Origin of the sequence: Citricoccus sp. NPDC079358 (assembly GCF_040702545.1) — a bacterium.
Classification (GTDB): Bacteria; Actinomycetota; Actinomycetes; order Actinomycetales; family Micrococcaceae; genus Citricoccus.
Genome location: NZ_JBFBLI010000003.1, coordinates 55535 through 170877 on the forward strand (window position 1 = coordinate 55535; position 115343 = coordinate 170877).

Annotated in this window: 102 protein-coding genes and 3 tRNA genes (2 of these 105 running past the window's edge); 62 read left to right on the top strand and 43 right to left on the bottom strand. The window is 68.4% G+C overall.

From position 1 onward, the window contains the following. Nucleotides 1–250, bottom strand: the start of a protein-coding gene (locus AB0333_RS04960) for an NADP-dependent oxidoreductase (RefSeq protein ID WP_366217632.1). Its footprint begins 746 nt before the window's first position; only the first 250 of its 996 coding nucleotides appear in the window; it begins with the start codon at nt 248–250; its stop codon lies off the left edge, out of view. 363 nt (nt 251–613) lie between these two features. On the opposite strand from AB0333_RS04960, the gene AB0333_RS04965 reads away from it, so the two are divergent. After that, a complete protein-coding gene (locus AB0333_RS04965) occupies nt 614–1765 on the top strand; it encodes a ScyD/ScyE family protein (protein WP_366217633.1) in 1152 nt (383 codons plus the stop codon). 47 nt (nt 1766–1812) lie between these two features. Here AB0333_RS04965 and AB0333_RS04970 read toward each other — a convergent pair whose 3' ends face one another. The 4 genes from AB0333_RS04970 to dnaB all read right to left on the bottom strand — a co-directional run bounded on the left by AB0333_RS04970 (nt 1813) and on the right by dnaB (nt 6986). Further along, a complete protein-coding gene (locus tag AB0333_RS04970; RefSeq protein WP_366217634.1) occupies nt 1813–3837 on the bottom strand; it encodes an FAD-dependent oxidoreductase in 2025 nt (674 codons plus the stop codon). 139 nt (nt 3838–3976) lie between these two features. Then, on the bottom strand, nt 3977–4678 hold the full coding sequence (locus AB0333_RS04975; protein WP_366217635.1) for a hypothetical protein: 702 nt from the start codon (nt 4676–4678) through the stop codon (nt 3977–3979). A 138-nt stretch (nt 4679–4816) separates the two neighbouring features. After that, nucleotides 4817–5560 (bottom strand): M50 family metallopeptidase, encoded by a 744-nt coding sequence (locus tag AB0333_RS04980; RefSeq protein WP_366217636.1) that lies wholly within the window; start codon nt 5558–5560, stop codon nt 4817–4819. A 49-nt stretch (nt 5561–5609) separates the two neighbouring features. Beyond that, the gene (gene dnaB, locus AB0333_RS04985; protein ID WP_115933445.1) at nt 5610–6986 is read right to left on the bottom strand and encodes a replicative DNA helicase; all 1377 of its coding nucleotides are present in this window, start codon (nt 6984–6986) and stop codon (nt 5610–5612) included. 626 nt (nt 6987–7612) lie between these two features. On the opposite strand from dnaB, the gene AB0333_RS04990 reads away from it, so the two are divergent. Then, the gene (locus tag AB0333_RS04990) at nt 7613–8053 is read left to right on the top strand and encodes a DUF1801 domain-containing protein (RefSeq protein ID WP_366217637.1); all 441 of its coding nucleotides are present in this window, start codon (nt 7613–7615) and stop codon (nt 8051–8053) included. Between the two features lie 150 nt (nt 8054–8203). Here AB0333_RS04990 and rplI read toward each other — a convergent pair whose 3' ends face one another. From rplI to AB0333_RS05020, 6 genes are all read right to left on the bottom strand, one after another. After that, entirely contained in the window at nt 8204–8668 is a 465-nt protein-coding gene (gene rplI, locus AB0333_RS04995) for a 50S ribosomal protein L9 (RefSeq protein ID WP_115932457.1), read from the bottom strand. 31 nt (nt 8669–8699) lie between these two features. Next, nucleotides 8700–8939 (bottom strand): 30S ribosomal protein S18, encoded by a 240-nt coding sequence (rpsR, locus tag AB0333_RS05000; RefSeq protein ID WP_010144869.1) that lies wholly within the window; start codon nt 8937–8939, stop codon nt 8700–8702. A gap of 201 nt (nt 8940–9140) precedes the next feature. Next, nucleotides 9141–9731 (bottom strand): single-stranded DNA-binding protein, encoded by a 591-nt coding sequence (locus tag AB0333_RS05005; RefSeq protein WP_366217638.1) that lies wholly within the window; start codon nt 9729–9731, stop codon nt 9141–9143. A gap of 88 nt (nt 9732–9819) precedes the next feature. After that, the gene (rpsF, locus tag AB0333_RS05010; protein ID WP_115932459.1) at nt 9820–10134 is read right to left on the bottom strand and encodes a 30S ribosomal protein S6; all 315 of its coding nucleotides are present in this window, start codon (nt 10132–10134) and stop codon (nt 9820–9822) included. A 255-nt stretch (nt 10135–10389) separates the two neighbouring features. Next, nucleotides 10390–11838: a M18 family aminopeptidase gene (locus tag AB0333_RS05015; protein ID WP_366217639.1), complete on the bottom strand. Its 1449-nt coding sequence runs from the start codon at nt 11836–11838 to the stop codon at nt 10390–10392. 4 nt (nt 11839–11842) lie between these two features. After that, entirely contained in the window at nt 11843–13444 is a 1602-nt protein-coding gene (locus AB0333_RS05020) for a glycosyltransferase 87 family protein (RefSeq protein ID WP_366217640.1), read from the bottom strand. Between the two features lie 258 nt (nt 13445–13702). On the opposite strand from AB0333_RS05020, the gene AB0333_RS05025 reads away from it, so the two are divergent. The 3 genes from AB0333_RS05025 (at nt 13703) to AB0333_RS05035 (ending at nt 17454) form a co-directional block, all read left to right on the top strand. Next, nucleotides 13703–14788 carry an inositol-3-phosphate synthase gene (locus AB0333_RS05025; RefSeq protein ID WP_115932461.1) on the top strand — a complete coding sequence of 362 codons (1086 nt, stop codon included), beginning with the start codon at nt 13703–13705 and terminating at the stop codon, nt 14786–14788. A gap of 608 nt (nt 14789–15396) precedes the next feature. After that, nucleotides 15397–15558 carry a hypothetical protein gene (locus tag AB0333_RS05030; RefSeq protein ID WP_170144596.1) on the top strand — a complete coding sequence of 54 codons (162 nt, stop codon included), beginning with the start codon at nt 15397–15399 and terminating at the stop codon, nt 15556–15558. A 162-nt stretch (nt 15559–15720) separates the two neighbouring features. Further along, nucleotides 15721–17454 carry a formate--tetrahydrofolate ligase gene (locus AB0333_RS05035; protein ID WP_366217641.1) on the top strand — a complete coding sequence of 578 codons (1734 nt, stop codon included), beginning with the start codon at nt 15721–15723 and terminating at the stop codon, nt 17452–17454. Between the two features lie 99 nt (nt 17455–17553). Here AB0333_RS05035 and AB0333_RS05040 read toward each other — a convergent pair whose 3' ends face one another. Then, entirely contained in the window at nt 17554–19206 is a 1653-nt protein-coding gene (locus AB0333_RS05040; protein ID WP_115932464.1) for an HD domain-containing protein, read from the bottom strand. A 105-nt stretch (nt 19207–19311) separates the two neighbouring features. Between AB0333_RS05040 and AB0333_RS05045 the strand changes: the two genes are divergently transcribed. From AB0333_RS05045 to trxA, 5 genes are all read left to right on the top strand, one after another. Then, nucleotides 19312–19905, top strand: coding sequence for an NUDIX hydrolase (locus AB0333_RS05045; protein ID WP_115932465.1), 594 nt, complete (start codon nt 19312–19314; stop codon nt 19903–19905). Beyond that, nucleotides 19902–21815 carry a lipid II flippase MurJ gene (locus AB0333_RS05050; RefSeq protein ID WP_366217642.1) on the top strand — a complete coding sequence of 638 codons (1914 nt, stop codon included), beginning with the start codon at nt 19902–19904 and terminating at the stop codon, nt 21813–21815. Before AB0333_RS05045 ends, AB0333_RS05050 begins: the two co-directional genes overlap by 4 nt. A 181-nt stretch (nt 21816–21996) precedes the next feature. After that, the gene (locus tag AB0333_RS05055) at nt 21997–23925 is read left to right on the top strand and encodes a hypothetical protein (protein ID WP_366217643.1); all 1929 of its coding nucleotides are present in this window, start codon (nt 21997–21999) and stop codon (nt 23923–23925) included. A 240-nt stretch (nt 23926–24165) separates the two neighbouring features. Then, on the top strand, nt 24166–25140 hold the full coding sequence (gene trxB / locus AB0333_RS05060; RefSeq protein ID WP_366217644.1) for a thioredoxin-disulfide reductase: 975 nt from the start codon (nt 24166–24168) through the stop codon (nt 25138–25140). A 71-nt stretch (nt 25141–25211) separates the two neighbouring features. Next, nucleotides 25212–25535: a thioredoxin gene (gene trxA / locus AB0333_RS05065; protein ID WP_115932468.1), complete on the top strand. Its 324-nt coding sequence runs from the start codon at nt 25212–25214 to the stop codon at nt 25533–25535. Between the two features lie 108 nt (nt 25536–25643). On the opposite strand, the gene AB0333_RS05070 is transcribed toward trxA, so the two are convergent. The 8 genes from AB0333_RS05070 to rpmH all read right to left on the bottom strand — a co-directional run bounded on the left by AB0333_RS05070 (nt 25644) and on the right by rpmH (nt 33661). After that, nucleotides 25644–26723: a ParB/RepB/Spo0J family partition protein gene (locus tag AB0333_RS05070; RefSeq protein ID WP_366217645.1), complete on the bottom strand. Its 1080-nt coding sequence runs from the start codon at nt 26721–26723 to the stop codon at nt 25644–25646. 2445 nt (nt 26724–29168) lie between these two features. After that, nucleotides 29169–30080, bottom strand: a complete 912-nt coding sequence (locus AB0333_RS05075) for a ParA family protein (protein ID WP_366217646.1) — start codon at nt 30078–30080, stop codon at nt 29169–29171. 118 nt (nt 30081–30198) lie between these two features. Continuing rightward, nucleotides 30199–30855, bottom strand: a complete 657-nt coding sequence (rsmG, locus tag AB0333_RS05080; protein ID WP_366217824.1) for a 16S rRNA (guanine(527)-N(7))-methyltransferase RsmG — start codon at nt 30853–30855, stop codon at nt 30199–30201. Between the two features lie 64 nt (nt 30856–30919). Then, nucleotides 30920–31507, bottom strand: a complete 588-nt coding sequence (locus tag AB0333_RS05085; RefSeq protein ID WP_366217825.1) for a R3H domain-containing nucleic acid-binding protein — start codon at nt 31505–31507, stop codon at nt 30920–30922. A gap of 179 nt (nt 31508–31686) precedes the next feature. Continuing rightward, complete coding sequence (gene yidC / locus AB0333_RS05090) at nt 31687–32655, bottom strand: membrane protein insertase YidC (RefSeq protein ID WP_115932471.1); 969 nt, start codon at nt 32653–32655, stop codon at nt 31687–31689. Nucleotides 32656–32661: 6 nt separating this feature from the next. Next, nucleotides 32662–33027, bottom strand: coding sequence for a membrane protein insertion efficiency factor YidD (yidD, locus tag AB0333_RS05095; protein WP_115932472.1), 366 nt, complete (start codon nt 33025–33027; stop codon nt 32662–32664). Then, nucleotides 33024–33485, bottom strand: a complete 462-nt coding sequence (gene rnpA / locus AB0333_RS05100) for a ribonuclease P protein component (RefSeq protein WP_366217647.1) — start codon at nt 33483–33485, stop codon at nt 33024–33026. The genes yidD and rnpA overlap by 4 nt, the downstream gene beginning before the upstream one ends. Nucleotides 33486–33523: 38 nt before the next feature. Then, the gene (gene rpmH / locus AB0333_RS05105; protein WP_115932474.1) at nt 33524–33661 is read right to left on the bottom strand and encodes a 50S ribosomal protein L34; all 138 of its coding nucleotides are present in this window, start codon (nt 33659–33661) and stop codon (nt 33524–33526) included. A gap of 366 nt (nt 33662–34027) precedes the next feature. Here rpmH and dnaA point away from each other — a divergent pair, with 366 nt between their 5' ends. From dnaA to AB0333_RS05155, 10 genes are all read left to right on the top strand, one after another. Continuing rightward, entirely contained in the window at nt 34028–35476 is a 1449-nt protein-coding gene (gene dnaA, locus AB0333_RS05110) for a chromosomal replication initiator protein DnaA (protein WP_115932475.1), read from the top strand. Nucleotides 35477–36275: 799 nt separating this feature from the next. Beyond that, nucleotides 36276–37406 carry a DNA polymerase III subunit beta gene (gene dnaN / locus AB0333_RS05115; protein ID WP_115932476.1) on the top strand — a complete coding sequence of 377 codons (1131 nt, stop codon included), beginning with the start codon at nt 36276–36278 and terminating at the stop codon, nt 37404–37406. Nucleotides 37407–37443: 37 nt separating this feature from the next. Then, nucleotides 37444–38643, top strand: a complete 1200-nt coding sequence (gene recF, locus AB0333_RS05120; protein WP_366217648.1) for a DNA replication/repair protein RecF — start codon at nt 37444–37446, stop codon at nt 38641–38643. A gap of 17 nt (nt 38644–38660) precedes the next feature. Further along, nucleotides 38661–39221 carry a DciA family protein gene (locus AB0333_RS05125; protein ID WP_115933450.1) on the top strand — a complete coding sequence of 187 codons (561 nt, stop codon included), beginning with the start codon at nt 38661–38663 and terminating at the stop codon, nt 39219–39221. 442 nt (nt 39222–39663) lie between these two features. Then, complete coding sequence (gene gyrB, locus AB0333_RS05130; RefSeq protein ID WP_245952480.1) at nt 39664–41754, top strand: DNA topoisomerase (ATP-hydrolyzing) subunit B; 2091 nt, start codon at nt 39664–39666, stop codon at nt 41752–41754. 188 nt (nt 41755–41942) lie between these two features. Further along, nucleotides 41943–44612, top strand: a complete 2670-nt coding sequence (gene gyrA, locus AB0333_RS05135; protein WP_366217826.1) for a DNA gyrase subunit A — start codon at nt 41943–41945, stop codon at nt 44610–44612. Continuing rightward, entirely contained in the window at nt 44612–45205 is a 594-nt protein-coding gene (locus AB0333_RS05140; protein ID WP_115932479.1) for a DUF3566 domain-containing protein, read from the top strand. The genes gyrA and AB0333_RS05140 overlap by 1 nt, the downstream gene beginning before the upstream one ends. 170 nt (nt 45206–45375) lie before the next feature. After that, nucleotides 45376–45449, top strand: a tRNA-Ile gene (locus AB0333_RS05145). Between the two features lie 45 nt (nt 45450–45494). Further along, entirely contained in the window at nt 45495–45662 is a 168-nt protein-coding gene (locus AB0333_RS05150) for a hypothetical protein (RefSeq protein ID WP_170144597.1), read from the top strand. Nucleotides 45663–45671: 9 nt separating this feature from the next. Continuing rightward, nucleotides 45672–45744, top strand: a tRNA-Ala gene (locus AB0333_RS05155). A gap of 82 nt (nt 45745–45826) precedes the next feature. Here the strand turns inward: AB0333_RS05155 and AB0333_RS05160 are convergent. After that, on the bottom strand, nt 45827–46705 hold the full coding sequence (locus tag AB0333_RS05160; protein ID WP_366217649.1) for a hypothetical protein: 879 nt from the start codon (nt 46703–46705) through the stop codon (nt 45827–45829). Between the two features lie 199 nt (nt 46706–46904). Between AB0333_RS05160 and AB0333_RS05165 the strand changes: the two genes are divergently transcribed. From AB0333_RS05165 to AB0333_RS05175, 3 genes are all read left to right on the top strand, one after another. Then, on the top strand, nt 46905–47450 hold the full coding sequence (locus tag AB0333_RS05165; RefSeq protein WP_115933452.1) for a peptidylprolyl isomerase: 546 nt from the start codon (nt 46905–46907) through the stop codon (nt 47448–47450). 339 nt (nt 47451–47789) lie between these two features. Beyond that, a complete protein-coding gene (locus tag AB0333_RS05170; RefSeq protein WP_366217650.1) occupies nt 47790–48518 on the top strand; it encodes a rhomboid family intramembrane serine protease in 729 nt (242 codons plus the stop codon). A 481-nt stretch (nt 48519–48999) separates the two neighbouring features. Beyond that, nucleotides 49000–49539: a DinB family protein gene (locus AB0333_RS05175; protein ID WP_366217827.1), complete on the top strand. Its 540-nt coding sequence runs from the start codon at nt 49000–49002 to the stop codon at nt 49537–49539. A 32-nt stretch (nt 49540–49571) separates the two neighbouring features. Here AB0333_RS05175 and AB0333_RS05180 read toward each other — a convergent pair whose 3' ends face one another. After that, nucleotides 49572–49868 carry a cell division protein CrgA gene (locus AB0333_RS05180; protein ID WP_366217651.1) on the bottom strand — a complete coding sequence of 99 codons (297 nt, stop codon included), beginning with the start codon at nt 49866–49868 and terminating at the stop codon, nt 49572–49574. A gap of 217 nt (nt 49869–50085) precedes the next feature. Between AB0333_RS05180 and AB0333_RS05185 the strand changes: the two genes are divergently transcribed. Then, nucleotides 50086–50778, top strand: a complete 693-nt coding sequence (locus AB0333_RS05185; RefSeq protein ID WP_366217652.1) for a gamma-glutamyl-gamma-aminobutyrate hydrolase family protein — start codon at nt 50086–50088, stop codon at nt 50776–50778. A gap of 49 nt (nt 50779–50827) precedes the next feature. On the opposite strand, the gene pknB is transcribed toward AB0333_RS05185, so the two are convergent. The 7 genes from pknB to AB0333_RS05220 all read right to left on the bottom strand — a co-directional run bounded on the left by pknB (nt 50828) and on the right by AB0333_RS05220 (nt 60702). Continuing rightward, the gene (pknB, locus tag AB0333_RS05190) at nt 50828–52969 is read right to left on the bottom strand and encodes a Stk1 family PASTA domain-containing Ser/Thr kinase (RefSeq protein WP_366217653.1); all 2142 of its coding nucleotides are present in this window, start codon (nt 52967–52969) and stop codon (nt 50828–50830) included. 94 nt (nt 52970–53063) lie between these two features. After that, a complete protein-coding gene (locus AB0333_RS05195) occupies nt 53064–54818 on the bottom strand; it encodes a protein kinase (RefSeq protein ID WP_366217654.1) in 1755 nt (584 codons plus the stop codon). Further along, nucleotides 54815–56263 carry a penicillin-binding transpeptidase domain-containing protein gene (locus AB0333_RS05200; protein ID WP_366217655.1) on the bottom strand — a complete coding sequence of 483 codons (1449 nt, stop codon included), beginning with the start codon at nt 56261–56263 and terminating at the stop codon, nt 54815–54817. The genes AB0333_RS05195 and AB0333_RS05200 overlap by 4 nt, the downstream gene beginning before the upstream one ends. After that, entirely contained in the window at nt 56260–57675 is a 1416-nt protein-coding gene (locus tag AB0333_RS05205; protein WP_366217656.1) for an FtsW/RodA/SpoVE family cell cycle protein, read from the bottom strand. The genes AB0333_RS05200 and AB0333_RS05205 overlap by 4 nt, the downstream gene beginning before the upstream one ends. Further along, a complete protein-coding gene (locus tag AB0333_RS05210; protein WP_366217657.1) occupies nt 57675–59246 on the bottom strand; it encodes a protein phosphatase 2C domain-containing protein in 1572 nt (523 codons plus the stop codon). The genes AB0333_RS05205 and AB0333_RS05210 overlap by 1 nt, the downstream gene beginning before the upstream one ends. Nucleotides 59247–59251: 5 nt before the next feature. Continuing rightward, on the bottom strand, nt 59252–59788 hold the full coding sequence (locus AB0333_RS05215) for an FHA domain-containing protein (RefSeq protein ID WP_366217658.1): 537 nt from the start codon (nt 59786–59788) through the stop codon (nt 59252–59254). Continuing rightward, entirely contained in the window at nt 59785–60702 is a 918-nt protein-coding gene (locus AB0333_RS05220; RefSeq protein WP_366217659.1) for a DUF3662 and FHA domain-containing protein, read from the bottom strand. Before AB0333_RS05220 ends, AB0333_RS05215 begins: the two co-directional genes overlap by 4 nt. A gap of 257 nt (nt 60703–60959) precedes the next feature. Here AB0333_RS05220 and AB0333_RS05225 point away from each other — a divergent pair. Next, nucleotides 60960–61043: transfer RNA gene (locus AB0333_RS05225), tRNA-Leu, on the top strand. A 162-nt stretch (nt 61044–61205) separates the two neighbouring features. Here the strand turns inward: AB0333_RS05225 and AB0333_RS05230 are convergent. Then, nucleotides 61206–62408 (bottom strand): glycosyltransferase, encoded by a 1203-nt coding sequence (locus AB0333_RS05230; RefSeq protein WP_366217660.1) that lies wholly within the window; start codon nt 62406–62408, stop codon nt 61206–61208. A gap of 18 nt (nt 62409–62426) precedes the next feature. Then, nucleotides 62427–63767 carry an NAD-dependent epimerase/dehydratase family protein gene (locus AB0333_RS05235; protein ID WP_366217661.1) on the bottom strand — a complete coding sequence of 447 codons (1341 nt, stop codon included), beginning with the start codon at nt 63765–63767 and terminating at the stop codon, nt 62427–62429. A gap of 384 nt (nt 63768–64151) precedes the next feature. On the opposite strand from AB0333_RS05235, the gene AB0333_RS05240 reads away from it, so the two are divergent. Continuing rightward, nucleotides 64152–64721 carry a YceI family protein gene (locus tag AB0333_RS05240; RefSeq protein ID WP_115932492.1) on the top strand — a complete coding sequence of 190 codons (570 nt, stop codon included), beginning with the start codon at nt 64152–64154 and terminating at the stop codon, nt 64719–64721. Nucleotides 64722–64838: 117 nt separating this feature from the next. Here the strand turns inward: AB0333_RS05240 and aqpZ are convergent, their stop codons facing one another. Next, entirely contained in the window at nt 64839–65624 is a 786-nt protein-coding gene (gene aqpZ / locus AB0333_RS05245) for an aquaporin Z (protein WP_115932493.1), read from the bottom strand. A gap of 169 nt (nt 65625–65793) precedes the next feature. Between aqpZ and AB0333_RS05250 the strand changes: the two genes are divergently transcribed. Continuing rightward, complete coding sequence (locus AB0333_RS05250; protein ID WP_115932494.1) at nt 65794–66516, top strand: dienelactone hydrolase family protein; 723 nt, start codon at nt 65794–65796, stop codon at nt 66514–66516. Between the two features lie 6 nt (nt 66517–66522). After that, nucleotides 66523–67485, top strand: a complete 963-nt coding sequence (locus AB0333_RS05255; protein ID WP_211309040.1) for a hypothetical protein — start codon at nt 66523–66525, stop codon at nt 67483–67485. 149 nt (nt 67486–67634) lie between these two features. On the opposite strand, the gene AB0333_RS05260 is transcribed toward AB0333_RS05255, so the two are convergent. Beyond that, nucleotides 67635–68945 carry a solute carrier family 23 protein gene (locus AB0333_RS05260; RefSeq protein ID WP_366217828.1) on the bottom strand — a complete coding sequence of 437 codons (1311 nt, stop codon included), beginning with the start codon at nt 68943–68945 and terminating at the stop codon, nt 67635–67637. A gap of 183 nt (nt 68946–69128) precedes the next feature. Between AB0333_RS05260 and AB0333_RS05265 the strand changes: the two genes are divergently transcribed. The 4 genes from AB0333_RS05265 (at nt 69129) to AB0333_RS05280 (ending at nt 73722) form a co-directional block, all read left to right on the top strand. Beyond that, nucleotides 69129–70079 (top strand): carbohydrate kinase, encoded by a 951-nt coding sequence (locus tag AB0333_RS05265; RefSeq protein WP_245952306.1) that lies wholly within the window; start codon nt 69129–69131, stop codon nt 70077–70079. A gap of 62 nt (nt 70080–70141) precedes the next feature. After that, nucleotides 70142–71053: an HAD family hydrolase gene (locus tag AB0333_RS05270; protein WP_115932496.1), complete on the top strand. Its 912-nt coding sequence runs from the start codon at nt 70142–70144 to the stop codon at nt 71051–71053. Between the two features lie 16 nt (nt 71054–71069). Continuing rightward, nucleotides 71070–71981 carry a glycerophosphodiester phosphodiesterase gene (locus AB0333_RS05275; protein WP_366217662.1) on the top strand — a complete coding sequence of 304 codons (912 nt, stop codon included), beginning with the start codon at nt 71070–71072 and terminating at the stop codon, nt 71979–71981. Between the two features lie 112 nt (nt 71982–72093). Beyond that, nucleotides 72094–73722, top strand: coding sequence for an aldehyde dehydrogenase family protein (locus tag AB0333_RS05280; protein ID WP_366217663.1), 1629 nt, complete (start codon nt 72094–72096; stop codon nt 73720–73722). Between the two features lie 103 nt (nt 73723–73825). Here the strand turns inward: AB0333_RS05280 and pgm are convergent, their stop codons facing one another. From pgm to AB0333_RS05295, 3 genes are all read right to left on the bottom strand, one after another. Continuing rightward, nucleotides 73826–75559, bottom strand: a complete 1734-nt coding sequence (gene pgm, locus AB0333_RS05285; protein ID WP_366217664.1) for a phosphoglucomutase (alpha-D-glucose-1,6-bisphosphate-dependent) — start codon at nt 75557–75559, stop codon at nt 73826–73828. 93 nt (nt 75560–75652) lie between these two features. Further along, on the bottom strand, nt 75653–76060 hold the full coding sequence (locus AB0333_RS05290) for a hypothetical protein (protein WP_366217665.1): 408 nt from the start codon (nt 76058–76060) through the stop codon (nt 75653–75655). Nucleotides 76061–76109: 49 nt separating this feature from the next. Continuing rightward, the gene (locus tag AB0333_RS05295; protein ID WP_366217666.1) at nt 76110–77186 is read right to left on the bottom strand and encodes a M4 family metallopeptidase; all 1077 of its coding nucleotides are present in this window, start codon (nt 77184–77186) and stop codon (nt 76110–76112) included. Between the two features lie 209 nt (nt 77187–77395). Between AB0333_RS05295 and AB0333_RS05300 the strand changes: the two genes are divergently transcribed. Next, nucleotides 77396–78031, top strand: coding sequence for a DUF4190 domain-containing protein (locus AB0333_RS05300; protein WP_366217667.1), 636 nt, complete (start codon nt 77396–77398; stop codon nt 78029–78031). Here AB0333_RS05300 and AB0333_RS05305 read toward each other — a convergent pair. Beyond that, nucleotides 78028–79446 (bottom strand): amidase, encoded by a 1419-nt coding sequence (locus AB0333_RS05305; protein ID WP_366217668.1) that lies wholly within the window; start codon nt 79444–79446, stop codon nt 78028–78030. The genes AB0333_RS05300 and AB0333_RS05305 overlap by 4 nt on opposite strands. A gap of 92 nt (nt 79447–79538) precedes the next feature. On the opposite strand from AB0333_RS05305, the gene AB0333_RS05310 reads away from it, so the two are divergent. Then, entirely contained in the window at nt 79539–79865 is a 327-nt protein-coding gene (locus tag AB0333_RS05310; protein ID WP_366217669.1) for a rhodanese-like domain-containing protein, read from the top strand. After that, a complete protein-coding gene (pheA, locus tag AB0333_RS05315) occupies nt 79862–80857 on the top strand; it encodes a prephenate dehydratase (protein WP_366217670.1) in 996 nt (331 codons plus the stop codon). Before AB0333_RS05310 ends, pheA begins: the two co-directional genes overlap by 4 nt. 3 nt (nt 80858–80860) lie before the next feature. Here the strand turns inward: pheA and AB0333_RS05320 are convergent, their stop codons facing one another. Then, the gene (locus AB0333_RS05320; RefSeq protein ID WP_366217671.1) at nt 80861–82093 is read right to left on the bottom strand and encodes a diacylglycerol kinase family protein; all 1233 of its coding nucleotides are present in this window, start codon (nt 82091–82093) and stop codon (nt 80861–80863) included. 74 nt (nt 82094–82167) lie between these two features. On the opposite strand from AB0333_RS05320, the gene serS reads away from it, so the two are divergent. Together serS and AB0333_RS05330 are read left to right on the top strand one after the other, a co-directional pair. After that, entirely contained in the window at nt 82168–83460 is a 1293-nt protein-coding gene (serS, locus tag AB0333_RS05325; RefSeq protein ID WP_366217672.1) for a serine--tRNA ligase, read from the top strand. Between the two features lie 229 nt (nt 83461–83689). After that, complete coding sequence (locus AB0333_RS05330; RefSeq protein WP_366217829.1) at nt 83690–84517, top strand: HAD family hydrolase; 828 nt, start codon at nt 83690–83692, stop codon at nt 84515–84517. A gap of 3 nt (nt 84518–84520) precedes the next feature. Here the strand turns inward: AB0333_RS05330 and AB0333_RS05335 are convergent, their stop codons facing one another. Together AB0333_RS05335 and AB0333_RS05340 are read right to left on the bottom strand one after the other, a co-directional pair. Beyond that, nucleotides 84521–85162 carry a hypothetical protein gene (locus AB0333_RS05335; protein WP_366217673.1) on the bottom strand — a complete coding sequence of 214 codons (642 nt, stop codon included), beginning with the start codon at nt 85160–85162 and terminating at the stop codon, nt 84521–84523. 143 nt (nt 85163–85305) lie between these two features. Further along, on the bottom strand, nt 85306–85887 hold the full coding sequence (locus tag AB0333_RS05340) for an inorganic diphosphatase (RefSeq protein ID WP_366217674.1): 582 nt from the start codon (nt 85885–85887) through the stop codon (nt 85306–85308). Between the two features lie 120 nt (nt 85888–86007). Here AB0333_RS05340 and dacB point away from each other — a divergent pair, with 120 nt between their 5' ends. The 23 genes from dacB (at nt 86008) to AB0333_RS05455 (ending at nt 110023) form a co-directional block, all read left to right on the top strand. Beyond that, on the top strand, nt 86008–87693 hold the full coding sequence (gene dacB, locus AB0333_RS05345) for a D-alanyl-D-alanine carboxypeptidase/D-alanyl-D-alanine-endopeptidase (protein ID WP_366217675.1): 1686 nt from the start codon (nt 86008–86010) through the stop codon (nt 87691–87693). A gap of 84 nt (nt 87694–87777) precedes the next feature. Then, the gene (locus tag AB0333_RS05350) at nt 87778–88263 is read left to right on the top strand and encodes a DNA-binding protein (protein ID WP_366217676.1); all 486 of its coding nucleotides are present in this window, start codon (nt 87778–87780) and stop codon (nt 88261–88263) included. Nucleotides 88264–88402: 139 nt separating this feature from the next. Continuing rightward, a complete protein-coding gene (locus AB0333_RS05355) occupies nt 88403–89575 on the top strand; it encodes a zinc-dependent metalloprotease (protein WP_366217677.1) in 1173 nt (390 codons plus the stop codon). Next, nucleotides 89545–90777, top strand: coding sequence for a tRNA lysidine(34) synthetase TilS (gene tilS / locus AB0333_RS05360; RefSeq protein ID WP_366217678.1), 1233 nt, complete (start codon nt 89545–89547; stop codon nt 90775–90777). The genes AB0333_RS05355 and tilS overlap by 31 nt, the downstream gene beginning before the upstream one ends. A 36-nt stretch (nt 90778–90813) precedes the next feature. Further along, entirely contained in the window at nt 90814–91365 is a 552-nt protein-coding gene (hpt, locus tag AB0333_RS05365) for a hypoxanthine phosphoribosyltransferase (protein WP_115932510.1), read from the top strand. 206 nt (nt 91366–91571) lie between these two features. Further along, on the top strand, nt 91572–93737 hold the full coding sequence (gene ftsH, locus AB0333_RS05370) for an ATP-dependent zinc metalloprotease FtsH (protein ID WP_366217679.1): 2166 nt from the start codon (nt 91572–91574) through the stop codon (nt 93735–93737). Between the two features lie 92 nt (nt 93738–93829). Then, the gene (gene folE / locus AB0333_RS05375) at nt 93830–94438 is read left to right on the top strand and encodes a GTP cyclohydrolase I FolE (RefSeq protein ID WP_366217830.1); all 609 of its coding nucleotides are present in this window, start codon (nt 93830–93832) and stop codon (nt 94436–94438) included. Between the two features lie 85 nt (nt 94439–94523). Continuing rightward, nucleotides 94524–95462 (top strand): dihydropteroate synthase, encoded by a 939-nt coding sequence (gene folP / locus AB0333_RS05380; protein ID WP_366217680.1) that lies wholly within the window; start codon nt 94524–94526, stop codon nt 95460–95462. Between the two features lie 3 nt (nt 95463–95465). After that, nucleotides 95466–95855 (top strand): dihydroneopterin aldolase, encoded by a 390-nt coding sequence (gene folB, locus AB0333_RS05385; protein WP_366217681.1) that lies wholly within the window; start codon nt 95466–95468, stop codon nt 95853–95855. Next, entirely contained in the window at nt 95852–96421 is a 570-nt protein-coding gene (folK, locus tag AB0333_RS05390) for a 2-amino-4-hydroxy-6-hydroxymethyldihydropteridine diphosphokinase (protein WP_366217682.1), read from the top strand. Before folB ends, folK begins: the two co-directional genes overlap by 4 nt. Further along, nucleotides 96418–96969: a DUF3180 domain-containing protein gene (locus tag AB0333_RS05395; protein WP_366217683.1), complete on the top strand. Its 552-nt coding sequence runs from the start codon at nt 96418–96420 to the stop codon at nt 96967–96969. Before folK ends, AB0333_RS05395 begins: the two co-directional genes overlap by 4 nt. Next, nucleotides 96947–97471: a PH domain-containing protein gene (locus AB0333_RS05400; RefSeq protein WP_366217684.1), complete on the top strand. Its 525-nt coding sequence runs from the start codon at nt 96947–96949 to the stop codon at nt 97469–97471. Before AB0333_RS05395 ends, AB0333_RS05400 begins: the two co-directional genes overlap by 23 nt. Next, nucleotides 97468–99171 (top strand): PH domain-containing protein, encoded by a 1704-nt coding sequence (locus AB0333_RS05405; RefSeq protein ID WP_366217685.1) that lies wholly within the window; start codon nt 97468–97470, stop codon nt 99169–99171. The genes AB0333_RS05400 and AB0333_RS05405 overlap by 4 nt, the downstream gene beginning before the upstream one ends. After that, nucleotides 99168–100085: a DUF2520 domain-containing protein gene (locus AB0333_RS05410; protein ID WP_366217686.1), complete on the top strand. Its 918-nt coding sequence runs from the start codon at nt 99168–99170 to the stop codon at nt 100083–100085. Before AB0333_RS05405 ends, AB0333_RS05410 begins: the two co-directional genes overlap by 4 nt. A gap of 179 nt (nt 100086–100264) precedes the next feature. Beyond that, nucleotides 100265–101290: a pantoate--beta-alanine ligase gene (gene panC, locus AB0333_RS05415; RefSeq protein WP_366217687.1), complete on the top strand. Its 1026-nt coding sequence runs from the start codon at nt 100265–100267 to the stop codon at nt 101288–101290. 92 nt (nt 101291–101382) lie between these two features. After that, nucleotides 101383–101859 carry an SRPBCC domain-containing protein gene (locus tag AB0333_RS05420; protein ID WP_366217688.1) on the top strand — a complete coding sequence of 159 codons (477 nt, stop codon included), beginning with the start codon at nt 101383–101385 and terminating at the stop codon, nt 101857–101859. Nucleotides 101860–101917: 58 nt separating this feature from the next. Then, a complete protein-coding gene (locus AB0333_RS05425; protein ID WP_366217689.1) occupies nt 101918–104005 on the top strand; it encodes a M13-type metalloendopeptidase in 2088 nt (695 codons plus the stop codon). Nucleotides 104006–104064: 59 nt separating this feature from the next. After that, nucleotides 104065–105591: a lysine--tRNA ligase gene (gene lysS, locus AB0333_RS05430; protein WP_366217690.1), complete on the top strand. Its 1527-nt coding sequence runs from the start codon at nt 104065–104067 to the stop codon at nt 105589–105591. Continuing rightward, complete coding sequence (locus AB0333_RS05435) at nt 105591–105797, top strand: hypothetical protein (RefSeq protein WP_366217691.1); 207 nt, start codon at nt 105591–105593, stop codon at nt 105795–105797. Before lysS ends, AB0333_RS05435 begins: the two co-directional genes overlap by 1 nt. A 318-nt stretch (nt 105798–106115) precedes the next feature. Beyond that, entirely contained in the window at nt 106116–106415 is a 300-nt protein-coding gene (locus tag AB0333_RS05440; RefSeq protein ID WP_366217692.1) for an Lsr2 family protein, read from the top strand. A 150-nt stretch (nt 106416–106565) separates the two neighbouring features. Further along, the gene (locus tag AB0333_RS05445; RefSeq protein ID WP_366217693.1) at nt 106566–109103 is read left to right on the top strand and encodes an ATP-dependent Clp protease ATP-binding subunit; all 2538 of its coding nucleotides are present in this window, start codon (nt 106566–106568) and stop codon (nt 109101–109103) included. 129 nt (nt 109104–109232) lie between these two features. Beyond that, entirely contained in the window at nt 109233–109745 is a 513-nt protein-coding gene (locus AB0333_RS05450; protein ID WP_366217694.1) for an amino-acid N-acetyltransferase, read from the top strand. 80 nt (nt 109746–109825) lie between these two features. Next, complete coding sequence (locus tag AB0333_RS05455; RefSeq protein ID WP_366217695.1) at nt 109826–110023, top strand: CsbD family protein; 198 nt, start codon at nt 109826–109828, stop codon at nt 110021–110023. Between the two features lie 77 nt (nt 110024–110100). On the opposite strand, the gene AB0333_RS05460 is transcribed toward AB0333_RS05455, so the two are convergent. Further along, the gene (locus AB0333_RS05460; RefSeq protein WP_366217696.1) at nt 110101–111021 is read right to left on the bottom strand and encodes an A/G-specific adenine glycosylase; all 921 of its coding nucleotides are present in this window, start codon (nt 111019–111021) and stop codon (nt 110101–110103) included. Between the two features lie 80 nt (nt 111022–111101). Between AB0333_RS05460 and AB0333_RS05465 the strand changes: the two genes are divergently transcribed. Beyond that, nucleotides 111102–111821, top strand: coding sequence for a hypothetical protein (locus AB0333_RS05465; protein WP_366217697.1), 720 nt, complete (start codon nt 111102–111104; stop codon nt 111819–111821). A 28-nt stretch (nt 111822–111849) separates the two neighbouring features. On the opposite strand, the gene radA is transcribed toward AB0333_RS05465, so the two are convergent. Continuing rightward, complete coding sequence (gene radA, locus AB0333_RS05470) at nt 111850–113250, bottom strand: DNA repair protein RadA (RefSeq protein WP_366217698.1); 1401 nt, start codon at nt 113248–113250, stop codon at nt 111850–111852. 58 nt (nt 113251–113308) lie between these two features. Beyond that, nucleotides 113309–114481, bottom strand: a complete 1173-nt coding sequence (locus AB0333_RS05475) for an FUSC family protein (protein WP_366217699.1) — start codon at nt 114479–114481, stop codon at nt 113309–113311. Nucleotides 114482–114875: 394 nt separating this feature from the next. Here AB0333_RS05475 and pstS point away from each other — a divergent pair, with 394 nt between their 5' ends. After that, nucleotides 114876–115343, top strand: partial view of a phosphate ABC transporter substrate-binding protein PstS gene (gene pstS / locus AB0333_RS05480; RefSeq protein WP_366217700.1) — the beginning only. It continues 633 nt past the right edge of the window; the window shows 468 of its 1101 coding nt (coding positions 1–468); it begins with the start codon at nt 114876–114878; its stop codon lies beyond the right edge, outside the window.

Sequence of the window (115343 nt, forward strand, 5' to 3'; positions counted from 1 at the left end):
CGGGACGGAACTCGGTGACCCCGGGGCCGACGTCGAGCACCTCACCGGCCGCCTCACGGCCCATGGGCATGGGGAACCGGACCTCGATCCGATCCCGGCGCAAACCGGACCGGACCTTGATGTCCGCCGGGTTCACGCCAGCCGCGGCCAGGCGGATCAGCACCTGCCCCTCACCGGGCGTCGGGTCCTCCATCTCGAGGTGGTGCATGACCTCAGGACCACCGTACTCCGTGTATCCGAAAGCTCGCATGCGGTCATCTAACCAGGTCCCGCCAGTGAACGGAGGCCGGTCTGCGCGGCGCCGGTCCCCGATCATGCCCTGGTGGCGAGCCACCGGGTGAGCAGCCTCGAACCTACCTGGCTCGAACGTACCTGAAATGCGGGCATTCGAGAGCTTGACATCACCTGACATGGACTGTTGCTGCCGCCGGACCGGGCCCGGTCCGGCGGCGGATTTCCGGGCGGTGACCGGGGATGGACCGGCCTGCCGTCGCGGCCATACTCTCCTGCTGTTCCCGCGCACTGAAGGCCTCCCCCGGCTCCGCGCGCAGGCACTGGCCCGTCCCGCCCGGGACGGTCCACTCGCAGCCGTTTCACCCTTCGGAGGACCCCCATGCGCACGTCCCGTGCGGCAGCCGCTGCCAGTTGTCTGGCCCTCGCCGTCACCCTCATCGCAGCACCCGCCCAGGCCCATTCGCCCACCCCACCCGCCCCGGAGACGGTGGCGCAGGGCCTCGTCGGGCCCCTGTCCGTCGCAGCCGGCCACCACGGTTCGGCCTACGTCACCCAGAGCTTCACGGGCACCCTGTCCAAGGTCAGCAGACGGGGGACTGTCACCACCGTCCACCAGATGCGGCCTCCCGTCAGCGAGGAGATGCCCAACGAACTGGTCGGCATCGACGTTGCTAAGGGGTCCACCTTCCACATCGAGTCCGATTTCGGTCGCGGCCCCACCAGCCACCTCGTCAAGACCTCCGAGCGTGGAAAGCGGACCGTGGCCAGCCGGGACTTCATCGCCCACGAGAACCGCAACAACCCCGATCGTCGGCAGACGTACGGGCTCCGCGGGCTGGACGCCACCTGTGCCGCCGAGGTGGCGGTGCTCGAGGAGGCCACCGGCCTACACCTCAATCGCTACCGGGGCATCGTGGAGTCCCACGCCTACCAACTCGATGTCCACGGGAACACCGCCTATGTGGCCGACGCCGCCGCGAACGCGATCCTCAAGGTCGACCTGAAGACCCGGCGCATCTCCACCGTGGCCGTCCTTCCCACCACCACCATCACGATGACGCCGGAACTGAAGGCCGGCTTCGATGCTCAACTGGGTGCCCCGGAATCGGGCCTGGCCGTGCCGGACTGCGTCGTCGGGGCGGACTACACCGTTGAACCGGTGCCCACGGACGTGCGGGTCGGACGCGATGGAAACCTGTACGTCTCCACGCTCCAGGGCAGCGCTGGAGAGATGGTGCCGATCAGCACGGTGTACCGGGTCAATCCGTGGTCAGGGAAAGCCCGGGCCGTGGCCAGCGGCATGCACGGCACCACCGGTCTGGACGTGGACCAGAACGGGGACATCGTGGTGGCCGAGATGTTCGGCGGGGAGGTCTCCGTCATCAAGAAGGGCAGTACGTCGGCCAAGACGCTCTTCGCAGCAGAGTCACCCGCTGACGTGTCCTTCGGCGGGTCCACGCTCTATGCCACCACGGGAACCTTCGGTGACGGTGCCCTGGTGACGTACGAGCGGAAGAGGGGGCGCGGCTGACCGCTCATCAGAATCTGCAGGGCCAGCCCCGGATCTCCTCCAGGCGGTCACCCGAACGGGATTTCACCGCGCAGAGAATCGAGGTCCCTGACCGGCTCGAGCCCCGTCCTCTCGATGAGCTTCCGGGCCGGTTTCACCGACTCCCAGACGTTCCACAGCAGCACGCCCCGGACCGCGCCGATCTGATTCACGTAGTAGACCACGCCAGTGGAGTGGTCCGGTTGGCTGTCATCCCCCAAGGCCCAATCCTCGACCGTCCGGTGGCGGGTGTCCACCTCGCCGACGGCCTCATAGCCGAAGTCGAACAAGTCGGACCAGAAGAACGGCGTGGTGCGGTAGGGCCGGTCCGCACCGGCCATGTTTCGCCCGGCCACCGTGCCCATGGTCTCGGCCGCGGACGCATGCTCCACCCGGCGGACCCCCAGCAACCGGTCCGGGTAGCGGGCGACATCTCCCGCCGCGTAGATGCTGTGCGCCCCGGTCCGCAAGTGGTCGTCCACCAGGATCCCGTCGTCCACCGCAAGCCCGGCGGCCCGGGCCAGTTCGGTGCGGGGGGATACCCCCACCCCGACGACGGCCGCGTCCGCCGCGATCTCGGTCCCGTCCTCGAGGCGGACGGTCACCCCCTTGCGCCGGGTGGAGCCGCCGGCGAGCCGCCCGACCACCAGTTCGACACCGCGGTCACTGAACTCCCGGGTGACCGTGTGGGCCAACGACTCGGGGAACAGGTGAGCCAGCAGCGGAACGGAGGTGACCACAAAGGTGACCCGGACCCCGTTCTGGGTCAGCACGGCCGCGAGCTCGGAGCCGATGTACCCGCCGCCCACCACGACCACGTGCGCCCCGGTCCGTGCGAGTTCGCGTAGTCGCCGGAAATCGTCCACGGTCCGGTAGTAGAGGACCCGCGAGCCGGGTTCGAGCCCGGCTAGACGGGGTGCAGCCCCGGTGGCCAGCAGCAGTTTGCCGTAGCGGACACGCTGCCCGCCGACGAGGGCGAGTGAGCGGTCGTCCGGGTTCAGGGACGTCACCGTGGTGCCGAGATGAAGCTCGGTGCTCTCATCCGGGGCCTTCGCCGCACCGGGCGCCGCGGAGAGCATGAACGATTCCTCCAGGCTGGCGTCCTCCTTCAGCCACAAGGTCTTGGAGAGGTCCGGGCGGTACACCGGGGCGGAGGGATCCTCGCCGAACACCCCGATGCTCCCGGCCTGGTCCTCGGCCCGGATACCGTCAATGGCCTTGGCGGCCGCCATCCCCGCGCCGACGATCACGTAGTCGTAGGCGTCCCGGACGGCGTGCGGCCGGGTGCCGGCCAACCACTGATCCGGCGTGACCTCGTCCACGAGCCCGTCCTCGGGGATGAGCCCGCCCGAGGCGATGGCACGGCCGAACAGGGGCACCTCCAGGATCCTCTTCGGGCTCTTGCCGCCGAGGGAACCCCGCACCGCCACCATCCTCCGGGCCACGTCGGCCGCCGTCGCGACCTCCGGTCCGCGGATGGCCACCTCCCGCACCTCGTGCCCGGTCCGTCCGTCGGGCTTCCGGGCCACCTCGTCCGCCACCAACCGGGCCACGGAGGCCGCGGAGACGGCTGCCATGCGCATCGTCGGGAGGACGGCGACCGGGCCCACTGTGGTCCGCCGGAGGATGGTGGGGACCAGCTCGAACCACTGCGTCGAATGGATGATGGTCACGGGCAGCCCCGAGGAACGGTAGGCGTGCTCCTGCGCCGCCTTGCCACGGTAATACCCGTACGTCTTGTTCACGGCCGGATCGGCCGCCCCCGCGATCGAGACGCAGACCAGCCGCCCGACGCCGGCCCGGCGGGCCGCCGCGCAGACGTTGCCGGCCGTCGTCGTGAAGTACTCGATCGCCGCGGCGGCGCTCAGGGTCTCCCGGTTCAGCGCATCCACCACGGCGTCCGCGCCGGCGAGTGCGGCCTCGAGCCCCTCGCCCGTCACCGCGTCCACCCCCGAGCTGCGGCTGGCGGCGAGGACCTCATGGCCGAACTCGCGCAGGCGCGTGGTGATGAGTGTTCCGATGGTTCCGGTGGCCCCGAGCACGACGACCTTCATGGTCCGCATGGTAGGTGCGCGGGCCCCTCGGATGTCAGGTCCCGTCGACGTGCCGGGCCGGCCGGGCGTACAGGCCGGGTGTTCAGACCGGGCGTCCAGGCCGGGTGTTCAGACCGGGCGTCCAGGCCGGGCACGTCCGTCAGGAGAGCTGGCCGAAGTGATCCGGGAACTCCCGGGCGAAGTCGAACGCCGAGATGCCGTAGACGTTCCGGTAGTGCTCCAGCCATGCCGGGATCAACCACACCCGCTGCAGGAATTGCCAGTGCTGGGGCTGGCGAACCAGAGCCCACGTGGCGAACAGCAGCTCGGCCAGGTCCGAATCCACCATGAAATTGCGCTGGCCCTCGGGCGTGACCCCCAGCATCACCAGCCGGCCGGGCTCGATCATCTGGCATTCGAGCAGGTCGTCCCAGCCCCACCACAGGAGACCCGCAGCGGTCCTCAGGTAGAACCCGTACTGATTCACGAACACGGATCCCTGGTCGAACGGACGCCAGTCCGCCTGGGCCATCCGTTGGGCGTCCGAGCGGCGCCGCGAGTTGCCGATGGCTCGCCCGAGGGCAGCTCCGGCGGTGAGGGCCAGGCCGAGCCGGCCGGTGGCCAGGAAGACGCCGCTGGTGTGGACGTAGCTCCCGTCCCCTCCCGATCCATAGACGGCGCGGCGAAACGGGGCACTCGCGATGATCCGGTTGTCCGGGAACGTTCCGGCCACGGCGAAGTCCACGGGGACGGGATGGATCTGGTCGAACTCCCCGTGGGCATAGGCGTGCATCACCTGCGCCGTCCTCAGCAGCATCTGGTCCCGGGCAGTCCAGGGCTCCCCCGGTGCGTAGGTCCCCATGACTCCACCTTAACGGCCATCGGTGCCGCCGATGGCACTATCCACAGGTCGGGGGTCGGGGAAGGTTCGACCGTGTCACGGTCGGCGCCAGTCCACGCTGTCCAGGTGCGAGCTCGGGCGGTGAGGCCGGACACCCCACTAGGGCACGGGCCACAGCATCCATCCGCCGGTCACCAGGCAGCCGACGCAGACGAGCCAGAACACCCCGGTCCATACAGCGGCCGGGACGTGGGTCAGGCGGGACAGTTGGTCGACGTCGCTGGCCAGGCCGGCCGCAGAACCGCCGCGGCCACCGGCCGCGCGGCGCATCCGGTGCCGCTGCCGCTGCAGCTCCACCACGGAGCGGGGAGCCGCCAGGAGCAGGGAGAAAACCACCAGGTGTGCGGCGGCCACCAAGACGACGGTCGAGGCCAGCCAGGACAACGCCCCCACGGCCACGCCGGTCGCCAGCACCACCCACAGCCCATAGAGGTTGCGGATCATCAGCAGCATCAACGCACAGGTCAGGACCAGCAGCCACAGCCAGCCGGCGGCATAACCGGCCCCTACGAGCCAGGCGCCCGCCAGGCCCACGAGCGCAGGGGCCGGATAGCCGGCTGCCAGGGTCAGCACCATCCCGAGTCCACGCGGCCTGCCGCGGGACAGGGTCACCCCAGAGGTGTCAGAATGCAGCCGGATGCCACTGAGCCGGCGGCCGGCGAGCACGGCCACCAACGCGTGCCCGGCCTCGTGCACCAGGGTCACCACGTGCCGCACCACGCGGTAGCCGGGCGGGGTCCAGGCCAACACCAGCGCGACGCCGGCCATCGCGAGCGCGACGGGCCAGTCCAGGGGTGCGTGGGCGGCGGTGGCCCGCGCCCAGAGATCCGCTAGCAGCTCCATCAGCAGGTCCATGAGCGGCGCGGGGAGCACAGAGGTGCCGTGGGCACCGTCAGAACCCGCCGGCGTCGGGAGCCATGTTGGAGAACCGTGAGTAGTGGCCCTGGAAGCCGAGCACGATGGTCTTGGTGGGGCCGTTACGGTGCTTGGCCACGATCAGGTCCGCCTCGCCCGCGCGGGGGGACTCCTTGTCATAGATGTCCTCGCGGTGCAGCAGGATGACCATGTCCGCGTCCTGCTCGATCGAGCCCGATTCACGCAGGTCGGACACCTGCGGCTTCTTGTCCGTGCGCTGCTCGGAACCACGGTTCAGCTGGGACAGTGCTATCACCGGGACGTCGAGCTCCTTCGCCAGCAGCTTCAGGGCACGGGAGAACTCGGCGACCTCCTGCTGGCGTGACTCGACCTTCTTGCCGGAGCTCATCAGCTGCAGGTAGTCGAGGATCACGAGCTTGAGGTCGTGCTTCTGCTTCAGGCGTCGGCACTTGGCACGGATCTCCATCATGGACATGTTCGGGGAGTCGTCGATGAAGAAGGGGGAGTCATTGAGCCGACCGACGGTGGCGGCGATCTTGGACCACTGCTCGTCCCGGATGGTGCCCTTGCGCAAGTCCTGCAATGCGATGGTGGCCTCGGCCGAGAGCAGTCGCATCGCGATCTCGTTCTTGCCCATCTCGAGGGAGAAGAACACGGACGTCATGTTGTTCTTGATGGCGGCGGCACGCGCGAAATCCAGGGCGAGCGTGGACTTGCCGACGGCGGGGCGGGCGGCGATGACGATCATCTGGCCGCCGTGCAGGCCCTGGGTCAGTTCGTCGAACTCATAGAAGCCGGTGGGGACACCGGTCATACCCTCGCCTTGGGACCCCGCAGCCTCGATCTCGTCCACCGTGTGCTCGAGGATCCCGGACAGCGCCACGTAGTCCTCGGACTGGCGGGTCTCGGCGACCTTGTAGATCTCCGCCTGGGCCTCGTTGACGATCTCCTCGACCTCGCCGTCCTGGCCGTAGCCCATCTGGACGATCTTGGTGCCGGCCTGGACCAGGCGGCGGAGCACACCCTTTTCGCGGACGATCTCGGCGTAGAAGCCCGCATTGGCGGCAGTGGGGACCGATTGGATGAGTTCGTGGAGGACGGCCGGGCCCCCGATGCGGGAGAGTTCCTGCCGCTTGTTGAGCAGGTCCGCCACCGTGACGGCGTCAGCGGGCTCACCGCGGCCGTAGAGGTCGATGACCGCCTCATAGATCATCTCGTGGGCCGGCTTGTAGAAGTCGTTGCCCCGCAACAGCTCCACGACGTCCGCGATGGCGTCCTTGGACAGCATCATGCCCCCGAGCACGGATTGCTCGGCCACCAGATCCTGCGGTGGAAGAAGATGGGCCCGCGAGCCGCCGGCGCCGTCGGTGGAATCAAAATCCTCTGATGCCAAGTACTCGATTCCCTTTCCCATACCGGACGGCCCGGCAAACTCCTCGCGGTGCGAATTTCCCCAGAGGAATCCGCCGCACCGGTTACCCCGAAGCGGCGGATTCCGCAGACGATGTAGTGCCGGATGTGCGCCGTGAACCCCAGCCAATACCCGGCTCCGCCTGAAGGGGATACCAGGAGACACTACTCGCCGGTCGCCCCTCCCTCAACCAGGTAATCCACATAGTCTGTGGATAACGTGTGGATTCAGCGGCGTGTTGTGTGCACAGCGTGGGGACAACTCCGGGGATTAGCCTGTGTATTCCGCAGCATTCACGATCTGACAAGGAGGTTTATGTACTGACGGCTGTGGATAGAAAAGAATCTGCTTGGGGATTACGGGTGGCGATCTAGCACCACAGGCGGCATTGGTGCAACCTGGAGGCCGTGCTCTTCAGAGTTATCCACAGCTTGTCCACATGGTTTGTATCCGTGGTTGTATGCTCCGATACCGCTCGTTCCGGCCACCCGGGGAACCTGTAGGCACCCACGTTGTCACATCCGTCACGACCGGCACCTACTCAGCCTCTATTGGTCTCCCGGTGCTTTCACATTCCCTCCCGCTGTAGGGACTGGGATGATAGACGCATGGTCGGCTATGAGAACAAGACGAAACCCACTCAGACTCCTGTCGAGGAGTTCATCGCGCACGTGGAGCACCCCGTCCGCCGTGCCGATGCCCAGGTCTTGGACGAGATGTTCCGACGCGTCACCGCAGAGGTGCCCGTCATGTGGGGCCCAACCATGGTCGGTTACGGCAGCTACCACTACGAGTATGAGTCTGGGCACCGAGGTGATGCCCTCGCCGTCGGCTTCGCCCCGCGGAAGGCCAACCAGTCCCTGTACGGCCTCCTGGTGCAGCCGGAGGCCCCCGAGTTGCTGTCCAGGCTCGGCAAGCACAAGGTCGGCAAGGGGTGCCTCTACATCAACACACTGGCGGACGTGGACGTGCAGGTCCTGGAGGAACTCATGCAGACGGGTTACCGACACATGACAGAGGTGGTCGATCAGCCCCGTAACGAGGGCTGACGCAGAGCGGGGAGCACGGGCGCGGAAACGAACCCGGTTAAATGCCGCGGCCGGTCGGTTCCCCGAGGGGACCCGACCGGCCGCAGTCCACAAGGACCAAGGTCGACTAGAAAGTCGGTCCTACAGTCACTCCTGAAGTTACTTCTACAGTCACTTCTTCTTTGTCTTGGCTCCGACGACGTCCAGGTCGATCACGGCCAGGACATCCTCGTGCAGACGTGCGTGAGCCTGGAACCGGCCGGTCGCCTTGATGGCGGACGGCAGGGTCACGACGCGCTTGTCGATGCTGCCGCGGCCTGCGGCCTCGACGGCGTCAGCCACGTCGGCGGCCTTGACGGCGCCGAACAGGCGGCCGCCCTCACCGGCGGTGACCTCGAGCTTGACCGCGGACGCCTGGAGCTGTGCAGCCAGGGCCTGGGCCTCCTCGAGGGACTTCACGGCGCGGATCTGGCGGGCAGTCTTGATCGACTCGACCTGCTTCTCCCCGCCCTTGGTCCACAGGGTCGCGAAACCGCGCGGCAGCAGGTAGTTGCGGGCGTAGCCGTTCTTGACGTCGACGACGTCACCGGCGGAGCCCAGGCCAGTCACTTCCTGGGTCAGAATGAGCTTTGCCATCTGGTATCTGTTCCTTCCTCGACTCGGTCGATCAGCCGCGGCCAGCGCCGGAGTAAGGAAGCAGGGCAACCTCACGGGCGTTCTTGATGGCCTGGGCGATCTTGCGCTGCTCCTGCACGGTCACGCCGGTCACGCGACGCGCGCGGATCTTGCCGCGGTCGGAGATGAACTTGCGCAGCAGTGCAACGTCCTTGTAGTCGATGACGGTGATGTCAGCGGCCTTCAGGGGGTTGGACTTTGGTTTGGGCTTACGGATTTCAGCCTTCGCCATCGTGGTGCTCCTTCGATATTCGGGAGCCCGCAGAACGGTTCTGCGGGATGGGATCGCAGGTGGCGAGCCACCTGCTGTGCCGTGCGGGAAACGGTTCCCGACGACGTCCGGTCAGTCAGTGCCCGAGGGCACCGGAGGCCGGTGGCGGGCCTGGTGGACACCAGTCCCTGGATGATGCGGTGTGGGGCGGGGAACCCGGGATCAGAACGGAGGTTCGTCGTTGCCCGGGGTCTCCCAGGATCCGGCGGAGGTGGAGGAACCACCCCACGGATCGCTCTGCTGGCCGCCTCCGGCGCCCCAGCCGGCGTTGCCGCCGCCCTGGCTACCGGTGTTGCCACCCTGGTTGAAGCCGCCGCCACCCTGGCCGCCGCCGAAGCCACCACCGGAGTTGCCGCCGGAGTTGCCGCCGAAGCCGCCACCGCCGGAGCGATTGGACTTGGTGACCTTGGCGGTGGCGTAGCGCAACGAGGGACCGATCTCATCGACGTCCAGCTCGTACGACGTACGCTTCTCGCCCTCACGGGTCTCGTAGCTCCGGGCCTTCAGCCGGCCCTGGGCGACCACGCGGGTGCCCTTGGTCAGCGATTCGGCCACGTTCTCCGCCGCCTCACGCCAGATCGACGCGCGGAGGAACAGGGTCTCCCCGTCCTTCCACTCGTTGGACTGGCGATCGAACGTTCGAGGGGTGGAGGCGATGGTGAAGTTCGCCACGGCAGCACCCGAGGGGGTGAACCGCAGTTCCGGATCGGACGTCAGGTTTCCAACAACGGTGATGACGGTTTCTCCGGCCATGATGCCTCCTGTAGTGCCTTACGTCCGTGCCGTTCGGCGGTGATATCGGCGTGGGTGTGCGGCTTCCCGGGGGATGCCAACACGGAAATTACTCTGCGGTCTCCGCGGAGATCTTCTGCTCTTCCGGGCGAGTGATCTTGGTGCGGAGGATGGTCTCGTTCAGACCCAGCAGTCGGTCCAGTTCCTTGGAGGTCTCCGGGGAGCTGGTGAAGTTGATGACCGCGTAGATGGCCTCAGCCTTCTTCTGGATCTCGTAGGACAGGCGGCGCCGGCCCCAGAGATCGAACTTGTCCACGGAGCCGCCGTCCTTGGTGACGACCTCCAGGTACTTCTGCAGGGTCGGTTCAACGGTGCGCTCATCCACTTCGGGATCAACCAGCACCATCAGTTCATATGCACGCATGCGAACCCACCTCCTTTGGGCTGACGGTCACGGGACTTCCGTAACAGGAGGTTCTGTGCGATGGTTCTGCGCGGAGTCCGTCATGGGACGGCACGCAGAAAACCTTGGCTATCCTACCCTGTGCCCGCGCTGTCCGCGAACCAGAATCGAAGCGGATCGATCCCAGTCTCACCCGCTTCGGCCCGCCGGCACCAGGCCCGGCCGCAGCACTGTGGACAACGCACCGCACCCCAGCCCGCGGTGCAGTGGTGTGGATCAGACGCCCTCGTAGAAGGCGGTGACGGCCCCGGCCAGCCGCGCCGGATCCTCGGCGCCGCACATCTCGCGGGCCGAGTGCATGGACAACAGCCCGATGCCCACGTCCACGGTCCGGATACCCAGTCGGGTCGCGGAGATCGGGCCGATCGTGGAACCGCATGGCACGCCGTTGTTGGACACGAACTCCTGGAACGGCACCCCAGCCACCCCGCACCAGCGGGCAAAGGCGGCAGCCCCGGCTGCATCGGTGGAATAGCGCTGGTTGGCGTTGATCTTCAGCAGCGGGCCGCCGTTGGGCCGGGGGTGGTTCACCGGGTCATGCCGTTCGGCATAGTTCGGGTGGACCAGGTGCCCGGCATCCGCTGAGAGCAGCCAGGAGCCCGCGAACGACCGTGCGGCCCCCTGGCCGGAGACGCCCAGGGCGTCCAGCACCCGGCGCAGCACGTCCTCCAACACGGGCCCGGCGGCACCGGAGCGGGAAGCGGAGCCGAGCTCTTCGTGGTCGAAGGCGGCCAGCACAGGTATCACGGGTGCCCCGGCGGATTCACCGGTCACGCCGTCCGCCACCACACCCCCCACGTTTTCAGTCGACTTGGCGTGGGTGTTTCCGTCCGGGACCCACCCCAAGTCGACTGGAAGTGAATGTGGGGTAGACAGAGATTCCATCGCCACCAGCCCGGCGTGGACGGAGGACAGATTGTCCAGTCGTCCGGAGGCGAAGAGCTCGCCCGAGGCGCCGAACACTCCGGGCGCCTGGGTATCGGCCATCACGACGTCGAAGCCGGCCACCTCGTCCGCCTCCAGTCCCGCGGTGCGTGCCAGGACGGCAAGGATGTCGGTCGGCAGGTCCGAGTTCCGGCCGCCGGCGTCTCCCACTGCCGCGGCGCCCCAGACGGGATTCAGGTGCTGCTGACGGTCGAGCTTCAAGCCGCTGTTGACCTCGCGGTCCAGGTGGATGGCCAGTTGCGGGAACCGGGCGATCGGCCCAGTGCGGACCAGGTGTTCCCCTCCGTCCACGGTCACCATGCGGCCGGCGAAGCACAGTTCGCGGTCCAGCCAGGAGTTCAGCAGAGGTCCGCCGTAGACCTCGACTCCGGCCTGCAGCCAGCCCTCGCGAGACGTGGACGGCTTCGGCTTGAGCTTGAAGGACGGCGAATCGGTGTGCGCCCCGAGGATCCGGAACACCGGGGTGGAGGTGACCTGGCCGGCATCGGGAATCCTCCAGGCCATCACGGCACCGTCCCGGACCAGCACGTACCCGCCGGGCTCCGCCGGGAAATCCAGGCGCTCGTCCACGCGGGCGTAACCGGCGGCCTCGAGCCGGCGGGCCACCTCGGCGGCGGCGTGGTAGCTCGAGGGACTGGCCATCACGAAGTCGGCCAGGTCCTGCAGGTACTCGGGCAGGTCAGGGGTCAGGCGGGGTGAGTCGGTGTCCGGTGCGGTCATGGCCCTACCGTACTGGGGCGTGGGCCTTGAGCAGCCAGGGTGCCCGGTCGGGGGCATCGTCGTAGAGCCCTCCCAACGGGTCGTCCACGGGGAGCCTGCGAGCTTCGGAGGGGTCGAAGCCGAGCGATTCCAGCCGGGCGGCGGCCGCCACCCGCCCCTGTCCGGCGTTTCCAGTCCGCCAGATCCGCCCGCCGGGGAGGGAGGCCCGTACCGGGTCCTCCCAGGGATTCAGCATCTGCTCCACCACCCGGAACATCAGGTAGGCGGTGGCGGCCATGTGGCCGAGGATGGCCAGCACGTAGAACGTGTCGTCCAGGGAGTGCTGGACCTCTGAGCCGGAGGCCCCCTTCGCCAGGTACATCCAGATGGCCCAGAAATGCAGGACCTCCAGGAACTGCCAGATCAGGAAGTCGCGCCAGCGCGGGGCGGCGAGCGCCGCCAGGGGGATGAGCCAGATGACGAACTGGGGTGAGTACACCTTGTTGCACAGCACGAACGCGGCCACGATCAGAAAGGCCAGGTGGGCCACCCGTGGCCGGTAACGGCACAGGACGCCCAGGGCGAAGATGGCACAGCAACAGGCGAAGAAGGCACCGTAGGCCAGCAGGGACAGTTGCTCGGCGTTGATGGTCGGCCCGCCGATCTTGCCCATGGTGACGTCCCACGCATGCCAGATCGAGCTCAGTCCCGGGCCACGCTCCCCGGAGAAGGTGAAGAACACACTCCACGCCTGGACGTTGCCGATCATCATGGGCAGGTTGACCGCCAGCCAGGCCGCCACAGTACCCAGTGCGGCCCAGAGGAACGGCGCCCACTTCAGGGAGCGGACCGCCAGGATGAGCAAGGCACCGAGGATCAGCAGCGGGTAGAGCTTCATGGCGGCACCGAGGCCGAAGAAGATCCCGGCCAGCAGGGGCCTGCGGCCGCCGAACAGCCACATCCCCACCGCCAGCAGCGCGACCGCCCACAGGTCCCAGTTCACGGAGCCGGCCAGGATGATGCCCGGGGCCACGGCCACCATGAGTGCGTCCCAGGGCCGCCGTCCGGCGGACTTGGCCGTGACCACCACGGTGATGATCCACAACACCGCGGTGAACACGAAGTTCACGTCCCAGTAGGCCAGCGAGGGGTTGAGTTCCGAGAACGGCAGTGTCTGGGAGATCACCGCCGCGATCGAGGCCACCACGGACATCAGCACCGGGTACTCAAAGCTCGCGCCCGCGGCAAAGGGGGCGAACGGGTCCTCCGCGAAGCCGCGGCCGCCGTAGAGGGCTGACCAGTCCGAGTAGCAGCCGGCGTAGTACACGGTGGGCTGACCCCAGCCGCTCAGCCGGCAAGGGGACTTCAACAGGACGGCGACAATCGCCGAGAGGGTGGTCAGCAGGATCAGGACCCGCATCGGGGTGAAGAACGTGCCCGTCATCCGCCCGGGGACGGTGTGCCGGCCGACCGGTCCACCGAGCAGCTCTCGCATCCGGCGCACCAGGCCGTCCGCGCGGGACGGGACGGAGGCCGGGAGCGGGCGGCCGGCGTCGTGACCTCCGGGGATGGTGGACGGGGCGGCCCCGGCCTTCCGCGGGCCGGGGGCCGGGGTGCGCAGGCTCATGGGCTCCATCCTACGGAGGGCCGGCCCGGTCCCGACAGGCAACTGGGAACGGCCGGGAGCCGAGGACGGGAATAGCAAGGATCCCCGCACGGTTGGACACGATGCCGTCCACGGACGTCATCCAGCGTAAAGTGGATGGGGTTGTGCCGCGCCCACTCGGGTCGGCGGCACCCACCAGCGTTGAGTCCCGTCATGCGGGAGCCGGTCCGCCGCGCCCAGCGTGCGGCCCCAGGACCATCAGGACAACAAGGAGTACCGGTGTCTAAGAACCCGATTCGTGTGGCCATTGCGGGCGTGGGAAACTGCGCCACCTCGCTGATCCAGGGGGTGGAGTACTACCGCAACGCCTCCGTGGACGAGAAGGTCCCCGGACTCATGCACGTGAAGTTCGGCGACTATCACGTGGATGACCTCGAGTTCGTGGCTGCCTTCGACGTGGACGCCAAGAAGGTCGGCGTGGAGCTCTCCGAGGCCCTGACCGCCTCCGAGAACAACACCATCAAGATCGCCGACGTCCCCGCCACCCAGGTGACCGTGCAGCGCGGCCCCACCCTGGACGGTCTCGGGAAGTACTACCGCGAGACCATCGAGGAGTCGGACGCCGAGCCGGTCGACGTGGTCCAGATCCTCAAGGACACCCAGGCCGACGTCATCGTCTGCTACCTCCCGGTCGGCTCGGAGGAGGCGGCCAAGTTCTACGCCCAGGCCGCCATCGACGCGAAGGTCGCGTTCGTCAACGCGCTGCCCGTCTTCATTGCGGGCACCCCGGCCTGGGCCGAGAAGTTCACCTCCGCCGGCGTGCCGATCGTGGGCGATGACATCAAGTCCCAGATCGGCGCCACCATCACCCACCGCGTGATGGCCAAGCTCTTCGAGGATCGCGGCGTCACCCTGGACCGCACCTACCAGCTGAACGTCGGCGGCAACATGGACTTCAAGAACATGCTCGAGCGCGAGCGCCTGGAGTCCAAGAAGATCTCGAAGACACAAGCCGTCACCTCCAACACCTCCGCGAAGCTCGGCGAGGATGACGTCCACATCGGCCCCTCGGACTACGTGTCCTGGCTGGACGACCGCAAGTGGGCCTTCGTCCGCCTCGAGGGCCGCAACTTCGGCGACGCCCCCGTCTCCCTCGAGTACAAGCTCGAGGTCTGGGACTCCCCGAACTCCGCCGGCGTCATCATCGACGCCGTCCGTGCGGCCAAGATCGCCCTGGACCGCGGCATCGGCGGACCGATCCTCTCGGCCTCGTCCTACTTCATGAAGTCCCCGCCGGTCCAGCACCATGACGACGAGGCCCACGAACTCGTGGAGGCTTTCATCCGCGGCGAGATCGAGCGCTGAGCCCTCGCACTTCTACTCAACCCACTGCTCAACTGGCGGTCGAGAGCGCACCGTTTTTCGGCGTTGAACCCGGAGAATCGGTGCGATCTCGACCGCCAGTTTTTTGTGGCTGCTGAAACTACCCCCCGGTAGGGGTGTCGCACGCCACAGGTCAGGTGCTAATCTCCAGTGGTGCCCTGATCCGTCAGGATTCGGCGCGCTTCCTTGTCGGCTTTTCCGCTTTTCATCGGCGGACAGACTCATCTGAAGGAGGTGGGGAAATTGATGATCTATGGAAATGACTCTGAGAACGGTGGCTACACCGCGTCCGGCGTCCATCTGGCCTGGCCAGGAGTCGCCGCCATTCATCTGTCCGACCCCGCCTCCGCGCTGACCGCAACCAGCTGAGCTTCCCCTTCCCGGGCCCTTCCCGTCCTGGAAGAACCGTAGAGCAGGACTCCTTTCCAGACCTGTCTGGTGGACGTCCCCTGAGCCGCTTGCCCATCGCTGAGGCCCCCGACCAAGGGAACCCCAGCCATGTCCATCCATCTCCCCACACGGCTCTCCACACAGCACACCACCGATCCTGACCGGACCCCCTTCAGTCACGGGAAAGGGGGTGACAGCACGTGAGTGAGCACTTCGATGACCACCGCGGCAAACGCCGGCGGTCCGGCAAGCAGCGCTTCGGGACCATCTTCCGCCCGGCACCCTTCCTGCCTGACCAGGAACGGTCCCCGAGCCGGGACGACATCCCCTTGCCGCCGGACTTCATCATCTTTCCCCGGTGACCAGCATCCACCGACCCGCATCTGGCGGTCGACGGATACCTCGGATCGGCCCCCGCGGCCCGTTCGAGGTCATCCATCGGCCGCCAGTCTCGTGACCAGGGCAGACCGGGGTAGGGCAGGGCCCGTTCCACACTCCGCAACGCCTATGCGAGGATCACCCCCATGAACGACGCCGAGATCTCCGCGGCCGCGACGCTCGAACCGGTGGCGGACGTCGCCCACCGGGCCGGGATCCCCGCCGACGCGCTCATCCCCTACGGGCACTACATGGCCAAAGTGGACACCCGCCGCCTCCCGGAGCCCCCCGCCACGCCCGGCAGGGTCGTTCTGGTCACCGGCATCAGCCCGACGCCGGCCGGTGAGGGCAAATCGACCGTCACCGTCGGCCTCACGGATGGCCTGAACCTCCTGGCGCAGGCCGAGGACGCCCCGGCAGACTGGGCCGGCAGGACCGCGATCGCCGCACTCCGTGAGCCGTCCCTGGGCCCCGTGTTCGGCATGAAGGGCGGCGCCACCGGCGGCGGGTACGCGCAGGTGGTGCCGATGGAGAACATCAACCTGCACTTCACGGGCGACTTCCACGCCATCACCGCCGCGCACAACCTGCTCTGCGCCCTCGTGGACAACCACCTGCACCGGGGCAATGCCCTCGGCCTCGATCCCCGCACCATCTCGATCAAGCGGGCACTGGACACGAATGACCGCGCCCTCCGTGAGACGATCATCGGCCTCGGCGGTCGTTCCGAAGGGGTCCCCCGGGAGAACGGTTTCGAGATCACGGTGGCCACCGAGACCATGGCGGTGTTCTGCCTGGCCACCGATCTCGAGGACCTCAAGGACCGGTTGTCCCGCATGATCATCGGCCGGACCCGGGATCAGCGGCCGGTCACGGTCGGGGACCTGGGCCCGAACGGCGCGCAGGGGGCCATGGCGGTGCTGCTCAAGGACGCGCTCCGCCCCAACCTCGTGCAGACCCTGGGCGGTTCGGCCGCCTTCGTCCACGGCGGGCCCTTCGCCAACATCGCGCACGGGGCCAACTCCATCACCGCCACCAACACCGCCCGGAGGCTGTCCGACGTGGTGGTCACCGAGGCCGGCTTCGGCGCGGACCTGGGCGGTCAGAAGTTCATGGACATCACCTCCGTGGCCGGGGGCTTCCCGCCGGCGGCCAGCGTCATCGTCGCCACGGTGCGGGCCCTCAAACTCAACGGCGGGATGGCCCTGCAGGAGCTGGACCGGAACACCGGGGACGCGGAACAGCAGCACCTCGAGGCCCTGGAGGCCGGCGTCGCGAACCTGGCCCGGCACATCGAGAACATGGCCGCCTACGGGGTTCCCGTGGTCGTGGCCATCAACCGTTTCCCCCAGGACACCGAGGCCGAACTGGACTGGCTCACCGCCTGGTGCGCGCGCCGGGGCGTGCCCGCCGCTGTGGCCGAGGTCTGGGCCCGCGGCGGGGCGGGCGCCCTGGACGTGGCCCGCCGGCTCCTCGAGGTCCTACCGTCCGAGGAGGCGGGCTCCGGCTGGCATTCCCTCTGGACCGATGACATGACGGTCGCGGACCGGATCGAGGCCGTGGTGACCCAGATCTACGGCGGGTCCGCCGTGGAGTACACGCCCGCCGCCGCCCGACAGCTCGTCCAACTGACCGAGGAGGGCTGGGACCACCTGCCCGTGTGCATGGCCAAGACCCAGTACTCGTTCACTGACGACCCGGCGGTGCTGGGAGCGCCCAGCGACTTCACCGTCCTGGTCCGTGAGCTCCTGCTGCGGCCGGGTGCCGGCTTCGTGGTCGCCCTGACGGGAGCCGTCATGACCATGCCCGGGCTGCCGAAGGAGCCGGCGGCCGACTCCATGGACGTGGACGCGGACGGCAACGTCACCGGGCTGTTCTGACCTGTGCCCCGGAGTGACGAGCACGCTCGCCGGTGGGTTCCTCGGCGCGCCTCGACATCCGTCGTGATCGCAACTCCGAACGCCGTTCGGGGAGTCGGCTCAGGAGGACGACTCCGGCTGCTCGGCCCACCAGCGCAACAGCTCGGCCGTGGCCGTCTCCTCGTCGTGCGGCCCCTCGTCGAGGCGGTACTCCAGCAGGTGTTTGTAGGCGCGCCCCACCACGGGCCCGGGCTTGATGCCGAGAATCTGCATGACCTGGGATCCGTCCAGGTCCGGACGCACCGCCTGGAGCTCCTCCTTCTCGGCGATCTCCACCATGCGACGTTCCAGGTCGTCATACGCGAACGCCAGCCGCTCGGCCTTCCGGCGGTTGCGCGTGGTGACGTCCGAGCGGGTCAGGGCGTGAAGTCGCGGCAGCACCGGGCCGGCGTCGTTGACATACCGACGAACAGCCGAATCCGTCCAGCCGGCGTCACCGTAGCCGTAGAACCTCATGTGCAGCTCGACCAGCCGGGCCACCGCCTTGATCGTGTCGTTGTCGAACTTCAGCGCGCGCATCCGCTGCTTGACCAGCTTGGCCCCCACCACGTCGTGGTGCCGGAAGGTGACCGCACCGTTCGGTTCGAAGCGCCGGGTCGCCGGCTTGCCGACGTCGTGCATCAACGCCGCGAAGCGCAGGACGAAGTCCGGTGCGGGAGCATAGGTGCCCGACGGCGGCGCGAACCGTTCCGTCTCCGCCTCGCCATCGCTATCCTCGCCTGTCCCGGCTGTCTCGGCACCCGGCGCCTCCGGGTGCTCCGCCGCCCACTGCTCCTCGAGCTCGGCGGGATACTCATGGCCCATCGCCTGTTCCAGAACCGTCAGCGAGTGTTCGTAGACGTCCTTGTGGCGGTGGTGCTCGTCCGTCTCCAGCTTCAGGGCCGGCAGCTCGGGCAGCACGTGCTCGGCCAGGCCGGTGTCCACGAGCAGGTTGAGGCCGGGCCGCGGATGGGAACCGTTGACCAGCTTGACCAACTCGTCCCGGACGCGTTCGGCGGAGATGATGGTGATCCGCTCTGCCATGGCGGTCATGGCCTCCACCACGGAGGGGTCCACGCCGATGCCCAGCTGGGAGGCGAACCGGGCGGCCCGCATCATCCGCAGGGGATCATCGGAGAAGGAGTCCTCAGGGGTGCCGGGCGTGCGCAGCCGTCCGGCCGCCAGGTCCTTGACCCCGCCGAACAGGTCCACGAGTTCCAGGGAGGGCAACCGGATGGCCATCGCGTTGACGGTGAAATCGCGGCGCAGCAGGTCCTCGTCGAGGGAGTCCCCGAAGGCGACCTGCGGCTTGCGGGAGTCGCGGTCGTACTTCTCGGCGCGGTACGTGGTGACCTCGAGTTGCCACCCACCCTTCGAGAAGCCGATGGTGCCGAACTTCCGGCCGATGTCCCAGTGCGCATCCGCCCATTTCCGGGCGATCCTCAGGGTGGTGTCCGGATCAGCGTCAGTGGTGAAGTCCAGGTCCGGGGACACCCGGCCGAGGAACAGGTCACGGACTGGGCCGCCCACCAGGGACAGCTCGTGTCCAGCGGCCTCGAACAGCCGGCCCAGTTCCAGCACCACGGGGGGCAGGCCGGCACCGGTCGGGAACCCCACGGGCAAGGCGACGAGGTCGGTTTGGTCAACGAGGTCGGCTAGGCCGGTGCCGGGGGGCTGGACGCCGGCGGTGGCGGGCGTGCCGGGCGAAGGAGAGGAGGGGGCGGTGGGATTCATCGTGTGCTTAAGGGTGCCAGATCCGGGGGCCAGGTGAGGACAGCCGGGGTGCGGACTCCGGTGTTGCCGGATGCGGTTCCGGTTCGGCCCGCTACAGTGGAATGCATGGCTCACCCCGTTCCGAGCGCCCCCAAGCGCACTCCGCTCACCGCATCGGTGGGCCGGCGTGTGCCCCGGCGCCCGGGACAACCGGGCACGCCCGGCGAGTCCGCGCAGAGCTCCCTGCCCACGGTGGAGGAGATCTCCGCCGGCGGACTGGTGGTGCGCCGGTTCGGCGGCCGGCTCGAGGTCGCCATCATCGCCCGCTACAACCGCGGCGGCCGGCTGGAGTGGTGCCTGCCCAAGGGCCATCCGGAGGGCGTCGAGACCCACGGCGAGGCGGCCATCCGTGAGGTAGAGGAGGAGACCGGGATCGCCGGGCACATCCTGGCGTCTCTGGGATCCATCGACTACTGGTTCACCGTGTCCAGTCACCGCGTGCATAAGACCGTGCACCACTACCTGCTGCAGGCCACCGGTGGCGAGCTGACCACGGAGAACGACCCGGACCATGAGGCCGTGGACGTGGCCTGGGTCGGCCTGGACGTGCTCAACGCCAAGCTGTCCTTCCCGAACGAACGCCGGATTGTGGACCTCGCGCGCGACGTGCTCCCCGAGTATGAGGGCAGGTTCCCGGACCTGTCGGACTCCGAGCGGTGAAGAACACCCCCACCACGACTCCGGAGACCCCGGACCGCGGCGATTCCCCCGGTCCGCGGCGCCCCGGCACCGTGCCCCCACGCCGTCCCGGGAGCACCGCCCGCCCTCCTGCTTCGGTTCCCGCCCCTGATCCCGCTCCTGTCTCCGCGTCCGACCCTGGTTCCGCCTCAGCCTCCGTCACGGCCTCCGCCGCTGCCCCCTCCGAGGCTGAGAGCACGGCGAAGTCCAGTGCCATCATGGCCGCAGGCACCCTGGTGTCCCGCATCCTCGGCTTCGTCCGCACGGCCCTGCTCACGGTGGCCATCGGTTCGACCGCCATGGCCGCGGACATCTTCGAGTCCGCGAACACGATCCCGAACATCATCTACATGCTGCTGGCCGGCGGCATGTTCAACGTGGTGCTGGTCCCACAACTCATCAAGGCGGCGAAGAAGCCGGACAAGGGCTCCGACTACACCTCGAGGCTGATCACCCTCGCGGTGCTGGTCATGGCCGCGGCCACCCTGGTCATCACGCTCGCGGCCGCCCCCATCATGGTGGCGCTGACGAGCAACTGGTCCCCGGCGATGCTGAGCCTGGGCACGGCGTTCGCGCTCTGGACCTTCCCGCAGATCTTCTTCTACGGCGTGTACGCGGTGCTGGGGCAGGTCCTCAACGCCAACGGCCGTTTCGGCGCGTACATGTGGGCCCCGGTGGCCAACAACGTGGTGGCGATCGGTGTCATCGGCCTCTACCTCGCCATGTTCGGCTCCTACCAGGCTGGCGGGGATCAGCTGGCGGAGTGGACCACCGGCCAGACGGTTCTGTTGGCTGGCGGACACACCCTGGGGATCGTGGTCCAGGCCCTCGTGCTGTTCGTCCCACTGAGCCGGCTCGGGCTGGGGCTGAAGCTGAAGTTCGGCTGGAAGGGCATGGGACTGCGGTCCACGGGCAGGCTCGCCGGCTACACCCTCGTGACCATGATGGCCGGCAACGTCGTGAACCTGTTGGTCGCCCGCCTGGTCTCCGGGGCCACCGAGGCCCGTGCTTCCCTGGGTGAGGCCAGCGCGTCCGGCGGGCCGTTCGAAGGGCTGGACCCCGCCGTCGTCGAGGCTTCGATTCCCGGTCTCATGGCGCTGAACATCGCCCAGCTGATCACCGTGCTGCCACATTCGGTGTTCGTCCTGTCCCTGGCCACCGTGCTGTTCAACCAGCTTGCTCGGTCCCTGCACCGGGACGATGTCCCGGAGGCCCTGGCCACCATCAGCCGGGGCCTGCGGAACTTCGCGGTCCCGATGATGTTCTCCACGGTCGTGGTGCTCGTCCTCGCCGGGCCGCTGGGACGCGTCTTCGCCGGTTCCTCGGAGACCGCTGCGGCGTCCGCCGTGGCCATCGGGCAGCTGCTCATCCTGCTGGCGCTGGGGATGCCGTTCCGCTCGGCCCACATCTACCTCATGCGCCTGTTCTATGCGGCCGAGAATGCGCGGATCCCCATGCTGTTACAGGTCGGGACCGCGGCCTTCACGCTGGTCATCGCCTACGTGGCCTCGATCTTCATGCCCAGTTGGGCCATGGCCTACCTCATGGTCTCCGTGTTCACCCTCCTGCACGTGGCCCAGTTCGTCGCCGCCCACGTGCTGGTGCGCCGCCACTACGGGGACTACGGTGCCGGCGAGGTCCTGGACACCTACCTGCGCACCGGCGTGGCCGCCGTTGTCTCCGGAGTGGCCGGCGGACTGGTGCTGTGGCTGATCGGCGGCTACTCCGGCGGGTTCCCCTGGTCCACGATCATCACCGCCCTGGTGAGCTGCGCCGTCGTCGGGCTGGTCATGCTGTTGGTGTACTTTGTGATGCTCCGCGCCATGCGTCTGCCCGAGCTGACCGAGTTCCTGGGGCCGCTGGCCCGGAGAATCCCCGGGTTGGCCCGGTAATTTCCTGGCCTGCCGTCCGGCGGTTCACCGCGCGCCAACCCGCCGTCGGCCGTAGCATGGACCCGACCGCACCCGGGTCCGCCGTGGCCGGCCACTGCCCGCAGTGGCGCCAGAGGCACCCCCGTCCAACTGGACGGCCATACCCAACCGTTGGCCCGGGCCACCGACCTGGAGGAACACCGTGCCGCAGCCCATTGAAGAGGGAATGGTCCTCGGAGGCCGATACCTCGTCACCGGACATGTGCTGACGTCAGCCGATCAGGACATGGTGCTGGACGGCCGCGACCAAGTCCTGAACCGTGATGTCTCCATCCTGGTCGCCTCCTCCGCGCATGCCTCCCAGGTAGCCGCCTCCGCCCGCGAACTCGCCACCGGTGAGCGCCAGGGCACCATCCAGGTCCTCGACCTCGGCCTCAGCGAGGGCCGCACCTACCTGATCGCCGGCGGCAACCCGGCGCCCGAGGACCTGCTGGACATGACCCGTGAGCAGCAGGTCTACGTGGAGCCCTTCTACACGGACACCCTCGGCTCGGAGATCTTCGGCGAGGCCCGCACCTACGAGCCGCAGGTCTACGAGGACGACGAGGAGTACTACGAGGAGCTGGACGACGGCTATACCGGGCCGGAGACAGAGACACGCCGCCCCAAGTTCCTGCGCGGCATCTCCGACCGCCTGAGCCAGCGGCTCGGCTCGGATGACGCCGCCAAGGACGCCGTGGACGGCAGGGCTGCTGCCGGCGCAGTGGGTGCCGGTGCTGCCGGCGCTGCAGCTACGAGGAACCCCCAGGGGCACGACGACGGCGCTCGGCACGAGCACGATCCGTACCGTTCCGCGGTGCTCCGCACCGATGAGACGCCCCTGCCGGAAACCGTCAGCGACTCTGACTGGACCGGTGCCCAGGACGAGGTCACCGTCACGTCCTCGGCTGCCGATCGGAACGTTGCTGCGACCTCCGCATCGCCCGTGGTGGGGTCCGCATCCGATGAAGAGCGCGACGAACCGTCCCGAGATGCCTCCGACCTCGGCCGCTCCGAGGACACGGGCGAGGTGACGGGCGAGATGACCGGTGAGACCCCCACGGCCGCCGTCGGCTCCCCGGCCATCGGCCGGCACAGTCCCAAGCCGGGGCGGGAGCCGCACCAGCGCGCTGCTGAGCGGCCCAAGGTCACGCTTTGGGACGACGCCCCCTACGAGCCCTCCCGCAACGATCAGGCCGGTGCGGCCGGTGAGTCCCACTCCGACGACCGCCGCGGTGCCGGTGTGCTCGGGGCCGGCGTCGCTGGCGCTGGGTTGGCTGCCGGTGCGGGCTCTGGTTCTGGCTCTGCCGGGGCTGGGGCTGGGGCCGGGGGAGGCTCCCATGGTGGGTCGGCAGGCGGCCCTGGCCGTCACCCGGACGTTGACCACGGCGATGACGATGACTATCCCGAGTTCGACGACTACGAGGAGCACGACGAGGACGACAAGCCGCGGGGCGCCCGCTGGCTGGTCGGCGGAATCCTGGTCCTGCTGCTCATTCTCGGAGCGGTGTTCGCCTTCAACATCCTGGACAACAATCGCAATCCGGAGGCCGGAGGGGGCGAATCGAGCACTCCGGGGTCCTCGCCAGCCGAGTCCTCGCAGGAGCAGACCCAGGACTCACAACTGCCGGAACCGGCCATCGTCTCGGCCACCCGCGTGGTGCCGGACGACGACGGTCTCAGTGCGGAGACGGACTCCACCCTGCCCAATGCCATCGACGGCAATCCCGCCACGGCCTGGCAGACCTACACCTTCGCCCAGCCGGCCTTCGGCGGTTACGCCTCCAGCATGGCCCTGGTGATCGAGCTGGAGGAGCCCAGCGCGGTCTCCCAGGTGGACATCACCCAGAACAACGGCAGCGGCGGATCGTTCTCGGTGCTGCTGAGCGATACCCCGGAGATCGACGACGCCCGGCAGATCGCCGAGGGCTCCCTCACCGGACCCGAGGTCAGTGTGCCGATCCCCGCCGAGGACGGCAGCCCCGCGGAGGCACAGTACGTGATCATCAACTTCACCGAACTGCCTGAGCTCTCCAACGCCACCTCCAACCGGCCCTACGGCCTGAGGATCGCCGAGGTCGAGGTCAACTGACCAGGGACTGAGGGCCGGGCTCGCGCCCTCCGCTGGGCGGAAGACGCGCCTCTGCCCCCTGTGGACCCCGCCTAGGATGGTGGAAGCGTTGGCCCGGCTGTCCCCAGGCCGTCCAGGTGACGAGGGGCCGTCGAGGTCATGCCAGGACATCTGATGGTCGGGAACAGGCTTGGAATAGGTTTCTGCCGGGGGGTGTTCCACCGTTAACAGTTCCAGTTGCCTACCCCTGAAGGAATCACCGTGACCGAGGCTCCAGAGTCCACCGACGTCGTCCGGGACGTCGTCATCATCGGATCGGGCCCGGCGGGCTACACCGCCGCCATCTACGCTGCACGCGCGAACCTGAATCCCCTCGTGGTCGCCGGGTCAGTGACCGCCGGCGGTGAGTTGATGAACACCACCGATGTGGAGAACTTCCCAGGATTCCCCGAGGGCATCCTCGGTCCGGAACTGATGGGCCACCTCGAACAGCAGGCCACCCGGTTCGGCGCTGAAGTCCAGTATGAGGACGTCGTGGCGGTGGACCTGAAGGCCTCTCCAAAGGTCGTCACTCTCGGCAACGGCTCTGAATACCAGGCCCACGCGGTGGTCCTGTCCACAGGGTCGGCCTACCGAGAGCTCGGAGTGGAGGGCGAGAAGCGCTTCTCCGGCCATGGCGTGAGCTGGTGCGCCACGTGTGACGGATTCTTCTTCCGCGACCAGAACATCGCCGTGGTGGGCGGTGGCGACTCCGCCATGGAGGAGGCACTGTTCCTCACCAAGTTCGCGTCCAAGGTGACGGTGATCCACCGCCGTGATGACCTGCGTGCCTCGAAGACCATGGCTGACCGGGCTTTGGCGCACGAGAAGATCGAGTTCATCTGGGACACCGAGGTCACCGGCCTCGATGGCGAGGAGAAGCTCAAGACCCTGCATCTGCGCAACTTGAAGTCCGGCGAGGAGTCCACCCTCGACGTCACCGGCCTGTTCGTGGCCATCGGATCGGATCCCCGGACCGATCTCGTCAAGGACCAGGTCGAGCTCAATGCGGACGGCACGGTCCGGATCGACCACCCCAGCACCCGCACGTCGCTTCCCGGTGTCTTCGCGGCCGGGGATGTCACCGACCCGACCTATCGTCAGGCCATCACCGCCGCCGGCAGCGGATGCATCGCCGCCCAGGACGTCGAGCATTACCTTGCGGACGTCAAGGAACTGGTTGCGGCAGCCGTCTAGGCCGCCGGACCACACAGACCTGAATACCGGCCCCCTGCCGGCATTCCAAACCAAACCCACCAGGAGGAACCATGAGCACCATTGACGTCACCGACCAGGACTTCCAGGACAAGGTCCTGAACTCGGACAAGCCCGTCATCGTCGACTTCTGGGCAGAATGGTGCGGTCCCTGCCGCATGCTGAGCCCCATCCTCGAGGAGATGGCCGCCGAACATGCTGACAAGATCACCGTGGCCAAGCTCAATGTCGATGACAACCCACAGGCAGCCTCCAACTACGGCATCACCAGCATTCCCGCAGTGATGGTGTTCCAGGGGGGCGAAAAGGTCGCCACCTCCATCGGCGCCAAGCCCAAGCAGGTGCTGGAGACTGAGTTCGCCGAGTACCTCAAGTGACCATTAGCCACTGACTACTGTGGCAAGAAGGGTCCCGCTCCAACCGGAGGGGGACCCTTCTTGGTTTAAGGCATGTACTGGTTGGCGTTTGTCAGTGTCTACCGACGCTTAGGCACGTGCACTGTTGGCGCCTGACTGATCGATCAGGTCCATAATCCTATTGAGATCGTCCACCGACGCGAAGTCAATGGCGATCTTGCCCTTACGGGCTCCCAGGGTGATCTTCACCGTGGTGTCCAGACGATCCGTCAGGGAATTCGCCAGGTAGTCCAACCGTTCGTGCCGATCGCTCCTCGGAGCACGGCTCTTCGGCTTCACCTGACGGACGCCATCCTGAAGTGAGACGAGCTCCTCGGTCGCCCTCACTGATAGCCCTTCCGAGACCACCTTCTGCGCCAGACGCTCCATTTCGGCCGGATCTACCAGGGCGAGGAGTGCACGAGCATGGCCTGCTGAAAGGACGCCGGACGCCACCCGGCGCTGCACCAACGGGGGTAGTCTCAGCAGCCGCAGGGTGTTCGTGATCTGCGGCCGGGACCGTCCGATGCGGGAGGACAGCTCCTCCTGGGTGCAGTTGAAGTCCTCAAGGAGCTGCTCGTAGGCGGCAGCCTCTTCGAGGGGATTCAATTGGCTTCGGTGCAGGTTCTCCAAGAGGGCATCCCGGAGCAGGTCCGTGTCTGCCGTATGCCGCACAATGGCGGGGATCTCGGCCAGACCCGCGCGTTGCGAAGCGCGCCACCGCCGTTCACCCATGACGAGCTCAAAGGGAGAGGGTCCCTCAACGGGGCGCACCACAATGGGCTGGAGCACTCCCACCTCGGCAATGGACGCCACCAACTCATCCATGTCGTCCTCATCGAACACCTCACGAGGCTGACGTGGATTGGGGTGGATGTCCCCCGTCGGGATCGTTCTCAGCTCTGCGTCGCCGACAGCGCCATGGTGCCGTACCTGAGCCCGTACCTGGTCGCTTTCATCCGCCCCAGTCTCTCCCTGGGTTTCCTTGAATTCAACCTTTTCCGGCTGTGCCGCCTGAGCATAGCCTTCTAGGGGAGCGGCCTCGGCTGCCACTCCCGCGATGCCAACGGACTTCATGGCCGGCATCGTGGGGCGCGACTTCACCTTTCGGCCAGTCGTCGCCACATCGGTCGCATCGGTGGCGTCTGAGGCAGGAAACGAATCAGACACATCGCCAGCATCAGCGATACGCCGATCGGGGAAGAAGACGTCAACCGGACGCCGTGTTTCACGTGCAACCGGAGTGCGAGCCACATCGGGTCTGCGGACCCCGAGATACCTACTCGTGAGGTCCGTCCGGTCGGGATGACCGTTGGTCTCCTGGCCCGCAGAGGGTGGCTCAGAAGTGACCTGCTCGCCCGCCGTGTCCACAGTCGCCGCTTCATCCGGGGCAACTACCGGTTCCGACTGCGTGCTCGAGCCCTCGGATTGGCTGCCACGGAGGGGAACCTGCTCCGCACGCCGATCTGCGGTTGATTCGACAGGACCTGAGTCCGCCGGGTCAGGGCGAACCTCCGAATCCTCGAGCGCCGCCTCTGGAGCGGGGGCTTCTTCTTCGGAGCTCGTGTTCTGAATCAGTGCCTCTAGTCCTCTACCAAGACCGCGTCGGTTCTTCTTCACGCATACTCCTTAGATCGCGCCCAGCATCGGGTTCCAGTCTACTGCCGTATCACGTGAAACCAGATTCCCGGATGTCGTCGTGCCCCGCCAAACCGTCCGGACATTCAGCATCGAATTTGGATTTCCGTGTCGGGTTGTCGATCGAGGTCATAAGGAGGCAGTTGATTTCGGCACTTGTCTCGACGCCATTCGGAGCGCACCATTCGAGATATTGATGAGAACGTGCGTCAGAACGACGAAGAGTTCGTTCGGACATGAGGATCTCGCTGACCAATCTTGCCTGTTTCACGTGAAATGCCCGCTGACGGCGCCATTCATCTACTACGCCCCCAACTACGTTTCACGTGGAACGGATGCCCAGTGCAACGTGGGCATCCGCCCCATGCGCCGACGGTAGCTCGGTGTCGACCCGCCTCAAAGGGCGCATCTGGGGCGCCGACCGCGGAGGAGGCGGGTCAGGCCACATCTAGTCGCAGCGAACTGCACAGTTGGCCACAGGCCATGGAGTCGGGCACCCTAACAGAACCAATGTCCCGATAACCGGGCCTGCCGACACCCAGTACGACATGGCCCATATAGCGTTGGCGTCCCACGGCCAGCGGGGCTCGCAGGGGTGCCCACAAGACGGTCAGAGCGGGCTGTTGGGGCACGGCGAACCAACGCCCACAGCGTGATCCAATCTCGTCTGCATCGTGTATCCACGTCGGACACATCCAGGAATGCATTGTCCCTCGGTAGAAGGATGAGGAGCCTCGAGAACATGCGCCCGCATCAGTTGAGCAGATGGCGCGGTCTGTCGTGATCTGCCCGCCGACTCAAGCCAGCGCCCAGTTCAAGTGGCATCAGGGATCTGGTGGGGCAGTCTCACTGCGTTTCACGTGAAACCACGCTAACCTGGGCAAACACTCGCAGCTAGATCAGGGTTCCACGTGAAACGCTCCGGAAACTGAGGCCAAGAGTGTTGCCTTAGCTTCACGTGCAACGACGAGGCCTTCCGCGTTCCCGAGTCCGGCGTCCCTACTCCCGCGTGTGTGCCTTAGCTACCAAAGAGCCGGCGCATTCGTACAGGCCACCCTTGGCCTCGATCTCTTTCGAACGACACGGATGGGGCAGACGGATGCGCAGGGCATTGGTACGAGAATCGGCCACGGGGTCCACCCGGGTTCCACTCCCAACTATTCGCCACTCAACTGGCAGGATGACGCGCCACGATTCCGACTGCAATCGGGAAGAGCGTTTCACGTGGAACAAGATGCTGAGGTGGCATGCTGATCACTACAAACTCATCACCACCGGCAGGTTGTGACGGCCACTCGATGATGTGCACCATTCACATCACCACGTGGTCGTGTCCACCGGGGGCCACCATTGGAGTACGTCAGCAAACCCGTCTTGTCCGATGGTCCGTTCTACCCGCCTCAATTGACGCCGTTCTGGCCTCATGCTGATCCAGACATACGTTGGATAGATCTAGTGCGCCGTTCGCCACACCATAATCTCGGCGGACTCTCTCCACCGATTTATCATCCGCGAAGGCTATGGATCGAACACCTTCCCTCTAGCTACGGGCTGGGCCTGGCTGTTTCACGTGAAACGACACCCATGACGCCAGAACAATGTCACACCTAGGCACCCTGTCGCCCTGACGCCCTGACGCCCTGACAACACTCCCAAACTGGATGGCTTTCGGACACGAGGACCCCGGGCGTGGGGAGAATCAGTACCGTACATCGCCGCGGACGAAACCGGCCGGCTTCCGTGGAGGCGACATTGAGGAGACACATGGGACCGAATCTAGCGGGCCCTTGCCCCATGGGCGTCGGCCAGTCAGACTCGAAGTAGGCGATTCCACGTAACCGTTTCACGTGAAACAGCCCTGGGTACTGGCTGCCTCCCGGCGTTCAGCGTCACTCAGCCTCGTCAGACGTCGGAGAACAATACGACATCAACCATAAGCAGTTCTTTTAGCCGACGTCGCTCGTCGGCAGAGCGGAATCAGATACCGGCCGCGTGTCCACGGTCAGCGATCTCCACAGCCGCTTCCCGGTAGGACAGTGCACCAGCAGACTGAGGATCATAGGTGAGCACCGTCTGCTGGAAGCTTGGAGCCTCGGAGATGCGAACGTTGCGGGGGATCACGGTCTTGAGGACCTCGTCCGGGAAATGCTCACGAACCTCGTCAGCAACCTGGGTCGCCAAGTTGGTGCGTCCGTCGTACATGGTCAGGATGATCGTGGACACCTTGAGAGACGAGTTCAGGTGCTTCTGGATCATCCGAATGTTGTTGAGCAGCTGAGAGAGCCCCTCCAGCGCGTAGTACTCGGTCTGAATGGGGATGAGAACTTCACTTGCTGCCACGAAGGCATTGACGGTGAGCAGGCCAAGGCTCGGAGGACAATCAATGAAGACATAGTCGAGCCGCGGAAGTCCCTGCTTCTCCCGGTAGGAGAAGTACTCCTTCAGCGCGCGAGACAGGCGTTGTTCACGCGCAACGAGGGAGACCAGCTCGATCTCTGCTCCGGCCAGGTCGATCGTAGCCGGAGCCACCACCAGCCCCTCTACATCCGGGCAGGGCTTGACCACATCAGCCATGGGCAGTTCGTCAATGAGGACATCGTAGACACTGTCCACATCCGAATTGTGGGGGATGGCCAGCGCCGTGGAGGCGTTGCCCTGGGGATCGATGTCAACGACCAGGACCTGCATTCCCGCTCGCGCCAGGGCTGCCGAGAGGTTGACCGTCGTGGTGGTCTTGCCGACACCGCCCTTCTGATTGGACACGGTGACGATGCGCGTTTCACTCGGCGTGGGCAGCTTGCGACCCTTCAGCTTCTCCCGTCTACGGTTCTCTTGGGCCAGTTCGCGGGCCAAGGGCGTCTCGATGTCATCCGCCACGGACGAGTCCACGGTACTGACGGTTTCCCGTGAAACTTCCGACTCATTAGTCAATGAGAACAACCTCCCGAGGTTGATAGACGGCGAAACGAACCTTCGGCCGTGGCATCCAGCCACTCCAGCCTACTGGTCAGCGTGAGGAGCCCACACGCACCCGTACCACTGTGGTGGGCTCGGCCAGCAGATCCTCGCCCACGGTCTCGATGATCGGCGTGGATCCCTTGTGCTTCTTCAGGACCTTGGCGGCCGACTTGACCTCTTCGGCCGCACTCCGGCCCTTGATGGCCAACAGCTGTCCGGACCCCTGCAACAGCGGCAAGGTCAAGGGGACCAAGGTCTTGAGGGCGGACACGGCGCGGGCGGTCACGATGTCCACGACCACGTTGCCCACCACCTGTTCCGACCGGGCCCGGACCACGTCGACGTTGTCCAGTTCGAGGTCATCGACCACCATGTCCAACCAGGCCACTCGCCGTTCCAGCGGTTCGATGAGGATGAACTGGCAGTCAGGTCGGGCCAAAGCGAGGGCGAGGCCCGGCAGGCCGGCGCCCGAGCCGACGTCGGCCACCAGGGCACCTTCTGGCAGCAGGTCTCCGACCACGGCGCAATTCAAGACGTGACGTTGCCACAGCCTCGGTACCTCGCGCGGGCCCAGCAGCCCCCACTCGATCCCGGTGGAGGACAGGTGTTCCACGAAACGAACGGCAAGATCGATCCGGTCGCCGAAGAGTTCCTCGGCCGCCGTCAACAGGTCACCGGTCAGTTCCGGTGGATCCTGGGCCTCGATCGAGGGCTTCTCAGCATCCCGAGTGGGCTGCGGAGCGGTCTGGTCGTTCTCTGGTTGGGGCTGATCAGACACCGGCGGAGACCACCACATGCCGGCGCGGGCCCTCGCCCTCCGATTCGCTCGCGAGACCGCCTTCGGCGATGACATCGTGAACGATCTTGCGTTCGTAGGCGCCCATCGGCCTCAGGTGCAACGGCTCTCCGGTCTCCCGGACCTTGACGATGGCCTCCTGGGCGAGTTGTTCCAACTCCTGAGCGCGTTCGGTGCGGTACCCCGCGACGTCCAGGACAAGACGGGAGCGACTCCCGGTGGCTGACAGCACTGTCAGGCGCACGAGCTCTTGCAGGGCCTCCAGGCCCTTGCCGTCCTTGCCCAGGAGGTCGCGCAGGCGGTCGTCTCCCTCCTCCGCGATCACGGACACGTAGGTGCGGCCATTGCGGATCTCGATATCGATGTCACCGTCGAGGTCCGAGATGTCCAGCAGTTCCTCGACGTAGTCGGCAGCGATGTCCCCCTCCTCCTCAAGGCGGCTGGCGGACGGGACGGCGGAGTCCTCGGACGCGTCCGGCGAGGTAGCGGCGTCCTGGCCGGCCTCTGCGGACTCATCTTCGTTCGGCTCGTTCCTGGCTGCAGAGGAATCTGCGGGTGTCACCGCAGCGCCGTCCACGGACTGGTCCGAACCCTGTTCGGTAGTCTGCTCGCCACTGTGATTTCCACTCTGATCGTCGCTCTGCCCGGTGGTCTGCTCGGTGGTCTGCCCCATGGCCGGCTCTGCGGTCTCGACCGACTCCGTGGCCTCTTCGGACGGCGTGCTGGACGCGTCAGTCATGGTCATCTCCTCTTCTTGGTCTTGCGCTTGGGCTGCTGGCGCTGACCGGCCTGCTGGGGCTTGGCGGCCTCGATCTCCGCCTTGGCGGCCGCCTCCTGGGCGGCCTTGCCGACGGGAGGAAGTCCCTTGACGGCGCGGCGTTCATTCAGTTCCTGCTCGGCCAGGGAACCCGGGGTCGGGTTGTTGCGGATGATCCACATCTGTTGTGCCACGGCCCAGAAGTTCGTGGCGGTCCAGTAGATCAGCACGCCGATCGGGAAGTTGATGCCACCAATGCCGAACACCAACGGAAGGATGTACAGCATGAACTTCTGCGACTGGGCGAAAGGCCCGGTCATGGCCGCCTCGGACATGTTCTTGCTCATCAGCATCTTCTGCATGAAGAACTGCGAGCCCGACATGAGGATGATCATGACGACAGAGACCATGATGACCGCGACGTTGAGGTTCTCGCCCACGGACCCCAGGAACGTGGCCTGCATGGGGGCTCCAAGGAAGATCGCGTCACCGAAGGAACGGATCTGGTCCGCGGTCAGCGCGGCCTCGCCCTCACCTCGCTCGGCGGCGGCCCCGGCTCCGGTCAGGATCTGGAACAGGGCGAAGAAGAACGGCATCTGCACGAGCATCGGCAGACAGGCAGCGAAGGGGCTGGTGCCGTGTTCCTTGAACAGGGCCTGCTGTTCCATGGCCATGGCCTGACGGGACAACTGGTCCGTCTTGCCCTTGTACTTGGTCTGGAGCTTCTTGATGTCCGGCTGGAGCGCCTGCATGGCACGCTGCGACTTGATCTGCTTGACGAACAGCGGAATCAGCAGGGTCCGCACCAGCACCACGAGCAGGATGATCGACAGGGTCCAGGTAAACCCGCTGTCCGGGTCCATGCCGACCAGTTCCAGGACCGTGTGGAAGGCACCGAGAATCCAGGACATCACCCACTTGAAGGGCCAGAGAATGATTTGGAAGAAGTCCATGATCTCCTACTGTTCCGCCGGAGGATCCGGGGGGATGACGGGATGGTTTAGGTCAATGATCTTGGGTCGGCGGCCCGGTGGCCAAATCCTCTTGCCGGGAGGGACCGCATCGACACCGCCTTTAGACCAGGGGTGGCAGCTGCCGAGTCGGCGAGCCGAGAGCCACGAGCCCTTCAGAGCCCCGTGGACGTGGACCGCCTCGAGCGCATATGCCGAGCACGAGGGGAAGTAGCGGCAGACCTGGCCGTAGAGCGGCGAGATCACGGCGCGGTAGGCCATCAGCAACCAGGCCAGCAGGGTGGACGGCAGGGCGCGGAGCCAGCTCCATTCGGCAGCGTCGGGCCGGGTGGTGAACGGGGACTGCGTGATCATGCGTTCATCTCCATCTCCGGGCCTTGATCCTGGGATGCGGACCGGCCGTGAGGCACCGGATCGGCGGGACGACGCCGGCCGGTTTCCTTCCGCAGAGCACCCGCCAAGGCAGAGTCCAGGTCCTTCTTGAGCTCGTCCCAGTCGGCCGTTCCAGACGGCGGCAGGGCACGGACCACGACCGTCGCACCCGGGTGCTGCGCCAGTGGCCCGCTGAGCTGATCGGCCACGGCGGCCCGAAGGCGACGCTTGACACGATTGCGGACCACCGCATTGCCGACGGCCTTGGAGACGACGAAACCCACGCGCACCGGTCCGGCCGAGCTATCGGCCTCGCTGGGGAGCGTGGGATCGAAAAGGTGTGCGGACACGACAACGTTCCGGCGCCCTGTTCGGGCGCCGGAACGCAGTGTCTGGGAAAAATCCGCGGGGGTGCGTACCCGTCTCTCGCGGGGCAGCACGCCGTGTCGTCCGCTCTGCTGATCGGCCTCAGGCCGGGTCAGGCGGACAGTTCCGTGCGGCCCTTGGTACGGCGGGTTGCCAGGATGGCGCGGCCGGCGCGGGTACGCATCCGGGCGCGGAAACCGTGCTTCTTGGCCCGGCGGCGGTTATTCGGCTGAAAAGTCCGCTTGCTCACTTGATATCTCCACAACGTGTGTATGCGCCCGGACCCGTTGTACCTGGGGGAAGAACCGGTAGACGCTCTGACTAGGACTTCCCCGCTGAAGACACCGATCCAACAGGCCTGGGCCTTCGGCTGTCCGCTGGTTGACTACGCCCTGAGGTCGATCCGGAGAATTCCAGTCGGTTCAGAGCACGGCTAAACAACCCCGCGGGGACCAATCAAGTTTAGGGATGGTGGGCCACCAGCGTCAAATTACACTCTCCGGTGGCTACGCGAGCACTGGACCTGTACCCTCACCGAAGTTATCCACTGCCTGTGAATAACTCTGTGGATTGCCGTTAGACTCGGTTCGACGCCGACGGAAGGACCCCAGCCCCCATGGTTGCAGATGAGGCTGTCAGCAGCTCGTGGCGCAAGGTGGTCCGCACCCTTGAGGAAGACGACCGCGTCTCACCTCGCCAACTCGGCCACGTGGGCCTCGCACAGCCCCAGGGGCTGATCGGCACGACCCTGTTACTCGCTGTACCGAACGAACTGACCCGTGAGGTCCTGCAGTCCCAGCTCAAGGACTCCCTCGCCGAAGCGCTCGGGAACGTTTTCAGGACCGAGATCCTGTGCGCCTATTCGATTGACTCGACCCTGATTGCCCAGACGGGCGAGGACTACCAGCTGCCGACCGCCGCGGTGCCGCCCGTCCGCGAGGTCCCGCACACCCGCTCGGCTCCGTCCCCCCATGCCCCGGTCCGTTCAGCAGCGCCGGCTCCCGCGCCGCCGTCGACCTCGGATGAGACCAGCCGCCTGAACCCGCGGTACCACTTCGAGACCTTCGTCATCGGTTCCTCGAACCGCTTCGCCCATGCTGCCGCGAACGCCGTCGCCGAGGCGCCCGCGAAGGCCTACAACCCGCTGTTCATCTATGGTGAATCCGGGCTGGGGAAGACGCACCTGCTGCACGCGATCGGTCACTACGCCCGTCACCTGTACCCGGGGCTGCGCGTCCGCTACGTGAACTCCGAGGAGTTCACCAACGACTTCATCAACTCGATCCGCCACGACGAGGGCGCGAGCTTCAAACAGGTATACCGCAATGTGGACATCCTGCTCATCGACGACATCCAGTTCCTGGCGGACAAGGAAGCCACCATCGAGGAGTTCTTCCACACCTTCAACACCCTCTACAACAACAACAAGCAGGTCGTGATCACCTCCGACCTGCCCCCCAAGCAGCTGTCCGGCTTCGAGGAACGGCTGCGTTCTCGCTTCGAGTGGGGTTTGATCACGGACATCCAGCCGCCGGACCTGGAGACGCGCATCGCCATCCTCCGCAAGAAGGCAGAGGCCGAGGGGCTGACGGCCCCGCCCGAGGTCCTCGAGTACATCGGCTCCAACATCTCCACCAATATCCGCGAGTTGGAGGGCGCCCTCATTCGCGTCACCGCCTTCGCGTCGCTGAACAAGCAGCCGGTCGGGATCCAACTGGCGGAGCAGGTACTGCGTGATCTCATCACCCATGAGGACGCCCACGAGATCACCGCGCCGACGATCCTCAACGAGACGGCCGCGTACTTCAACCTGACCATGGAGGAGCTGACCTCCAAGTCCCGGACCAGAACCCTCGTCACGGCCCGGCAGATCGCCATGTACCTCTTGCGTGAGCTGACGGAGATGTCCCTGCCGAAGATCGGTCAGGAGCTCGGTGGGCGTGACCACACCACGGTGATCCACGCCGACCGCAAGATCCGCGAGCTGATGGCTGAACGCCGGACGATCTACAACCAGGTCACCGAGCTGACGAACCGGATCAAGCAGCAGCAGCGCGCCCGCTGACCTCACCGGTCGTGGTTCGTCTGACCTCGTTTCAGGCCTGACGTCGCTCTCAACCCCGCCCTGGTTCAGAGTCGCGCGCGTTTCTGCACCGCGCCTCCATCTCCACTCCATCCAGAGCCCTGCTCCCGACTCCGACTCGGGCAGTCCTTCATCCAGAGGCAACCTTGATCCTTAACGACAAGGTCGTTCCACAGGCAGAACCCCGGAGTGAGCGCTCCCGCACCCACCTTATCCACAGTTGTCCACAGATATCCACAGGTTGTGAGAGGCCTTCGCCGAGCACAACCCACAGCTGTGGACAAACCTGTGGATGCTTAAGTGGAGTGTTCGGGCGAGTCTCTGGATAACTACACGCTTCCCTGTGAATTCGCAGATCCACGCTCGACAGTTGTGCACCGACGGTGCACAGGGCAAGCGAGAGAAGTCCACCGCAGGGTCCACAGGAGGAAGACCGGAACCACACCGACGGATCGGGTTATCCACAGTATCCACAGGACTTATTAACACTACTAAACCCTGTTAAGAATGAATCCCAAGAACATTCACCCCTGCCTGCCGAACGCCGTTCGCCCGGTCTGACGAACCCATCGAAACGTGGGACGAGTCGATGACGGTCCTCATCGCTGACCCACATGGCTCAACCACATCCGCGGCACAAATGCCAACATTCGCGCCCCCGGCGAGTCACGGTAAGCTGACACAGCACACGGCTCAGACGTGTGATTCAAAAGATGCCCGGCGGGGGTATCTGGAGGAAGACCAACATCACCTGCCGTCTACGAGAAAGGCGGAAACTTCTGTGAAGTTCACCGTTGAGCGAGACATCCTGACGGACGCCGTCTCCTGGACCGCACGTTCCCTGTCCCCTCGCCCGCCGGTACCGGTGCTGTCCGGGCTGCTGATCACCGCCGAGGACAACCTGGTCTCCATCGCCAGCTTCGACTACGAGACCTCGGCGCAGCTTGAGATCGAGGCAGACATCGAGACCCCCGGCAAGATCCTGGTTTCCGGCCGGCTGCTCAACGACATCGTCCGCTCGCTTCCGGCAGCGCCCGTCACCGTGGAAACCGATGGCACCAAGGTGGTCCTGACCTGCCGGAACTCGCGCTTCTCCCTGGCCACCATGCCCGTCGAGGAATATCCGGCCCTTCCGGAGATGCCTGAGTCCGCTGGCACTGTGGACGGCGACGCCTTCGCCCACGCGGTCGCGCAGGTGACCGTGGCAGCCTCCAAGGACGACACCCTGCCGATCCTCACCGCGGTGAAGCTTGAGATCGAGGGCGACCGCATCACCTTCCTCGCCACGGACCGGTACCGGCTGGCCATGAAGGAACTCAACTGGTCCCCTGCCGATCCCTCGATCTCCACGTCCCTGCTGGTCAAGTCCAAGACCCTCACGGAAGTCGCCAAATCATTGGCCGGCGGCGGAGATCTGCAGCTGCGGTTGCCCAAGGAGTCATCCACCTCGGACCTGGTGGGCTTCGCCTCCGGTGGCCGACGCACCACGAGTCTGCTGGTGGACGGCGAGTACCCGAAGATCCGGGCACTCTTCCCAGAGTCCAGCCCCATCCACGCCGTGGTCCCGACCGGTCCGCTGGTCGAGGCCGTCCGACGCGTGGCCCTCGTCGCCGAACGCAACACCGCTGTGCGCATGATGTTCAATGACGGCCACGTCACCCTGGACGCCGGTGCCGGCGATGACGCCTCGGCAAACGAATCCCTGGACTCGGTCCTCGACGGCGACGAGATCACCGTGGCATTCAATCCGTCCTACCTGGGCGAAGGACTCAACGTCATCAACGCCCCGTACGTACGCTTCTCCTTCACCACGGCACCGAAGCCGGCCCTGATGACCGCCCAGCAGGAACAGGACTCACCCGAACAGGACGACTACCGGTACCTGGTCATGCCGGTGCGCCTGGCCAACTGACCGACTGCCAGCCCAGTCAGGTCGCCGACGCCGAAACGTGTTTCTCTCCCACCTCTCCCTCACGCAGTACCGCTCCTACCAGCAGGCCGATGTCTCCCTGGTGCCAGGGCCCAATGTGCTGGTCGGATCCAACGGGGTCGGAAAGACGAATATCGTCGAGGCAGTGGGTTACCTGGCCACGCAGGTCTCCCACCGGGTGTCCACCGACTCCCCGTTGGTGCACTTGGGGGCCCCACAAGCGATCATCCGCGGTCGCATCCACCGAGGCGACCGGGCCATGTCCCTCGAACTGGAGATCAATCCCGGCAAATCGAACCGGGCCGCCGTCAACCGGGGCGCCCCACAACGGGCCCGCGAGGGCCTTGGGCTGCTGCGGTCGGTGCTGTTCGCTCCGGAGGATCTGGCCCTGATCAACGGCGACCCGTCCATTCGGCGTCGATTCCTGGACGATCTCGTGGTGCAGCTGCGCCCGGCCCTCGGAGATGCCCGCAGCGATTACGACCGGGTGCTCAAACAACGCAACGCGCTGTTGAAAAACGCCAAACACTCCGGGCGATGGACTGAGGAGCACGGTCACACCCTCGGGGTGTGGGACGAACACCTCGCCCGTGCCGGCGCTCGGGTCCTCAACGGCCGGCTCCATGTGCTGAAGATGCTCGCCCATCCCCTCACCGAGTCCTACACCGCCCTGGCCGAGAGCGTGAAGACCGCAGGGTTCAGTTATGAGTCCACTGTCCCGATGGCCGGTGGCCAACACCAGGAGATCCCGGACGAACAGGCCCTCCACGAGGCACTGCTCGCAGAGCTCGAGTCCCGTCATCGGCAGGAACGGGACCGCGGCGTCACCCTGGCCGGCCCGCACCGGGACGACTTGGCCCTGACCCTCGGCCCGGCACCGGTGAAGGGGTTCGCCTCCCACGGCGAGACCTGGTCCATGGCACTGGCCCTCAAGTTGGCCAGCTACCGCATCCTGGTGGCTGACGATCCGGATCCTCATGCCCGTCCCGTGCTCATCCTCGACGACGTCTTCGCCGAACTCGATGCCGGCCGCCGCAGCCGGCTTGCTGAGTTGGCCTCTGACGCAGAGCAACTGCTGGTCACGGCCGCAGTCGCCGCAGACATCCCGGACGAGCTGGCCGGGCCGAGGATCAGTGTCACTCTGGAGGACGACGGGAGCGTGGTCCACCAGACCGAGTCCACCGGACCGGCCGCAGCCGAACCGGAGGACTCTCCGTGAGCAGCCCAGACGATCCGGTGCCCCCACCGGAGCGGGAAACCTCCCCGGACGGGATCGAAGATGATCCCGATGCGGCGATCGTGGCCCTCAACCGGGTGCGCCAGGCCGCGGAATCCCGGGGTGAGGTACGCCGCCGGCGCCCGGCAGCCAAAGGCCGCGGGGCCACCGCGGCATCGGGGGCCGGGAGCGGGACGGTGCCGGGCCGGCGTCGGGGTCCGGATGCCCGGGACCCGAGGATGGTGGGCGATGTCTTCGGCCGGTTGGTCACCGAACGCGGTTGGTCCTCGCCTGTGGCCGTGGGATCCGTCCTGTCCCGATGGGACGAACTGGTCGGCGCGGACATCGGGCTGCACTGCCGGCCCGAGAGCTTCGAGAACGCCGTGGTGACCGTCCGCTGCGATTCCACCGCGTGGGCCACCCAGCTCAAGCTGCTGACACCGGCCCTGCTCCAGCGGTTCGAACAGGCACTCGGCCCCGGAATCGTGACGAGCCTGCGGGTGGCGGGCCCAGCCGCTCCCTCGTGGCGCAAGGGTCCCCGGGTGGTCAAGGGCCGTGGTCCCCGGGACACCTACGGCTGATCGGATCGGTGCCGGCGCCGGTTCCAGAAGCGCCGGCATGCTCCGGAGAACCCGCCAACGGCGATTTGGCGAACTGGAACCCCGTTGGGCGGATCGGGACCGGGAGGGGGTACCCCGGGTGGTCGGAACCGCCGATTCTGTTCCGTAGAGGCCATGTTTTATCCCCGGAACACCCCACTGAAGACGCACGAATCGGCGTGTCGGGGGTAGAATGAGACGGAATCGTGCCGAAAGGGACACTTTCCGTGCGCCCCGGCGCCAGGAGCCCCTTGGTACATCCGATGTGAAGCCCAGTACCCCAACAGAGGAGCCGTAGACGCCCGTGGCCGAAGAGAACAACGGCACAGATCAGAGCGGCGCCCCGCAGGATCCCACCGTCGAGACCACCGCCCCGGCGGAGTCCGACGCGGCGGCCTCGGAGGCATCCATCCCATCGACGCAGATCACCGAGGCGACCCGCAAGGTGGAGCACGAGTACGGTGCCGGGGACATCACGGTCCTCGAGGGGTTGGAGGCCGTCCGCAAACGCCCCGGCATGTACATCGGATCCACGGGCCCGCGCGGTCTGCACCACCTGGTGTCCGAGGTTGTGGACAACTCCGTGGATGAGGCGCTGGCCGGATACTGCGACACCATCCACGTGACCCTGCAGGCGGACGGCGGCGTCCGCGTGGAGGACAACGGCCGAGGCATCCCCGTGGACATGCACCCCACCGAGGGCCGGCCCACCGTGGAAGTGGTCATGACGATCCTGCACGCCGGCGGCAAGTTCGGCGGCGGCGGCTACGCGGTCTCCGGTGGTCTGCACGGCGTGGGCATCTCCGTGGTGAACGCGCTGTCCACCCGCGTGAACACCGAGATCCGCCGCCAGGGAAGCCTCTGGAAGATGAGCTTCGCCGATGGCGGTGTGCCGCAGGGTGAACTCATCAAGGCCGGGGAAACGGACGAGACGGGCACCACCCAGACGTTCTACCCGGACCCCGAGATCTTCGACACGGTCGATTTCGACTTCGAGACCCTGCGCGCCCGTTTCCAGCAGATGGCGTTCCTCAACAAGGGTCTGCGCATCACCCTCACAGATGAGCGGCTGATCGAGACGAACGAGATCCAGCAGGACGAGATCGCCGGAGACACCGACGGCGACGGCGTTCCTGGTGCCGACGCGGACCGCCAGGCTGAGAGCGAAGCCCAGCCGGACGTCATCGGCGAGGACCTGGCCAGCGCGAAGAAGCGGATGGTCGACTACAAGTACGACAACGGGCTGCTGGACTACGTCCAGCACCTGAACTCGAACAAGAAGGTCGAGATGGTCCACGAGGACGTCATCGCCTTCGAGACGGAGGACACCGACCGCAAGATGGCCGCCGAGGTGGCCATGCAGTGGACCACGGCCTACTCCGAGTCAGTGCACACCTACGCCAACACCATCAACACGCACGAGGGCGGTAGCCACGAAGAGGGCTTCCGTGCGGCTTTGACCTCCCTGGTCAACCGCTATGCGCGGGAGAAGGAGATCCTGAGGGCCAAGGACGAGAATCTCTCGGGTGACGACGTCCGCGAAGGGCTGACCGCCGTGCTGTCCATCAAGCTCTCTGAACCGCAGTTCGAGGGACAGACCAAGACCAAGCTCGGCAACTCCGAGGCCAAGGGGTTCATCCAGAAGATCGTCACGGATCAGCTGGGCGATTGGTTCGAGCGGAACCCGGGCCCGGCCCGGGACATCATCCGGAAGTCCCAGCTGGCCTCGCAGGCCCGGATGGCCGCCCGCAAGGCCAGGGACAATGCCCGCCGCAAGTCCCCGCTGGAGTCCTTCGGGATGCCCGGCAAACTGGCGGACTGCTCCTCGAAGAACCCCGTGGAGTGCGAGGTCTACATCGTGGAGGGCGACTCCGCCGGTGGCTCGGCCAAGCAGGGCCGGGACCCGCGTACCCAGGCGATCCTCCCGCTGCGCGGCAAGATCCTGAACGTGGAGCGGGCCCGCCTGGACCGGGCACTGTCCAACGCCGAGGTCCAGTCGATGATCACTGCCTTCGGCACCGGCATCGGCGAGGAATTCGACATCACGAAGCTGCGGTACCACAAGATCGTGCTGATGGCGGATGCCGATGTGGACGGTCAGCACATCACCACGCTGCTGTTGACGGTGCTGTTCCGCTACATGCGTCCGCTGATCGAGCACGGGTTCGTGTTCCTGGCTCAGCCGCCGCTGTACCGGGTCAAATGGTCCAATGCGCCGCACGACTACGTCTTCTCCGATGAGGAGCGGGACAAGGCCGTGGCGGCCGGCCTCGCCCGGGGCTGGCGTTACCCGAAGGACAACGGCGTCCAGCGCTACAAGGGCCTGGGTGAGATGGACTTCAAGGAGCTGTGGGACACCACCATGGACCCGGAGCACCGTACCCTGCTGCAGGTCACCATGGACGACGCGGCAGCGGCGGACGAGATCTTCTCCATGCTGATGGGCGAGGACGTCGAATCACGCCGTTCCTTCATCCAGCAGAACGCCAAGGACGTCCGCTTCTTGGACATCTGAGCCTTCTGATCCCCTCCGCTACCCATCCCGGCCGGAGACGGCCGCGGCCCGGCGGCACCGAGTGATCGGCGCCCGGGCCGCGGCGCCGGCCCACACTTTGAGACCCGAGGACACCGCGCGTGACTGACGAGCAGAACCCTGAGAACGAGAACGTGAACCCGGACAACGCCGTGAACCCCGACGCCGGCCTGCCGGCTGGTGAGGGTGAGGCACCGGTGATCGCCCCGGCCCTGACCGAGCATGACAAGGTCGAGCAGGTTGACCTGCAGACCGAGATGAAGCGGTCCTACCTGGACTACGCCATGGCAGTCATCGTGGGCCGCGCGCTGCCGGACGTGCGGGACGGGCTGAAGCCCGTGCACCGCCGGGTGCTGTACGGCATGTTCGACGGCGGCTACCGTCCGGACCGCTCGTTCAACAAGTCCGCCCGTGTGGTCGGCGAGGTGATGGGCAACTATCACCCGCACGGCGACTCGGCGATCTACGACGCCCTGGTCCGCCTCATCCAGGACTGGGTCATGCGCTACCCGCTGGCCCTCGGCCAGGGCAACTTCGGTTCTCCCGGCAACGACGGTGCCGCCGCCCAGCGTTACACCGAGACCAAGATGGCGCCGCTGGCCATGGAGATGGTCCGGGACATCCAGGAAGACACCGTCGACTTCCAGGACAACTACGACGGCAAGCAACAGGAGCCGACCGTCATGCCGGCCCGGTTCCCGAACCTGCTGGTCAACGGCTCCTCCGGCATCGCCGTGGGCATGGCCACGAACATCCCACCGCACAACCTCCGCGAGGTCGTGGACGGTGTGCAGTGGTACCTGGAGAACCCGGAGGCCTCCCGCGAGGAGCTCCTGGCCGCCCTGATGCAGCGCATCAAGGGTCCGGACTTCCCCTCCGGCGCGCAGATCCTCGGCCGCAAGGGCATCGAGGACGCGTACCGCACCGGCCGCGGCTCCATCTCCATGCGGGCCGTGGTCAACGTCGAGGAGATCCAGGGCCGGACCTGCCTGGTGGTCACCGAGCTGCCGTACATGGCCAACCCGGACAATCTGGCCGCCAAGATCGCCGAGATGGTCCGCGACGGCAAGCTCTCGGGGATCGCGGACATGCGCGACGAGACCTCCGGCCGTACCGGTCAGCGCCTGGTGATCGTCCTCAAGCGGGATGCCGTGGCCAAGGTGGTGCTCAACAACCTCTACAAGCACACCCAGCTGCAGGAGAACTTCTCCGCCAACATGCTGGCCCTCGTGGACGGTGTCCCGCGGACCCTGTCCCTGGACGGATTCGTGCACCACTGGGTGATGCACCAGATCGAGGTGATCGTCCGGCGCACGGAGTTCCGCAAGCGCAAGGCTGAGGAACGCGCCCACATCCTGCTGGGGCTGCTCAAGGCCCTGGACATGCTGGATGAGGTCATCTCCACCATCCGCGCCTCCGCCAGTGCCGACGCCGCCCGGGAGTCCCTCAAGACGTTGTTGGACATCGACGACGACCAGGCCAAGGCCATCCTCAACATGCAGCTGCGGCAACTGGCCGCACTCGAGCGCCAAGGCATCCAGGACGAGTACGACGAGTTGCAGGAGAAGATCGCCCAGTACAACGCGATCCTGGCCTCCCCGGAGCGCCAGCGCGAGGTGGTCTCCACCGAGTTGGCCGAGATCGTGGCGAAGTACGGTGACGACCGCCGCACGGAGATCATGTACGGCTATGACGGCGACATGTCGATCGAGGACCTCATCCCCGAAGAGGAGATGGTGGTCACCATCACCCGCGGCGGCTACATCAAGCGCACGCGGATCGACAACTACCGGGCCCAGAACCGCGGCGGCAAGGGCGTGCGTGGCGCCTCCCTGCGCAACGACGATGTGGTGGAGCACTTCTTCACCACGTCCACGCACCACTGGATCCTGTTCTTCACCAACCTGGGCAGGGTCTACCGCATCAAGACCTATGAGCTGCAAGAAGCGGGACGGGATGCCAAGGGCCAGCACATGGCCAACCTGATGGCCTTCCAACCCGAAGAGCGGATCGCCCAGGCGCTGCCGCTCGCCGACTACGGACGGGCACCGTACTTGGTGCTCGCCACCCGGCAGGGCCTGGTCAAGAAGACCTTGTTGGCGGACTACGACACCAACCGCTCTGCGGGCGTCATCGCCATCAAGCTGCGCGATGACGACGAGGTCGTCTCGGCCAAGCTGGTCTCGGAGGAGGATGATCTGATCCTGATCTCCAAGAACGGCCAGTCATTGCGCTTCAACGCCACCAATGAGGCGCTGCGTCCCATGGGCCGCGCCACCTCCGGCGTCACCGGCATGAAGTTCCGTCAGGGAGACGAGCTCCTCACCGCGGACGTGGTCCGTGAGGACGCCTTCGTGTTCATTGTCACGGACGGCGGCTACGCCAAGCGTTCCACGGTGGACGAGTACCGCGTACAGAATCGCGGTGGGCTGGGCATCAAGGTCGGCAACATCGTCGAGGATCGTGGTGAGCTGACCGGCGGCCTGGTAGTGGAGGAACAGGACGAGGTGCTGGTGGTGATGAACTCCGGCAAGGTGGTCCGTTCCGCCGTCACCGGTGTCCCGGCCAAGGGCCGCAACACCATGGGTGTCATCTTCGCCAAGCCGGACAAGAACGACCGGATCATCGCCGTCACGCTCAACAACGAGAAGCAGCTCAACGGTGTGGCGGACGAGAATCCCGAGGGCGAGGTCGCGGGGGATGCTACCGAGGGTGAAGTACCCTTGGACTCTGAGACGGCCGCCCCCGCCAGTGCGGAGGGGACCGACACGACCGTGACAGCCACCGAATCCGCAGCGGTCGATCCTGACCCGGACGCGGAGATTGACGGAGGACAGTAGTGAGCACATCCGGAACGCCCCGGCCCGCAGGCCAACGCCCGGCCGGCGGTTCGTCGGACAGGGGAGCCACACCGCGCGGGACGCAGCAGCGACCCTCGGCGCAGGGTTCCCGTCAGCCCGGCCAGCGTCCGCAGAATTCCCGTCCCCCAGGGTCCGCGGGATCCGGACAGAAGCGCCCCGCGCAGCGGCCTGCCGCCCAGGGGTTAGTGCGTCCGGCGCCCAAGGCCAAGGTCCGCAAAGCCCGGCTGCTCGTCTCCAAGGCCGATCCATGGTCGGTGCTGAAGATGGCCTTCTTGCTGTCGGTGGCTTTGGGCATCGTCACCGTGGTCGGAGCCGTGGTGCTGTGGACCGTCATGGACCTGACCGGCATCTTCGACCAGGTCAACGACCTGCTGGCCCAGGTCCTGGGCTCTGAAGGAGGATCGTTCACGGTGCAGCAGCTGATCTCGCTGGGCCAGGTCGCTTCCTTCGCGACGATCATCGCGGTGATCAATGTGGTGCTGCTGACGGCCCTGAGCATGCTCGCGGCCGTGCTGTACAACATCTCCGCGACCCTCGTCGGCGGCATCGGAGTCACCCTGACCGATGACTGAGCATCACAGTGCTCGTGGTGCGGCAGAGATGAGGGGCAAGCACCCCTGATCTCTGCCCGCACAGCGAGAGGCTCGACGGGATCGGTCATCGATTTTGACGGTCAGCCCCGCTGGGGTAATGTTGATTCTCGTTCCGGAGGCACGATTTGGTTCGGTCTTTCGAAACGTGAGGGCGTATAGCTCAGGCGGTTAGAGCGCTTCGCTGATAACGAAGAGGTCCCAAGTTCAAGTCTTGGTACGCCCACCCACGCAGTCCCTCATCCGGCCACAGGCCGGGGAAGGCGGCACCATGAAGCCGGTAGTTCGACTGGCTGCCCTGGCAGCCGGCGTGGCCACCGTGCTCGGGATTCGCTTCTGGCGTGAGAACGAACGCGGCAAGCAGGTCTGGAGCTCGGCCACAGATTCACTGGACGGCGCCGGAAGTCCGCGCGAGAATCATCCGGACGCACATAACTGAACACCCCTCGGGGGCATGGCGCAATTGGTAGCGCACCTGCTTTGCAAGCAGGGGGTTAGGGGTTCGAGTCCCCTTGCCTCCACCGAGAGAAGGGCCCGGGACACCAGCACCACTGGTGACCCGGGCCCTTCTGTTTCAACCGGCGGCCGGGTGCCGGGCCCGCATCATTCTGCGGACTTCGGGGCGGGAATCCCCTCGACCTTCTCCTCGGTGGCGTCCACGGTGTCCACAGTGGCGGTGCCTGCGGCGACGCTGGGAGCCGGGGAGGCTGCAGCAGAGCCAGCGGCCGGAGTCGGACCCGGAACGGAGGGAGCCTTGACGGCCAAGTCCGGATCGGCACCCGACGGTGCCGGGACGGACGGGGTGTCCTGCTTCGGCAGCGGTGAGGGGGCCGGGGTCTTCCACGGATCCTCGACCGGCTTGGTCAGCTGCCAGACGGCGACGGCCGCGACGCCGGCGGCCACCACGATGCCGGCCACGATCCAGCCCTTGCCGCCCTTGTTCTGCTTCTTGGCCTGCTTCTTCAGCTGCTTCTCCGCCGTCCTGGCATACTCCTCAGCGGCCTTCTTCAGCTTCTTCACGGCCTTCTTGTCACCGGTGATGTTCACCAGGGCTCTCTCGACAGCTGGCGAGACCTTGACGCCGTGGGCCGCCTTCGAGGCCTGGCCGGCCGCAGTGGCGAGGCGTGCCGACGCGGCGGGGACGTACTCGCCTTCCACCTTGCTGCGGGCACCCTCGAAGGCAGGGGCCAGCCGGTCGAGCTGAGCCTGGACCTGCGGGGAGACCTTGTCAACGGCCCCAGACAGGACCGAGCTCGCCTGAGCCAAGCCGGCCCTGACCTGCGGGCTGAGCTTCTCCACGGCCTCGGACACCTGCTGGGAGGTCTTCTCCCCGGCGGCCTTGCCCTGGACCTTGCCCTCACCGAGGCCCCGTTCGGCCCAGGCCAGCGCGGCCTCAACCTTCGGGGCGGCCCAATGCGCCGCATGGTCCACGCCGGCGTTGATCCGGTCTTCGATGCTCGGGACAGTCGTCTTCTTGCTCATCTGAACCTCCATGACGTGCGGTTGTGCACTGTGGTGTGCCGGCAACCCACCGGTACGCCGGTCCTGGAGATAGCCTACGGGGTCCGGGCCGCCACGGCACGGTGAGCGCGGAGCGCGGGGATTCGGCTGTGGGCGAAGTTGTCACCACCATTGAGCCGCGGCGGGTTCTGACTGGCGGCGTGATGGAACAATGGCGACCATGACTGCCATTGCAACGCACACCGCCACCATCAAGACCACTGCCGGCGATATCCTCGTCGAGCTCTACGGGAACCACGCCCCGAAGACCGTCCAGAACTTCGTCGGGCTGTCCACCGGTGAGCGTGAGTGGACCCACCCGGAGACCGGAGAGACCCACAACGGCACCCCGCTGTACAACGGGACCGTCTTCCACCGCATCATCAAGGACTTCATGATCCAGGGCGGCGACCCGCTCGGCCAGGGCTTCGGTGGCCCCGGCTACCAGTTCGACGACGAGATCAGCCCGGACCTGGACTTCAACGCCCCCTACAAGCTGGCCATGGCCAACGCCGGCATCCAGAACGGACGCGGGACCAACGGCTCGCAGTTCTTCATCACCACCGTGCCGACCACCTGGCTGCAGGGCAAGCACACCATCTTCGGTGAAGTGAAGGACGAGGCCTCCCAGAAGGTCGTTGACGCCTTGAATGCCGTGGCCACCGATGGTCGTGACAAGCCGCTCGAGGGCGTCTCGATCGAGTCCATCGAGATCAAGGAAGCCTGAGTCTCCTTGTCCCACCAGACCGCGGGCGGTCCGGATGGAGGGGCGGGCCGGCGACTGCCGGTCTGCCCCCGCCATCCGGACCGCCCTTCGTTTATCCAATGCCAACGCTGCGGACGTCCGGCGTGCCCGGAATGCCAGCGTCCGGCCGCCGTCGGCATCCACTGTGTTGACTGTGCTGCCGGCCGGGGCCCGGACGGAACAGGCACGGCCGGCTCCGGACAGCCGTCCACCGATCCGTGGGGAGTTCCGTCCTCCGGACCCACCGAGGCGGCGAGGCCTCCCTACGGCCAGGGCCGGCTGATCGTTCCGCCGAGCTCGGGCCGTCCCGGACGGACCGTCGTGCGCCGCCAGTCCGGGCAACCGTGGGTCACCTGGACCATGATCGGGCTCTGTGTGGCCATGTATGCCCTGCAGTGGGTCACCTCGGGTCAGCGCATCGGGATCACCGAGCAGTTCTTCTACGCCGGGTTGCACACCTCTTCAGAGGCCATGGAGCCGTGGCGGATGCTGACCTCGGCGTTCCTGCACTCGCTGGGCAATCCACTGCACATCGTGCTCAACCTGTACACCCTGTGGCTCATGGGACGCATGCTGGAGCCCGTTCTCGGATGGCGTCGGTTCCTGGCGCTCTACCTGCTGTCCGCCTTCGGCGGCTCCGTGGCGGTGCTGTTGCTCTCCAACCCCTACGTCCCGGTGGTGGGCGCCTCCGGTGCCGTGTACGGGCTCTTCGCGGCCCTGTTCATCGTGATGCGCCGGACCGGGGGGAACGTCACCGGGATCGCCGCCCTGATCGGGATTAACCTGGTGATCTCGTTCCTCCCGGGGGCCAACATCTCCTGGCAGGGCCACGTCGGCGGCCTGGTCACCGGGGCCGCCTGTGCCGCAGTGGTGGCCTATCTGCCCCGTGGTCATCGCGGACCAGGGTTTCCGGCGCGCTTGGACCAGCGGGCGGCCACCGTCCAGTGGCTCCTCCTGGCGGGAATCCTCGTGGTACTGGCGGCCCTGACGGTTTTCGGCATCCTGCGGCTCACGGACGCCACCCTGATCGAATACTGGCTGGACATGTGAGCGGGACATCGCTGGTCGCCTGACGCCGGGCCTCTGGCTCGCGGCGGTTGACGCCCTCCGAGTCACGGTGAGGCGGTGAGGCAATACGGACCCGTGGAGGAATGATCCCTGAGGATCGACCCTCCACGGGTCCCTTGTTTATCCACAGAGTTATCCACTGGTGTGGATGGAATGACATCGTTGTGATTCGTGGCTTAAGTTATCCACAGGCGTTATCCACAGTGTGGATGAACTACAGCCATGTTGTTCACATTGTGGATAGCGCTGTGGATAGTAAAACTCCATGTCAGGAGCTTAATTGCCGGAAATTACCCAACTGTGGAAAACTCGGGCGTTTCGACGGCCTCACCCGGTAGGTCTTCCACAATTGCTGCGGAGGCGCGAGCATCGGACCATGACAGATCACGCAGGTGAATCCACAGGCCCGTCAAAAAATAACCACAGGCCAGTCGCCCTTCCGCTCGGACAGCTGTCCCAACAATTGCGCTGGCATTGGGACCACCATCTCTCCACTCGGCTGGTGGGGATGAGCGACGAGGAGTACCACTGGGAACCGGCACGCGGGGCGTGGGGGCTACGTCCACGGGGCGCCCCTTCGCCGGACTATCCGGGCGCCGTGCAGGCTGGTGGCGGCGACTGGGTGGTCGACTTCGCCTTCCCCGAGCCGGAACCGGCACCGGTGACGACGATCGCGTGGAGGATGGCCCACGTGCTCGTGGGCGTGTTCGGGGCACGGATGGCGGGGCACTTCGGCGGCCCGGAGGCGGATTACTTCACCTATGACTACCCGGGGACGGCACGGGAGGCCTATGAGAGGCTCGATGCCGCTGTAGCGGCCTGGTGTGAGGCGGTGGACTCGCTCGACGAGGGCGCCCTCGGCGCAGCCGCGGGAGAGACCGAAGGACCGTGGAAGGAACACTCAATGCTGGAGCTGGTCCTGCACATCAACCGCGAGGCCATCCACCACGGGGCCGAGATGTGTCTACTGAGGGACCTCTATCGCGCGGACAGGAACCTCTAGCGCCAACGTGTGGCCGTACGGACGGGAGGCGTCTAGCGCCAACGTGTGGTCATGAGGAAGCCCACGCAGGCGACGCCGAAGCCAATGCCGATGTTCCAGCCACCGACTTGTGGGATGGGAGCCACGCCCATGGTGAGGTAGTAGACGACGATCCACAGCAGGCCGACGATCATCAGGCCGAACATGATGGCCTTGTACCAGGTGGGCAGCGGGCCCGGCTCGGGCTTCTCCGCACGGAGATCGGCCCGGCGCTGGCCTCGCTCGGCCTGCGCAGGGCTCTTGCTCTTCTGGCCGATCTGGCCGGTCTTGCGGGACTTCGACTCGGGCACTTCGATTCCTGTCCACGATGGTTCGGTCACGTCGCCGCACCGGAACCGGTCACGGCGTAGTCTGCTTCAGATGAAGTACTCGGCCCAGTCTAGCGGCGAACCAATGGAGAAGATGGGCCCGCCCGTGAGTCCAACGGGGGCTCGCCCCGATACGCCGAGTACTTCCGGACCCGCCTCCGCTGCCCTGCCCGCCCGACACTCGATGGGACCTCCGCTCATGACCTCCCCGACCGCAGCCACCGACTCGGACCATGCCACCGTCTCCGGGGCTGGATCCTCCGCCCGGATCCTCGTGGTCGACAACTATGACAGCTTCGTCTACACGCTCGTGGGGTATCTCCGGGAACTGGGGGCGGACACCCTCGTGGTCCGCAATGACGCCGTGAGCCTCGATGAGGCGACCGAGCTCGCAGCCGAGCGGGACGGGATCCTGTTGTCCCCCGGCCCTGGAACACCCGCCGAAGCCGGCATCAGCACGGATATGGTCCGGTGGGCCGCCGCGCATGCCAAGCCCCTCTACGGGGTCTGCCTGGGGCATCAGGCGATCTCCGAGGCCCACGGGGCCACCGTGACGCACGCCGAGGAACTGATGCATGGCAAGACCTCCCGGGTCGTCCACGGGGGGCACCCGATGTTCGCCGGCGTCCCTGACCCCTTCACCGCTACCCGCTACCATTCCCTGGCGGCCGTGCGCGCCACCATCCCCGAGGAACTGGAGATCACCGCGGAGACGGACGGCGGGATCGTCATGGGTGTGGCCCATCGCAGCGCTCCGCTGTGGGGCGTTCAGTTCCACCCGGAGTCCGTGCTGACCGAGGGCGGCTACCGGATGCTGGGCAACTGGCTCGAATACCTTGGGATGGCGGGTGCGGCCGCCCGGGCCGACACCCTCTCACCCGTGATGAACTGACCTCACCGGTGACGAACTAACGTCCCGCCGCCTCCGGAGAGCCGGCCGCTCAGTCGCCCTGCCCGCGGCCTCGATTGTTGCCCGGTCCGGTGGGCTGGGACCCGGAGGCGCCGGCCGAGGATTCTGACGGGCTGGGCGACTCGCTGGGTGAGCCGGACGCGGAGTCGCTCGGACTCGGGGAGCCGCTGGGCGACTCACTCGATGGAGATGGAGACGGAGAGGCAGACGGCTCCTCGGGGGCCTTCGCCACCTCGACCGTGACGGAAGAGTCCTGGGGCACCTCGGTTCCCTCGGGCTGTTCCTGACCGACCACGGTGCCCGGTTCCACCGGTGCTTCGCGTTCCACCTCGGAGACGGTCATCTGCAGGCCCAACTCCCCCAGGGCCGCTCGGGCCTCCTCCTGGGTCAGGCCGATGAGGCTGGGCACCTCGACGTTGCCAGAGGACATCTGCAGCTCCACGGAGGAGCCCGACTTCACGGTGGCTCCGAGTTCCGGGGAAGTGCCGACCAGCCGGTCCCGCGGGACGTCGGCGGAGGGGACATAGCGGACTGAGGAGATGGACAGACCCAGTCCCTCAAGGGTGTCCCGCGCCGTGGCCTCCGACTGCCCGGCCAGGTCCGCGGAGATCTCCACTTGTTCGGGACCCTTGGAGATGAAGAGGGTGATCTCCTGGTTCTTCTGGACGATGGTTCCGCTGTCAGGTTCAGTGCCGACGGCCAGATCCCGCTGGACCTCGTCATCGTGCACCTCTTCCAGGATGGGCCGCAGTTCCGCGGAGGTCAGCGCGTTCTGGGCCTCGATCTGGGTCATCTCGGCCACGGACGGGACCGTCACCTGATTGGCTTCCACATTGCGCCGGTTTAGTTCCTCCATCAGGAACCACCCACCGGCCACGGCGCCCAAGGCCAGGATGACCACGAGGATGGGCACCCAGACACGGTGTGCCTTGCGCTTCTTCGGTGGGACGGGCTGGCGCGGCTCGTCGCCCAGGTCCAGCGGGTGGCCCGTGTCCTCCGGCGGTGCGGGAGGCGTGGACGCGGTCGGGGCCGCGAGTTCCCCGGTCTGCTGGCCGGAGTACCGGTCACCCGAGAGGCCCGTGTACCTCTCGGTCCTGGGTTCGCTACCGGACTCATTCCCGACGGCGGCCATCGCCCTGGTCTCTCCCTCCGGCCGGGGAGAGACGGCCGTCATGGCCTCCGTGGCGCCGTCCGGATGCATCCCGACGGCGGCGGCACCGGCGGCTGCCCCCGCGGCGGAGCCGGCGGTGGCGCCGGCAATGCCACCGGATCGGTCCCCAGCGGCAGCCGAGCGGGACGAGTGCTGCGCAGGACCGGCGTCGGGCTGCTCGGCTGCCCGGTTCAGGCTGGCACGGAATTCCAGGCCGGACTGGAACCGGTCCACGCGGTCCTTCGCCAGGGAGCGGGAGACCACGGCGTCCAGGGCAGGCGAGACGGTCGGGTTGAGCGTGGAGGGAACCGGTGGTTCCTCCCGGACGTGCTGGTAGGCCACGGCCACGGCGGAATCCCCCACGAACGGCGGGCGCCCGGTCAACAGCTCGAACAGCAGGCAGCCGGCCGAGTACAGGTCCGACCGCGAATCCACGGACTCGCCCCGGGCCTGCTCCGGTGACAGGTATTGGGCGGTTCCGACCACGGCTTGGGTCTGGGTCATCGTGGCGGCCGAATCGGACAGGGCGCGGGCGATGCCGAAGTCCATGACCTTCACGGCCCCGGACTTGGTGACCATGATGTTGGCTGGCTTGATGTCCCGGTGGACGATGCCTTCCTCGTGGCTGTAGTTCAGCGCGGCCAGCACCCCGGAGGTCCACTCGATGGCCTGGTCCACGGTGATCTCGTCATGGCGCAGCAGGTCGCGCAGCGTGCGGCCGTCCACGAACTCCATGACCATGAACGGGCAGGCAACGCCCTGGTAGGCGCCGTCCTCGAACCGTTCCTCGCCCGTGTCGAACACCGAGACGATGTTCGGGTGATTCAGCGCGGCGGAGGACTGGGCCTCCCGGCGGAACCGGGACTGGAACTGCGGATCGCGGGCCAGGTCCGGGCGCATCAGCTTGATGGCGATCTTGCGACCGAGTTTCTGGTCCCGACCCTGGAACACATCGGCCATGCCACCCCGGCCGATGAGGTCACCGACCTCGTAACGGCCGTTGAGGATGCGTTGATGTGGCACTGTCGTTCGTCCTGTTCTGGGATGCGAGTACTGGCGGTGGTCGAGGAGATCCAGGCCGACGGTTTCGGGGCCGGTCCCTCCGCTGTCGTCGTGGTTAGGGTGCCGGCTCGTCGGTGACCGTCGGATTCGGCGTCGGTTCCTGGGTAGTGGGATCCTCGGTCGGCTCCTGCGTGGGCTCCTCCGTGGGTTCCTGCGGGGTGGTCTCGTCCGGCGGTGCCTGCGTGGCGGTTTCCTGAGGCGGGGTTCGCGTGGTCGGGGCCTGAGTGGTCGGAGCCTGGGTGGTCGGCACCTGGGTGGAGGGCGCCTGGGTGGTGGGCTCCGGCGGGGGACCAGCGGAGTAGCGCACGGTGATCCGGGTTCCCACCGGGACGTCGCCAGTGTGCGACAGGGTCAGGACCATCCCCTGGCGCTCTTCGCTCGGGACCTCCTGGCTGGTGACGTTCATGCCCAGGTCCCGCAGCGCAGCCTCGACCGTGGTGATGTCCGAACCTATGTAGTCGTCCGAACTGATGGATACGGTCTCCGGTCCTGAGGAACTGGAAGACGGCGATTCGGAGGCGGAGGTCACCGGAGCCGAGGAGGTCTCCTCGCCACCGCCACCGGTCAACTGGGGCCCTAGCCAAATGCCGAGGATGACGAAGACGATCAGGGCGAGTAGCCCGATCATCGGCCAGGTCCACGGGCTGCGCTTCTTGCGTCCGGCCGTGCGATCCAGCTGGTCGTTGTAGCCCTCGGCGTCCGGGTCCAGGGAGTCCCCGGCGCGGTAGGCATCCGGGTCCTCCGTGGCGGAGATGGCACCGGCTGCGCCGGCACCGGCGGCCTCTGTCACGGGCAGCGCGGAGGTGCCTGTGCCCTCCGAACCGGAGGCACCGCTGATGACCTCGGTGGCATGGGTCTCTGACATGCCCGAGTAGTCCACGGCCTGCGTGATGGCTTGGGTCTGGGCGCCTTGAGCGGCAAGAGCCGCGGCGGCGGCTCCCCCGGTCAGGAACGGAATCATCCCGGGAACGGCGGCGGCAGCGGCCGCCGTGTCCTGCTGACGCAGGGACTCCGCGGCCTCGGCCAGGGCGGTGGCGTTGGCCGGACGCTCATGGGCCTCCTTGGCCAGCATGGACATGATCAGGGCCCGCACCGGTTCGGGGATGGTGTCCGGCAGGGGCGGCGGTGGGTCGTTGACCTGGGCCAGCGCGATCGCGATCTGGGACTCGCCGGAGAAGGGACGGTGTCCCACGAGGCTCTCGTAGCCGATGACACCGAGGGAGTAGATGTCCGAGGAACCGGTGGCCTGCTGTCCCGTGGCCTGTTCCGGAGCCAGGTACTGGGCGGTACCCATGACCTGGCCGGTGGCGGTCAACGGCACCTGGTCGGCGAGCCGGGCGATGCCGAAGTCGGTGACCTTGACCCGTCCGTGCGGAGTGATCAACAGGTTCCCGGGCTTCACGTCGCGGTGCACCAGGCCCTGGGCGTGGGCGGCGGACAGGGCACGGGCGGTCTGCGCGATGATGTTCAGGGTCCGGTCCGGGGAGAGGACCTTCTCCTTGTCCAGGATCGCGGAGAGCGGCGGCCCGGGGACCAGCTCCATGACGAGGTAGCCGGAGCCGTCCTCCTCGCCGTAGTCGAAGACGTTCGCGACGCCGGGATGGTTCAGCAGCGCCGTGTGCTGGGCCTCCGCCCGGAAACGCCGCAGGAAATTCGCGTCACCGGTGTACTCCTCCTTGAGGATCTTCACCGCCGTCAGCCGGCCCAGGATCTTGTCCTTGGCCTTCCAGACCTCGCCCATGCCGCCGATGGCGATGCGCTCGGTGAGCTGATACCTGCCGCCCAGCGTGATACCCGATGTCGGCCTCACTGTGTGACCACCGCCTCCATGATTTCCTTCAGGTTGGTCGACGTCAGCTCACTGCCGGTGTCGAAGTCGATGTTCTGGTACACGATCGTGACGGCCACCTGCGGGTCATCGGCCGGAGCAAACCCGGTGATCCAGGAGTTGACCAGGTCGTTGTCCGCGCCCAACTGGGCCGTGCCGGTCTTGGCGGCGATGTCCACGCGGTCCGACTGGGCGCGGTAGGCCGTACCGCCGTCGAGCGGGCCGCGCATCAGCTCCGTCATCTGCTCGGCGATCTCCGGGGTGGTGGAGCGCTTGAAGACCTCTGGCTGCACGTCCTCCAGCAGCGTCAGATCCGAGCCGCGGATCGTGTCGATCAGCTGCGGTTTCATCATCGTCCCGTCGTTGGCGATGGCGGCGGCCACCATGTTCATCTGGAGGGCGGTCGCCTTGACGTCGCGCTGGCCGATCGAGGACTGGGCCAGGGCGGCGTCGTCCAGGTCCTCGGGGAACTGCGAGGCGGCAACCGTCAGGGGGATGTCGAAGGACTCGTTGAACCCGAAGTTCTCCGCCGTGGTGCGGATCCGGTCCTGGCCCAGCTCCATGGCCGCGAGGGCGAAGGGCGTGTTGCAGGACTGGGCGAAGATCTCAGCGAGGGTGGCCTCATCCATCCTGCCGCAGAGGCCGCCGCCGAAATTGCCCAGGGGCGTGGTCGTGTTCGGCAGGGTGATGGAGTCCGGCACGTCCAGGACCTGGTCCGGCTGGTACTCGCCGGACTCGAGCATGGCCACCGTGTCGATGAGCTTGAACGTGGATCCCGGGGCAGGCAGGGAGGCGGTGGGCCGGTTGACGTAGGGGCTCAAGCCCGGCACGGACTGCAGCTCCTCCATGTTCGCGGAGGCCTCGGCGCCACTGTGCGTGGCGAGCAGGTTCGTGTCATAGCTGGGCTTGGAGGCCATGGCCAGGACGTCCCCGCTCTCCGGATCGGTGATGACCACGGAGGCCTCCACCCCCTCCGGCATCACCGAGTAGGCCAGTTCCTGCATGTCCGGATCGATGGTCAGCTCCACCTGGGCGCCCTCCATCTGGGTGCCGGAGAACAGTTCGACGATGCGGTCCACGAACTGACCGTCCGAGGACCCGGCCAGATAGCGGTTGAGCTTGTCCTCGAGGCCGGTGGCGCCGTAGGTCAGCGAGTAGAAACCGGTCAGCCCCGAGTACAGCTCGGTGTCGCGGTAGACGCGCTGGTAATTGAAGTCGTCGTTGGACTCCACCGATTCTGCGATCGGGTTGCCGTCCACGAGGATCGGTCCCCGGGAGGAGCCGAACTCCTGGTAGAGCTGCCGCGAGTTGAAGTCGTTGTTCTTCAGGGCATCGGCGGCGATGACTTGGATGACGGAGATGGCCACCACGAGCACCATGAACATGGCGACGATGACGACCCAGGAGTTGCGGATGGCCTGGTTCATGCGGGGACCCCTCCTGCCGGTGTCTCGACTGGGACCCCGGACGTGCGGTCTTGATGGCCCGATCCGGAGCCGGACGCGTTGACCATGGGGCCGACGGCGACGGGCTTGCGCGCGGACTGGGACACCATCAGCACCAGCGCCACGACGATCCAGTTGGCCAGCAGCGAGGAGCCGCCGGCCGCCATGAACGGCGTGGTGAGGCCGGTCAGCGGGATCACCATGGTGACTCCGCCGATGACCACGAAGCACTGCAGGGCCATGGTGAAGGCCAGCCCGGCGGCCAAGAGCTTGCCGAAGGCGTCTCGGGTGCCCAGGGCGGCGCGGAGCATGCGAGTCACCAGCAGCACGAAGAGCATGAGGATCGCGGACAGGCCGATGAAGCCCAGCTCCTCGCCGAACGAGGCGATGATCATGTCCGAGTTGGCGTAGGCCACGATGTCGGGCCGCCCCCCGCCCAGGCCGGTGCCCAGGAGTCCGCCGGACGCGAGACCGAACAGGCCCTGGACGATCTGGTAACTGCCGGCGCCGCGGTTGTAGACCTCCGGGTCGAAGGCATGGAGCCAGGCGTCCACGCGCAGCCCCACGTGGGAGATGGTGTTCACGGCGAACAGCCCGCCGACCGCCACGAGGACCAGGCCGAGGATGATCCAGGACACCCGGGACGTGGCCAGGTAGATCATGGCCATGAACAGCCCGAAGAACAGGATGGCGGAACCCAGGTCCCGCTGGAACACGAGTACGCCCATGGAGATCAGCCACGCGATCACCAGCGGGCCCATGTCCCGGAAGCGGGGGAAGGTCACGGGGCCGATCTTCTTGCCGGCCAGCAGGATGAGGTCCCGGTTGGCGGAGAGGTAGCCCGCGAAGAAGATGGCCAGGGTGATCTTGGCGATCTCCCCCGGCTGGAAGGAGCCCACGCCGAGGTTGATCCAGATCCGGGCACCGTTGATCTCCATGCCCAGCCCCGGGATCAGCGGCAACAGCAGCAGGATGCCGGAGGCGGCGAGGAACAGGTAGGGCCAGCGCCGCAGGACCCGGTGGTCCTTGAGCAGCCAGAGCAGGGCGATCGCCACGCCCATGGCCACCACGGTCCACATCAGCTGGCGGGAGGCGGCGTCGTCCCCCTCGGCCACGTCGATGCGGTGGATCATGGCGATCCCGAGTCCGTTGAGGGTGACCACGATCGGCAGGATGTACGGATCCGCATACCGTGCGCGTAGCCGCAGCACCAGGTGGAAGACCAGGGACATGATGGCCAGCACGGCCGCCTGCACCCAGTAGTCAGAGGTGATCTCGCGGTCCATGCCGATGCCGGCGAGCAGGCTGGCGCCGGTGCCGATGCACAGGCCCAGGACCAGCAGCACCAGTTCGGTGTTGCGCCGCGGGCGGGGGGTGGAAGAGACCTGGGACATCAGCGATCACCTCCTGGAGGAGTGGATGGGGGCGTGGGGGTCGGACTGCCCGAGGGAGTCCCCGAGGGCGAATCGCTCGGCGACTCGGACGGGGCCGGACTCGGCGTGGCCGGTGGATCCGGGGTCACGGAGTTCTCCAGGTCGGCCACGATCTGCTGGGCGTGTTCGAGGTCGCGGGCCGGCAGGCCCGATTCGACGCGTTGACGTGAATATGCCGGCAGGTCCTCCAGCGCCACGTCCGTCTCGCTGTCGAGGTGGGACAGCTGGATCGGCCCCAGCCGCTGGGAGACGCCGTTGTAGATGGCCACCCGGCCGTCCTGGGCCCCCACGTAGTACTGGGTCTGTGTCCACAGGTAGCCCCAGAGCAACAGCACGGCGAAGATCAGCGCCAGCAGGGCGGTGAAGACGGGGATGAAGACGGAACGACGCCGGCGTGGCCGCTCCTCGTCGCGGGTCCCATCCCGCGTGTCCTCCGGTTCGGGCCCGCCGGAATCCAAGCCGTCACCGAGGCCGTCAGCTGAGCCATCGACCGGGCCACGATGGCCCTCGATGAGCTCCGAGGCGGCGGAGACCGCCAGCGGGTCGGGCAGGGCGCCGTCGGCCTGGGCACCGTGGCTGGCCGCGCCGGTCAACAGGGCGGCCGCACGCTTCTGGGTGCTGCGGCGGGTGACGATCGGGATCTTGCCGGTCTGGGTCGCCAGGTCGGCGGCACCGACGAGGACGTGGGGGCGGGACTCCAGGTCCTCCCGCAACAGGGAGGCGGAGACGGGGCCGGCCTCGCCGGGGGTGGCGGCGGCGAGGGCCTGGTCGGAGAGGTGGGCGGGCGAGGGTAGGGCCGCCTCGGCCTCGGTGGCCTCGTCCACCTCCAGAACCACGACGGTGACGTTGTCCGGGGCACCACCGGCCAGGGTCAGCTCGACCAGTTCATCGGCCACGGCCTGCAGGTCGCTCCGGTGGCGCAGCTTCTGCTCGATCACGGAGGGCGGCACCACGGCCGTCAGCCCGTCGGAACACAGCAGCCAGCGCTCGCCGGGGGCCGCGTCCACGGCGGAGATGTCCAGTTCCGGGGAGGCATCCACGTCCCCGAGCACCCGCATGAGCACGTTCTTGTGCGGATGCGACTCGGCCTCGGCGGGGTCCAGCCGTCCCTCGTCCACGAGCCTCTGCACGAAGGTGTGATCGATGCTGATCTGCTCGAAGGTGTCGTCCTTGAGCCGGTAGGCCCGGGAGTCACCGATGTGGGCCACGTGGATGGTCTGCCCGGCGAGCAGCATCGCCGTGCACGTGGTCCCCATGCCGGCGAGCTTGGGGCTGGCATGGACCAGGTCGTTGAGGATCAGGTTCGCGTTCTGGATCTCGTCCGGCAGCACGGTCTCCGGACTGGCATAGCCGGTGGCGTCCAGGGGGGCCAGATCCAGCACCGTGGAGGCGCTGGCCACGTCACCCCCGACGTGTCCGCCCATGCCGTCGGCCACGACGGCCAGGTGCAATCCGGCATAGGCAGAGTCGTCGTTCTTCGACCTGACCCTGCCCACATCGGATCGCGCAGCGAAGCGGAGGACCAAAGGCATCGGCGTCAGGACCTCAGTTCCAGGACGGTCTTGCCGATCCGGATCGGCGTACCCGGGTCCACGGCCACGGTGCGGGTCAGCTGGGAGCCGGACACGTAGGTGCCGTTGGTGGAGCCGAGGTCCTCCAGGAACCAGCGAGAGCCCTGCGGGAACAGGCGGGCATGGCGGCCCGAGACATAGTCGTCGTCCAGCACCAGGTCAGCCTCTTGCGCGCGCCCGAGCAGGAGCGGTGATCCGTGCAGTTCCACGACGGAGCCCTGGAGTGGACCCTCGGTGACATGGAGCCGCGTCGGCAGCGGTCGGGCCTGTTGCTGGCCGGTGTTCTGCCCTGTCCCGGGGGCGGGAGCACCGCCACTGGGGACACCCCCCGTCCCGGCGGCAGCTCCGGCGGCGACGGGCGCGGAGCTCTTGCCCCGGGGACGGACCTTGTTGCGGGCGCCGACCATGAGATCCCGCCCCTGGGAGGAGACGATCGAGATGATGAGGATCCACATGACCAGCAGCAGGCCCAGCCGCAGGGCGGCCACGGCAAGTTCACTCATGAGGTACCTCCCTGGCCCGGGGTGTCCCGGGCGGGCAGCATCCTGAAGACCATGTCAACACGTCCCATCGTGATTCGGTCACCGTGCCGCAGCACGGTGGAGCCGTCCACTTTACGGTCGTTGACGTAGATGCCGTTCGTCGAGCCCAGGTCCACCGCCATGACGGTGCTGCCACGGGTGATGATCTCCAGGTGACGGCGGGAGACACCCGTGTCCTCCACCAGGATGTCCGCATCGGCGGAACGGCCGAGCACGATCGAATCGGCGTTGATGCCGTACTTGCGGCCGTCGATCTCCAGGACGGGCTGCCGGGGCGCGGCTGCCGGCCGGGACGGCTGGGCCGGACGTTGGGGTGACGGGCTCGGCGTCCGCCGGACAGCCTCCGCCGAGGCGGCCGGGGACGGGGCGGGCCGGGCGGCCGGGGCCGCGGGCGCCACCGGCGGGACGGGAACGTCACGGTCCACCGGAGCCTGAGACACGACGGCGGCCGAGCCGGTTCCGGTGGGCGCGGAGCCGGCGTCGTGCATCTGGTCCGAACCGCCGGAGCGGTCCGAGGCGGACTCGATGTCCAGCTTGCCGGCGCGCAGCGTCGCCTCCTCCACGAAGGTGACGCGGACCGGGCCATGCAGGGTGTAACCCTGGTCCCGGGCATGCCGGATGGCCTCGTCGCAGAGTTCCTCCGCGAGGGCGGAGCCCCATTTGCGGGCCAGCTCGAAGTCCGGGGTGGAGAACCGGATGATGAAGACGTTGGGCACGAAAGTGCGGCCCTCGGAGAGGACCATGGCCTCATCGTCCATGGTCAGTCTCAGGGCGTTGGCGATCTCGACCGGCTTGACTGCTCGGGAGCCGCCGGCCGAGAAGGCTGACTGCACAGCCTTCTCCAGGCCGCGCTCGAGGTTATCCAGAAGACCCACGCGGGGGTGCTCCTTTCGGCAGATGTCTGTGTCGATAGTACGCGGCACGCAGGAGCAAACCGTGAGGAACAGGCCGGTGACGGGTCTCAATGCGGTTTCAATGCCATCGTCCAGGCTGGTCACAGGCGCTCGATTGGCCCTCGGGTGGTCCTCGATTTGGGAATCCGTGGGGGTGGGGATAGGATAGATTCTGCTGTTCTGACCGGTACGAAGGATTCCATACAGGCCTTTCGACCGGGAAGACAGACCAAAACCTCGCGCGAGTGGCGGAATTGGCAGACGCGCTGGCTTCAGGTGCCAGTGTTCGAAAGGACGTGGGGGTTCAAGTCCCCCCTCGCGCACGCGAGTCAATACAGCGAAGGCCCCGGATCATGGATCCGGGGCCTTCGTCGTGGGCGGATCCGCAAAGGAGAAGTCCTGCCGCACGTCATTCGTGTTGAGGCACACCGATGGCCGGTGTGCCTCAACACGAATGACGTGCCTGGCGGGCGGCAGGGCCTGACTCAGTCCTGCGCCCGGGGCATCGGCTTGGCGAAACGGTCCAGGAAGGGGCCGTTGAGCGGCCGGTGCTCGCTCCAGTGCGTCTCGATCGTCCAATCGTAGAAGCCCACCAGGGCCTCGGTGGCGGCACGCCAGGAATGCCGCTCGGCTTCGGTGCGGGCTGCCTCGCCCATCGCAGTCCGGAGCCCGCGGTCTCCGAGCAGGCGCGCCAGGCGGTCCACCCAGCCGTCCACATCGCCGGGGTCGACGAGGAAGCCGGTGACGCCGTCGTCGATCACGAAGGGGATGCCACCGGCGCGCGCACCGACCACGGGCACCTGCGAGGCCATGGATTCCAGGGCCACCAGGCCCAGGGTCTCCGTGGTGGAGGGGAAGGCGAAGGCGTCCGCGCTGGCATAGGCGGCGGCGAGGTCCGCGCCGGACAGGTAGCCCGTGAACACGGTGTACGCCGGGTCGAACATCCGCTCCAGGTCCTCGCGGTACGGGCCGGAGCCGACCATCGCCAGCCGGGCACCGGGAACCCGCTCGCGGACCCGGCGCATCGGTTCGACCAGCTGGTCCAGGTCCTTCTCGCGGCTCATGCGCCCCACGTAGACCACCAGTGGGGCCTCGGGATGGCCCGCGGTCAGCTTCGCCCGCATCTGGTCCGTGGCCTTGGAGGGGTGGTAGCCAACCGTGTCCACTGCCTTCGGCCACAGGTCCACCCGCTGGATGCCGACCTCACGGGCCCGGTCCACCATGGGCCCGGAGGTGCACAGGTTCACCTCCGCTTTGTTGTGGAGGAACTGGATCCAGGACTCGAGCGGGTGGCGGGCCCAGCCCACGCGCAGTGATTCCGTGTACTTCGGCACGTCCGTGTGGAAGCTCGCCAGCTGGGGCAGGTCCCGCCGCCCGGCCGAGAGCACGCCGTAGGCGGACAGCCAGATCGGGTTGACCGTGTGCACCACGTGCGGGCGGAAGGCCTCCACCCGCCGGGCGATGGCCGGCGTCGGGACCCCCACCTTCAACTCCGGGTACAGGTAGCGCAGCGAGAAGCTCCGCACCCTCACCACCTCGTGCCCGGCATACTCCGCCGGCGGATCGCCGGGCGCGAAGAGCAGGACCTCGTGCCCCATCTCCTCGAGCTGTTCCAGGGTGCGCACCACCCGGGTCACCACGCCGTCGATCTTCGGCAGGAAGACCTCGGTGAACATCGCGATGCGCATGTGCGGGGCCCGCTCGCGCTACTTCACCGGGGCATGGTCCGGAACAGAATCCGGAACGAGGTCCGTTTCCGGGACCGGGACCGGGACCGGGGACGACGCCGGCCCGGCTGGTGCCGCTGCCGGGACGCCGGCCTGCTGGTCGGCGGTCCAGAGCGAGGTGGCGGGGATCTTGGACAGGTCCGCGCGGTCCCGGTACTTCTCGGCGATGTGCTCGACCTCGAGCAGCAGCCCCTCGGACAGGGTGGTCGGGCTGAGTCCGAGGTCCAGGAACGTGTCGTTGACGACGTGCAGGTCGTTCTCGGCGGACTCCTTGCGCGGGTTCGGCACCATGGCGACCTCGGCGCCGGTGATCCTGCCGATCAGCTCGGCCAGGTCCCGCACCCGGTGGGTCTCGGTCATCTGGTTGAAGATCTTGACGCGCTCGCCCGCTGCCGGAGGGTTCTCCAGGGCGATCTGTACGCAGCGCACCATGTCCTGCAGGTGGATGAACGCACGCGTCTGGCCACCTGTGCCGTGCACCGTGAGCGGATGGCCCACGGCGGCCTGCATGAGGAAGCGGTTCAGCACGGTGCCGTAGTCGCCGTCATAGTCGAAGCGGTTGATCAGGCGCTCGTCGAGCTGGGTCTGGGCCGTGTGGGTGCCCCAGATGATGCCCTGGTGCAGGTCGGTGATCCGCACCGAGTCGTTCTTCACGTAGTAGGCGAAGAGGTGCTGGTCAAGGACCTTGGTCAGGTGGTAGATCGAGCCCGGATTGCTGGGATACAGGATCTGCTGTTCGATGCGCCGCGGTTCGGCCGGCTGGTCGGACGGGCCGTTTGCAGCGCCGTTCGTGTCATCGTTCGCGTCGCCGTCCGCGGTGACCTCGATGTCCAGGTAGCCCTCGGGGATCTTCATGCCGGCGGTGCCGTAGCCGTAGACGCCCATGGTGCCGAGGTGGACCAGGTGGATGTCCACGCCGGACTCGACGATCGCGCTGAGCACGTGGTGCGTGGCGTTGACGTTGTTGTCCACGGTGTAGCGCTTGTTCTTCGAGGACTTCATGGAATAGGGCGCGGCGCGCTGCTCGGCGAAGTGCACCACGGCATCCGGGCGCTCGGTGCGGAAGAACTCCAGCAGTCCCTCGTAGTCCTGGGCCACATCGATGAAGGCGAAGCCGATCTGACGGCCGGAGACCTCTCGCCAGGCTGCGCGCCGTTCGGAGAGCGAGCGGATGGGGGTGAGGGATTCGGCTTCGAGTTCCTCGTCGATCACGCGCCGGGAGAAGTTGTCCACGATGGTGACCTCGTGGCCCTGGTCCGAGAGGTGTAGGGATGCGGGCCAGCCGCAGAAGCCGTCGCCGCCGAGGATCGCAATCTTCACAAGTACTCCCAATGCAGGTTGTCGAGGGACCCGTCACGGCGAGACACACTCACGGTGCTCAGTCGGGCACCGTGGTTGGCTACCGTATCGGTTGAAGGGCTGCCTTGAGCCTATCCAAACGGCCGGAGCCCAGGATCGGTTGAGACGCCTGGGTGTCAGGGGATTCGCTCGGCCGACCGGGCGGGAGGCCCGGCTCCCTGCGGGGCTGAACGGCCGCCGTCGGCCGCCGTCCGCAGGGGCGCCTCGATCCGTTCATCCGAAGTTCATGCCGGGGCGGGGAATAGTTCCGGGCCCGCCATGGTTCTATTGAACGTTCAACCAATATTGGTGGAACGGACGGGCTGCGGTCCGGACGCCACCGTTTTCAACGCAAGGAGACTTCTCATGACCGCATTGACCCCCGGAACCTGGAACCTGGACGCCACCCACACCGATGTGGACTTCACGGTCCGCCACGCTGGCATCTCCAAGGTTCGCGGCACCTTCAACGCCGTCGAGGGATCGCTGGTCGTGGCCGATGACGCCACCGCCTCGAACGTGGACATCACCATCGACGCCAACTCGGTCGACACCGGCCAGCCGGACCGCGATGCCCACATCAAGGCCGCCGACTTCTTCGAGACCGAGGCCCACCCGAACATGACTTTCGTCTCCACCGAGGTCCGCGCCAACGGCAACGATCCGCAGGAGTTCACCCTCGTGGGCAACCTGACCATCAAGGGCGTCACCAACCCGGTCCAGCTCAAGGCGGAGTTCGGCGGCCAGACCGTCGACGCCTTCGGCATGACCCGCGCCGGCTTCGAAGCCGCCGGTGAGATCTCCCGCAAGGAGTTCGGCATCACCTGGAACGCCCCGCTGCAGGCCGCGGCCGGTGGCGTGCTCGTCTCCGACGCCGTCAAGATCCAGATCGACGCCTCCTTCGTGCTGCCGGCCGAAGAGGGCGCCCAGGCCTGAGCCTGAGCACACCCTTGCCTGCAACCGCAGGCCAGAGCGCCCCGTTGTCCCGGAGATCATCCGGGGCCACGGGGCGCTTTTGACCTCTGGGTGTGATCTGGCGCGGCAGGGAACGGATCAGGCTGTGGCGTCGTTGGCTTCCTGCCCGGCGATGTCCGCGTTGACGGCTCCGCGGTCCGGGAACAGCAGGTTGTAGGTCAGCCCGGCGATCGCGGCACCCACGAGCGGGGCCAGGATGAACAGCCAGACCTGGCCCAGTGCCTCACCGCCGGCGAACCAGGCCACGCCGAGGGAGCGGGCCGGGTTCACGGAGGTGTTGGACACGGGGATGGAGATGAGGTGGATCAGGGTCAGGGACAGGCCGATCGCCAGGGGGCCGAAGCCGGCCGGCGCACGGCGGTCCGTGACACCGAGGATGACGTAGAGGAACACGGCGGTCAGGACGATCTCGATCAGCAGCACAGACAGCATCGAGTAGCCGTCCGGTGAGCGCTCGCCGTAGCCGTTGGTGGCGAATCCGGACTCCTGGGCGTCGAATCCGGCCTTCCCGGACGCGATCGCCAGCAGGACGCCGCCGGCCACGGTGGCGCCGAGGATCTGGATGAGCATATACGGGCCGACGTCGGACCACTTGGTGCGGCCCGCCAGTGCGGTGCCCAGCGTGACAGCGGGGTTGAAGTGGCCGCCGGAGATGTGTCCCACCGCGTAGGCCATGACCACCACGGTCAGGCCGAAGGCGAAGGCGACCCCGAGGAAGCCGACGCCCATGTTGACGCCGGCGGCGTCGTCCATGACCTGGGCGGCGAAGACGGCGGTGCCGCAACCGCCGAAGACGAGGACGAAGGTGCCGAGGAACTCGGCCAGCAAGCGGGCCGTGGTGCTGGGCTTGTACGGGACAGACATGGTGCGATCCTCCAGTGCTGTGATGGCAGACCGGCACCGGCCCTCCTGGTGGACGGGCAACACGGGCGGTCGCTCGAAACCCAGTATCATCACTTGTCCGCTTCGAGGACACCCCTAGACTGGCAGTGACGCTCACCACCAGCTTCACCCGCGGATCCAAGGAGGACCAGTGGCCGGAAAGACCCCGCACCAGAACACCACCTTTGCCTTGCCGGAGAAGGAGGGGACCGAGGGCGGCGACCACCGCGGCCACGGCTACCTGGCCACCCCCGAATCCGGGTCCGGTCCTGGCGTCATCGTCATCCAGGAATGGTGGGGACTCACGGACCACATGCGGGATGTCTGCGACCGGTTGGCGGCGGAGGGCTTCACCGCGCTGGCCCCGGATCTGTTCGGCGGTTGGGTCGCCCATGATGGCGAGGAGGCCGGCGAGATGATGCAGAACCTCCCCGCGGAGGAGGGGGCGCGCCAGCTGGCCGGGGCCGTCGACTACCTGCTGTCCCTGGACTCGGTCACCTCGAAGACCGTCGGCACCGTCGGGTTCTGCATGGGTGGCGGGTTCGTGCTCGCCTTGGCCGCTGACCAGGGTGCGAAGGTCTCCGCCGCGGTGCCGTTCTATGGCGTAGGCCAGGCCGTCCCGCAGGCCTACGCCGGGGTGAAGGCCGCCATCCAAGGCCACTACGCCGAACAGGACTCCATGTTCCCGCCCCAGGACGCACGTGCCCAGGAGCAGCAGATCCGCGACGAGTCCGGTGCCGAGGTCGAGTACTTCTTCTACGATGCCCCGCACGCCTTCCACAATGACGAGAACCCGCAGGGCAACTACCGCCCCGAGGAGGCCGAACTCGCGTGGTCCCGCACCGTGCGGTTCCTGAAGGACAAGGTCGAGTAACCGCCGGTGCCACCGTCCCCGCCCCCGTCCGGGCCGTCGACAGCAGACGAGATCGTCCCGGAGACGCTGTTCCTCTCCACCATCCCCGGCGCCTCGCCCTCCAAGTGGGTGGACCGCTTCACCTCCCGTGAGCGCAGCGTCCACCTGGTGAACCACGACGTCGGCGCGCAAGTCACGTTCCTCGCCCCCGGCCCGGACGGCTCGGCTCCGCGCGGACTCCCGCAGCTGGGCTACTTGCGCTGGCGGCTCGATTCCACCCCCGAGGCACTCCTCGCCGCCGGCGGCGTGGATCCCGCCGATGTGCACGTGGTCCGCTTCTACGAGGAGGACCCGGTGGTCTGCGTGGGCCAGGACCACCTGCTGGCAGCGTGGGATGCCGCCGACGGCCCCGTCCCATGCTCCGAACTGGATCCGGCCGAGCGGATGGACCCAGCGAGGTTCGCGCCCGAACCGCCGGTCGACCCGCTGGACGCCCCGGAGGTCCCGGGTGCGGGCGAGCGGATGGCCGTGGAGATCGTGGCCACCGGGGCGGGCCACGTGGTCCTGCCCGCCTCGGTGGCCCGCATGTTCGGCCGCAAGGACGTGGTGGTGTTGCCGCTGGAACGTCGCAGTGACGCCGCGGAGGCATCGGACGGCCACCCCGGGTGGGGCGTGGGCCTGGCCTGGTTGAAGGCCGTGGACTCCCAGCTCGTGCAGGACTTCGTCGGCGCCGCGAAGGGCCGCCGCCCCGGGTCGTCCCGGAATGACCACCACCAGACCACCACCGCGGCGCCTCAGGGCGGCGCCGCGGCCGCCGGTGCATCCCGCAGCGGCAAGGCCACTACTACGGGCCGCAACGTCGCGGCCACGAAGGGTGCCAAGGGTGCCAAGGGGGTTCAGGGATCCAGAGGTTCCAAGAGCTCCAAGGGTACGAAGGGCGCGAAGGGTTCCCCGGGATCGAAGGGCGGCAGGGGCGGCAAGCGCCGCTGAACGAGACCTGACCCCGGTCGTTGGCCGGCACCGGTGCCCTCGACGCCACCTCGACACCCCGACGATGCCCCCACGGCTGCTGGCCACGCCTGCGGGCCGTACCGGGCCGGCGTCGTGCGCGTCCGCCGTTTCCGCCGCAGCCGGGTGATTCAGCCCAGGCGGCCGGGCTCGGAGGACTCGTAGGGATTCTCGTCCGGATCTGCGGGCACGGGTTCGGTGCCGCGCCAGCGGGCGATGGCGGTCATGAGGTGGAAGACCACGAGCACGGTAGCGGTGCCGAGGGCGATGCCGCCGAACTGCATGCCGGCGACGTCCAAGGTCGGGTCGGCGATCGCGACGATGAGGCCCGCACCGGCGGACATCAGGTTGATCGTGTTCGAGAAGTCGACCCGGTTCTGCACCCAGATGCGCACGCCCATCACGCCGATCATGCCGTAGAGGATGATCCCCGCACCTCCGGCGACGCCCGCGGGGATGGTGTTGATCAGGGCGCCGAACTGAGGGAAGAACGCGAGGGCGAGGGCCACGATCCCGGCCACCCAGTAGGCGGCGGTGGAGTAGACGCGGGAGGAGGCCATGACACCGATGTTCTCCGCGTAGGTGGTGGTGCCCACGCCACCGCCGAGGCCCGAGAGGGTGGTCGCCAGGCCGTCGGCCATCAGGGCCCGGCCGTTGGAGGAGTCCAGGTTGCGGTTCGTCATGAGCCCCACCGTCTTCACGTGGCCGATGTTCTCCGCCACCAGCACCAACACCACGGGCAGGAAGAGGAACAGCACGTCCCAGTGGAACTCGGGGGCGTGGAAAGGCGGCAGGCCGACCACCGCGGCCTCACCGATGGGGCTGAAGTCGATCTGGCCCTGGGCCAGGGCCACGAGGTAGCCGACGATGATGCCGAGCAGGATGGACAGCCGCCCCAGCAGACCCTTGAACAGCACGGCACACACCACGATGGCCAGGGCGGTGGAGAACGTGGTCAGGGGTACCGAGACCATGGCCTCCGTGGTGGAACCGGCGAGGTTCAGGCCGATCAGGGCCACGATCGTGCCCATGACCACCGGGGGCATGAGCGCGTGGATCCACCCGGTCCCGGCCCGCTGCACCACAAGGCCGACGAGGAATAGCGCCACTCCGGAGACGAGGACGCCGCCGAGGGCCCCGCCGATGCCGTGCTGGCTCATCGCCGCGCTGATCGGCGCGATGAACGCGAACGAGCTGCCGAGATAGGAGGGGACCCGGCCGGCGGTGATGATCAGGAACAGCAGAGTGCCCACGCCTGAGAAGAACAGGGAGGCGGTCACGGGGAAGCCGGTGATGGTGGGCACGAGCACGGTGGCGCCGAACATGGCCATCACGTGCTGAACGCCGACGCCGATGGTCTGTGGCCAGGCGAGCCGCTCGTCCGGGGCGACGACCTCGCCCGGGGTGATGTGACGGCCGTCGCCATGCAGGCGCCAGCCCATGCCGAGTCGGCGGGCCAGGGACCGCTGCTCTTCGACGGCGGGTCCGTTGGTGGGCTCTGTGGGGTCCTTCGAGGTCACGGGCATCTTTCCGGTCGGTTCGGGGGTGTGGGAACTGCCTGGCGGACGTCCGGAGGGCCGGTCGAAAACCGAGAGGGCAACTGAGCGGTAGGGTACCGTTGATCTGTGACTGATTACGTGGGTGTGATCGGCGAGGCGCTCGTCGACGTCGTCCTTTCCGATACCGCGACGCCGCGGGTCCACGTCGGCGGCAGTCCCCTCAATGTGGCTGTAGGCCTGGCCCGGCTCGGGGAGAACGTGTTATTCGCCGGCCGCTACGGCCACGATGACTACGGCGCCATGGTCCGCGAGCATCTCGACCGCAACGGCGTGAACGCGGTGCTGGATCCGGACGGCCTGCCGACCTCCGTGGCCACCGCCCGCCTGGACCCCACCGGGGTGGCCCACTACGAGTTCGACCTGGACTGGTCGCTGCCCGATCCTGACGAGACGGCCCGGCTGGTGCGCGCCGTGCTGGACCGGGACGGCATGGCACGGACCCTCAAGCACCTGCACACGGGATCCATCGCCACGATGCTCGAGCCGGGTGCCTCCACCGTCATGGAGTTGCTGACCACGCTCGAGCCGGATGTCACCCTGAGCTACGACCCGAACTGCCGCCCCTCGATCGTCCCCGACCGGACCACCGCCCGCCGCCGGGCTGAGGAGTCGGTGGCGTTCGCGGACATCGTGCACGCCTCGGACGAGGATCTGGCCTGGCTGTACCCGGACCGTGCGCTCGAGGACGTGATCGTCGAGTGGCAGCGGATCGAGCCGGCCATGGTGGTGGTGACCCGCGGGGAGACCTCGCTGCTGTGCGCCACCGCCGCCGGGCTGACCGAACACCCCGTGACACCCGTCGAGGTCGCGGACACGGTGGGTGCGGGCGACTCCTTCACCGCCGCCCTGCTGGTCGCCCTGAAGGACCGTGGGCTCCTGGGAGCCGAGAACCGCGAGGCTCTGCGGAACATCAGCCCGGAGGACACCGCGGCGGTGCTCGCCTATGCCGCGCGGGCGGCGGCCATCACCTCGTCCCGGCTGGGGGCTGATCCGCCCACGCGTGGCGAGCTCGGCTGAGGCGCCCCGCCGGTTCGCCTCGCACCGTCACCCCCGCTGGCCCGCGGCCTAGAATGGGGGCCATGTCCCGTCCAGAACCGACCTACGAACCGGCGCCGCCGGCTCCGGCCGGTCCGGCCCTCCGCCGGCCCCGGATGATCGCCAGCGACCTGGACGGCACCATCATCGGCTATGACCACACCCGCACCGGCCTGATCTCGCCGCGCACGGTGGAGGCCTTCCAGGCCGCGCATGACGCCGGCATCCAGGTGGTCTTCGTGACCGGACGGCCCATCCGCTGGCTGACGCCACTGACCGAGGCGCTGGGTCATGCCGGGCCCATCATCTGCTCGAACGGGGCGGTCATCTACGACCTCGTGCGGGAGACCGTGCTCGACTCCAAGCCCATGGACTTCGAGACCGTGCTGCAGGCGCGCGAGATGATCGCCGCCCTGGACCCATCGGCGTCCTTCGGAATGGAGACCCTCGAGGGCTTTCATCTCGATGCCGCCTTCGTCGACCGGCAGGACGCGGAGGCCACCGGGGACCTGGTGTCCGGCGAACTCGCCGCCGGCGTCCACGTGGCACCGCGTCTGGACGAGGTCCTGCCCGCGGATCCCGCCGTGGTGAAGTTCCTGGTCAAGACGCGCTCCCACGAGCCCGATGCCTTCCTGGCCGAGGTCCGGGACCTGCTGGGGGACCTGCTCGCCGTGACGCATTCCGCACCCGGGATGACCTTGCTGGAGTTGTCCCGGCCGGAGGTGAACAAGGCCACGACCCTGGCCGGCTTCGCCGCCGAACACGGCATCTTCGCCAGCGAGGTGGTGGCGTTCGGGGACATGCCCAACGACCTGGAGATGATCCACTGGGCCGGCACCGGGTACGCCGTGGCCTCGGGGCACCCGACCCTGCTGGCCGCCGCGGACGCGACCACCGGAGCCTGCGATGACGATGGAGTGGCCCAGGCCATCGAGCATCTGCTCACCCTCGACTGACGGATAGGGTGGACGCGTGAAGCGCCCCACCCTGCCTCCATACCTGACGGATTCCCTCCCCGCCCGCCGGGGCTGGCCGCTGGCCTTCGCCCACCGCGGGGCGGACACCACCCGGGAGAACACGCTGACCGCATTCCGCAGCGCCGTGGACCGCGGATACGGCTACCTCGAGTTGGACGTGCGCACCTCGAAGGACGGGGTGCTCATGGTCTTCCACGACGAGGTCCTGGACCGCGTCACCACCGGTTCGGGGAGGATCTCGGACCACACCTGGGAGGAACTCAGCGCGCTCCGGGTGCTGGATCCGGCCACCGGTCAGGGGTCCGACCGCGGTCCGGTGCGGGAGCGGGTCGCCTCCGTTGGCGGTGCGGCATTGGACCCCGAGGTGGGGTTCGCCGGGAGCGACCTGCTCGAGGGTGAGCACCTGCTGCGCTTCGAAGACCTGCTGACCGAGTGGCCTGACGTGCACCTCAACGTGGACCTCAAGGACGATGCCGCTGGCGAGGCCATGGTGCCCTTGCTGGCCCGCCATGATGCCTGGCACCGGGTGCTGATCGCCTCCTTCCATGATTCCCGACGCCGGCGCTTCACCCGGACGGCCGGCCGCCGGATCGCGATGTCCGGCGGCGGATGGGCCATCGCCGCCCTCGTGCTGGCGGCTCCACTGGGGTTGACCCGGTTCGTGGCGCGCCGGCTGGTCCACGTCGACTGCGTCCAGGTCCCCGTGAAGCAGGGCGTGATCCCCGTGGTGACCCGCACCTTCGTGTCCCGGTGCCAGGCCGCCGGACTGCAGGTCCACGTCTGGGTGGTGGACGATCCCGCGGAGATGGAGCACCTGCTGGCCCTCGGGGTGGACGGGCTGATGACGGACGACGCGGAGGCCCTGGCCTCCGTGATGGAGGCCCGCGGGTACTGGCCGCAGCGCTGAAATCCCGTTTCAGGGCAGAAATCAGTACTCATCTCTGCCCGCAAAGTGTGGGTGAGTCTGCCGTGACCTGTGTGGCTGCGCGGTAGCGGGCCCTTGCCGTTACCGTGGGGTCATGCCTCAGATTCCGGACTTCATTGCGGACCAGACCCTGAACCCCGGCCACCACGGGGACGGCCCCCGGCCGGAGGACACGGCGCTCGACCCGGCGCCGATGCTGCACGTCCCGGCCGGGCCAGACGTGGCGAGCGGAAACGAGGAGCCGGGCGCCGCCGTCGCGAGGATGCGCCAGGCCGCCACCCTGCGGTTGGCCCACCCGCGGCGCTTCCGGGCCGGTCAGCTCAAGGGCCTCCGGCGGATGCTGGAGGAACAGGCCGACGCGATCTGCGCGGCCCTGGCGGCGGACCTGGGCAAACCCGCCGTTGAGGCGATGTTGACCGAGATCCAGCCCACCCGCTCCGAGGTGGATCACGCCCTGCTGTACCTGACCGACTGGATGGAACCAGAGTCGGTGAAGGTGCCGTTGGCGTTCCGTCCCGCCAGTGCCAAGGTCGAGGCCCGGCCCCTGGGCACCGTGCTGATCATCGGCCCGTGGAACTACCCGATCCAGACCTTGCTCGGCCCGCTGGTGGCGGCGGTGGCAGCCGGCAATTCCGTGGTGCTCAAGCCCAGCGAGAAGGCCCCTGCCACCGCCGAGCTCATCGGCCGGCTCATCCCGCAGTACCTGGATCCGCGTGCGGTCGCCGTGGTGCAGGGCGGGGCCGAGGCCGTGCAGGCCCTGCTGGCCGAGTCGTTCGACCACATCTTCTACACCGGAGGGGAGCGCGTGGGCCGGATCGTTTACGAGGCCGCCGCGAAGCAACTGACCCCGGTGACTCTGGAGCTGGGCGGCAAGTCCCCCTGCGTGGTGGCGGACGGGCGCAACTGGCCGGCGATCGCCCGCCGGATCGCCTTCGGCAAGTTCACCAACGCCGGGCAGACCTGCGTGGCCCCGGATTACGTCCTCGCGGTGGGCGAGGAGTCCCAGCGGCAGCTCGAGAAGCACCTGCCGAAGGCCATCGAGGAGTTCTACGGGAAGGACGCGCAGGCCTCACCGGACTACAGCCGCATGGTCAGCACCGAGCACCTGGAACGGACCGTGGCCCTGCTGGAAGACTCCCTGTCGGGTGGCGGCCCGGGTGCGGGCGCTGAGGACGGTGCTGGTGCCGGTCAGGGCGGGGTCTCTGACGGCGGTGCCGGCGCTCGGGCCGGGGGCGAAGGGCACCCGCCGGCGCGGCTCGTGCATGGCGGCCGGGCCGACGTCGCCGACCGATTCCTGGAGCCGACCGTCGTGGCGGACGTGTCACCGGACAGCGCCCTGATGGCGGAGGAGATCTTCGGGCCGGTGCTGCCGATCGTGCGCGTGGACACCTTCGAAGAGGCCGTCGAGTTCATCACGGCCCGGCCGCACCCCCTGGCCGCCTACCTGTTCACGGACAAGCACCGCTACCACCGGGCCTTCGAGGAGCGCGTCACCGCCGGCGGCATGGCCTTCGACGTGGCCCTCCTGCAGGTGGGACTGCCCACGCTGCCCTTCGGCGGGGTGGGGGCCTCCGGCCTGGGTGCTTACCACGGGCGGGCCGGCTTCGAGACGTTCTCCCAGCTGCGCCCGGCCCTGACGAAGACCGATCAGGTGGACACCCTGAGGATGGTCTACCCGCCCTACACCTGGGCCAAGCGCCAGGCGCTCAAGCGCCTGCTGTGACCCGGCCCGCATCCAGGTCGCACGGATTGGCCCCCCTCGGCTGATCTGGAGCCAATTCGTGTGACCCAGATGAGCGGCGGGAGCGGGAGCGGTCACCCCGCAATCACCCGGCGATAACGGAGTCCACGATGGCCTTGGCCTCCGCCTGCACATGGCTCAGGTGCTCGGCGGAGATGAATGACTCGGCGTAGATCTTGTACACGTCCTCGGTGCCGGAGGGCCGGGCCGCGAACCAGGCGTTCTCGGTGGTGACCTTGAGACCGCCGATGGCCGCGCCGTTGCCGGGGGCCTCGGTCATCTTGGCGGTGATCGGCTCGCCGGCCAGGGTGTCGGCGGCGACGTCGGACGGGGACATCTTCTTCAGCCTCGCCTTCTGCTCGGCGGTGGCCGGGGCGTCGATGCGGGCATACACGGGATCGCCGTACTGCTCCACCAGCTCCGCGTAGTACTCGGAGGGGGTCTGGCCCGTCACCGCGTGGATCTCCGCGGCGAGCAGGCACAACAGCAGACCGTCCTTGTCCGTGGACCAGGCGCTGCCGTCGAAGCGCACGAAGGAGGCGCCGGCGGACTCCTCGCCGCCGAACACCCCGGTGCCGTCCAGCAGGCCGGGCACGAACCACTTGAAGCCGACCGGTACCTCCACGAGGGGCCGTCCCAGTCCGGCGGCCACCCGGTCGATCATCGAGGAGGAGACCAGGGTCTTCCCGACGCCGGCCCCCGCCGGCCAGCCGTGCCGGTGCCGGTAGAGATAGTCAATGGCCACGGCCAGGAAGTGGTTGGGATTCATCAGCCCGCCGTCGCCGGTGACGATGCCGTGGCGGTCGGCGTCGGCGTCGTTGCCGGTGGCGATATCAAAGGGTGCGGCGCCGGCCGACTCGTTCTCTCCGGTCCCCTCGGACCGCATCCGCTCGATCAACGAGGCCATCGCGTTGGGCGAGGAGCAGTCCATCCGGATCTTCCCGTCCCAGTCCAGGCTCATGAACCCCCACTGCGGATCGACCTTCGGGTTCACCACGGTCAGGTCCAGGCCATGCCGGGTCCCGATCTCTCCCCAGTACCCCACGGATGCCCCGCCCATGGGGTCCGCGCCGATGCGCACCCTGGCCTGGCGGATGGCATCCAGGTCAATCACCGTCGGCAGATCGGTGACGTACCGGTCCAGGAAGTCATAGGTGCCCAGCGCCTCATGCTGCCGGGCCTCGGCCAACGGGATCCGCTGGACGTCCGCGAGGCCGCCGGCGAGCAGGGTGTTGGCGCGGTCGGCGATCCAGTTCGTGGCGTCCGTGTCCGCCGGGCCTCCGTGCGGCGGGTTGTACTTGATGCCGCCGTCCGTGGGCGGATTGTGGGATGGGGTGATGACGATGCCGTCCGCCTGGCCCTCCTTGTTCGAGGGGTCGGTGTTGAGAGCAAGGATGGCGTGGGAGAGGGCGGGGGTGGGGGTGTAGCCGTCCCGGGAGTCCACCAGGGTCCGCACGCCATTGCCCAGGAGCACCTCGAGCGCCGTGTCCTGGGCCGGTCCGGACAGGGCGTGCGTGTCCTTGCCCATCAGCAGCGGTCCGGTGACACCCTGGGCGGCACGGTAGTCGACGATCGCTTGGGTGATGGCCGCGATGTGGTCCTCATTGAAGGAGGCCTTGAGCGAGGAGCCGCGGTGGCCGGAGGTCCCGAAGGAGACCTGCTGGGCCGGGTTCGCGGGGTCCGGATGCAGCTCGGCATAGGCGGCCAGCAACGCGGGAACGTCCACAAGGTCCTGCGCGAGTGCACGTGTCCCGGCTCGTTCGGCGGCGGGCTTCACGCGGGTGGCGTCGGCATCGGCAGAGGCGTTCTCAGAGCTCATGCCACCACTGTGGCACGGCCGGCCCGGCGCGGATAGAGAGCGCGCTACCGTGACGCCACTCGGTCCTCCACGGCACCCCGCGGAGGCGCCGGACTACCGGGGTGCGGTCACCACGGTGATGAGGGCGTCCACCTCCGGATCACGACGCCGGCCCTCCTCGTCGCACTGCAGGGAGCCTTCCCCGCAGCGCACGGCCCACAGGAAACCGTCCCGCACCCGGCCCGGTCCCTCGGCGCCCGGTCCCTCGGCGCCCGGCCCCTCGGCGCCCGGCCCCTCTGCGCTCGGCTCGGCTGTGCTCAGCTCCGCGATCCGGTGCGCCGCACGCGCGGCCGGGCCGCCGTCGTCGGGAATCGGAGCAGACCACCGGCGCACCATCCCGGCGATCCCGCCGGAGCGCTCCACCGTGACCTCGAACCGGGCGGTGCCCGAACCCTGCTGAGGTGCTCCAGGTACTCCAGGCGCCCCCAGTGGCCGCGGGGGGCGATCGGCGGTGCCATCCATGAGGCAAGCCTACGCAGGCGGTGTCCGGTTCCGGTCGTTCCAGCTCCGGTCAGGTCCGGGCCGCCAGGACCCCGACCTGCTCCCAGGCGCCCCGGATCGCCGTGGCCACGGTCTCGTCGAATCGCTCACCGGCCGCCAGCACGGTGGCCTCCGCGAAACCGGCGAAATCGGCATCACGTGGCAGTGACTCGCCCGTGACGACGTCGAACCAGACCTGCCCGGCACGCTCCCAGGCGTGTCCGCCGAGGGCCATGGCCGCGAGGTGGAAGGCCTTGTTGGGAATGCCGGAGTTCAGGTGCACCCCGCCGTAGTCGGCCTGGGTCTCCACGTAGTCGTCCAGGTGTGCCGGTTGCGGATCCCGCCCGAGCCGCGGGTCGTCATAGGCCGTCCCCGGCGCGGCCATGGACCGCAGCCCGTCAGCCTGGATGTCCTCGCCGAAGATCTCCGCACCGATCAGCCAGCTGGCCTGATCGGCCGTCTGGCCCTGGGCGTACTGGTCCACCAGGGCCCCCAGCACGTCGGAGAAGGACTCGTTCAGGGCACCGGACTGGCCTTCGTAGAGCAGGTCCGTGGAGTACTGCATCAGCCCGTGCGCGAGCTCGTGGGCGATCACGGACACCGAGGGCGTGAACCCCGTGAAGATCTCGCCGTCGCCGTCACCGAACACCATCTGCGTCCCGTCCCAGAAGGCGTTGTCGTAGCGCTGGCCGTAGTGGACGGTCGCGAGCAGTCCGAGCCCGGTCCCGTCCAGGGAGGAGTGCCGGTAGACCTCCTCGAGGAACGCGTGCACGGAGCCGATCCCGTCATAGGCCTCGTTGACGGACACGTCCTCCACCGGAGGCTGGCCCTCCGTGCGCACGGTCCTGCCCGGAAGCTCCTCGGTGTTCTCCGCATCCGAGATCGTGCGGTCCAGAGTGCCCGCCGGGGCGACCGGCGCGCGCTCCGGCAGCGTCCCGCGGTGGCGCCGCTCGCGGACCTGTTCATCCAGCTGGAGGGTCCTCGCGATGGCGGCCGGCGGCCGGTTCCGGGACAAGTGCTCCAGCAGATACGGGGGCACGGCGCAGTAGCGTGGATTCCCCGGTGCCGTGGCGGTATCACTTTGCGTGGTTGCCGTGAATGTCGTCATCAGATCCCTCCCCTGGCCGCCAGCGTCGGGCGGTCCGGCCTCTGCGGTTCTCATCATCCTGCAGGCGGCCGGGGACACGATAGGGATCGGTGACGACCGGGACGGTGTCAGATCCGTTCCGTAGACTGGGGCTCATCATTCCGCCTGCCGGCGGCTGGCTCGACCAGTTTCCGGGCCGGCCCGCAGCAGCCGAAGACCCAAGGGGAGCCATGTCCGATCGGGAACCACGCCAGCACGGTGGCCAGTCGTCCGAGTCGTCGGGTGGCGACCGGCCGTTCAACGATCCGCATCACCCCTCCTGGTATTCGGACCCCTCCGCGCCGGCCACGCCTGCCGCTCCGCAGCAGTCGCCCGGTCAGGAGGCCGCCGCGCGCAACCCCTACGCCGACCAGCCGCTGGCCGGCCCCTACGGCAACGGCCAGGGCCAATATCCGATCCAGGGCGAGTATCCCGTCCTGGCCAATCCCCCCGGCCCGGGAACCGCGCCGGGGCAGAACCCGCCCTACGGACGCGGCGGAGCCGGCCACCCCTACGGCTCGCGCCCGGGCCACACCGGACCATGGGACGCTTCCGGTCGGCAGTCGGGAAGCCCGTTCCCCGTGGCCGGCCATCCGGCCCAGCCCAGTGGCCTGGCCGTGGCATCCATGGTGCTGGGCATCGTCGGCGTGGTGACCGGCGGGTTCCTCTTCGTGCCCCAGATCCTCGCCGTCATCCTCGGTCACGTCAGCCTGAACCGTGACCGGCAGAGCCGGGGCTTCGCCATCGCCGGCCTGGTCATGGGCTACCTGATGACCGGGCTCACGCTTCTCGGAATTCTCGGATTCATGGCGCTGTTCTTCGTCTAACCGGCCAGCAACTGTTCCATCCGGGCGGCCAGGGCCAGCAGGGGGCCCTCGGTCCCGGGCCGGCCGATGGCCTGGACGGACCAGTTGAACCCGTCCGCGTCCCGCAGCACGGGGACGGAGATCGCCGGCAGCCCCAGGACGTTGACCATGGACGTGTACGGCGTGAACCGGCACTGCAGCTCGTAGTCCTCGGCCGGCGGCAGGGCGGTGAACGTGCCGATCTCCGGTGGGGCGAAAGCCAGGACCGGCGTCAGCACCACATCGTGCGCGGCCAGCTGACGGCGGGCATCGGCGGCCCACTCGGTCAGGCGGCCCACCGAGGTGGCGAGGTGCTCCTCGGAGTAGCCGCGGGCCAACTCCAGGAAGTAGGCGGACAACGGGGCGAGGAGCGGCTCGGCACCGTCCGGCAGGGGGACCCTGGTCAGGGCCGACGTCCAGACGGTGCGGAAGTCCTGGTGATACCCGGGTGCGTAGGAGAGGTCGGCCTCCACCACCTCGTGCCCGTCCCGGCCCAGCGCCGCCGCTGCGGCGGTGAGCGCGTCCACGGCCGGCCGGGCCAGCGTGATGTCCAGGTCCGGAGAGAAGGGCGACGCGGTGGAATACCCGATGCGCAGGTGCCCCGGCGCGGCCTCCAGGGCCCGCGGCAGGCTGCGACCCTCGCCTCCCGGGCCACCCAGCATGGCGTCATACAGGAGGGCGGCGTCGGCGGCGTTGTGGGCCAACGGCCCGGAGACCGTGAGGTTGCGCACCGAGTCGTCCTGCTGGTCTGTGGGAACCGTGCCCCGCCCGGGTTTCAGGCCCACCAGACCGCAGGCCGCCGCCGGGATGCGGACCGAGCCGCCGCCGTCACTCCCGGGGGCGAACGGCAGCATGCCGGCCGCCACGGCCGCCGCGCCACCGCCCGTGGAGCCGCCCGCGGTGCGAGTGGGATCGAGCGGATTGCGGGCGGGGGCGGAGAGCAGGTTCTCCGAGTGGCAGGGCAGGCCGAACTCCGGAACGGTGGTCTTGCCGGTGGAGAGGGCGCCGGCGGCGTGCAGGGCGGCCGCCAGAGGGTCGTCCTCCGTGGCCGCGGGGGCCTGTGCCATGACGCGAGAGCCGAAGGTGGTGCGCATCCCGGCCACGTCCACCAGGTCCTTGAACGCCAACGGCATCCCGTGCAGGGAACCGATGGCGCCGGCGTCGGCGAAGCGCCGGTCCAGCTCCTCGGCCCGCTGGAGGGCTGCCTCCGGGTCAAGGGTGATGAATGCGCCCAGCTCGGGGTTGCGCCGCTCGGCCACGGCCAGGAAATGCCGGGTGGCGTCCACGGCAGAGACCTGCCCGGCAGCGAGGGCGTCGCGCAGTTGCAGGGCGGTGAGGCCGTCCAGGCCGGGGCCGGTCGCATCGGCCACGTCAGCAGGGGTATCCCGGTGATTCATCCCCCCACTGTAACGAGCGCCATCCAGTGCTGCTGGGACGCTGCCGGGACGCATGGTTCCAGCCGTCCGCCTCGCTCTATAGGCTGGGAACCATGAGCATGTTCGAAACCGTCCCCGTCGGCGACGTACCCGAGAACGCCACCATCCTCGATGTCCGGGAGGACGATGAATGGGTTCTGGGCCGCGCTGCCGGCGCCCTGCACATCCCCCTCGGTGAGCTGCCCGAGCGGCTCGAGGAGCTGGACCCGGACACCGACTACTACGTGATCTGCCGGACCGGCGGCCGCTCCATGCGCGCAGCCGGATTCATGGTGGACCACGGTTACTCCGCCATCAACATCGCCGGCGGCTCCGGGGCCTGGTTCGAGTCCGAGCGGCCCATGGAGGCGGACGGCGGCGCCGAACCGACCGTCAAGTGAGCGTTGCCGTTCCGCCGGCCGGTCCAACGGACGACGCCGGACCGCCCGCCTCGGGCGCGGCGGGCACCGCTCGTGCACGGTACGTCTTCCTCGGCCCCGCGGGGACCTTCACGGAGGCCGCCCTGCGGCAGGTCCCGGGGGCCGAGGAGGCACAGTGCGATCCCGTCGGCTCGGTGATCACGGCGCTCGCGGAGGTCCGCCAGGGCACCGCCGACTATGCCGTGGTGCCGATCGAGAACTCCGTGGAGGGCGGCGTCACCGCCACCCTGGATGACATCGCCGCGGACGACAACCTGCAGATCCGGCGCGAGATCCTCGTGCCGATCAGCTTCGTGCTGGTCGGCCGGCGCCCGCTGGAGCTGAACGAGATCCAGACGGTCTCCACCCACACCCACGGCTGGGCGCAGGTGCGCAACTGGGCCGCGGCCCACATCCCCCAGGCGGAGTTCGTTCCCGGCAACTCGACCGCGGGCGCGGCCCGGGGCCTGCTCGACGACTCCACGACCTACGATGCCGCCGTCTGCGCGCCGCTCGTGGCAGAGCAGACCGGCTTGCCCGTGCTGGCCTCGGCCATCGAGGACACCGCCGGCGCCGTGACCCGGTTCGTCCTCGTCTCTCGCCCCGGCACCGTGCCGGCGCCGACGGGCTCGGACAAGACGACCGTCGTCGTGCCCCTGCCGGAGGACCATCCCGGTGCCCTCATGGACATCCTGGACCAGTTCTCGACGCGCGGGATCAACCTCTCGCGGATCGAGTCCCGTCCCACCGGGGCCGGGTTGGGCAGCTACTTCTTCTCGATCGACTTCGAGGGCCACGTTGCCGAGGAGCGGGTGAAGGCCGCGCTCGCCGCCCTGTACCGGATGATCCCCGGGATCCGTTTCCTCGGGTCCTACCCGCGGGCCGACAGGCTGAAGTACTCGATCCCGGCGCACACCCAGGACGCGGCCTACCGGGCCGGGCAGGAGTGGGTCGCGGAGATCATGGAGCGGTAGGGCTCAGTCCTCTGCCGCCGGGACCGCCTCCGGCTGCATCAGCGGGGCGGCGGCCGAGTCGGGCACGTCCGAGGCCGGCAGCTGCACCCGCAGGGAATCCGGCCTGACCCGAGCGTCGATGACCTTGACCTCCATGATCGCGTCACCGTCGAGCTGGGCGACCATCGGCTCGTGCAGGACCACACGGCACCGGGTGGCCTGGTGGGTCTCCATCACGGGGATCTCGGTGGCGGATTTGGACAGCGTCTTGGCGGCGATGCGGACCCAGTCGCCCACGTGACGCGGGGAGAGCATGACAACGTCCAGCAGGCCGTCGTCGAACCGGGCGTCCGGGATGAAGTCCATGCCGGCTGTGAGCTCGCCGCAGTTGGCGACCATCACGGACCGGACCTTGCGCCGTTGGGGGGCGCCGCCGTCGAGCGAGATGGAGATCTCCTTGCGCTTGCCGGCCAGGTGGCGCATGCCCGCCTCGCCGTAGGCCAGCCAGCCGGCCCGGGCCTTGAGGTCATCTCGGGTGTCGCCCATGATCTCCGCGTCGATGCCCGCGCCGGCGATGACCAGGAAGGTGTTCTTCTTGACCTCGCCGTCGGTGCCCTCGAGTTTGATGGTGACGGAGTCGATCTCGCGGGTGGACCCGTGGATGGCCGTGTTGATGCAGGCCTGGTGATCGTCCAACGGCAGTTTGAGGTTCCGCGCCAGCAGGTTTCCGGTGCCCATCGGCACGAGCGCCAGCGCGACGTCGGTCCCGGCCAGTTCCTCGGCCACGAACCGCACCGTGCCGTCACCACCGGCGGCGATGACGACGTCGGCGCCGTCCCGGATGGCATCCCGCGCCATCTGCTGGCCCGGGTCCTCCACGGTGGTCTCGTAGACCTTCAGCTCGGGCAGCCCGGCCTCGGCGACGGCGGCCGTGGCCTTCGCGCGGATGCGGTCCGCACCGTTCTTGGAGGGGTTGAGCACCAGGGCGATTTGCGTGGGGTGGTCCATGGCACGGGCTACCAGGGGTGCGTCGGCGATCTCGCTGACCTGCCCGTCCAGGGCTTGGACCCTGCCGTTGAGGTCGTCCATCCGACCGGGCAGGGTCTGGACGTTGCCGTGCAGCGAGGTGACCTGGCCGTCGAGACGGTCCATACGGCGGCGCAGGGTCCGCTGACCGGTCCAGAGCCCCGTGGCGAAGGCCAGTGCGGCCACCACGAGTACCAGGGCGATGATGACCAAGACCAGTTCAACGGGCATGCGCAGCAGTCTACGGTGGGGCCGGCACCGCCATCCTGCGGTGACACGGCCGGAGACTGGCTAGGCTGGTGTCCGTGATCGACGTCAAGCACCTCATCGAAAACCCGGACCTCTATGTGGCCTCGCAGCGCGCCCGCGGTGCCGACGAGTCACTCGTCGAGCAGATCGTGTCCGCCGATGCGGAGCGCCGATCCTCGATCACGGCGTTCGAGGAGCTCCGCGCCGAGCAGAAGGCCTTCGGCAAGAGGGTCGCCGCCGCGAAGGGCGAGGAGAAGCAGCAGCTGCTGGCCGAGGTCAAGGAGCTCTCCGCCAACGTCAAGGCGGCCGAGGCCGCCTCCGACGAGGCGAAGAGCCGGCTTGATGGCCTGCAACGCCGGTTCCCGAACCTCATCGAGGACGGGGTGCCCGCCGGCGGCGAGGACGACTTCACCACGGTCAAGACCGTGGGCACCATCCGGGACTTCTCCGCCGACGGCTTCACCGCGCGGGACCACCTGGAGATCGGTGAGCTGATCGGCGCGATCGACATGGAACGGGGCGCCAAGGTCTCCGGATCCCGCTTCTACTTCCTCAAGGGCGTGGGTGCCCGCCTGGAGCTGGCGCTGATGCAGATGGGCCTGGACCTGGCCCTGAAGAACGGCTTCATCCCGATGATGACCCCCACCCTGGTGCGTCCCGAGACCATGCAGGGCACGGGCTTCGACGTGGAGCACGACGACGAGATCTACAAGCTCGAGCGGGACGACCTGTACCTGGTCGGCACCTCCGAGGTCGCCCTGGCCGGCTATCACGCGGACGAGATCCTCGAGTTCGGCGAGGAGCCGACCCGCTACGCCGGCTGGTCCACCTGCTACCGCCGTGAGGCCGGTTCGGCCGGCAAGGACACCCGCGGCATCATCCGCGTGCACCAGTTCAACAAGCTGGAGATGTTCGTCTACACCTCCCCGGAGAAGGCCGCCGAGGAGCACGCCCGGTTGCTGGACTGGGAGGAGCAGATGCTCGCCATGGTCGAGCTGCCCTACCGCGTGATCGACACGGCGGCCGGCGACCTGGGCATGAGTGCCGCCCGCAAGTTCGACTGCGAGGCGTGGGTCCCCACCCAGGAGACCTACCGGGAGCTGACCTCGACCTCGAACTGCACCACGTTCCAGGCACGCCGCCTGAACATCCGAGAACGGCTGGTCAACGAGGACGGCTCCAAGGGCGGGACGCGCATGGTCGCCACCCTCAACGGCACCCTGGCGACGACCCGGTGGCTCGTGGCCATCCTGGAGAATCACCAGAACCCGGACGGCTCCGTCAACGTCCCGACCGCCCTGCAGCCCTACCTGGGCGGACTCGAGGTCCTGCCGGTCCTCTCGAAGTAGGCCGCCGCAGGCGGTGGTCGGAACGGCGCACCGGTTGTCCACACTGGGGACAACCTGTGAGTGTTAACCGTCCCGTCATCCGCCGGCAGGGAACGGGCTACTGCGCGTCCGTGCGGTCTGCTTGACTAGGGACATGCTCAATTCAAGGAACGCCGGCACCGAAGACCGGCACGAAGAACGGAACCCGATCACCGGTTCGCTCCAGACCACCTACCGTCCCGCCTCGGACATGACCTCCTCAGGCCACCAGCCTCACGGCAACGGTTCCCGCAAGATGGTCTGCCTGGACGTGGACGGCACGCTCGTGGACCACGACGGCCACATGGACGACGAGGTGCGGGACGCCGCCCGTGCCGTCGTCGAGGCCGGCCACCACGTCCTCATCGCCACCGGCCGGTCACTCGCGGCGACCCTGCCCATCATCCAGACCATCGGTCTGGAGCAGGGGCACAGTGTCTGCAGCAACGGCGGTGTCACCCTGAGGCTCTCCACCGCACTCGACGAGGGTTACGAGGTTGTCGACCGCAGGACTTTCGACCCGGCACCGGCGCTGCGTTCTCTGCGTCACCGCCTGCCGAGCGCGAAATACGCCATCGAGGACGACCGGGGACGCTTCCTGTCCACCGAACGCTTCCAGGACATGAGTTTCGGCGTCCAGGCGGAGGGCGTGACCTTCGAGGAGCTGATGGAGGCCACTGCCGTCCGCCTCGTCGTGTTCTCGACCGATTCCTCCGCTGAGGAGTTCGGTGAGGCCGTTGAGTCGATCGGCCTGCAGGGGGTCACCTATTCCGTGGGTTGGTCCGCCTGGCTGGATATCGCCGCCGCCGGCGTCACCAAGGCGTCCGGGCTGGAGGCCCTGCGGGACCACCTCGGCGTGCACATCGACGACACGGTGGCGGTCGGCGACGGCCGCAATGACATCGAGATGCTGGCGTGGGCCGGCCGTGGCGTGGCCATGGGCCAGGCCCCGCCGGAGGTCGTCAAGGTCGCCGATGAGGTCACCGGGCATGTCAACGAGAATGGCGCCGCCGCGGTCCTGCGTTCGCTGCTGGACTGACCCTCAGCGGGGGAGTTCGACCGCGTCCACGAGGGAGAGCAGCCGCTCGGCCGCCGGGCGGCAGGCGTGCTCCTCGTTCCAGAAGGAGCGTTGCACCGCTTTGGAGACGGCCTGCACCGTGATCCCGAGTTCGGCGGCCACGGGCTTCTGCTGCCCCCGGACCCCCGGGACCAGCAGATCGAGGACCGACCACTCCGCGTCCGTGCGGGTCAGCACCAACTGCCCCATGAGCCGCAGCACGGCCTGCGCCTCCTCGGCCACCTCCGCATCGGGGCCGTCCACGGCCACCGGGACGCGGACCGCGGTCCTGGCCGCCTCCTCCACGGCCCGCCGCGCGTAGACCAGGCCCGGCCCGCCGACGTCGTGGATCACCTGGGTGTCCGGCATCGAACCGCCTCGCTCCGGGCCGGCCGACCCCACCGAGCCGACGCCGATGCCCACGTTCCACCGCCGCTGGCGCAGGGCGCGCATCGCCGCATCGACGGCGGACCGGGCGTCCGGCACGATGCCGATGGCCTCGTCGCCGAAGGAGCGCTGGAAGGGAACCACCGTGCCCACGGGCCGTAGCGATCGCAACAGGTCGCCGACCAGGTCCCCGACCTCCCGCGAATCACGCTGGTTGATCGTCAGGACGTAGTGAGGCATAGCCCCGATTCTGCCAGCAACCTGAGCGCCGGCCGGCAGCGCCACCGTCCTCAGGGCAACTTCTCTGCACCACGTCTTAACCACGTCGAGGGCCGTCCCACCGGTGGGGACGGCCCTCGACGTACGTCAGGACGGGGAGGTGATCAGGCGTCGCGGCCCTGCGGGGCGCCCGAGGAGACGACGGGATCGTCTTCCGCGGTCTCGACGTCGCGGCCCTGCGGCTCGTCCTCCGGGGTCTCCTCGCCATGGGCGGTGAAGCGCTCGACCGAGGCGGCGAGTTCGGCCTCGGCGGCCTCGCGGCCCTGCCAGCCCTCGGCCTTGACCCACTTGCCGGGCTCCAGGTCCTTGTAGCGGGTGAAGAAGTGCTCGATCTCCTTCTTCAGCCACTCGTCGATGTCCTCGAGCTCCTGGATGTGGTCGAAGCGCTTGTCCTCAGGAACGCACAGGAGCTTGGCGTCGCCGCCGCCGTCGTCGGTCATGTTGAACACGCCGATGGGGCGGGCCTCCACGATCACGCCGGGGACCAGGTCGAAGCCGGGCAGGAACACCATGGCGTCCAGCGGGTCGCCATCCTCGCCCAGCGTGTCCTCGAAGTACCCGTAGTGCGTGGGGTACTGCATGGACGTGAAGAGGATACGGTCCAGGCGCAGACGCCCGGACTCGTGATCGAACTCGTACTTGACGCGGGATCCCGCCGGGATCTCGATGGTGACGTCATGGCTCATGGACGGTGCTCCTTGGCGCTGCTTCTTCGGTGGGCTTCGGTGGTCACCGCGCCGGATGGCGCTGCCGGGCGCGGCGTCTAGAATCAAGGGTATCCCGCGCCCCACCAGGAAAGCCCCACCGTGACCGAACGCCCTGCTCTGCGCCGGCCCGCCCGCGCGGCCCGGCCGGCCGGCCTGACCCCGCGAGCGGCGGCCGTGGCGCGAGTGGTGACGGGGATCGCGGCGGTGTCACTGCTGAGCGGATGCACCGTCATCCCGGTCCCGGCAGCCGGCACGGGCTCGGGGGCGGTCGCCGCCACGAGCAGTGGGACCACCACCAGCACGACGCCGGCCGGCTCCTCCCAGCCCGGCCAACCTTCCAGCGCCGGCCCGTCTTCCACGACCGCTGAACCTTCCACTACCGCGGATCCTTCCGGCACCGCCGAACCGCTGGCGGCAGCCTCCGCGGCGGCCACCCTGACCGAATTCCTGGACTTCCCGGACCTGACGCCCCTGCTGGTCCCGAGCCCGGACCCGGAGGTCCTGACACCGCTGCTGGACGAGGCACTGACGGTGCAGGACGGCTCCGTCTCCGCCGCGGTCCGGGACGGGTTGACCGGGGAACTGCTCTACGACCAGGGAGCGGACACCGCCGTGGTGCCGGCCTCTGCCGTCAAGGTCCTGACCGCGGTGGCCGCCCTGGAAGTCCTGGGACCGGACCATCGGTACACCACGGCGGCCGTGGGCAGGCCCGCGGGACCGGAGGGCACCGCCGTCGTGCTGGAGGCCGGGGGAGACGTGATGCTGGGGACCGGCGTGAACGCCGATGAGGCGAACGGGCGGGCCGGGCTGGGAACGCTGGCGCTCAGGACGGCCGAGGCGCTCCAGGCCCAGGGCACCACGGGCCCGGTGTCGGTCCAGTTCGACGACTCGGGCTACGAGGGCCCCACGGCCTCGCCGGACTGGAGCAGCGACATCGTGTCCTCCGGCAACGCCTCAGCGGTTCAGCCGATGGCCACCTATGGCGGCCGGGCCGTGCCCAGCCGGGACACCGATCGCCTCCACGACCCGGCGCTGTATGCCGCCGAGGTGTTCCGGGACCAGCTGGCCGCACATGCGCAGACCCTCGGGGTGGACATCACCCTCGCCGCGGAGACGAGCCGGGTTCCGGCCGACGCGGCACCGGTTGAGTCGGCGTCGGCCGGTCCGGCCTCGCCGGACCCGACAGCGACCGGGTCGGCGTCCGCGGAACCGGAACCCGAATCTTCGGGCACCGAGCTGGCGAGCGTGCAGTCCGCGCCGCTGGCCGAGCAGATGGCGTACATGCTCCAGACCTCGGACAACCAGGTCGCCGAGGCCACCGGGCGCAACCTGGCGCTCGCCGCCGGAGCCCCGGGCAGTTTCGCGGGCGCCGCGCAGACCATCGAGGAGACCCTGGCGGGGCTCGAGGTGGACACCACGGGACTGGCCCTGGTGGATGCCTCCGGCCTGTCCGGAAAGAACCTGGTGTCCGCCTCGCAGCTGACCGGCGCCCTGCAGGTCGCGACGACGACCCCGGACCTCGAGATGGCCGCCACCGGGCTGCCCGTGGCCGGGGAGCAGGGCACGCTGGAGCAGCGCATGGTCGGCACCGAAGCCGCGGGCAACGTGCAGGCGAAGACAGGCACGCTCAGCTCGGTCGCCTCACTGACGGGCATGGTCCAGACCGAGGACGGCCGGACGCTACTGTTCAGCTTCGTGGCCAACAACCAGCCGGGCGTGCTGACCAACGCCCGCTTCGCCGTGGACCGCGGGGCCGTCGTCCTGGCCGGGTGCGGCTGCCGCTAGGGTCGGGGGCGGTTCTCCTGCGGAGGCCCTCCGAGGGTCCACCCGGCATCTTTGCCTTCGCAAACGATCGGCTAGAATGACCCCATGCCTTCGCCGGACACCGATCAGCGCCTCGCCCAGCAGCAGACCATCTATGGAATCTCCCTGGCGGAGCGCTTCGGCGTCATCATGACCGCCTACGGACTCAGCCAGCGCGCCCTGGCCCGGGTCCTGGGGCTCTCCGCGCCCATGCTCTCTCAGCTGATCAACGCGCAGCGCATCAAGATCGGCAATCCGGCCGTCTATGAACGCCTGGTCATGCTGGAGGAGCGCCAGGACGAGGCGGACCCGGCCCGGGTGCTTTCCGAGGTAGAGGCCTCGGAGCCGGTGCTCACCACTCATACCTCCCGGGCCCGTCAGGCCCGCTTCGTGACGCCCGACGCCGGCGGCCTCCCGGGTTCCGATCCCGCCACCGCCTTGGGCGGACTGGCCACGGCCGAGCAGCTCCGCGCCACCGCGCAGGCCGCCCGTGCCACCGGAGCCGCCGACCTCGCCGACGTCCTGGACCGGGCGGCCGCACTGCGCGGCTGAGCAACCCCCTCCTCTGCCATCCCCGCCTCCGCTCCGGCCTCACCCTCGCTCCGTCCTCCGCTCCGTCCTTCGCTCCGGCCGCCGCTGCCGTCGTCGTGCTGCCCTGCGCGCCAGGCCCGCCGTGTGATGGGATGGGTCCATGGAATCCGCCCCTCGTCAGACCGTCCCGTCCCCGGTGAATTGGGACCTGGCCGCCGCCACGGCGGCCCGCCTGTGTGCCGCGGGGCCGCGGTTCACCCGTCATCAGGCCGAGCGCGAGGCCACAGGCCTGCGCCGGGCCGCCGAGGTGTCCGTGGACCACGTCCACCGGATCACCCGGCTGGAGGCCGCGAAGGACCTGCGCGATTCCGAGGTGCTCGTGGTGGACCGCCCGACCTGGACGCAGGCCAATGTCCAGGCCTTCTCCACCCTGCTGGGCCCGGCCTTCGAGCACGTCCAGTCGATCCGCCCAGCCGAATATGCCCGCGCCACCGGTGGCCTCGGCACCGCCGCCACCGCCATGGAAGTCGGCGCCGTCCTGGCGTTCCTCTCCTCGAAGGTCCTCGGCCAGTACGAGCCGTTCTGTGCCCTGCCGGGACCGGACGGGACCTCCGCCGGGCCCGAGGGCGGCCGCCTGCTGCTGGTGGCACCCAACATCGCCGAGGTCAGGGTGGAGCTCAACGTGGACCCGGAGGACTTCCGCCTCTGGGTCTGCCTGCACGAGCAGACCCACCGCGTGCAGTTCGCCGCCGCCCCATGGCTGCGCGAGCACCTGCAGTCGAACATCATGGCCCTGGTCGCCGGCATGTTCGAGAAGGCCGACACTCTGCCCGAGCGCCTCTCCGCCCGCGTCCGCGCGCTGCTGCAGGGGCCGGAGGCGGACCCGGCCTCCGTGGAACGGGGCCAAGGTTCCGCTGAGTTGGGCACGGACGAGCACCCCGCCTCCATGGGTTTGCTCGAGCTGATCCAGGACCCGGAGGACAAGAAGCGGCTCGCCCAGCTCAACGCCGTGATGTCCCTGCTGGAGGGCCACGCCAACGTGGTGATGGACGCCATCGACTCCTCGGTGGTTCCCACCGTCAAGACCATCCGCCAGCGCTTCGACCACCGCGGCGCCACCCGCTCCTCCCTGGACCGGTGGATCCGCCGCATCATGGGCATGGACGCCAAGATGCGCCAGTACCGGGACGGTCAGCGCTTCGTGAAGCACGTGGTCCGGGAGCTAGGGATGGACGGCTTCAACGTGGTGTGGGAAGCGGCCGAGAACCTGCCCGGCGAGCAGGAGATCCAGCACCCCGAACAGTGGATCCAGCGCATCCGGGAGAGGGGCTGAGCCCGGCACCGGACGGCCGGGCGCCAGTCGGTCCGGAGACCTGCCCGACGCCGGCCGGCCCGGAAGCCTGGCCTCCCGCCGCCCGCTGGCCGGAGGTCCTCCACCGCGCCGTGCAGGCGGTCACGGACGCCACCCGGGGCCGCCAGATGCCGCTGGTCGGCCTCTCCGGCGGCGCGGACTCCCTCGCGCTCGCCGTGGCCACCGCGGAGGCGGTCCGCACCCGGGCCAACCCGGCGCTGGCCGGTGGTGCGGGCGCCGTCGTCGTGGATCACGGTCTCCAAGCTGGCTCCGCCGCCGTGGCAGACCGCGCCGCCGCCATCGCGCGGCGACTGGGACTCGATCCGGTGGTGATCGAGCGCGTCCAGGTCTCCACCACCGGCGCCGGGCCCGAGGCCGGGGCCCGCCAGGCCCGATACGCCGCATTCGACGTCGCTGCCCGGCGCCTGGACTCCGGCGCCGTCCTGCTGGCGCACACTCGCGATGACCAGGCCGAACAGGTCCTGCTGGGCCTCGCCCGGGGATCCGGGACCCGGTCGCTCGCGGGGATCCCGCGCCGCCGGGGACTGATCGCCCGTCCGCTGCTGGACCTGACGCGGCAGGAGACGGAGGCCATCTGCCGCTGGGCCGGCGTGCGCTGGTGGCAGGACCCGGCCAACGAGGATCCGGCCTATCTGCGCTCGCGGCTCCGCACGCGCGTGCTGCCCGCGCTCGAGGATCCGGAGGAGGGTCTGGGCCCCGGCCTGGCCGCGGCCCTGGCGCGCAGTGCGGACATCGCGGCCGAGGACGCGGCTGCCCTCGAGCAGTGGGCGTCCCGTGAGTACGGCCGGCTCGTGAGGTACCGGTCCGGGGAGGACGACTCCGGCGCCGAGAGCCGTCCGGACATCAGGGCGGACCGGGGCGCGAACCTGTCCCTGTCGCTGGAGGAGCTGGCGGTACTGCCGGACGCGATCCGGTACCGGGTCATCGGCGCCGCCGTCGTCGCGGCGGGTGGCGGACGGCCCAGCCGGGAACGCGTGCTGGCCGTGGACCGGCTGGTCGCCGGCCGGGCCGAGGGGGGGACCTCGGCCGGGCCGGTCCAGTTGGCGGGCGGCGTGGTCTCCCGCCGTCGTCGTACCGGTGGGTATGCGACACTGGACTTCGACGCCGGAGCGGTACGGGAGTCCCCCGCGGACCCCCCAGATCCCCCGGCGCCGTCCCGGTAGCGAAAACCACAGAAACCCGCAGCAGGAGCAGCCCGCATGGAAGCACAGGACGTGCACGGCGACCTGGATCATGTGCTCATGACCACAGAGCAGATCCAGGACACCATCAAGGATCTGGCAGCCCAGATCGACCGCGACTACGAGGGCAAGGACGTGCTCTTGGTGGCGGTGCTCAAGGGGGCGGTGATGGTCATGGCCGACCTCTCCCGCGCACTGCACTCGCACGTCACCCTCGACTTCATGGCCGTCTCCTCCTACGGCTCGGGGACCCAGTCCTCCGGTGTGGTGCGGATCCTCAAGGATTTGGACGCCGATCTCATGGGTCGCCACGTGCTCATCGTCGAGGACATCATCGACTCCGGCCTGACCCTGTCCTGGCTCAAGACCAACCTCGAGTCCCGCGGCCCCGCCTCGGTCGAGATCTGTGCCTTCCTGCGCAAGCCGGAGGCCATGAAGGTCGAGATCGACGTCAAGTACGTCGGCCAGGACATCCCCAACGAGTTCGTGGTCGGCTACGGCCTGGACTTCGACGAGAAGTACCGCAACCTGGACTTCATCGGGACCCTCGCCCCGCACGTCTACTCCTGACGCCGTTCCCCGCCGGCGCCCGCAGCCATTCCACCGCCCGCGAACGGCGGACTCCCAGTACCCGGCCGTAGACTGTCCCCCGGTACCGTGGACGGGTACGGCTGTGCCCGGTGCCGTGGGCTCCGTTCCCCACAGGGTCAACCGCACAGTGCCGTACCGGGTGGGCGCGCCGTGCCCACCGGAGCAGGTCAAGGTCAGGAGAGTTGTTGAAAGCCAAGAAGGTCTTCAAGGGCCCGATCATCTGGATCGTTTTGGCCGCCGTGTTCCTGATGCTGATCATCCCCGCGCTGACGCAGGGGTCCTCCGCCCGGGTGGACACCAACGTGGGCCTGGTCCTGCTCGAGGAGGACCGGGCCGCCCAGGCCAAGATCCAGGACGGTGAGCAGCGCGTCGATCTGACGCTGCGCGAGTCCTACTCCCAGGACGGCCGTGACCTCGGCAAGGACGTCTACTTCTACTACTCGACGGCCCGCGCGGACAACGTGGTCGAGGCCATCGACGCCTCCGGTCTGGACGGCTTCACGGACGAGCCTGTGCAGAACAACTGGTTGCTGTCCATGCTGGGCTTCCTCATCCCGTTCCTCCTCATCGGCCTGGTCTTCTGGTTCCTGATGTCCCGCATGCAGGGCGGCGGCGGCAAGGTCATGCAGTTCGGCAAGTCCAAGGCGAAACTGATCACCAAGGACATGCCGCAGGTGACCTTCGCGGACGTGGCCGGCGCCGAGGAGGCCGTGGAGGAACTCCACGAGATCAAGGAATTCCTCGCCGAGCCCGCCAAGTTCCAGGCCGTCGGCGCCAAGATTCCCAAGGGCGTGCTGCTGTACGGTCCGCCCGGGACCGGCAAGACCCTGCTCGCCAAGGCCGTGGCCGGCGAGGCCGGGGTGCCGTTCTACTCGATCTCCGGCTCCGACTTCGTCGAGATGTTCGTCGGCGTCGGCGCCTCCCGCGTGCGTGACCTGTTCGAGCAGGCCAAGAACAACTCCCCGGCCATCATCTTCGTGGACGAGATCGACGCCGTCGGCCGCCACCGCGGCGCCGGCGTGGGCGGCGGCAACGACGAACGCGAGCAGACCCTGAACCAGCTGCTCGTGGAGATGGACGGCTTCGACGCCACCACCAACGTCATTCTCATCGCGGCCACCAACCGGCCCGATGTCCTGGACCCCGCCCTGCTGCGCCCGGGCCGCTTCGACCGGCAGATCCCCGTGGAGGCCCCGGACATGGAGGGCCGCCACCAGATCCTCTCGGTCCACGCCCAGGGCAAGCCCATGGCCCCCGGGGTGGACCTGCGGGGCCTGGCCAAGCGGACCCCCGGCTTCACCGGCGCAGACCTGGCCAACGTCCTCAATGAGGCCGCCCTGCTCACCGCCCGCTCCAACGCGCAGCTCATCGACGACCGCGCCCTGGACGAGGCCGTCGACCGGGTCATGGCCGGACCGCAGAAGCGCTCGCGCCTGATGAAGGAGCACGAGCGTAAGGTCACCGCCTATCACGAGGGCGGCCACGCCCTGGTGGCGGCGGGACTGCGCAACTCGGCACCCGTCACGAAGATCACGATCCTGCCGCGCGGACGCGCCCTCGGCTACACGATGGTCGTCCCGGAGGAGGACAAGTACTCCGTCACCCGCAACGAGCTCCTCGACCAGCTCGCCTACGCCATGGGCGGCCGCGTGGCCGAGGAGATCATCTTCCACGATCCGTCCACCGGTGCCTCGAACGACATCTCCAAGGCCACGGACACGGCCCGCAAGATGGTCCTCGAGTACGGCATGAGTGAGCGCGTGGGCGCCGTGAAACTCGGCTCCGGCAGCGGCGAGCCCTTCATGGGCCGGGACATGAGCAGCGGCCGCGAATACTCCGAGGAGGTCGCTGGCCTGGTGGACACCGAGGTGCGCCAGCTCCTGGACCAGGCCCACGACGAGGCGTACTGGATCATCAACGAGAACCGGGAGATCCTGGACCGGCTCGCCTACGAGCTGCTGGCCAAGGAGACCCTCAACCAGGCCCAGATCGCCGAGATCTTCTCCGAGATCCGCCAGCGCGAGCCCCGCACCGTGTGGCTCTCCAGCGAGGACCGGCCGGTCTCCGACCAGCCGCCCATCCTGTCCCCGGCCGAGCGCCGGGCCCTGGCGGAGAAGGCGGGATCGAACGGCCAGGGCGGAGGTGCCGGTCACGGAGGTTCTGCCGGTCCTGGCGGTCACTCCGATCCGGCACAGGAGCCTGCCGTGGACCCCGAGTCCTCCTCGGATTCGCTGAATCCCACGCTGGACCCGACCCCCGGGAGCCAGTTGCCCGGGGAGCCCGACGGCGGGACCGGCCGACCCGGAGGACCCGCCGGTCCCACGGACCTGCCGCGCGCCGACCAGACCTGACCGGGCCGGCACCGGCCACCGACCGGTGGCCCCGCCGCCGCACCGGTTCACCCACCGATAGGATCGGAATCGTGGAGCAGACACAGAACACCCTGAGGGACGTAGACGTGGACGACGAGGCTGAGCTGGCCCCGGCCGGCGTGGACCGTCCGCGCATCGAGGCCGCCGTGCGCGAGATCCTTGAGGCGATCGGCGAGGATCCGGACCGGGAGGGTCTCCAGGACACCCCGAAGCGCGTGGCCAAGGCCTACGACGAGTTCTTCGCCGGCGTGAGGCAGGATCCCGGGGACATCCTGGGGACCACCTTTGACATCGCGCATGAGGAACTCGTGCTGGTGAAGGACATCCCCTTCTACTCCACGTGCGAACACCACCTGGTGCCCTTCCACGGCACCGCTCACATCGGCTACATCCCCTCCCCGGAGGGGCTGGTCACCGGGCTGAGCAAACTGGCCCGGCTGGTGGAGGTCTTCGCCCGGCGTCCCCAGGTACAGGAGCGGTTGACCACGCAGATCGTGGAGGCCCTCATGACCCACCTGACCCCCCGCGGGGCCATCGTGGTGATCGAGGCCGAGCACATGTGCATGTCCATGCGCGGAGTACGCAAGCCCGGCGCCAAGACCGTGACCTCGGCCGTCCGCGGTCAGCTCCGCGACTCTTCCACCCGTTCCGAGGCGATGAGCCTGATCCTGCACGGTTGAGCTCGGCCCCACCGCCCCACCGCCTGCATCACTGACCTGCCGCGCGCCGTCGGCGCCACCGGCCACCGCGATGAAAGGACCACCGATGGACTCGATGGCAGCACAGACCGGAACCGGGCCCAACACGGGCCCCCTCTCGGTGGTCCGCAAGGTTCGCCGCCGCACCCTCCGCGATCTGCCGGCCAACCGCACCCTGATCATGGGCGTCGTGAACGTCACCCACAACTCCTTCTCGGACGGTGGGCAGTACCTCGCCGCGGACGCCGCCATCGAGCAGGGGCTGCGCCTGCACTACGCCGGTGCGGACATCATCGACGTGGGTGGGGAGTCCACCCGCCCGGGGGCGGAGACCATCGACCCGGTCACCGAGCAGAACCGCATCCTGCCCGTCGTCGAGGCCCTCGTGAAGGCTGGCGCCGTGGTGTCCGTGGACACCATGCACACCGTCACCGCCGAGGCAGCCCTCCAGATCGGGGACGTCATCATCAACGACGTCTCCGGGTTGAATTACGAGCCCGAGATGCCCGAACTGATCGCCCGCACGGGGGCGACGTACATCCTCATGCACAACCGCGGGGACTCCAAGACCATGGACTCCCTCGCGGACTACGGGGACGTGGTCGAGGACGTCGTCCGGGAACTGACCGATTTGAAGGATGCGTTCCTCGCGGCCGGCGTGCAACCCGAGCAGCTGATCATGGACCCGGGCCTGGGCTTCGCGAAGGCCGGCGCCCAGAATTGGGAGCTGCTGAAGGGCCTGGACCGCCTGCAGTCCCTCGGATTCCCGGTCCTCGTGGCCGCCTCCCGCAAGCGCTTCCTCGGCACCCTGCTCGCCAACGAGGCCGGTGCCGAACCGGTTCCTGCGGACCGCGACCACGCCACCGCAGCCGTGTCCGCACTGTCCGCCCTGCACCGGGTGTGGGGAGTGCGTGTCCATGAGATCGAGCCCAGCCTCCACGCGGTCAAGGTCGCCCAGGCCTGGCTGGACCCGGCAGCCATCAGCCCCCGCCGTCAGGGGGCCTGAACCGTGGTCGACAGCACCGGCGGTGGCCCGTCCGACCGCATCACCCTCACCGGGCTCACCGCCCGGGGTTTCCACGGGGTCTTCGCCGAGGAGAAACGGGACGGACAGGACTTCACCACGGACGTGGTGGTGCACCTGGACGCGGCACCGGCCGCCGCCGGTGACGACCTGGCCCGCACCGTCAACTACGCCCAGGTCGCCGAGACGGTGCTCGGCGTGATCACGGGGGAGTCCCTCGACCTCATCGAGACCGTCGCCGACCGCATCGCCCGGACGCTCCTCGCCGAACAGCCCGTGGCCACCGCTGTCGAGGTGACCGTGCACAAACCGCACGCCCCCATCGAGGCGGACTTCGCCGACGTCGCGGTCACGGTCTTCCGGAGCCGGACGTGACCTCGCCCGCCGACGGGACCTGGCCTCACGGGCCGGACCTCGACCGCGCCCCGTCCGCCCCGGTCCCGGCGGTGCTGGCACTCGGCGCGAACCTGGGAGAGGCGGCCGCGACCCTCGCGGCAGCGGTCCGCGAACTCGCCGAGATCCCGGGGATCGAGCTGACCGGGGTGTCCCCGGTGGCGGTCACCCGGCCGGTGGGTGGCCCCCCGGGCCAGCCCGACTACCTGAACCTCGTGCTGACCCTCATGACGGATCTGTCCCCGCGTGCGCTGCTCGCCGCCGGCCAGCAGATCGAGCGCACGCACCACCGCACCCGCGAGGTGCGCTGGGGGCCGCGCACCCTGGACATCGACGTGATCACCTACGCGGACTTCACCTCGGACGATCCCGAACTCACCCTTCCGCACCCTCGCGCCCATCTGCGCGCGTTCGTGCTCGCCCCGTGGTCCTGGGCGGACCCCCAGGCCACCCTCGGCGGTGCGCGCGTCGCGGACCTGGCCGCACAGGCGGACGACGCCGGCTCGGTGCGGCGGCTGCCCACCGGCACCGAGGGGCCGGCCTCGTGAGCGGCATCCGTCCCCTGTGGCTGCTGCTGATCCTGCTCGTCTCCGGTGGTCTGGGCTGGGTGGCCGCGCTGCTCACGGCCGAGGCGGGCGTGGTCGCACCGGTGCTGGTGCGTTCTTCCACGATCACCCTCGGGTCCGTCGCCCTGCTGGTGCTGGTGCTCGGCATCCGCGTCCAGCGGGACAAGAAGCGCCCGCCCGCAGCCCGGATGAACCCGCTCGTCGCCACTCGGACCCTGGCCCTGGCGCAGGCCGGCGCCTACGCGGGATCGCTGATCGCCGGCTGGCACGGGGGCGTCCTCGTCTACCTGACCTCGGCCACCGGCTTCGGCACCCCCACCGTGAACGACGCCCTGTTGATGGTGGTCGGGGGACTGGTTCTGGTTATCGTGGGGTACATCGTGGAGCAATTCTGTCGCCTACCTCCGGAAGACGGGGCGGACGGCACCACAGACGCAAACGGCCGGAAGGGCGAGGGGCGCCGGGGACAGTCCGGACCCGCCTACGGCGCGGAGGGGGAAGGCGGATATGCCCGAACGGACAACGCATGATGTGGCTGGCCTCGAACAGGTGGAGTGGACCCCGGTATCCCCGAAGCTGGTTCCAGCCCATCTCCTCTCCACGGGCCTCACCACGGTGATCATCACCGCGGTCCTGGCCGTCCCGCTGGTCCTGATGCTGGTGGACCTCTGGCCCGCCTATCCAGCCTGGCTGGCCTGGGGGCTGCCGGGGGTCGTACTCGTCTGGGGCCTCGTGGACCTGGTCCTCGTCCCCCGCCGGGTGCGCGCCATGGGCTACGCCGAGCGTGAGGACGACTTCGTGTTCAAGTCCGGGCTCTGGTTCCGCCGCGTGCTGGCCGTCCCCTACGGCCGCCTCCAGTACCTCGACATCAAGGAGGGTCCCGTGCAGCGGCGCTTCGGCATCCGCTCCCTGGAACTGCAGACCGCCTCCGCGGCCACCAACGCCACCATCGAGGGTATCCCGGCCGAGGACAGTGAACGGCTCCGCGACCAGCTCATGGCCCGCGGACAGGCACGTCTGGCCGGACTGTGACGGCGCCGCGGGATCCGGAGGAGACGGCAGGCGTCCGGCCGGCCGCATCGCCTCAGCCGGCACCCGGCGCGGGCCGTCCGGAGGCGGCCGACGGCGCCTGGCACCGGGTCCATCCCATCAGTCCCTGGGTGCGTGGCTGGGTGGTCCTCGTGGCCATGCTCTTCGTCGCCACCCAGTCCTTCGGGGAGGACCTGGTCCGGACGCTGGTCGGCCAGGGCGAGTTCCAGGCCGCCGAAGGACTGTGGATCACCCTGGCCATCTACGGTGCCGTGTTCGTGGTCATGGTGATCATCTACTACTTCTCCTGGCGTTTCACGAAGTACCAGCTCGCCGAGGAACAGGTCCTGCTGGACACCGGCGTGATCTTCCGGCAGCACCGGCGCGTGCGTTATGACCGCGTGCAGGCCGTGGACATCCGTCAGCCCCTGCTGGCGCGCACCTTCGGGCTCGCGGAACTGAAGTTCGAGGCGGCGGATGGCGGCAGCACGGCCATGCAGCTGGCCTTCATCAAGGAGGACGAGGCCCGCATCCTCCGCGCTGAGATCATGGGCCGCGCCGCCGGCATCCGCGCCGGGGCGGACCCCGAGGAGGTCGCACAGCGTGGCGCGGCGGCGGCGGCCGAGCCGGCGGGCCAGGGTGAGGGCGAGGACCACGGCGATCACCGCGGTGACGGCCCACGTCCGGGGCCGGGCGAGGGCCAGCGCCCGGCGACGGTCCCGCAGCACTCCCTCCCGGAGGCACCCGAGCACATCATGCTCAAGGTCCCCGTGGGCCGGATGATCGGGTCGGTGCTGTTGTCCACGGCGATGATCGTGATGATCTCGATCGTCGTCGTTTTGGTGCTGGGCGCCTGGATCCTGGACCTGACCGTCCCGCAGGACGGTGAGGACAGCTGGTGGCTGATCCTGCTGTTCGTCCTGCTGCCCTTCGTGTTCTCCCTGGTCGGCGTCGCGTGGGGCGGTTTCAACAAGGGCTACAACTTCACCGTGGCCACCTCGCCCGACGGGCTGCGCCTGCGGTACGGCCTGCTCGAGACCTCCCAGCAGACCGTGCCGCCGGGCCGTGTCCAGGCGGTGCGCATCAGCCAGGGCCTGCTCTGGCGGGCCTTCGGCTGGTACAGGATGAGCGTCAACGTGGCCGGCTACGGTGCCGTGACCGAGGGCAGCGGCGCCGACAAGTCCACCGTGCTGCCCGTCGGGACGATCGAGGACGTCCTGCGCGTGCTCTCCGTGGTGGCACCGGACCCGGGCGTGGAGGACGCGCCGGAGGTCATCCGTGCGGGGATCACCGGCAGCGGTGACGGGCAGGGCTTCACGCCGTCCCCGCGGCGCGTCCGGTGGCTGGACCCGCTGACCTGGAAGCGCAACGCCTACCGGTCCACGGACACCATGGTCCTGCTGCGCTCGGGCCGGCTGGAGCGCCACCTGGTGCTCATGCCGCACGAGCGGATCCAGTCCATCGGCCTGCACCAGGGCCCCCTCGAACGCCGACTGCGCGTGGCCACCCTGCGGTTCCACTCCACCGCGGGCCCCGTGGTGCCGATGCTGCCGCACGCGGAGGTGGACGTCGCCGTCCGGCTGTTCCACGAGGAGGCGGACATCGCCGCCGTCTCCCGACGCATGCGGGACCGCAATCAGTGGATGCGCCAGGAGGAGCTGGCCCGCTTCGAGCAGCGCACGCAGCAGGTGATCGAACAGTGAGCACCCAGCCCTGGGCCGCTGGGCCGCAGAACCGGCCGGGCCGGCTGGGCGTCGGCGTCATCGGGGCCGGCAAGGTCGGTGCCGTGCTGGGGGCCGCTCTGCGCAACGCCGGCCATGCCGTGACTGGCGTGCACGCCGTCTCCGAGGCCTCTCGCAGCCGGGCGGAGTCCCTGCTGCCCGAGGTGCCGGTGCTCGAGATCCCGGAGATCCTGCGCCGCTCCGAGATGGTGCTGCTGGCGGTCCCCGACGACGTCCTGCCGGACCTGGTCTCCGGACTCGCCGAGGCCGGTCACTTTCAGACCGGGCACCTCGTGGTCCACACCTCGGGGGCGCACGGTGTCTCCGTGCTGGACCCCGTGCGGGCCTCGGGGGCGATCCCGCTTGCGATCCACCCCGTCATGTCCTTCACCGGCCTGACCCTGGACCTGGCCCGGCTGCAGGACTGCATGTTCGGGGTCACCGCGGATCCGATCGTGCTGCCGGTGGCCCAGGCCCTCGTGGTGGAGATGGGCGGAGAACCGGCCGTCATCGCCGAGGCGGACCGCGGAACCTACCACGCGGCGCTGGCGCACGCCTCGAACCACCTCGTCACCCTGACCGCGCAGGCCGCGCAGGTCCTGGCCTCGATCGGGGTGGAGCAGACCGACCGGATGCTCTCCCCGCTGCTGAACGCCTCCCTCGAGAACGCCCTCGCCAACGGGGACGGGGCCCTCACCGGGCCGGTGGCCCGTGGTGACGTGGGCACGGTGCGCCGGCACCTGCAGGTGCTCGCCGCCGAGGGGATCCCGGCCGACGTCGGGCAGGCCTACCGGGCTATGGCCACGGCGACCGCACAGCGCGCCCTGGCCCGCGGCGCGTTGTCCGAGGCGAGGGTGGCGGAACTGCTGGACCTGTTGGACCAGTCACCCCGGTGACCCCGCGCGGCTCGGGACCGGACCGGAGCCCCGGGCCGGAAACTCGGCCCGCACCCTCGGCCCGGAACATCGGGCCGGGGCATCGAGTCGGGAGTTGTGGTGGCGATGGAGGGCCTATCGCCACGCCACCTGACGACTCGACGGGCGGCACCCCGCCGGAACCTCCGTAGACTCGCACCGTGACCCCGCTCGACCGCGTTCCCGACCGCACCCCCGTCCCCGCCGGCACCGGCCTGACCCTGGAGGACACGGCCCGCCGGCCGGCCCCGGGCAGTGGTCACCTGCCTGCCGTGCACACCACCCGGGCGTCATTCACGGCCGCGCTCGCGGAGAGGGTGCGGGCCGCCGTCGACGCCGGGGTGCCGGAGCCCACCGTGGGGCTGATCCCGACCATGGGAGCGCTGCACGGCGGCCATGCGGCCCTGGTCCGGCAGGCCCGCGAAGAGAACGACCTCGTCATCGCCTCCGTGTTCGTCAATCCCCTGCAGTTCGGTGATCCATCCGACCTGGAGAACTACCCGCGCACCCTCGAGGCGGACCGGACGATCCTGGGTGCCGAGGGCTGCGAACTGGTCTTCGCCCCGGACCTGGACGAGATGTACCCCGGCTACCCGGACGCACCCATGGTCACCGTCACCGCAGGCCACATGGGTGAGGTCCTCGAAGGAGCCGCCCGGCCGGGGCATTTCGACGGCGTCTGCACCGTCGTCGCGAAGCTCTGGCACGCCGCGATGCCACCGGCTCCGGCCCGGCTGCGCAGCTACTTCGGCCAGAAGGACGCCCAGCAGCTGGCGGTGCTGCGCCGGATGCGGGCGGACCTGGACTTCGACCTCGAGATCTGCCCCGTCCCGCTGGTCCGCTCACCGGAGGGTCTGGCGCTCTCCAGCCGGAACACCCGGCTGTCGCCGGCAGGGCTGGAGGCCGCCCTGGTGCTGCACCGCGCCCTGGAATCCCTGCGCCAAGCCGCCGACGCCGGCCGTCCCGTCGACCTCGAGGCGGCCCGTGCACTGGTCCGGGCCGAGCCCCTGGCGGTCCTGGACTATCTGGAGATCGTGGACCACTCGACCTTGGAACCCCTGGGCGCCGAGCAGCTCGCCGCCCCGCTGACACAGGAGGCGCTGGCCCTGGTGGCCGCCACCGTCGAATCGGTCCGGCTCATCGACAACATGATCCTGCCGGCCACCGGGCGTGAGCCCGGGCTGTAGCCGGGATGCAGGGGGCTCACCGGTGCTCCGTCTGACCGGCCGGAGCGCCACCGCCCTTGAAAGTCGGGGGCCGGACGTGTTTAGGGTGCAGCATGACGATGAACGAGACCGCACACGGCGAGAAGAAGCAGACCGTCACCCGAACCATCGAGGCCCCGGCCAAGGACATCTTCCAGATCCTGACCCTGCCGGCCCGGCATCAGGAATTCGACGGCTCCGACATGGTGCGCGCCGATGAGAAGTCCCAGCGCATCCAGCAGGTCGGTGACACGTTCGTGATGAACATGCACGCCGCATCCCAGGGCGGCGACTACCAGCGTGAGAACCACGTGGTGGCCTATGACGAGAACAAGCTGGTGGGCTGGAAGCCGGGCCCCGTCGGCGGGGAGCCGGGCGGCTGGCAGTGGGTGTACCAGCTGGAGCCGGTGGACCAGGACACCACGGAGGTCTCCCTGACCTACGACTGGTCCCACGTGACCGACCAGGAGCTGCTGGCCAAGAACATCTTCCCCGCCATCAGCTCCGACCAGATGGACCAGTCCCTGGCCCGGCTGCAGTCGCTCGTCTGAGTCGGGGCCCTTCGCCGCTAGGATCGGTGGACATGCCCGGCCCTTCCTAGGAGCATCCGTGACTGAAACCACCCCATCCCGGCAGCCCAGCGCCCGCGAGGACCTCTACCGGCACGTCAACGGCGCCTGGCTGCAGTCCAACTCGATCCCCGCGGACCAGGGCGCCTACGGGGCGTTCATGGAGTTGCGCGATGCCTCGGAGCTGGCCGTGCGGCATATCGCCGAGGACGCGGCCGCGCACTTCTGGTCCGGCCCGGGTGCGGGGCGTGAGTCCGGTTCGTTCACCGCGGGGCCGGACGACGAGGGTGCGCGCCGCCGGATCGGCGCCCTCTACGCCTCCTTCATGGACGAATCAGGAGTGGAGGAGCGCGGCCTCGAACCGATCGTCGCCGACCTCGCCCAGATCGAGGGCGTCTCCACCCCGGAGGAGCTCATCCATCTCTCCGGGCAGCTGCAGCGTGCCGGCGTCAGCGGACTGATCGGCACGGGCTCCCTGAATGACGCCGGCAACCCCGAGCGCATGCTGCTGCACCTGATCCAGGACGGCCTCGGGCTGCCGGACGAGTCCTACTATCGCGAGGAGAAGTTCGCGGACCTGGTCACGGACTACCGCCAGCACGTGGACAACGTCTTCATGCTCGCCGGCATCGGCGGGGACCGCGACGAGGCCGAGCGGGACGCGGACCGGGTGGTGGACCTGGAGACCAAGATCGCCGCCGCCCACTGGGACGTCGTCAAGGTCCGTGACGCCGTGGCCCGGTACAACCTCCTGGACCGGCAGGCCCTGCTGGAGGCCTTCCCGCTGGCCGACCGCTGGCTCGAGGGCGTCGGCGCCACCGGTGGCCGCAGCGCCGAGGTCGTCGCCTGGCAGCCGGACTTCCTGGCCGCCATGCAGACGCTGCTCCTGGAGGAGGACCTGGACACGTGGAAGCGGTGGCTGCAGCTCCAGCTGCTCCGGTCCGCCGCTCCTTACCTGACCGAGGCCTTCGTCAATGAGAACTTCGAGTTCTACGGGCGCAAGATCGCCGGCACCGAGGAGGTCCGGCCCCGCTGGAAGCGCGGCGTCGCCTTCGTCAACGGTGCCGTGGGAGAAGATGTCGGCCGGCTGTATGTGGCCAAGCACTTCCCGGCCGGCCACCAGGCCGCCATGGACGGCCTCATCTCCGCCCTCATCGAGGCCTACCGCCGGTCGATCAGCACCCTCGACTGGATGGGGGAGGACACCCGCCAGAAGGCCCTGGAGAAGCTGTCCATGTTCAAGCCCATGGTCGGGTTCCCCGTGAAGTGGATCGACTACTCGTCTCTGGCGGTGGACCCGGAGAACCTCATCGCCAACGTCCGGGCCGCCCACGCCTTCGAGTTCGAGCGCGACCTCGCCAAGATCGAGACGGGGCCGGACCCGGAGGAATGGCACATGACCCCGCAGACGGTCAACGCCTACTACTCTCCGCTGGAGAACGCGATCGTGTTCCCCGCCGCCATCCTCCAGCCCCCGTTCTTCGACCCGAACCGCCTGGCGGCGGAGAACTTCGGGGCCATCGGCGCGGTCATCGGCCATGAGATCGGCCACGGCTTCGACGACCAGGGCTCCCAGTACGCCGGCGACGGCTCCCTGCAGAACTGGTGGACCGACGCCGACCGTGCGGCCTTCGAGGAACGCACCGCCCAGCTCGTCGGCCAGTACGAGGTGCTGAGCCCCGCCGAGGCCCCCGAGCACCACGTCAACGGCGAGCTCACCCTCGGCGAGAACATCGGCGACCTGGGCGGACTCGGCATCGCCTCCCAGGCGCTGGCCATCTGGCGTGAGGAAAACCCCGGTGAGGGCAGCGGGGGCGGTGCGGACGCTGACCGCGAGGCATCCGGCTCCGAAGGTCTCCCGGACACCGACGGCCCTGCCGAGCGGGCCGACGCCGACGAGGCCTCCCGCGAGCAGGACCGCGCGTTCTTCGCCTCTTGGGCCGAGTGCTGGCGCCAGCTGACCCGCGCGGAGACCGCCATCACGCGCATCACCTCGGACCCGCACTCGCCCAACGAGTTCCGCTGCAACCAGGTGGTGAAGAACCTGGACGCGTTCCACGAGGCCTACGGCACCGAACCCGGTGACGCGATGTGGCTGGACCCGGAGGACCGCGTCACCATCTGGTGAGGCGGGCGGGGCTGTAGCGGCAATTGGCGTCCCGCCGGGGGCACGTAGACTGGATGACCGTGAGCACGGACAATCCCACCAGCACCACCGACCAGCGCCAGGTGCGCCATGACAAGCGCGCCGAGATGCTGGCCGCCGGGCGCGAGGCGTACCCGGTCACCGTCGGGCGCACCCACTCCCTGCAGCAGGTCCGCGAGGCCTACCCCGACCTCGAGCCGGGCACGGAGACCGGAGACAGCGTCGGTGTTGCCGGCCGCGTGGTGTTCCTGCGGAACACCGGCAAGCTGTGCTTCGCCACCCTTCAAGAGGGAGGAGTGGGCGACGACGGCGGCGAGGGCGTCCGCCTGCAGGTCATGGTCTCCCTGGCGAACGTCGGCGAGGACTCCCTCGCGGACTGGAAGCGCCTCGTGGACCTCGGGGACCACCTGGCCGTGAGCGGCGAGGTCATCGCCTCGCGCCGCGGTGAGCTGTCCATCATGGCCGACTCCTGGCAGATGGCCTCCAAGGCCCTGCGCCCGTTGCCCGTGTTGCACGCCGAACTCAACGAGGAGACCCGCGTCCGCCAGCGCTATGCGGACCTGATCGTGCGGCCCGAGGCGCGGAAGATGGTGCACACCCGGGCGGCCATCATCCGTTCCATCCGCACCACCCTGGAAACACGGGACTACGTGGAGGTCGAGACCCCGATCCTGCAGCTCGTGCACGGCGGCGCGCACGCCCGCCCGTTCGAGACGCACCTCAATGCCTTCGGCCAGGACATGACCCTGCGCATCGCCACGGAGCTCTACCTGAAGCGGACCGTCGTGGGCGGCATCGACCGGGTCTTCGAGATCGGCCGCGTCTTCCGCAACGAGGGCGTGGACTCCACGCACTCGCCCGAGTTCACCATGCTGGAGTCCTACGAGGCCTGGGCGGACATGTACGTCATGGCGGACCGCATGAAGGAGATGATCCTGAACGCCGCCGACGCCGTGGGCGCGGGCCGTCTCATCGAGACCGCCCAGGGTGAGATCGACCTGAGTGGGGAGTGGGCCTGGATCGAGGTCTACCCCGGATTGTCCGAGGCCGTGGGCCAGGAGATCACCCCAGAGACCGCCGTCGAGGAATTGCGGTCGGTCGCCGAGAAGCACGAGGTGAGGTTCGATCCGTTCTGGGATGCAGAGAAGATGGTTCTCGAGCTGTTCGGCGAGATCGTCGAGCCGACCCTGATCAACCCGACCTTCGTCTACAACTACCCGCCTGCCGCGCAGCCGCTGGCGCGCCCGCACCGGGACCAGCCGGGGGTCATCGAGGCCTGGGACCTGATCATCGGAGGCATGGAGCGCGGCACCGCCTTCTCCGAACTGATCGACCCGGTCATCCAGCGCGAACGGCTCGTGGAGCAATCCCGGGCCTCAGCCGCCGGTGACGACGAGGCCATGCAGTTCGACGAGGACTTCCTGCGGGCCCTGGAGTACGGGGCCCCGCCCATGGGTGGCATCGGTCTCGGCATCGACCGGCTCGTCATGCTCTTCACCGGCGCCGGCATCCGGGAGACCATCCTCTTCCCGTTGCTCAAGCCTGAGACCCCCGGGGGTGGACACTGATGGCCAGTTTCTGGGAATACTTCTCCGTCCTGGCCCCCTCTGTGGGGCTCGCCCTGATCTTCTGGCTCGTCATGCGCTCGGTGTTCCGAGTGGACACCGGAGAGCGCCAGGCCAAGGCGGAACTCGAGGAACGTGAGGCGCAGGAGTGGGCCCGCCAGCGTGCAGAACCGGATTCAGCGACCGAGCGGAAAACGGATACCCGATAGAACAATGCCCTTCCGGTGCCAGGGGCGCACGAATATGTCACTCCTTGATCCGGGAATGCCCTGTCACATCGGGAGTGAAAGAAGGCGATCAGGGTCTTTGCTGCTCGAAATGATCGCGCTTTTCGAACCTGTGAGTTCGCATGGAATAACCGGCTGCAAGCCCGTCTGAGTTGAAGGTTTCTTATCCTTTCCGCAATACTCGGTATTCGGATCAAGATCAGTGGATCAGATTCCAGATTGCCGATACATTGTCCGTGAATCACTGCGGCCGATTGAACGGATGCTGGAGAGAGAAAAGCAGAACACCTAGGGGGAGTCTTGGCACAGAAAGTGGAAGTGGTCTTGGTTGACGATCTGGACGGAACACCGGCCGAAGAAACCGTTCAGTTCTCCTTGGACGGACGTCACTATGAAATCGACCTGTCGACGGAGCACGCCAAGGAATTGCGGACGACCCTGAAGGGGTACATCCGCAAGGCCCGCGCCGTGGCCCCACCGGCTCCCGCCAATGAGGCGGCGAAGATCCGTGAATGGGCCGCGGACAACGGCTACGAGGTCTCTCGCCGGGGACGGTTGCACCGCGACATCGTCGAGGCGTACCGGAACGCGAAGAAGTAGTCGGTGGCGCGGTAGGACGGTCGGCTCCGCCCCCGCCTCCGCGCTTCACCCACGGCCCTTCGGGCGGCTGTTCTCCCAGTGGCGAACAGCCGCCCGAAGTCGTCTTGCGGTGCGTAGCATCGACACCACAGTCAGCAAGGAGTGTGCCCCATGTTTGAGAGATTCACGGACCGTGCCCGGCGGGTGGTGGTGCTCGCGCAGGAAGAAGCGCGGATGCTCAACCACAGCTACATCGGTACCGAGCACATCCTGCTCGGTCTGATCCACGAAGGCGAAGGAGTGGCCGCCAAGGCCCTCGAGTCGCTCAACATCTCCCTGGGTGCCGTGCGCGAGCAGGTCCAGGAAATCATCGGCCAGGGTCAGCAGACCCCGTCCGGCCATATCCCCTTCACGCCGCGGGCGAAGAAGGTCCTGGAGCTCTCCCTGCGTGAGGCGCTCCAGCTGGGCCACAATTACATCGGCACCGAGCACATCCTGCTGGGGCTGATCCGCGAGGGCGAGGGCGTGGCCGCCCAGGTGCTGGTGAAGCTGGGCGCTGACCTGAACCGGGTCCGCCAGACCGTCATCCAGCTGCTGTCCGGCTACCAGGGCGGTGCCGGTGGCAAGGAGACCGCAGGCGCCGGCGTCTCCGCCGGCGGCCAGTCCGAGGGTGCCCCGGCCGGCTCGGTGGTCTTGGACCAGTTCGGCCGCAACCTGACCGCCGCCGCCCGTGAGGGCAAGCTGGACCCGGTCATCGGGCGTGCCCTGGAGATGGAGCGGGTCATGCAGGTGCTCTCCCGCCGCACCAAGAACAACCCCGTGCTGATCGGTGAGCCCGGCGTCGGCAAGACCGCCGTGGTCGAGGGCCTGGCCCAGGCCATCGTCCGCAACGATGTCCCGGAAACCCTGATGGACAAGCAGCTGTACACGCTGGACCTCGGTTCGCTGGTGGCCGGTTCCCGTTACCGCGGTGACTTCGAGGAGCGCCTCAAGAAGGTCCTCAAGGAGATCCGCACCCGCGGGGACATCATCCTGTTCATCGATGAGATCCACACCCTCGTGGGTGCGGGTGCCGCCGAGGGCGCCATCGACGCCGCCTCGATCCTGAAGCCGATGCTGGCCCGCGGCGAGTTGCAGACCATCGGTGCGACCACCCTGGACGAGTACCGCAAGCACATCGAGAAGGACGCCGCGCTGGAGCGCCGCTTCCAGCCGATCCAGGTCAACGAGCCGTCCGTCGAGGAGACCACCGAGATCCTCCGCGGGCTGCGTGACCGCTACGAGGCACACCACCGGGTCTCGATCACGGATGAGGCCCTGAAGTCGGCGGCCACCCTGGCTGACCGGTACGTCTCGGACCGATTCCTGCCGGACAAGGCCATCGACCTGATCGACGAGGCCGGGGCGCGGCTGCGCATCAAGCGGATGACCACGCCGCCGGAGATCAAGGAGTTCGAGGCTCGGATCGCCGAGGTCCGCGCCGAGAAGGAGGCCGCCATCGACGGCCAGGACTTCGAGGGTGCTGCCAACCTGCGCGACCAGGAGCAGAAGCTCACGGACGAGCGCAACCAGAAGGAAGAGGAATGGCGGACCTCCGTCACCGAGGGCATCGCCGAGGTGGATGACGATCTCATCGCCGAGGTGCTCTCCACCTCCACCGGCATTCCGGTCTTCAAGCTCACCGAGGAGGAGACCGACCGCCTGCGCAACATGGAGGCCGAACTCCACCAGCGGGTCATCGGCCAGAACGAGGCCATCAAGTCGCTGTCGCAGGCGATCCGCCGGACCCGCGCGGGCCTGAAGGATCCGAACCGCCCCTCCGGCTCGTTCATCTTCGCCGGGCCCACGGGCGTCGGCAAGACCGAGCTGGCCAAGGCGCTGGCCGAGTTCCTGTTCGGTGACGAGGAAGCCCTTATCACGCTGGACATGTCCGAATTCCAGGAGAAGCACACCGTCTCGCGTCTCTTCGGTGCCCCTCCCGGTTACGTGGGCTATGAGGAAGGCGGCCAGCTGACGGAGAAGGTCCGTCGGCGCCCGTTCTCCGTGGTGCTGTTCGACGAGGTGGAGAAGGCCCATGCGGACCTGTTCAACTCGCTGCTGCAGATCCTGGAGGACGGCCGTCTGACCGACTCCCAGGGCCGCGTGGTGGACTTCAAGAACACCGTGATCATCATGACCACGAACCTCGGCACCAAGGACATCTCCAAGGGCGTCATGACGGGCTTCCAGTCCGCCGCGGACACCCAGACCGGGTACGACCGGATGAAGGGCAAGGTCCAGGAGGAGCTGCGCCAGCACTTCCGGCCGGAGTTCCTCAACCGCGTCGATGACGTGATCGTCTTCCCGCAGCTGTCCAAGGGCGAGATCGTGCAGATCGTAGACCTGTTCATCGCGCGGCTGCAGAAGCGGCTGGACGAGCAGGACCTCACCATCAGCGTGTCCACCCCGGCCAAGGAGTTCCTGGCGAATCGGGGCTACGACCCGGCCATGGGTGCCCGCCCGCTGCGCCGCACCATCCAGCACCTGGTGGAGGACCAGCTCTCCGAGCGGATCCTCTTCGGGGAGATCACCCCCGGTTCCGCCATCAGCGTGGGTCTGGAAGGCGAGGCGGAGACGGCCAAGCTCACTTTCGACGTCGCCCACCAGCCCGAGGCCCTGGAAGCGGCTCCGGAACACCCGGAGATCGAGGCCTCGACCTCCGGGCCGTAGGAGTCGCCCACCACCGTCAGCCCGGAGCTGACGTGACGGCATCAGTTGCCGAGAGGACCCGCCCCTTCAGGGGCGGGTCCTCTGCCGTCCGGGGCGGTGATGCCGCTGCCGCGGTTCTACACTGAACGGATGGACTCCACTGAACTCGCCATCCGGCCCGCGCGGACGCAGGACGTCCAGGCCATCCGCGCCCTCGTGGAGCCGCTGGCCCGTGATCGCGTGCTGCTGCAGAAGGAGGCCGTGGCCTACTACGAGGCCATCCAGGAGTTCACGGTGGCCGAGGCGCCGGACGGCACGCTGGCGGGATTCGGCGCCCTCCACGTGATCTGGGAGGACATCGCCGAGGTGCGTACCCTGGCCACGTCGAGTCAGTGGCGCGGCCACGGGGTGGGCCACCGCATCCTGGACCAGCTGCTGGAGCGGGCCCGCGCCGTGGGCGTGGGCCGGGTGTTCTGCCTGACGTTCGAGGTCGACTTCTTCCGCCGCCACGGATTCACGGTCATGGCAGATCAGACCGTCGTCGACCCGGAGGTCTATTCCGAGCTGCTGCGCTCCCAGGACGAGGGAGTGGCCGAGTTCCTGGACCTGGCCCGCGTCAAGCCCAACACCCTCGGCAACACCCGCATGATCATCTCCCTGTAGCCACGGCTCGGGGTGACGTGTTTGACTGCAGGGGCAAGGGTCGGCGGGAGCCGGCCATCCACCGTAGCGAGGAGGAGACCATGGGTACCGGAGATCGCTTTGAGAACAAGGCTGACGAGGTCAAGGGCCAGGCCAAGCAGGGTCTGGGTGACGTGACGGACAACGACCGTCTGAAGAACGAGGGCCGGGCCGATGAGGCCAAGGCCGGGATCAAGGACAAGGTCGAGGACGTCAAGGACGCTGCCAAGGACCTCTTCGGCGGAGACAAGAAGAACTGACCCACGCTGTCGCCGGAACCACAGCCGGCCGTCGAGACGGCAGAGGCGGGTTCTGGCACCGGGCGGCCCGGGGGCCCTCAGCCAGGCAGGCTGAGCAGGGCCTCCGGGCCGTTGTCGTCCCGGACGGCCAGGCCGTCTGACACCAGGCCGTCCACACACCGCTCGTACTGGGCGGCCTCGGGGCGATGCGCACCCAGCGTGCCGGCCGACGTCGTGAGGGCGGGAAGGGCCGAGAGCGTCACCGAGCCGCGGTCCCGGAGCAGGGCCATGACGGCGCCGCGCACCTGGCGGTCGGTGCCGGCCCAGGCCTGTCCCGTGGGCTTGTAGTGCGGCTCCGGCATCCCTGCCGCTCGCCAGGCGCAGAGGTCCGCCACCGGGCAGAGCTCGCACTGGGGGGAGCGGGCCGTGCAGATCAGCGCCCCCAGCTCCATCACCGCCGCATTCCACCGGCAGGCCTGCTCCGGATCCTCGGGCATGAGGTCCCGGGCCAGGGCCATCTCGGCGGTGGTGAGGGACTTCTCCGGCAGCGCGCGGCCGGAGACCATTCTGGCGTGCGCCCGGCGGATGTTGGTGTCCACCACCACCTGAGGTTGGTCGAAGGCGAAGCAGGCGACGGCGGCGGCGGTGTAGGCGCCGACGCCGGGCAGGGCGAGGAGGTGGTCGACACGGTCCGGCACCCGGTTCCCGTGAGAGCCGGCGATGTCCACGGCGGCAGCCTGCAGGCGGAGGGCCCGCCGCGGGTAGCCCAACCGGCCCCAGGCACGGATGACCTCGCCCGCAGGCGCTGCGGCCAGGTCTCGCGGTGTGGGCCAGCGTTCCATCCAGGCCGTCCAGACGGGCAGCACCCGCACCACGGGGGTCTGCTGGAGCATGATCTCGCTGACGAGGACGCCCCAGGGGCTGCACTCGGGATCACGCCACGGCAGATCCCGGGCGTGGGCGGAGAACCAGTCGTTGATCCGGTGGTGAAGGGTGGACGTGATCACCGGCGCAGACATGCCGTCTACTGTAGTGGGCCCTGACGATCCTCGGCGTGGCCAGTCCGGGACCGGCCACCGCGGTCCCTAGGCTGGGGGGTATGCCCGGTGAGCCCCGAAACAACGACCTGCTGCGACCGCAATCGAGTGCGGTGTACCGCCGTCGCCGGCTGGTCGCCCTGGTGCTGCTCGTCGTGGTCCTGGCGATCGTGGTGGGGCTGGTCTGGTGGCTCGTCTCGCTCTTCCGCCCGGCCGCCGGCGAGGACGCCCCCGCGCCGGCATCGGCCCCGAGCGTGGCCACCGCCCCCTCCGGCGAGGCCTCGGCATCACCCTCGGTGTCCGCGACGGGAACCGCGCCCGACTCCGGCGCCACCGACGGGGCCGGCGACGACCCCTCGGACTCGCCCTCGTCCTCCGGAGAGGCCGCGGCCACGGGCAATTGCCCGCCCGGGGACATCGTGATCTCCGCCGCGACGGACCAGCCGGCCTACGGGGAGGGGGAGGACCCCGTCCTGGAGTTGCGCGTGGACAACACGGGTGAGGAACCCTGCGAGGCGAACCTCGGCACCACGCAGCAGGTGTTCACCGTGTACTCCGGCTCGGACCGGATCTTCTCCACGGAGGACTGCCAGGTGGACGGCCAGGACGCCCTGGTGGAGATCTCCCCGGATGAGCAGGAGCGTGCCCGGTTCACCTGGCCGCGCGTGCGCTCCGCCGAGGATTGCGGCGAGACCTCCTCGGAGCCCCGCAGCGGCACCTACCGCCTCGAGGTGTCCCTGGGGGAGCTCAAGGCCCAGCCGGTGTCGTTCAACCTGCAGTGACCGAGCCGGGAACCTGGAGCACGCCGGCTCAGGAGGCCCAGTCCTTCATGGTCTCCAGGGCCTCCGTCAGCGTGCGGACCTCGGCCACCGCCACGCCGTCTGGCAATTCACCCAGCGGCTCGGGGGACTTGGGCACCACGGCGCGGCGGAATCCCAGCCGGGCGGCCTCCCGGATGCGCCGGCCGATGCCGGGCACGGGGCGGACCTCGCCGGCCAGCCCCAGTTCCCCGAAGGCGATCAGACCCTTGGGTACCACGGCATTGAGCTTGGCGCTCGCGATGGCCAGGGCCGCCGCCAGGTCCGACGCCGGCTCGGTCAGCCGTACCCCGCCCACGGTGGCCACGTAACAGTCGTCCTGGTTCAGGGGGAAGCCCGCACGACGCTGCAGGACGGCCAGGATCATGTTGATGCGCGCTGAGTCCAGCCCGCTGACCGTCCGGCGGGGGCTGCCCTGCCCGGACGGCGTCAGCAGGGACTGTACCTCGGCCACCAGGGGGCGCCGGCCCTCCAGGGTCACCGTCACGCAGGTGCCCTCCACGGGGTTCAGGGTCCCGGAGAGGAACAGCCCGGAGGGATCCTCCAGGGAGACGATGCCGGCGTCCCCCAGGTCGAAGCAGCCCACCTCGTCCGTCGGCCCATAGCGGTTCTTCACGGCCCGCACCAGGCGCAGGCGTGAGTGCCGTTCGCCCTCGAACTGGCAGACCACGTCCACCAGGTGCTCCAGGAGGCGGGGGCCGGCGATGGAGCCGTCCTTGGTCACGTGGCCCACGAGCACGGTGGTCATGTTCCGGCTCTTGGCCTCATTGATCAGGCTGGCCGCCACCTCGCGCACCTGGGTGACGCCTCCGGCGGTGCCGTCCACGGACTGGGACTGCAGGGTCTGGACGGAGTCCACGATCAGCAGGTCCGGCTCGGCCTTCTCGATCTGGCCCAGGGCCCGTCCGAGATCCGTCTCGGCGGCCAGGAACAGCGTGTCGGCGACGGCGCCGATCCGGTCGGCACGCAGCCGCACCTGGGCCGCGGACTCCTCCCCGGTCACGTACAGGACGGACCGCGTGGACCCCTCCGGGCGGCGGTGCCGGGCCACCTTGGCGGCCACGTCCAGCAGCAGGGTGGATTTGCCGATGCCGGGCTCGCCGGCCATCAGCACCACCGCGCCCGGAACCAGGCCGCCGCCGAGCACCCGGTCCAGTTCCGACACCCCGGTGGTGTGGAAGCGGGCCTGGGAGGCGTCGATCTCCCCGATCGGCACGGCCGGAGTCGCGACCGTGGCGGCGGGGGTCCGGCCGGAGGAGGCATCCGCGCCGGCCTCGCTCACCGTGCCCCAGGCCTGGCACTCGCCGCACCGCCCCACCCACTTGGCGGTCGTCCACCCGCACTCGCTGCAGCGGTAGCCCGGGTTCGCACGTTTGCTGGTCTTCGTCGCCATGGACCCAGGCTACTGCCGCCCACGGACACGCTGATGCTGAGCGCCCCAGGGGCCGGCTTCAGAGGCGGGGCAGGTACCCGACGGCCTCGTCGTGGGAGGCGCCGGTGGCCTCGATGAGATCGACCATCATGGGGCGCAGCAGCATGACGAGCGCCTCGGCGTGCAGGGTGGTGGCACCCAGCTCGGCCGGATCGAGCCGCGCGGCCGCCCCGCCGAGGGCGCCCCGCGCCACGGAGAGCGACTTGTGCCGACCGGCTGCCGCCGGCTCTCCCAGGGACCGGCCCAGGATCCCGACGGCGTCCGCGGCCTCGTCGAACCAGTCCGCCAGCAGTCCGGTCCCCTCGTCATCCAGGGCGCCGTTGTCGATCACGCTGATGACGCGGCGGGCGACGACGCGCATGCTCCGCACCGCCAGGTCGGACATCTCCACGGTGTGGGCCGTCTCGTCCAGCTCCGGCCGGGCGCGGCGCTTGGTGGGGGAGAACGTGGCCAGCTCGCGGGCGTTCTTGACATCCTTGCGCAGGTTCTCCACGGCGGTCTGCGTGCCGCGGCAGGCGACCAGGCCCATCCACGCGGTCCGGGACTCATGGGAGCGCAGCGCCTCGGAGCAGTCACGCAGGGCACCCGTGAGCGTCCCGTACAGGTCCCGCAAGCCCGTGGCCGCCTCCTTGCGCAGATTCTTCGGCATCAGCAAGGTCACCACCAGAGCAATGAAACCGCCGACGACGGCGTCCTGGCTGCGCGTGAACGGCCCGCCCTGCGCGGCGGGCAGGAGCACCACCAAGACTGATTGCAAGCTCATCTGGAGGGTGAAGGTGGCCCCGGAATCGATGAAACGGGCGACCAGAATCGAGGTGTAGACCACCAGCACGGCCTGCCAGTAGCCCTGGCCCAGCACGGCCTGCATGAGGTCGCCGATGAGAATGCCGAGGGTGCATCCCACGGCTACCTCGATGACTTTGCGGACCTTGGGGTCCCGGTTGAATCCCAGAGCGATGAGCGCCGCCGTGGCGGCGAAGAGGGGATCCTCGTGGCCCAGGACGAGCTCGGCGAAGACGTACGCCAACACGGCGCAGAGGGCCGTGACAGCGGCCGGGACCAGCGCCGAGGTGACCCGGGAGGCGCCCGAGCGTGCCCGGCGGGTGGCGAAGGACCACGTGCGGGCCCACGACTGCCGGGCCGTCGTCAATGTTCTCGTCCAGGAGGAGCCGGACGCGGGCTGCTGCTCCATGCCGACTAGCTTAGGCCGGGCCGGCCGGCGCGGCGGACGATCGACCAGGGCCGGCACCGTCGTCAGGGGACCGCCGAGGAGCCCTGGCGGGACACGGAGGGGGACCGCGGCGGCGTGAGATTACTCACGCCGTCCAGGAAATGACCGCAGGAAGCGAGGACTTCCGCGCGGTTACTGGCCTGACCGCCCACCGTGCCCTCGGTGCCGGCGGGGGTGCCGGGGACTCGTTAAGCTCGCGTTAATCTTGCACCGCCCCGCGCGTCACCTTGCCCCCATAGCTTTCTCATGGATCGAGGCCATCGGCATCCCTGCCCTGCTTCGTCAGTTGCCACTCGGACAAGCAGTGGTGATCGGCCTCGCCTGCACTGTCATCGAACTCGAAAGAGGCAATTCCTTGAAGGCTCTTCGCATCGGGCGCTACGCCGCCGTCCTGTCTGTCGCCGCTCTGGCCCTGACCGCCTGCGGCGGCAACGGTGGCTCCGAGTCCTCCGCTTCGGCCGGCTCCGAGTCGGGCGCCCCGGCCGAGGTCTCGGGCACCCTGATCGGTGGTGGCGCCTCCTCGCAGGAGTCCGCCATGACCGCCTGGACCAACGGTGTCACCGAGGTCTACCCGGACCTGACCGTCCAGTACGACCCGGTGGGCTCCGGCTCCGGCCGTGAGGGCTTCCTGGCCGGCCAGTACTCCTTCGCCGGCTCCGACGCCGCGATGGACGAAGAGGAGATGGCCTCCGCCGAGGAGGTCTGCGGCCCGGAGGGCGTCTTCCACGTCCCGTCCTACATCTCCCCGGTCGCCGTGGCGTTCAACCTCGAGGGTGTCGACGAGGTCAACATGGATGCCGAGACCATCGCCCAGGTCTTCACC

Bases quoted from the DNA above. Each gene is read 5' to 3' on its own strand.
- AB0333_RS04965 (WP_366217633.1), top strand. From the start codon at position 614: ATGCGCACGTCCCGTGCGGCAGCCGCTGCCAGTTGTCTGGCCCTCGCC.
- AB0333_RS04970 (WP_366217634.1), bottom strand. From the start codon at position 3,837: ATGAAGGTCGTCGTGCTCGGGGCCACCGGAACCATCGGAACACTCATC.
- AB0333_RS04975 (WP_366217635.1), bottom strand. From the start codon at position 4,678: ATGGGGACCTACGCACCGGGGGAGCCCTGGACTGCCCGGGACCAGATG.
- AB0333_RS04980 (WP_366217636.1), bottom strand. From the start codon at position 5,560: ATGGAGCTGCTAGCGGATCTCTGGGCGCGGGCCACCGCCGCCCACGCA.
- AB0333_RS04990 (WP_366217637.1), top strand. From the start codon at position 7,613: ATGGTCGGCTATGAGAACAAGACGAAACCCACTCAGACTCCTGTCGAG.
- rplI (WP_115932457.1), bottom strand. From the start codon at position 8,668: ATGGCAAAGCTCATTCTGACCCAGGAAGTGACTGGCCTGGGCTCCGCC.
- rpsR (WP_010144869.1), bottom strand. From the start codon at position 8,939: ATGGCGAAGGCTGAAATCCGTAAGCCCAAACCAAAGTCCAACCCCCTG.
- AB0333_RS05005 (WP_366217638.1), bottom strand. From the start codon at position 9,731: ATGGCCGGAGAAACCGTCATCACCGTTGTTGGAAACCTGACGTCCGAT.
- rpsF (WP_115932459.1), bottom strand. From the start codon at position 10,134: ATGCGTGCATATGAACTGATGGTGCTGGTTGATCCCGAAGTGGATGAG.
- AB0333_RS05015 (WP_366217639.1), bottom strand. From the start codon at position 11,838: ATGACCGCACCGGACACCGACTCACCCCGCCTGACCCCTGACCTGCCC.
- AB0333_RS05020 (WP_366217640.1), bottom strand. From the start codon at position 13,444: ATGAGCCTGCGCACCCCGGCCCCCGGCCCGCGGAAGGCCGGGGCCGCC.
- AB0333_RS05035 (WP_366217641.1), top strand. From the start codon at position 15,721: ATGAACGACGCCGAGATCTCCGCGGCCGCGACGCTCGAACCGGTGGCG.
- AB0333_RS05040 (WP_115932464.1), bottom strand. From the start codon at position 19,206: ATGAATCCCACCGCCCCCTCCTCTCCTTCGCCCGGCACGCCCGCCACC.
- AB0333_RS05045 (WP_115932465.1), top strand. From the start codon at position 19,312: ATGGCTCACCCCGTTCCGAGCGCCCCCAAGCGCACTCCGCTCACCGCA.
- trxA (WP_115932468.1), top strand. From the start codon at position 25,212: ATGAGCACCATTGACGTCACCGACCAGGACTTCCAGGACAAGGTCCTG.
- yidC (WP_115932471.1), bottom strand. From the start codon at position 32,655: ATGGACTTCTTCCAAATCATTCTCTGGCCCTTCAAGTGGGTGATGTCC.
- yidD (WP_115932472.1), bottom strand. From the start codon at position 33,027: ATGATCACGCAGTCCCCGTTCACCACCCGGCCCGACGCTGCCGAATGG.
- dnaA (WP_115932475.1), top strand. From the start codon at position 34,028: ATGGTTGCAGATGAGGCTGTCAGCAGCTCGTGGCGCAAGGTGGTCCGC.
- AB0333_RS05150 (WP_170144597.1), top strand. From the start codon at position 45,495: ATGAAGCCGGTAGTTCGACTGGCTGCCCTGGCAGCCGGCGTGGCCACC.
- AB0333_RS05160 (WP_366217649.1), bottom strand. From the start codon at position 46,705: ATGAGCAAGAAGACGACTGTCCCGAGCATCGAAGACCGGATCAACGCC.
- AB0333_RS05165 (WP_115933452.1), top strand. From the start codon at position 46,905: ATGACTGCCATTGCAACGCACACCGCCACCATCAAGACCACTGCCGGC.
- AB0333_RS05185 (WP_366217652.1), top strand. From the start codon at position 50,086: ATGACCTCCCCGACCGCAGCCACCGACTCGGACCATGCCACCGTCTCC.
- AB0333_RS05200 (WP_366217655.1), bottom strand. From the start codon at position 56,263: ATGAACCAGGCCATCCGCAACTCCTGGGTCGTCATCGTCGCCATGTTC.
- AB0333_RS05205 (WP_366217656.1), bottom strand. From the start codon at position 57,675: ATGTCCCAGGTCTCTTCCACCCCCCGCCCGCGGCGCAACACCGAACTG.
- AB0333_RS05210 (WP_366217657.1), bottom strand. From the start codon at position 59,246: ATGCCTTTGGTCCTCCGCTTCGCTGCGCGATCCGATGTGGGCAGGGTC.
- AB0333_RS05215 (WP_366217658.1), bottom strand. From the start codon at position 59,788: ATGAGTGAACTTGCCGTGGCCGCCCTGCGGCTGGGCCTGCTGCTGGTC.
- AB0333_RS05230 (WP_366217660.1), bottom strand. From the start codon at position 62,408: ATGCGCATCGCGATGTTCACCGAGGTCTTCCTGCCGAAGATCGACGGC.
- AB0333_RS05240 (WP_115932492.1), top strand. From the start codon at position 64,152: ATGACCGCATTGACCCCCGGAACCTGGAACCTGGACGCCACCCACACC.
- aqpZ (WP_115932493.1), bottom strand. From the start codon at position 65,624: ATGTCTGTCCCGTACAAGCCCAGCACCACGGCCCGCTTGCTGGCCGAG.
- AB0333_RS05260 (WP_366217828.1), bottom strand. From the start codon at position 68,945: ATGGGCTGGCGCCTGCATGGCGACGGCCGTCACATCACCCCGGGCGAG.
- AB0333_RS05270 (WP_115932496.1), top strand. From the start codon at position 70,142: ATGTCCCGTCCAGAACCGACCTACGAACCGGCGCCGCCGGCTCCGGCC.
- AB0333_RS05280 (WP_366217663.1), top strand. From the start codon at position 72,094: ATGCCTCAGATTCCGGACTTCATTGCGGACCAGACCCTGAACCCCGGC.
- pgm (WP_366217664.1), bottom strand. From the start codon at position 75,559: ATGAGCTCTGAGAACGCCTCTGCCGATGCCGACGCCACCCGCGTGAAG.
- AB0333_RS05290 (WP_366217665.1), bottom strand. From the start codon at position 76,060: ATGGATGGCACCGCCGATCGCCCCCCGCGGCCACTGGGGGCGCCTGGA.
- AB0333_RS05295 (WP_366217666.1), bottom strand. From the start codon at position 77,186: ATGACGACATTCACGGCAACCACGCAAAGTGATACCGCCACGGCACCG.
- AB0333_RS05300 (WP_366217667.1), top strand. From the start codon at position 77,396: ATGTCCGATCGGGAACCACGCCAGCACGGTGGCCAGTCGTCCGAGTCG.
- AB0333_RS05305 (WP_366217668.1), bottom strand. From the start codon at position 79,446: ATGAATCACCGGGATACCCCTGCTGACGTGGCCGATGCGACCGGCCCC.
- AB0333_RS05310 (WP_366217669.1), top strand. From the start codon at position 79,539: ATGAGCATGTTCGAAACCGTCCCCGTCGGCGACGTACCCGAGAACGCC.
- AB0333_RS05320 (WP_366217671.1), bottom strand. From the start codon at position 82,093: ATGCCCGTTGAACTGGTCTTGGTCATCATCGCCCTGGTACTCGTGGTG.
- AB0333_RS05330 (WP_366217829.1), top strand. From the start codon at position 83,690: ATGACCTCCTCAGGCCACCAGCCTCACGGCAACGGTTCCCGCAAGATG.
- AB0333_RS05335 (WP_366217673.1), bottom strand. From the start codon at position 85,162: ATGCCTCACTACGTCCTGACGATCAACCAGCGTGATTCGCGGGAGGTC.
- AB0333_RS05340 (WP_366217674.1), bottom strand. From the start codon at position 85,887: ATGAGCCATGACGTCACCATCGAGATCCCGGCGGGATCCCGCGTCAAG.
- AB0333_RS05350 (WP_366217676.1), top strand. From the start codon at position 87,778: ATGCCTTCGCCGGACACCGATCAGCGCCTCGCCCAGCAGCAGACCATC.
- AB0333_RS05355 (WP_366217677.1), top strand. From the start codon at position 88,403: ATGGAATCCGCCCCTCGTCAGACCGTCCCGTCCCCGGTGAATTGGGAC.
- hpt (WP_115932510.1), top strand. From the start codon at position 90,814: ATGGAAGCACAGGACGTGCACGGCGACCTGGATCATGTGCTCATGACC.
- folP (WP_366217680.1), top strand. From the start codon at position 94,524: ATGGACTCGATGGCAGCACAGACCGGAACCGGGCCCAACACGGGCCCC.
- AB0333_RS05400 (WP_366217684.1), top strand. From the start codon at position 96,947: ATGCCCGAACGGACAACGCATGATGTGGCTGGCCTCGAACAGGTGGAG.
- AB0333_RS05420 (WP_366217688.1), top strand. From the start codon at position 101,383: ATGACGATGAACGAGACCGCACACGGCGAGAAGAAGCAGACCGTCACC.
- AB0333_RS05435 (WP_366217691.1), top strand. From the start codon at position 105,591: ATGGCCAGTTTCTGGGAATACTTCTCCGTCCTGGCCCCCTCTGTGGGG.
- AB0333_RS05445 (WP_366217693.1), top strand. From the start codon at position 106,566: ATGTTTGAGAGATTCACGGACCGTGCCCGGCGGGTGGTGGTGCTCGCG.
- AB0333_RS05450 (WP_366217694.1), top strand. From the start codon at position 109,233: ATGGACTCCACTGAACTCGCCATCCGGCCCGCGCGGACGCAGGACGTC.
- AB0333_RS05455 (WP_366217695.1), top strand. From the start codon at position 109,826: ATGGGTACCGGAGATCGCTTTGAGAACAAGGCTGACGAGGTCAAGGGC.
- AB0333_RS05460 (WP_366217696.1), bottom strand. From the start codon at position 111,021: ATGTCTGCGCCGGTGATCACGTCCACCCTTCACCACCGGATCAACGAC.
- AB0333_RS05465 (WP_366217697.1), top strand. From the start codon at position 111,102: ATGCCCGGTGAGCCCCGAAACAACGACCTGCTGCGACCGCAATCGAGT.
- radA (WP_366217698.1), bottom strand. From the start codon at position 113,250: ATGGCGACGAAGACCAGCAAACGTGCGAACCCGGGCTACCGCTGCAGC.
- AB0333_RS05475 (WP_366217699.1), bottom strand. From the start codon at position 114,481: ATGGAGCAGCAGCCCGCGTCCGGCTCCTCCTGGACGAGAACATTGACG.